At 73.0% G+C, this 115,343-nt stretch carries 76 protein-coding genes, 1 tRNA gene, 2 pseudogenes and 1 riboswitch (1 of these 80 running past the window's edge); of the genes and pseudogenes, 47 read left to right on the top strand and 32 right to left on the bottom strand.

Features of this window, described 5'->3' with window-relative positions; genetic code table 11:
* Positions 1–1,469, bottom strand: the 5' portion of a protein-coding gene (locus ACZ6S8_RS26185) for an ABC-F family ATP-binding cassette domain-containing protein (RefSeq protein ID WP_469459660.1). Its footprint begins 169 nt before the window's first position; the window shows 1,469 of its 1,638 coding nt (coding positions 1–1,469); its start codon is at positions 1,467–1,469; its stop codon lies beyond the left edge, outside the window.
* A 29-nt stretch (positions 1,470–1,498) separates the two neighbouring features.
* Entirely contained in the window at positions 1,499–2,737 is a 1,239-nt protein-coding gene (locus ACZ6S8_RS26180) for an SLC13 family permease (RefSeq protein WP_469459732.1), read from the bottom strand.
* Between the two features lie 245 nt (positions 2,738–2,982).
* Here ACZ6S8_RS26180 and ACZ6S8_RS26175 point away from each other — a divergent pair, with 245 nt between their 5' ends.
* On the top strand, positions 2,983–3,942 hold the full coding sequence (locus ACZ6S8_RS26175) for a GlxA family transcriptional regulator (RefSeq protein WP_469459658.1): 960 nt from the start codon (positions 2,983–2,985) through the stop codon (positions 3,940–3,942).
* A 134-nt stretch (positions 3,943–4,076) separates the two neighbouring features.
* The gene (locus ACZ6S8_RS26170; protein WP_469459656.1) at positions 4,077–4,703 is read left to right on the top strand and encodes a DJ-1/PfpI family protein; all 627 of its coding nucleotides are present in this window, start codon (positions 4,077–4,079) and stop codon (positions 4,701–4,703) included.
* Here ACZ6S8_RS26170 and ACZ6S8_RS26165 read toward each other — a convergent pair.
* Positions 4,690–5,487, bottom strand: coding sequence for an enoyl-CoA hydratase/isomerase family protein (locus ACZ6S8_RS26165; protein ID WP_469459654.1), 798 nt, complete (start codon positions 5,485–5,487; stop codon positions 4,690–4,692). The genes ACZ6S8_RS26170 and ACZ6S8_RS26165 overlap by 14 nt on opposite strands.
* A gap of 79 nt (positions 5,488–5,566) precedes the next feature.
* Between ACZ6S8_RS26165 and ACZ6S8_RS26160 the strand changes: the two genes are divergently transcribed.
* Complete coding sequence (locus ACZ6S8_RS26160) at positions 5,567–6,244, top strand: HdeD family acid-resistance protein (RefSeq protein WP_469459652.1); 678 nt, start codon at positions 5,567–5,569, stop codon at positions 6,242–6,244.
* A 94-nt stretch (positions 6,245–6,338) separates the two neighbouring features.
* The gene (locus tag ACZ6S8_RS26155; RefSeq protein WP_469459650.1) at positions 6,339–6,869 is read left to right on the top strand and encodes an ATP-binding protein; all 531 of its coding nucleotides are present in this window, start codon (positions 6,339–6,341) and stop codon (positions 6,867–6,869) included.
* Positions 6,870–6,925: 56 nt separating this feature from the next.
* Here the strand turns inward: ACZ6S8_RS26155 and idi are convergent, their stop codons facing one another.
* Both idi and ACZ6S8_RS26145 read right to left on the bottom strand, forming a co-directional pair.
* Complete coding sequence (gene idi / locus ACZ6S8_RS26150; protein WP_469459648.1) at positions 6,926–7,525, bottom strand: isopentenyl-diphosphate Delta-isomerase; 600 nt, start codon at positions 7,523–7,525, stop codon at positions 6,926–6,928.
* Between the two features lie 134 nt (positions 7,526–7,659).
* Positions 7,660–8,892: a GNAT family N-acetyltransferase gene (locus ACZ6S8_RS26145; protein ID WP_469459730.1), complete on the bottom strand. Its 1,233-nt coding sequence runs from the start codon at positions 8,890–8,892 to the stop codon at positions 7,660–7,662.
* Positions 8,893–9,437: 545 nt separating this feature from the next.
* Between ACZ6S8_RS26145 and ACZ6S8_RS26140 the strand changes: the two genes are divergently transcribed.
* From ACZ6S8_RS26140 to ACZ6S8_RS26070, 15 genes are all read left to right on the top strand, one after another.
* Positions 9,438–11,267, top strand: a complete 1,830-nt coding sequence (locus tag ACZ6S8_RS26140) for a DUF5941 domain-containing protein (RefSeq protein ID WP_469459728.1) — start codon at positions 9,438–9,440, stop codon at positions 11,265–11,267.
* Complete coding sequence (locus tag ACZ6S8_RS26135) at positions 11,264–12,016, top strand: phosphocholine cytidylyltransferase family protein (RefSeq protein ID WP_469459647.1); 753 nt, start codon at positions 11,264–11,266, stop codon at positions 12,014–12,016. The genes ACZ6S8_RS26140 and ACZ6S8_RS26135 overlap by 4 nt, the downstream gene beginning before the upstream one ends.
* Positions 12,004–13,065 carry an iron-containing alcohol dehydrogenase family protein gene (locus ACZ6S8_RS26130; protein ID WP_469459645.1) on the top strand — a complete coding sequence of 354 codons (1,062 nt, stop codon included), beginning with the start codon at positions 12,004–12,006 and terminating at the stop codon, positions 13,063–13,065. The genes ACZ6S8_RS26135 and ACZ6S8_RS26130 overlap by 13 nt, the downstream gene beginning before the upstream one ends.
* Complete coding sequence (locus ACZ6S8_RS26125; protein ID WP_469459643.1) at positions 13,043–13,822, top strand: CDP-alcohol phosphatidyltransferase family protein; 780 nt, start codon at positions 13,043–13,045, stop codon at positions 13,820–13,822. Before ACZ6S8_RS26130 ends, ACZ6S8_RS26125 begins: the two co-directional genes overlap by 23 nt.
* A gap of 8 nt (positions 13,823–13,830) precedes the next feature.
* Positions 13,831–14,703: a glycosyltransferase family 2 protein gene (locus tag ACZ6S8_RS26120; protein WP_469459726.1), complete on the top strand. Its 873-nt coding sequence runs from the start codon at positions 13,831–13,833 to the stop codon at positions 14,701–14,703.
* Between the two features lie 99 nt (positions 14,704–14,802).
* Entirely contained in the window at positions 14,803–15,732 is a 930-nt protein-coding gene (locus tag ACZ6S8_RS26115) for an ABC transporter permease (RefSeq protein ID WP_469459641.1), read from the top strand.
* Positions 15,725–16,507: an ABC transporter ATP-binding protein gene (locus ACZ6S8_RS26110; RefSeq protein ID WP_469459639.1), complete on the top strand. Its 783-nt coding sequence runs from the start codon at positions 15,725–15,727 to the stop codon at positions 16,505–16,507. Before ACZ6S8_RS26115 ends, ACZ6S8_RS26110 begins: the two co-directional genes overlap by 8 nt.
* A 411-nt stretch (positions 16,508–16,918) precedes the next feature.
* Positions 16,919–17,848, top strand: coding sequence for a squalene synthase HpnC (gene hpnC / locus ACZ6S8_RS26105; protein ID WP_469459637.1), 930 nt, complete (start codon positions 16,919–16,921; stop codon positions 17,846–17,848).
* Positions 17,845–18,825 (top strand): presqualene diphosphate synthase HpnD, encoded by a 981-nt coding sequence (gene hpnD / locus ACZ6S8_RS26100; RefSeq protein ID WP_469459635.1) that lies wholly within the window; start codon positions 17,845–17,847, stop codon positions 18,823–18,825. The genes hpnC and hpnD overlap by 4 nt, the downstream gene beginning before the upstream one ends.
* A gap of 238 nt (positions 18,826–19,063) precedes the next feature.
* Positions 19,064–20,443, top strand: coding sequence for a hydroxysqualene dehydroxylase HpnE (gene hpnE, locus ACZ6S8_RS26095; RefSeq protein WP_469459633.1), 1,380 nt, complete (start codon positions 19,064–19,066; stop codon positions 20,441–20,443).
* A 53-nt stretch (positions 20,444–20,496) separates the two neighbouring features.
* Positions 20,497–21,591 carry a polyprenyl synthetase family protein gene (locus ACZ6S8_RS26090; RefSeq protein WP_469459631.1) on the top strand — a complete coding sequence of 365 codons (1,095 nt, stop codon included), beginning with the start codon at positions 20,497–20,499 and terminating at the stop codon, positions 21,589–21,591.
* 116 nt (positions 21,592–21,707) lie between these two features.
* Entirely contained in the window at positions 21,708–23,756 is a 2,049-nt protein-coding gene (shc, locus tag ACZ6S8_RS26085) for a squalene--hopene cyclase (RefSeq protein WP_469459629.1), read from the top strand.
* On the top strand, positions 23,756–24,421 hold the full coding sequence (locus ACZ6S8_RS26080; RefSeq protein WP_469459627.1) for a phosphorylase family protein: 666 nt from the start codon (positions 23,756–23,758) through the stop codon (positions 24,419–24,421). The genes shc and ACZ6S8_RS26080 overlap by 1 nt, the downstream gene beginning before the upstream one ends.
* 5 nt (positions 24,422–24,426) lie before the next feature.
* Positions 24,427–25,458 carry an adenosyl-hopene transferase HpnH gene (hpnH, locus tag ACZ6S8_RS26075; RefSeq protein WP_469459625.1) on the top strand — a complete coding sequence of 344 codons (1,032 nt, stop codon included), beginning with the start codon at positions 24,427–24,429 and terminating at the stop codon, positions 25,456–25,458.
* Complete coding sequence (locus ACZ6S8_RS26070) at positions 25,455–26,870, top strand: aspartate aminotransferase family protein (RefSeq protein WP_469459623.1); 1,416 nt, start codon at positions 25,455–25,457, stop codon at positions 26,868–26,870. The genes hpnH and ACZ6S8_RS26070 overlap by 4 nt, the downstream gene beginning before the upstream one ends.
* 24 nt (positions 26,871–26,894) lie before the next feature.
* On the opposite strand, the gene ACZ6S8_RS26065 is transcribed toward ACZ6S8_RS26070, so the two are convergent.
* Positions 26,895–27,713: a tyrosine-protein phosphatase gene (locus ACZ6S8_RS26065; RefSeq protein WP_469459621.1), complete on the bottom strand. Its 819-nt coding sequence runs from the start codon at positions 27,711–27,713 to the stop codon at positions 26,895–26,897.
* Positions 27,714–28,025: 312 nt separating this feature from the next.
* Positions 28,026–28,201, top strand: a riboswitch (cyclic di-AMP (ydaO/yuaA leader).
* 2 nt (positions 28,202–28,203) lie between these two features.
* On the opposite strand from ACZ6S8_RS26065, the gene ACZ6S8_RS26060 reads away from it, so the two are divergent.
* From ACZ6S8_RS26060 to ACZ6S8_RS26020, 9 genes are all read left to right on the top strand, one after another.
* Positions 28,204–29,211: a peptidoglycan DD-metalloendopeptidase family protein gene (locus tag ACZ6S8_RS26060; RefSeq protein ID WP_469459619.1), complete on the top strand. Its 1,008-nt coding sequence runs from the start codon at positions 28,204–28,206 to the stop codon at positions 29,209–29,211.
* A gap of 176 nt (positions 29,212–29,387) precedes the next feature.
* The gene (locus ACZ6S8_RS26055) at positions 29,388–30,173 is read left to right on the top strand and encodes an SGNH/GDSL hydrolase family protein (protein ID WP_469459617.1); all 786 of its coding nucleotides are present in this window, start codon (positions 29,388–29,390) and stop codon (positions 30,171–30,173) included.
* A 190-nt stretch (positions 30,174–30,363) separates the two neighbouring features.
* A complete protein-coding gene (locus tag ACZ6S8_RS26050) occupies positions 30,364–31,605 on the top strand; it encodes an MBL fold metallo-hydrolase (RefSeq protein WP_469459615.1) in 1,242 nt (413 codons plus the stop codon).
* Between the two features lie 304 nt (positions 31,606–31,909).
* Positions 31,910–33,919 (top strand): sensor histidine kinase, encoded by a 2,010-nt coding sequence (locus ACZ6S8_RS26045; protein WP_469459613.1) that lies wholly within the window; start codon positions 31,910–31,912, stop codon positions 33,917–33,919.
* A 35-nt stretch (positions 33,920–33,954) separates the two neighbouring features.
* Positions 33,955–34,389, top strand: a complete 435-nt coding sequence (locus ACZ6S8_RS26040) for a roadblock/LC7 domain-containing protein (protein WP_469459611.1) — start codon at positions 33,955–33,957, stop codon at positions 34,387–34,389.
* Between the two features lie 170 nt (positions 34,390–34,559).
* Entirely contained in the window at positions 34,560–34,901 is a 342-nt protein-coding gene (locus ACZ6S8_RS26035; RefSeq protein ID WP_469459724.1) for a DUF742 domain-containing protein, read from the top strand.
* Positions 34,879–35,499, top strand: a complete 621-nt coding sequence (locus ACZ6S8_RS26030) for a GTP-binding protein (RefSeq protein WP_469459609.1) — start codon at positions 34,879–34,881, stop codon at positions 35,497–35,499. Before ACZ6S8_RS26035 ends, ACZ6S8_RS26030 begins: the two co-directional genes overlap by 23 nt.
* On the top strand, positions 35,496–36,041 hold the full coding sequence (locus tag ACZ6S8_RS26025; RefSeq protein ID WP_469459607.1) for a GAF domain-containing protein: 546 nt from the start codon (positions 35,496–35,498) through the stop codon (positions 36,039–36,041). Before ACZ6S8_RS26030 ends, ACZ6S8_RS26025 begins: the two co-directional genes overlap by 4 nt.
* A gap of 207 nt (positions 36,042–36,248) precedes the next feature.
* Complete coding sequence (locus ACZ6S8_RS26020; protein WP_469459605.1) at positions 36,249–36,611, top strand: MmcQ/YjbR family DNA-binding protein; 363 nt, start codon at positions 36,249–36,251, stop codon at positions 36,609–36,611.
* A gap of 22 nt (positions 36,612–36,633) precedes the next feature.
* Here ACZ6S8_RS26020 and ACZ6S8_RS26015 read toward each other — a convergent pair whose 3' ends face one another.
* Positions 36,634–37,548 (bottom strand): transketolase family protein, encoded by a 915-nt coding sequence (locus tag ACZ6S8_RS26015; protein WP_469459603.1) that lies wholly within the window; start codon positions 37,546–37,548, stop codon positions 36,634–36,636.
* Positions 37,549–37,597: 49 nt separating this feature from the next.
* Positions 37,598–38,299 carry a transketolase gene (locus tag ACZ6S8_RS26010; protein WP_469459601.1) on the bottom strand — a complete coding sequence of 234 codons (702 nt, stop codon included), beginning with the start codon at positions 38,297–38,299 and terminating at the stop codon, positions 37,598–37,600.
* A 149-nt stretch (positions 38,300–38,448) separates the two neighbouring features.
* On the opposite strand from ACZ6S8_RS26010, the gene ACZ6S8_RS26005 reads away from it, so the two are divergent.
* Positions 38,449–38,522, top strand: a tRNA-Pro gene (locus tag ACZ6S8_RS26005).
* Between the two features lie 98 nt (positions 38,523–38,620).
* Here ACZ6S8_RS26005 and ACZ6S8_RS26000 read toward each other — a convergent pair.
* Positions 38,621–39,514, bottom strand: a complete 894-nt coding sequence (locus tag ACZ6S8_RS26000; RefSeq protein WP_469459599.1) for a tyrosine-type recombinase/integrase — start codon at positions 39,512–39,514, stop codon at positions 38,621–38,623.
* Positions 39,515–39,837: 323 nt separating this feature from the next.
* Positions 39,838–40,014: pseudogene (locus tag ACZ6S8_RS25995) on the bottom strand (helix-turn-helix transcriptional regulator); the annotation flags it as partial.
* Positions 40,015–40,536: 522 nt separating this feature from the next.
* Between ACZ6S8_RS25995 and ACZ6S8_RS25990 the strand changes: the two are divergent.
* Positions 40,537–40,719: pseudogene (locus tag ACZ6S8_RS25990) on the top strand (hypothetical protein); the annotation flags it as partial.
* Positions 40,720–41,118: 399 nt separating this feature from the next.
* Positions 41,119–44,118, top strand: coding sequence for an AfsR/SARP family transcriptional regulator (locus ACZ6S8_RS25985; protein WP_469459597.1), 3,000 nt, complete (start codon positions 41,119–41,121; stop codon positions 44,116–44,118).
* A gap of 45 nt (positions 44,119–44,163) precedes the next feature.
* On the opposite strand, the gene ACZ6S8_RS25980 is transcribed toward ACZ6S8_RS25985, so the two are convergent.
* Together ACZ6S8_RS25980 and ACZ6S8_RS25975 are read right to left on the bottom strand one after the other, a co-directional pair.
* The gene (locus tag ACZ6S8_RS25980) at positions 44,164–44,316 is read right to left on the bottom strand and encodes a hypothetical protein (protein ID WP_469459595.1); all 153 of its coding nucleotides are present in this window, start codon (positions 44,314–44,316) and stop codon (positions 44,164–44,166) included.
* A 104-nt stretch (positions 44,317–44,420) separates the two neighbouring features.
* Positions 44,421–44,795 carry a hypothetical protein gene (locus ACZ6S8_RS25975; protein ID WP_469459593.1) on the bottom strand — a complete coding sequence of 125 codons (375 nt, stop codon included), beginning with the start codon at positions 44,793–44,795 and terminating at the stop codon, positions 44,421–44,423.
* A gap of 214 nt (positions 44,796–45,009) precedes the next feature.
* Between ACZ6S8_RS25975 and ACZ6S8_RS25970 the strand changes: the two genes are divergently transcribed.
* Both ACZ6S8_RS25970 and ACZ6S8_RS25965 read left to right on the top strand, forming a co-directional pair.
* The gene (locus ACZ6S8_RS25970; RefSeq protein ID WP_376396312.1) at positions 45,010–45,798 is read left to right on the top strand and encodes a thioesterase II family protein; all 789 of its coding nucleotides are present in this window, start codon (positions 45,010–45,012) and stop codon (positions 45,796–45,798) included.
* 222 nt (positions 45,799–46,020) lie between these two features.
* Positions 46,021–47,307, top strand: a complete 1,287-nt coding sequence (locus tag ACZ6S8_RS25965; RefSeq protein ID WP_469459591.1) for a helix-turn-helix domain-containing protein — start codon at positions 46,021–46,023, stop codon at positions 47,305–47,307.
* Between the two features lie 174 nt (positions 47,308–47,481).
* Here the strand turns inward: ACZ6S8_RS25965 and ACZ6S8_RS25960 are convergent, their stop codons facing one another.
* Positions 47,482–48,813, bottom strand: a complete 1,332-nt coding sequence (locus ACZ6S8_RS25960; RefSeq protein WP_469459589.1) for an MFS transporter — start codon at positions 48,811–48,813, stop codon at positions 47,482–47,484.
* Positions 48,814–49,054: 241 nt separating this feature from the next.
* Between ACZ6S8_RS25960 and ACZ6S8_RS25955 the strand changes: the two genes are divergently transcribed.
* The 10 genes from ACZ6S8_RS25955 (at position 49,055) to ACZ6S8_RS25910 (ending at position 74,816) form a co-directional block, all read left to right on the top strand.
* Complete coding sequence (locus ACZ6S8_RS25955; RefSeq protein WP_469459586.1) at positions 49,055–50,362, top strand: cytochrome P450; 1,308 nt, start codon at positions 49,055–49,057, stop codon at positions 50,360–50,362.
* The gene (locus ACZ6S8_RS25950; protein WP_469459584.1) at positions 50,349–53,579 is read left to right on the top strand and encodes a non-ribosomal peptide synthetase; all 3,231 of its coding nucleotides are present in this window, start codon (positions 50,349–50,351) and stop codon (positions 53,577–53,579) included. The genes ACZ6S8_RS25955 and ACZ6S8_RS25950 overlap by 14 nt, the downstream gene beginning before the upstream one ends.
* 14 nt (positions 53,580–53,593) lie before the next feature.
* Positions 53,594–53,863 (top strand): phosphopantetheine-binding protein, encoded by a 270-nt coding sequence (locus ACZ6S8_RS25945; RefSeq protein ID WP_365781143.1) that lies wholly within the window; start codon positions 53,594–53,596, stop codon positions 53,861–53,863.
* Between the two features lie 6 nt (positions 53,864–53,869).
* The gene (locus tag ACZ6S8_RS25940) at positions 53,870–55,039 is read left to right on the top strand and encodes a 50S ribosomal protein L11 methyltransferase (protein WP_469459582.1); all 1,170 of its coding nucleotides are present in this window, start codon (positions 53,870–53,872) and stop codon (positions 55,037–55,039) included.
* A complete protein-coding gene (locus ACZ6S8_RS25935) occupies positions 55,036–55,794 on the top strand; it encodes a thioesterase II family protein (protein ID WP_376396293.1) in 759 nt (252 codons plus the stop codon). The genes ACZ6S8_RS25940 and ACZ6S8_RS25935 overlap by 4 nt, the downstream gene beginning before the upstream one ends.
* A 225-nt stretch (positions 55,795–56,019) precedes the next feature.
* Positions 56,020–62,385, top strand: a complete 6,366-nt coding sequence (locus ACZ6S8_RS25930) for an amino acid adenylation domain-containing protein (RefSeq protein ID WP_469459580.1) — start codon at positions 56,020–56,022, stop codon at positions 62,383–62,385.
* A gap of 85 nt (positions 62,386–62,470) precedes the next feature.
* Positions 62,471–63,247: an SDR family NAD(P)-dependent oxidoreductase gene (locus ACZ6S8_RS25925; protein ID WP_376396287.1), complete on the top strand. Its 777-nt coding sequence runs from the start codon at positions 62,471–62,473 to the stop codon at positions 63,245–63,247.
* A 74-nt stretch (positions 63,248–63,321) separates the two neighbouring features.
* A complete protein-coding gene (locus ACZ6S8_RS25920; protein ID WP_469459722.1) occupies positions 63,322–64,275 on the top strand; it encodes a TauD/TfdA family dioxygenase in 954 nt (317 codons plus the stop codon).
* Between the two features lie 133 nt (positions 64,276–64,408).
* Positions 64,409–74,509: an amino acid adenylation domain-containing protein gene (locus ACZ6S8_RS25915; protein ID WP_469459577.1), complete on the top strand. Its 10,101-nt coding sequence runs from the start codon at positions 64,409–64,411 to the stop codon at positions 74,507–74,509.
* 88 nt (positions 74,510–74,597) lie between these two features.
* Positions 74,598–74,816 (top strand): MbtH family protein, encoded by a 219-nt coding sequence (locus ACZ6S8_RS25910; protein WP_365781151.1) that lies wholly within the window; start codon positions 74,598–74,600, stop codon positions 74,814–74,816.
* 196 nt (positions 74,817–75,012) lie between these two features.
* Here the strand turns inward: ACZ6S8_RS25910 and ACZ6S8_RS25905 are convergent, their stop codons facing one another.
* The 14 genes from ACZ6S8_RS25905 to ACZ6S8_RS25840 form a co-directional block, all read right to left on the bottom strand.
* Positions 75,013–75,345 (bottom strand): hypothetical protein, encoded by a 333-nt coding sequence (locus ACZ6S8_RS25905; protein ID WP_469459575.1) that lies wholly within the window; start codon positions 75,343–75,345, stop codon positions 75,013–75,015.
* A 309-nt stretch (positions 75,346–75,654) separates the two neighbouring features.
* Positions 75,655–76,431: a hypothetical protein gene (locus tag ACZ6S8_RS25900; protein WP_469459573.1), complete on the bottom strand. Its 777-nt coding sequence runs from the start codon at positions 76,429–76,431 to the stop codon at positions 75,655–75,657.
* Between the two features lie 456 nt (positions 76,432–76,887).
* Positions 76,888–77,424, bottom strand: a complete 537-nt coding sequence (locus ACZ6S8_RS25895) for a flavin reductase family protein (protein WP_469459571.1) — start codon at positions 77,422–77,424, stop codon at positions 76,888–76,890.
* 71 nt (positions 77,425–77,495) lie between these two features.
* Entirely contained in the window at positions 77,496–78,335 is an 840-nt protein-coding gene (locus tag ACZ6S8_RS25890; RefSeq protein ID WP_469459569.1) for an alpha/beta hydrolase, read from the bottom strand.
* Position 78,336: 1 nt separating this feature from the next.
* On the bottom strand, positions 78,337–79,377 hold the full coding sequence (locus tag ACZ6S8_RS25885) for an LLM class flavin-dependent oxidoreductase (protein WP_469459567.1): 1,041 nt from the start codon (positions 79,375–79,377) through the stop codon (positions 78,337–78,339).
* Positions 79,374–81,221, bottom strand: a complete 1,848-nt coding sequence (locus tag ACZ6S8_RS25880; RefSeq protein WP_469459564.1) for an FAD-dependent oxidoreductase — start codon at positions 81,219–81,221, stop codon at positions 79,374–79,376. Before ACZ6S8_RS25880 ends, ACZ6S8_RS25885 begins: the two co-directional genes overlap by 4 nt.
* A gap of 9 nt (positions 81,222–81,230) precedes the next feature.
* Positions 81,231–82,571 (bottom strand): NtaA/DmoA family FMN-dependent monooxygenase, encoded by a 1,341-nt coding sequence (locus ACZ6S8_RS25875; RefSeq protein ID WP_469459562.1) that lies wholly within the window; start codon positions 82,569–82,571, stop codon positions 81,231–81,233.
* A 24-nt stretch (positions 82,572–82,595) separates the two neighbouring features.
* On the bottom strand, positions 82,596–83,465 hold the full coding sequence (locus tag ACZ6S8_RS25870) for an ABC transporter ATP-binding protein (RefSeq protein WP_469459560.1): 870 nt from the start codon (positions 83,463–83,465) through the stop codon (positions 82,596–82,598).
* Positions 83,462–84,361 (bottom strand): ABC transporter ATP-binding protein, encoded by a 900-nt coding sequence (locus tag ACZ6S8_RS25865; RefSeq protein WP_469459558.1) that lies wholly within the window; start codon positions 84,359–84,361, stop codon positions 83,462–83,464. The genes ACZ6S8_RS25870 and ACZ6S8_RS25865 overlap by 4 nt, the downstream gene beginning before the upstream one ends.
* Positions 84,358–85,254: an ABC transporter permease gene (locus ACZ6S8_RS25860; protein ID WP_469459556.1), complete on the bottom strand. Its 897-nt coding sequence runs from the start codon at positions 85,252–85,254 to the stop codon at positions 84,358–84,360. The genes ACZ6S8_RS25865 and ACZ6S8_RS25860 overlap by 4 nt, the downstream gene beginning before the upstream one ends.
* 2 nt (positions 85,255–85,256) lie before the next feature.
* Positions 85,257–86,285: an ABC transporter permease gene (locus ACZ6S8_RS25855; protein WP_469459554.1), complete on the bottom strand. Its 1,029-nt coding sequence runs from the start codon at positions 86,283–86,285 to the stop codon at positions 85,257–85,259.
* A gap of 36 nt (positions 86,286–86,321) precedes the next feature.
* On the bottom strand, positions 86,322–87,905 hold the full coding sequence (locus ACZ6S8_RS25850) for an ABC transporter substrate-binding protein (RefSeq protein WP_469459552.1): 1,584 nt from the start codon (positions 87,903–87,905) through the stop codon (positions 86,322–86,324).
* A 514-nt stretch (positions 87,906–88,419) separates the two neighbouring features.
* Entirely contained in the window at positions 88,420–89,298 is an 879-nt protein-coding gene (locus ACZ6S8_RS25845; RefSeq protein WP_469459720.1) for a DsbA family oxidoreductase, read from the bottom strand.
* Positions 89,299–89,399: 101 nt separating this feature from the next.
* Positions 89,400–89,834, bottom strand: a complete 435-nt coding sequence (locus tag ACZ6S8_RS25840) for an RrF2 family transcriptional regulator (RefSeq protein ID WP_469459550.1) — start codon at positions 89,832–89,834, stop codon at positions 89,400–89,402.
* Between the two features lie 138 nt (positions 89,835–89,972).
* Between ACZ6S8_RS25840 and ACZ6S8_RS25835 the strand changes: the two genes are divergently transcribed.
* A complete protein-coding gene (locus ACZ6S8_RS25835; protein WP_469459548.1) occupies positions 89,973–90,479 on the top strand; it encodes a cupin domain-containing protein in 507 nt (168 codons plus the stop codon).
* 7 nt (positions 90,480–90,486) lie between these two features.
* Here ACZ6S8_RS25835 and ACZ6S8_RS25830 read toward each other — a convergent pair whose 3' ends face one another.
* Positions 90,487–91,737, bottom strand: a complete 1,251-nt coding sequence (locus ACZ6S8_RS25830; RefSeq protein ID WP_469459547.1) for a serine hydrolase domain-containing protein — start codon at positions 91,735–91,737, stop codon at positions 90,487–90,489.
* A gap of 214 nt (positions 91,738–91,951) precedes the next feature.
* On the opposite strand from ACZ6S8_RS25830, the gene ACZ6S8_RS25825 reads away from it, so the two are divergent.
* Positions 91,952–92,719 carry a TioE family transcriptional regulator gene (locus ACZ6S8_RS25825; RefSeq protein ID WP_469459545.1) on the top strand — a complete coding sequence of 256 codons (768 nt, stop codon included), beginning with the start codon at positions 91,952–91,954 and terminating at the stop codon, positions 92,717–92,719.
* A gap of 85 nt (positions 92,720–92,804) precedes the next feature.
* Positions 92,805–93,998, top strand: a complete 1,194-nt coding sequence (locus tag ACZ6S8_RS25820; RefSeq protein ID WP_469459543.1) for an erythromycin esterase family protein — start codon at positions 92,805–92,807, stop codon at positions 93,996–93,998.
* Between the two features lie 225 nt (positions 93,999–94,223).
* Here the strand turns inward: ACZ6S8_RS25820 and ACZ6S8_RS25815 are convergent, their stop codons facing one another.
* From ACZ6S8_RS25815 to ACZ6S8_RS25800, 4 genes are all read right to left on the bottom strand, one after another.
* Complete coding sequence (locus tag ACZ6S8_RS25815; protein WP_469459718.1) at positions 94,224–94,703, bottom strand: winged helix-turn-helix domain-containing protein; 480 nt, start codon at positions 94,701–94,703, stop codon at positions 94,224–94,226.
* A gap of 210 nt (positions 94,704–94,913) precedes the next feature.
* On the bottom strand, positions 94,914–95,126 hold the full coding sequence (locus ACZ6S8_RS25810; RefSeq protein ID WP_469459541.1) for an MbtH family protein: 213 nt from the start codon (positions 95,124–95,126) through the stop codon (positions 94,914–94,916).
* Between the two features lie 97 nt (positions 95,127–95,223).
* Positions 95,224–104,739, bottom strand: a complete 9,516-nt coding sequence (locus tag ACZ6S8_RS25805; protein WP_469459539.1) for an amino acid adenylation domain-containing protein — start codon at positions 104,737–104,739, stop codon at positions 95,224–95,226.
* A 7-nt stretch (positions 104,740–104,746) separates the two neighbouring features.
* Complete coding sequence (locus ACZ6S8_RS25800; RefSeq protein WP_469459537.1) at positions 104,747–112,588, bottom strand: amino acid adenylation domain-containing protein; 7,842 nt, start codon at positions 112,586–112,588, stop codon at positions 104,747–104,749.
* A gap of 233 nt (positions 112,589–112,821) precedes the next feature.
* Between ACZ6S8_RS25800 and ACZ6S8_RS25795 the strand changes: the two genes are divergently transcribed.
* Positions 112,822–115,200, top strand: coding sequence for an ATP-binding cassette domain-containing protein (locus ACZ6S8_RS25795; protein WP_469459535.1), 2,379 nt, complete (start codon positions 112,822–112,824; stop codon positions 115,198–115,200).
* Positions 115,201–115,343: the final 143 nt, after the last annotated feature.

The following is a 115,343-nucleotide window of genomic DNA, read 5'->3' as shown; positions in this document are numbered from 1 at the left end:
AGGACCAGCAGGTTGACCCCGCGGCCCTGGAGCAGTGCCAGCGCCGCACGGGTGCGCTCGCCCGGCGAGAGGGTGGCCGCCGGCCGCAGCACGTGGGCCGCCTTCAGCCCGAACTTGGCCAGCAGCGTGCGGACTTCGGCGGGCTCGGTGTCCGGGACCGCCGCGCAGAACGCCTCCAGCAGCGGTTCGCCGCCGAGGAACAGCCCGCGCGCCTGGTCGACCTCGCCGACCAGGACGCCGGAGCCGAGCGTCGCCGCACCCGAGTCCGGCGCGAGCCGGCCCAGCAGGACGGCGAGGAGCGTGGACTTGCCCGCGCCGTTGGCCCCGGTGATCGCCACCCGGTCCGCCCAGTCGATCTGCAGGCTGGCCGGTCCGAAGGCGAAGTCCCCGCGGGTGACGGCCGCCTCGCGCAGGGTGGCCACCACCGCGCCGGAGCGCGGGGCCGTCGCGATCTCCATGCGCAGCTCCCACTCCTTGCGCGGCTCCTCGACGACGTCGAGGCGCTCGATCGCGCGCTGCGTCTGGCGGGCCTTCGCGGCCTGCTTCTCGCTGGACTCGCCGCGCAGGTTCTTGCCGATCTTGTCGTTGTCGCTCGACTTGCGGCGGGCGTTGCGCACGCCCTTGTCCATCCAGTTGCGCTGCATCTGGGCCCGGCCCTCCAGGGCCGACTTCTTGCCCGCGTACTCCTCGAACTCCTCGCGGGCGTGGCCGCGGGCCCGCTCGCGCTCCTCCAGGTAAGAGTCGTAGCCGCCGCCGTAGAGGTTGATCTCCTGCTGGGCCAGGTCGAGTTCGAGGACCTTGGTGACCGTCCGGGTCAGGAACTCGCGGTCGTGGCTGATGACGACCGTGCCGGCGCGCAGCCCCTTCACGAACTGCTCCAGCCGCTCCAGGCCGTCCAGGTCCAGGTCGTTGGTCGGCTCGTCCAGCAGGAACACGTCGTACCGGGACAGCAGCAGCGAGGCGAGGCCGGCCCGGGCCGCCTGCCCGCCGGAGAGCGCCGTCATCGGCAGGTCCAGGCCGACCGCCAGCCCGAGGTCGTCCGCGACCTCCTGGGCGCGCTCGTCGAGGTCGGCGCCGCCGAGGTTCAGCCACTGGTCCAGTGCCGTCGCGTAGGCGTCGTCCGCGCCCGGGGTGCCGTCCACCAGGCCCTGCGTCGCCTCGTCCAGCTCCGCCTGCGCCGCCGCCACGCCCGTGCGCCGGGCCAGGAACTCCCGTACGGACTCCCCGGGCCGGCGGTCCGGCTCCTGCGGGAGGTGGCCCACGGCGGCGCTCGGCGGGGAGAGGCGCAGCTCACCGGTCTCGGGAGCGTCCAGCCCGGCGAGCATCCGCAGCAGGGTGGACTTCCCGGCGCCGTTGACGCCGACGAGACCGATGACGTCACCGGGCGCGACGACGAGGTCGAGATCGGCGAAGAGGGTGCGCTCGCCGTGCGCGGCGGTGAGCTTCTTGGCGACGAGGGTTGCAGTCATGATCTGCCGATCCTATCCGGGCCCGGCCCTCACACCCCGACCAGCCGCAGGCCCGCCCACAGGGCGGCCACGGCGACGACGAGGGCGGCCGGTGTGGTGACCAGACCGAGTCGGGTGAACTCCCCGAGGGAGACCCGGTCGTCGTGCGCGTGCAGGATCCGCCGCCACAGCAGGGTGGCCAGCGAACCGGCGTAGGTCAGGTTCGGGCCGATGTTCACGCCGATCAGCACGGCCAGCACCGGCCCGGGCCCGGCGGGGGCGGCCAGCGGGAGCAGCGCCAGCACCGCGGGCAGGTTGTTGATCAGGTTGGCCAGTACGGCGGCCACCCCCGCGATCGCCAGCAGCGCGGCGAGGGACTCCCCGGACGGCAGGATCCGGGCCAGGGCATCGCCCAGCCCGTGGTCCACCACGGCCCGCACCACCACGCCCAGGGCCAGCACGAACAGGCAGAAGGCGGGTGCGGCGGAGCTCCCGATCCGGCGCAGGGTCGTCTCCCGGCGCCGCAGCGCCCGTACGGAGAGCACCACCGCGCCCGCGAGGGCCGCCCAGGCCGGGCTCGCCCCCGCGAAGGAGGCCACGGCGAACCCCGCCAGGGACAGCCCGAGCACCCAGAGCGCGAAGCGCGGCACCGGAACCGGCTCGGCGGCCTCGGGGACGTGCTCCGGCGGCGCCGCCAGATCGGCCCGGAACCAGCGGCGGAACACCGCGTACTCCACCCCGATCGCCGCGAGCCACGGCAGGGTCATCAGGGCCGCGAACCGGGTGAAGGACAGCCCGCTCGCGGCGAAGGCCAGCAGGTTGGTGAGGTTGGACACCGGCAGGAGCAGGGAGGCCGAGTTCGCGAGGTGCGCGGTGGCCAGGACGTGCGGCCGGGACCGGGCGCCCAGCCGCGCGGCGGTCGCCAGCACCACCGGGGTCAGCAGCACCACGGTCGCGTCCAGGCTGAGCGAGGCCGTCACCACGGAGGCCACCGCGAACACCCCGCCGAGCAGCGCGACCGGCCCGCGGCCCGCCGCACGCCGGGCCACGGCGTCCCCGGCGGCGCGGAACAGCCCCTCGTCGGCGCACAGCTGCGCCAGGGCCAGGATCACGGCGAGGAAGCCGACCACCGGCAGCAGTTCCCGCACCTGCTGCCACGCGTCGTCGGGGGACACCACGCCGAGCGCGACGAGCAGCCCGGCCGCGGGGACGGCGGCCGCGGCCTCGGGAAGGCCGCGCGGGCGCAGCACGGCGAAGGCGAGCACTCCGAGGAGGAGGACGGCCGACAGGAACTCGGCGGCGATGGTGTTCAGGGGGTACTCCGGATCCTCGGGCGGTCCGACCAGGATGGCACTGCCGCGGACGTCCCCGGCGCGCGGGGGCGGGGGCGTCCGCGGCGACGGCGGCTGCGCGGGTCCGCGCGGCGGCCGCGCGCACGACCGTCTCCCTGGCGGCCGAGGCGCGGCCGCCCCGTGGCAGCAAAGGTGGGACACCCGTCATTGCGGCCACCGGCCCCGCGTCACACCATGGGTGCATGCCGTCGCGAAACGTGCTCGCCGTCCTGTACGACGGGGTGCAGAGCCTGGACGTCACCGGACCGGTCGAGGTGTTCGACGCCGTGTCCCGCTTCCCCGGCCTGACCGGTTACACGATCCGCACGGTGTCCCCGGGCGGCGCCCCGGTCCGCACGGGCAGCGGCCTGACCCTGGTGCCCGACGGGGACCTGGAGAGCGCCCGGCCGGGGCCCGGCACCACGCTGCTGGTCCCCGGCGGCCGGTACACGGCCGACTTCGAACCGAGGCTGACCGACTGGCTCCGCGCCCGGGCCGGCGCCGCGGAGCGGCTGGTGTCGGTGTGCACGGGCGGGCTGCTGCTGGCCGAGGCCGGGCTGCTCGACGGGCGCCGGGCCACCACCCACTGGAACGCGTGCGAGCAGATGGCGCGCGACTACCCGGCCGTCACCGTCGAGCCCGACCCCATCTACGTGCGGGACGGGCCGGTGGCCACCTCGGCCGGGGTCACGGCCGGGATCGACCTGGCCCTGGCGCTCGTCGAGGAGGACCACGGGCGGGACGTGGCGCTCACGATCGCCCGCCACCTGGTGGTGTTCCTGCGCAGACCGGGCAGTCAGGCCCAGTTCAGCGCGCAGCTGGCGGCCCAGACGGCACGGCGCGAGCCGCTGCGCGACGTACAGCACTGGATCACCGAGCACCCCGGCGGCGACCTGAGCGTCGAGGCCCTGGCCCTGCGGGCCCGCCTCTCGCCGCGCCACTTCGCCCGGGCCTTCCGGGCGGAGACGGGGGTGACGCCGGGACGGTACGTGGAACGGGTGCGCGTGGAGCACGCGCGCAGGCTCCTGGAGGAGGGCGGCGAGGGCATCGCGCAGATCTCCCGGGCCTGCGGGTACGGGACGCCGGAGGCGCTGCGGCGGGCCTTCGTGAAGACCCTGGGCCAGCCCCCGGCCGAGTACCGCCGCCGCTTCGGCACCCCGTGAGGGGGTGCTCCGCCCCTGTCCGAGCCCGACGCCCCGACGCCCCGACGCCCCGACGATGCGACCACCCGATCACCCGACGATGCGACCACCCGCCCACCCCACCCGCCCGACCACCCCACCGCTCCGGAGGAGCCATGCAGATCGCCGTACTGCTCTACGACCGCTTCACCGCCCTCGACGCCATCGGCCCCTTCGACACCCTCGGCCGGCTTCCCGGCGCCGAGACCGTGTTCGTCGCCGAGCGCCCCGGTCCGGTGCGCACCGACAGCGGGGCGCTCGCGCTCGTCGCGGACAAGGCGCTCGGCGAGGTGACGCGGCCCGACATCGTGATCGTGCCCGGCGGGCCGCACCCGGAGGTGGAGATGGAGAACCCCGTCGTCCTCGACTGGCTGCGGGCCGTGGACGCGACCACCACCTGGACCACGTCCGTCTGCACCGGCTCGCTGCTGCTCGCCGCGGCCGGCCTGCTCGACGGGCGCCGGTCGGCCGGGCACTGGCTCTACCTGGACCGGCTGCCGCGCTTCGGGGCCGAACCCACGGGGGAGCGGGTGGTCTTCGACGGGAAGTACGTCACCGCCGCCGGGGTGTCCTCCGGGATCGACATGGGGCTGACCCTGCTCGGCAGGATCGCCGGTGACGAGGTCGCGCAGACCGTCCAGCTGATGACCGAGTACGACCCCCAGCCGCCCTACGACGCGGGTTCGCCGGACAAGGCCCCGGCCGAGCTCGTCGCACGCCTGCGGGGGCTCAGCCCGCAGTAGCGCCCGGGTCCGGCGTCCACGTGAAGACGGGCGGGCGGCGGGAGAGGAACGCGGCGACGCCTTCCGCGGTGTCGTCGCTCCCGGCCGCCTGGCCCGCCCAGTACGCGTCCCGGTCGGTGCGTCCGTCCGCGAACTCCTTGGCCGCCGCCTGCGTCAGCTGCGAGCGCGAGACCAGGATCCGGGTGAACTCCGCGATCCGCTTGTCCAGCTGCCCGGCCGGCAGCAGCTCGTTGAGGAATCCGGCGCGCAGCGCCGTCTCCGCGTCGACCAGCTCCGCCGAGAAGAGCAGGTACTTGGCCCACGCCGGGCCCACCACCGACGCGAGGCGCCGGGTGGAAGAGGCCGGGTAGACGATGCCGAGCTTCGCCGGGGTCACCCCGAACGACGCACCCTCCTCCGCGAACCGCAGGTCGCAGGCGGCGGCGAGCTGGCCGCCCCCGCCGACGCAGAACCCGCGGACCGCCGCGAGCGTCGGCTTCGGGAAGGCGGCCAGGGCCTCCTCGGCCAGCACGGCCAGGGCCTGGGGGTCGTCGTCCCCGGTCAGGGAGGAGATGTCCGCCCCCGCGCAGAAGGTCGGGCCGTCGCCGGTCAGGACGAGCGCCCGTACGGCGGGATCGGCCGCGAAACCGTCCAGCAGCCGGGGGAGCGCCCGCCACATGGCGGCCGTCATCGCATTGCGCTTGGCGGGGTGCGAGATGACGACGGTGGCGACTCCGCCGGCGACCGTGTGCCGGAGGGCCGCACCGGGCACCGCGTCCGAGGCTGCGTCCAGGGCTGCGTCCATGCGCCGGATGCTATCCCGGGCGCCCGCTCCTATGATCAAGGGAGTCCGTCCCCGGGGGGTGCGAGGAGGTGGCACGCTCATGGGCGCAGACCGTACCGAGGCGAAGGGCCGGGAGCCCCAGCAGGAGAAGAAGAAGCTGGGCCGCAGCTTCGGACTGCTGACCGCGCTCGGGGTGATCCTCGTCCTGGCGGGTCTGGTCGGCCTCGTCTACACCAGCGTGGCCACGCTGACCTCGATGTTCCTCTTCGGGTGGCTGCTGCTCATCGGCGGCGTGGTGGGGCTGCTGCAGGCCGTGCAGTCGCGCAAGAGCAACTACTTCTGGCTGGCCGTCATCGTCGCCGCGGTCAACATCGCGGCCGGCTTCGTGATCCTGCGCCGCCCGGAGGCGAGCGCCGAGGCGCTCACCATGTTCGCCGCGCTGCTCTTCCTCACCGGCGGACTGTTCCGTCTGGTCGGTTCGCTCGTGGTGCGCGGCAGCAACTTCGGGCTCGCGCTCGTCCAGGGCGCCTTCGGGGTCCTGCTGGGCGTCCTGATCCTGTCCAACTGGCCCGGCAACAGCCTGTACGTGATCGGAACCTTCTTCTCCCTCGCCCTGCTGTTCGATGGCCTGAGCCTGGTGGCGCTGGGCATGGGGGCCCGGCGCATCCTGGGGTTGGTCAGGGAGGACGAGGTGTCGGCCGAGGCGGGCGCGGTGGGCGGGACTCGGGGGACGGCCGAGAAGCGACCGGCAGAAGATCAGGAACAGTCGAACAACTGACTCCGTCATGCGCCGACGGTCAGAAAGCGTCCGAATGACGCTGACTTATGGTCAGCGGTCCGGTCCGGACCAGGCTGGTCCCCACTCTTGACGCGTGGAGACGATCGAGCGTGAAGACGGGGGACGGAAGATGGACGACAGCGGGAGCGTCCCGCCGACCGGGGAGGGGGAGCCGGAGGGTGCGGCCGACCCCCTCGCCTACGAGGGAGTGTGGCGATTCACCGCTCCCGCAGTAGAAGAATCCGTTCCGCAGGCGCGCCGCGCGGTCCGCGAGCTCCTCGGCCGGCAAGGGGTGCCGGTCCAGCAGGACCTGGTGTACTCCCTGCTGCTGATCGTCTCCGAGCTGGTGACGAACTCGGTCCGGCACGCCGCCCTGCTCTCGCCGGAGGTCGCGGTCGAGGTGGCGATCGGCCGGGAATGGGTACGGGTCGCCGTCGAGGACGACCACCCGTACCGCCCCAAGGCCCTGGAAGCCGATTTCGGCCAGACCGGCGGGCGGGGCCTGCTCCTGGTGCGGGAGATCACGCTGGAGGCCGGCGGGGTCTGCGACGTCGAGCACACCTCGACCGGCGGCAAGGTCATCTGGGCGGCCCTGCCCCTGGCCGCCCGGGCCCCGGCGGGCTGACCCGCCGGGGCCCGGGCCGAGGTCGGAACTGCGGCCGGGGCCTGCAGGCCCGCGGCCTACCAGCCGGCGGCGTCCCCGGTCAGCTCGCGGATCGCCGGCCGCGCCGCGTCGAGCACGGTCATGAACCAGGCGGAGAACGGAGCGTCGGCGTGGCGCTTCACCAGCTCGGCGGCGGTGACGAACACGGTGTCGCCGACCTCCTCCGGATCGGGCCGCGGCGCCGACTGCGCCAGTCCCACGAACAGGTGGTTGAACTCCTGCTCCACCAGGCCCGACGCGGGGTCCGGGTGGTTGTAGCGGACCGTGCCCGCCTCCGCGAGCAGCGACGGGGACAGCCCCAGCTCCTCGTGGGTCCGCCGGGCGGCCGCCGCGAACGGCGACTCCCCGGGGTAGGGGTGGCCGCAGCAGGTGTTCGACCAGACGCCGGGCGAGTGGTACTTGCCGAGCGCCCGCTGCTGGAGCAACAGGCGGCCCTGCTCGTCGAAGAGGAACACCGAGAACGCACGGTGCAGCAGGCCGGGAGCCTGATGGGCGGACAGCTTCTCCGCCGTGCCGATGGTGTTGCCGGCCTCGTCGACCAGTTCGAGCATGATCGGTTCTTGAGTACCGGTGCCGTTGGACGCGCTGTTCGCGGCGGTGGCTGGTGTGGTCGGCATACCCATCCTTCGCTTCGGACTCCGGCCTTCAGTCTGCCGTACAAAAGCGGCTTGTCCCCACTTCGGAGATCCACGCACGTCCGCCCCTCCCCGCGTGGTACGAAGGGGAGGGGCGGACGTGCGCGCCCGGTACGTCAGACCCCGAACGGGGCCGGATAGGCGATCGTTCCCGCCGGAACCGGTACGGAATCGTCCAGCACCAGGGCCATCAGCGCCTCGTCGGGCACCTCGAACGGCGCCCGGATCCCGAAGCGCGACGCCGGCATGAAACCGAAGCGCGGGTAGTACTCCGGGTGTCCCAGGACGAGGACCAGTGACTCCCCGCGCTCCCTGGCCGCCGCGAGCAGGGCCCGTACGACCGAGCTGCCCGCGCCCGACCGCTGGAGCGCCGGATCGGCCGCCACCGGCGCGAGCGCCAGCGCCCGCGCGCCGTCGACCTCGCACGCGGTGAGCAGGGCGTGCGCCGCCACCGTCCCGTCGGGGCCCTCGGCCACGTACGACAGCCCGGGGATCCAGGAGTCGTCCGCGCGCAGCGCGTCCACGAGGTCGGCTTCGAGCGGGGTGTCGAACGCCGCCAGGTTGACCGCCCGCACGGCGGCCGCGTCGGCCGCGGTCTCCGGCCGGGCGGGCCAGGCGGGTCCGTCCCCGGCGGTCACCGGGCGCAGGACGTACCCGGTGTAGCCGTACTCGTGCCCGTGCCGGGCCCGGGCGTCGAGTTCGGCGCGCGTGGCGGCCAGCGCGGCCTCCCCGGCGGGGGAGCCCCCGCCGGGCCGGGTGCGGATCCGCTCCGCGAGCGGCCCGTAGTACTCGTCCCAGTCGGAGTCGGGCAGCCGGTGCACGCCCAGTACCCGGTACCCGGCGGCCTGGGCGGCCGCGAGGTCGCGCGCGGTGGTGCGCAGCGCGCACTGGGGGGCCCAGAAGGCGCGCGCACCGGCGGACGGCTCCGCGACGGTCCACTCGCATTCGGTCAGCACGAGCGTGCCGCCGGGGGCGAGCAGCCGCTTCCACCGCGCGAGCGCGGCGTCGAAGCCGATGACGTAGGCGGAGCCCTCCGCCCAGACGAGGTCGAAGGAGCCGTCCTCGAAGGGGAGCGCGCCGATGTCCGCCCGGACGGTGCGGACGCGGTCGGCGAGCCCGCGGGCCGCGGCGGCCGTACGGAGCTCGTCGAGGAACCCCTCGTGCAGGTCGACGGCGGTCACCTCGGCGCCGTGCCCGCCCGCCTCGGCGGCGAGCAGCAGGGCGCTGCGGCCCGGCCCGCAGCCCAGGTCGAGGGCGCGCGGCCGCTCGGGCAGCGGTCCGCACAGGGACAGCAGGTGCCGGGTGGACGCGTCGGAACCGGGGGCCTGCCGGGGCAGGCCGCCGTGCAGGGTGAGGAACGCCTCGAAGAAGGCGGCCTCGGAGACGGCCGCCTCGGAGAGGGAGGAGCCGGACCCGCGCGGGCCGGAGCCCGGGGAGGCGTCGGAAGAGCCGGTGGAGCGGGTGTTGTCGGTGTCGGTCAACGTGAACCCTTGAACGGGGGCTCCGGCCGACGGGGCCGATCGGTCAGTACGTGATCAGGCCCGGCCGGATGCCCGGAAGGAAGTGGGGGTGTGCCGGAGTTCGCTGCGCATGGCCGCGACCTTCACGACGGTCATCAACCCCACCTCTTTCCCGCTCGGTCACCGTGTGGTGATTTGGCACGCATGGACGAAGCTCGTACGCGCCGTCGTCCACCGTAACACCGGGGCGGTTTGTGATCCCCCGTGATGATCGTCAATGATGATCCCGCCCGGGCCCGGGGCCCGGGAATATTCGGCTTATCGGGGCGTAAACGGGTGATGAACCCTTGCTTCCATTCATCCGATAGCCTCTGCCGACGTGTCGCCGCCCACGCGGCGCGCGCTTCGGATTTCGTTACAAGGAGTGAGTTCGCCTGCCGACCGTCATCCTTACCGGCCTGCCGGTGCCCGGATCACCCCTCGCGGACGAGCTGCGCTCCCTCGGCTTCGACGTCCGCCCCGCCACCGGCCCCGAGGACGCGGCCGCCGCACTGGCCCGCGTACCGGCCGACCAGCGGGTCGCCCTCGTCGACAGCGAGTTCGTCGGGCACGTCCACGCGCTGCGCCTCGCGCTGACCGACCCCCGCTTCGACGCCTGCGCCGTCACGGGGGCCTTCGCCGTCCAGCCCGCCGCCCGTCCCGCCCTGGACCGCGCGGCCGCCGCGGGTGCGCTCGCGGGCGGCGCCCCCGGTGCCCCCCCCGGTGCCCCCGCCGGCGCCGGCCCGGCCCTGCGCGTCCCGTACGCGGACCGCCTCGCCGAAGCCGTCGAGGCCGCCGGCACCGCCGTCCAGCGCCCCGAGCTCGGCACGCTCGTCGCCACCGTCCCCGCGACCCCCGCGGAGCGGGCCGAGGCCGTCGCCGCCGTCGCCTCCGTCGACGACGAGGCCGTACGCCTGCGGACCGCCGTGAAGTCCCGCGACGGCTTCTTCACCACCTTCTTCATCAGCCCGTACTCGCGCTACATCGCCCGCTGGTGCGCGCGCCGCGGCCTGACCCCGAACCAGGTCACCACCGCCTCGCTGATCACCGCCCTGATCGCGGCCGGCTGCGCCGCGACCGGGGACCGCTGGGGCTACGTCGCCGCCGGCGTGCTGCTCCTCGTCTCGTTCGTCCTGGACTGCACCGACGGGCAGCTCGCCCGCTACTCGCTCCAGTACTCGACGATGGGCGCATGGCTCGACGCCACCTTCGACCGCGCTAAGGAGTACTCCTTCTACGCGGGCCTCGCCCTGGGCGCCGCCCGCAACGGGGACGACGTCTGGGCCCTCGCCCTCGGCTCCATGATCCTCATGACCTGCCGGCACGTCGTCGACTTCGCCTTCAACGAGGCCAACCACGACGCCACGGCGAACACGAGCCCCACGGCCGCGCTCTCCGACAAGCTCGACAGCGTCGGCTGGACCGTCTGGCTCCGCCGGATGATCATCCTTCCGATCGGCGAGCGCTGGGCGATGATCGCGGTGCTGACCGCGCTCACCACCCCCCGGATCGTCTTCTACGCGCTGCTCGTCGGCTGCGCCTTCGGCGCCCTCTACACCACCGCCGGCCGCGTCCTGCGCTCCCTGACCCGCAGGGCCGAGCGCACGCCCCGGGCCGCCCGGGCGCTGGCCGACCTCGCCGACTCGGGCCCGCTGGCCGAGCTCGCGGCGCGGCTCGTCGGCCGGATGGCGCCCGGCGCCGGGATCGCCGCCGCCGTCATCGGCTCCGCGGCCCTGCTCTGGACCGCCTGGGCCTACGACTTCGGCAGCCGCCAGGTGATCATCGCCGCCGTGTTCTACGCGCTGCTCGCGGGAGCCGCCGTCGCGCGCCCGCTGACCGGGGCCCTCGACTGGCTCGTCCCGCCCGTGTTCCGGGCGGCCGAGTACACCACCGTGCTGATCCTCGCCGCGAAGGCGGACGTCCCCGGAGCGCTTCCGGCGGCATTCGGCCTGATCGCGGCGGTCGCCTACCATCACTACGACACGGTGTACCGGATTCGCGGTGGCACCGGCGCGCCCCCGCACTGGCTGGTGCGGTCGATCGGCGGTCACGAGGGCCGGGTCCTGCTGACCGTGGTCCTGGCCGCCGTCCTCGCTCGCGACGCGTTCCCCGTCGCGCTCACGGCCACCGCCGTGTTCGTGGCACTCGTGGTGCTCGTGGAGAGCATCCGCTTCTGGGTCTCCTCCGGAGCACCCGCCGTACACGACGAAGGAGAACCCGCATGATCGGCCTTGTACTCGCTGCCGGTGCCGGACGCCGTCTGCGTCCCTACACCGACACCCTGCCCAAGGCCCTCGTGCCCGTCGGCCCCGAAGGCGACGAGGAGAGCATCACGGTCCTCGACCTGACCCTCGGCAACTTCGCCGAGGTCGGCCTCACCGAGGTCGCCGTCGTCGTCGGCTACCGCAAGGAAGCGGTCTACGCGCGCCGCGAGGCCCTGGAGGCCAAGTACGGCGTCAAGATCACGCTGATCGACAACGACAAGGCCGAGGAGTGGAACAACGCCTACTCCCTGTGGTGCGCGCGTGACGTCCTCAAGCAGGGCGTGATCCTCGCCAACGGCGACACCGTCCACCCGGTCTCCGTGGAGCGGACCCTGCTCGCCGCCCGCGGCGACGGCAAGAAGATCATCCTCGCCCTCGACACGGTCAAGAGCCTGGCCGACGAGGAGATGAAGGTCGTCACCGCCGAAGGCCGGGGCGTGCGGAAGATCACCAAGCTGATGGAGCCGTCCGACGCGACGGGCGAGTACATCGGCGTCACCCTCATCGAGCCCGAGGCCGCCGAAGAGCTGGCCGAAGCGCTGAAGACCACCTTCGAGCGCGACCCCGACCTCTACTACGAGGACGGCTACCAGCAGCTCGTCAACGACGGCTTCACGATCGACGTGGCCCCCATCGGCGACGTCAAGTGGGTCGAGATCGACAACCACGACGACCTCGCCAAGGGCCGGACGATCGCATGCCAGTACTGACCCGGCTGATCCCCTCGCCGGTCGTCGTCGACATCAGCCGCGGCGCCATGGACGACCTGGCCGGCCTCCTGGCCGACCAGCGGATCTCGGCGTCCGGCAAGCTGGCGATCGCGATCAGCGGCGGATCCGGCGTGGCGCTGCGCGCCAAGCTGGAGCCCGTGCTGCCGCACGCCGACTGGTACCCGGTCGTCGACGGCACCATCGACTCCGCCGTGAAGCTGGCCGACGACATAAAGGGCAGCCGCTACGACGCCGTCGTGGGCCTGGGCGGCGGCAAGATCATCGACGTGGCGAAGTACGCCGCCGCGCGGGTCGGCCTGCCCATGGTGGCCGTCGCCACCAACCTCTCGCACGACGGCATCTGCTCGCCCGTGTCCATCCTGGACAACGACAACGGCCGCGGCTCCTACGGCGTGCCGACGCCGATCGCCATGGTGATCGACCTCGACGTGATCAAGGACGCCCCGGTGCGGTTCATCCGCGCGGGCATCGGCGACGTCATCTCCAACATCTCGGCGATCGCCGACTGGGAGCTCTCGCACCGGCTCAACGACGAGCCCGTCGACGGCCTCGCCGCCGCGATGGCCCGCACCGCCGGCGAGTCCGTGCTGCGCCACCCCGGCGGCTGCGGCGACGACGAGTTCCTCACCGTTCTCTCCGAGGGCCTGGTCCTCTCGGGCATCGCCATGTCGATCAGCGGCGACACCCGCCCGTCGTCCGGCGCCTGCCACGAGATCAGCCACGCCTTCGACCTGTTGTACCCGGGCCGCTCGGCGCTCCACGGCGAGCAGGTCGGCCTCGGAGCCGCCTTCGCCATGCACCTGCGCGGCGCCGAGCAGCAGTCGGGCCTCTTCGTGGAGGTGCTGCGCCGGCACGGCCTGCCGGTGTCGCCCGAGGAGATCGGCTTCAGCGTCGACGAGTTCGTCGCCGCCGTCGAGTACGCCCCCCAGACCCGCCCGGGACGCTTCACGATCCTGGAGCACCTCAACCTGTCCGCCGCCGAGATCAGGGACGCTTACGCCGACTATGCCAAGACCATCCGTAGCTGAACTCCGGCCCGTCGTTCACCCGGCGGGCGTCAAGGACCGGGTCAGCGGCGAGCACTGGGGCGGGCGCCTCTACATGCGCGAGATCTCCCTGCGCATCACCCGCCTCCTGGTCACCACCCGGGTCACGCCGAACCAGCTGACCTACGTGATGACCCTCGCCGGCGTGCTCGCCCTCCCGGCCCTGCTCATCCCCGGCATCTGGGGCGCGGTCCTCGGCGTGGTCGCGGTGCAGATGTACCTGCTGCTCGACTGCGTCGACGGCGAGGTCGCCCGCTGGAAGAAGCAGTACTCGCTCTCCGGGGTCTACCTCGACCGGGTCGGCGCCTACCTGTGTGACGCCGCCGTCCTCGTCGGCTTCGGCCTGCGCGCCTCCGACCTGTGGGGCAGCGGGCGGATCGACTGGCTGTGGGCCTTCCTGGGCACCCTGGCGGCCCTCGGCGCGATCCTGATCAAGGCCGAGACCGACCTGGTCGGCGTCGCCCGCCACCAGGCCGGAAAGCCCGTGGTCCAGGACGCGGCGGCCGAGCCGCGCTCCTCCGGCATGGCGCTCGCCCGCCGGGCCGCGGCCGCCCTCAAGTTCCACCGCCTCGTCCTCGGCATCGAGGCGTCCCTGCTCATCCTGGTGCTGGCCGTCCTGGACCAGATGCGCGGCGACCTGTACTTCTCCCGCCTGGGCGTCGCCGTACTGGCCGGCATCGCGGTGCTGCAGACCGTGCTGCACCTCGTGTCCGTCCTGGCCTCCAGCAGGCTCAAGTGAGCGCCCCGATGCGGCTGGGCGCCGTGATCATCACCATGGGCAACCGGCCCGACGACCTCAAGGCGCTCATCGACTCGGTGGCCCGCCAGGACGGCGCCCCCGTCGAGGTCGTCGTGGTGGGCCAGGGCGTGGAGGTCACCGGGATGCCCGAGGGCGTCCGTACGGTGGCCCTGCCCGAGAACCTGGGCATCCCGGGCGGCCGCAACGTCGGCATCGAGGCCTTCGGCCCCGGCGGCCGCGACGTGGACGCCCTGCTGTTCCTCGACGACGACGGGCTGCTGGAGCGGACCGACACCGCCGAGCTGTGCCGCCAGGCGTTCGCGGAGGACCCGGAGCTCGGGATCGTCAGCTTCCGGATCGCCGACCCCGAGACCGGCGTCACCCAGCGCCGGCACGTGCCGCGGCTGCGCGCCTCGGACCCGATGCGCTCCTCGCGCGTGACCACCTTCCTCGGCGGCGCCAACGCGGTCCGCACCTCGGTGTTCGAGCAGGTCGGACCGCTTCCGGGGGAGTTCTTCTACGCGCACGAGGAGACGGACCTGGCCTGGCGGGCGCTCGACGCAGGGTGGCTGATCGACTACCGGGCGGACATGGTGCTGCTGCACCCCACCACGTCCCCCTCCCGGCACGCGGTCTACCACCGTATGGTTGCCCGTAACCGGGTGTGGCTCGCCCGCCGCAACCTGCCCGCCCCGCTGGTCCCCGTCTACCTGGGGGTCTGGCTCCTGCTGACCCTGGTCCGCAGGCCGTCGGCGCCCGCGCTGAAGGCCTGGTTCGGCGGATTCCGCGAGGGGTGGACCACTCCCTGCGGCCCCCGCCGGCCCATGCGGTGGCGGACGGTCTGGCGGTTGACCCGGTTGGGCCGACCACCTGTCATCTGACCCGATCGCGTCTGGGACCATGGCGCGATCACGGGCCTCGTGCCACCAGCCTGATGCCCATCCTTCCTGCCGCATCTTGAAGACGGAAAGTTTCAACTTGTGAGTGACACAACCCACGACGGCGCCCTCGCCACGAGCAAGCCGCCGTCCGAAGACGCGGGGCTGAGCCCCGCGGAGCTCGCCAGGAAGTACGGCCTGTCCGTGAGCGGCGCCCGCCCCGGCCTGGGCGAGTACATTCGCCAGCTCTGGGGCCGGCGCCACTTCGTCCTTGCCTTCTCCCGGGCCAAGCTGGTCGCGCAGTACAGCCAGGCGAAGCTCGGCCAGGTCTGGCAGGTGGCGACCCCCCTGCTGAACGCGGCCGTCTACTGGCTGATCTTCGGCCTGATCCTCGGAGCGGGCAAGGAGATGCCCAAGGGCGTCTACGTCCCGTTCCTGATGATGGGCATCTTCGTCTTCACCTTCACCCAGAGCTCGGTGATGGCGGGCGTCCGGGCGATCTCCGGGAACCTCGGACTGGTGCGGGCGCTGCACTTCCCGCGCGCCGCGCTCCCGGTGTCCTTCTCGCTCCAGCAGCTCCAGCAGCTGATGTACTCGATGATCGTCGTCTTCATCATCGCCATCAGCTTCGGCAACTACCCGCGGCTGTCCTGGCTGCTGGTGATCCCGACGCTGGCGCTCCAGTTCGTCTTCAACACCGGTCTCGCCATGATCTTCGCGCGCATGGGATCCAAGACCCCCGACCTGGCGCAGCTGATGCCGTTCGTGATGCGCACCTGGATGTACGCCTCCGGCGTCATGTTCCCGATCGGCATCTACCTCGCGAAGCAGCCGCAGTGGATCAGCGACGTGCTGCTGTGGAACCCGGTGGCGATCTACATGGACCTGATCCGGTTCGCGCTGATCGACGACTACGGCGCGAGCAACCTGCCGCCGCACGTCTGGGCCTTCGCGGTGGGCTGGGCCGTGGTGATCGGCCTCGGGGGCTTCGTGTACTTCTGGAAGGCTGAGGAGCGTTACGGCCGTGGCTGAGCAAACCGAGGGGCGCATCCCCACCGTGATCGCGGACGGCGTGCACATCGTCTACCGCGTCAACACCGGCGGAGCCGGCAAGGGCGCGGCCACCGCCGCGCTCAGCAAGATAGTCCGCCGGGGCAAGGGCGAGGAGCGCGGCGTCCGCCGGGTCCACGCCGTACGAGGGGTCACCTTCACCTCCTACCGCGGCGAGGCCATCGGCCTCATCGGCTCCAACGGCTCCGGCAAGTCGACGCTGCTGCGCGCCATCGCGGGCCTGCTGCCCTGCGAGGAGGGCCGGGTCTACACCGACGGCCAGCCGTCGCTGCTGGGCGTCAACGCGGCGCTGATGAACGACCTGACCGGCGAGCGCAACATCGTCCTCGGCGGTCTCGCCATGGGCATGACCCGCGAGCAGATCAGGGAGCGCTACCAGGGCATCGTCGACTTCTCGGGCATCAACGAGAAGGGCGACTTCATCTCCCTGCCGATGCGCACCTACTCCTCCGGAATGGCGGCGCGCCTGCGCTTCTCCATCGCGGCGGCCAAGGACCACGACGTCCTGATGATCGACGAGGCCCTCGCCACCGGTGACCGCAGCTTCCAGGTGCGCTCCGAGAACCGCATCCGCGAACTGCGGGAGAAGGCGGGCACCGTCTTCCTGGTGAGCCACAACAACAAGTCGATCCGCGACACATGCGACCGCGTGCTGTGGCTGGAGAAGGGCGAGCTCCTCATGGACGGGCCCACGGAGGAAGTCGTCTCGGCCTACGAGAAGGCGACCAACGGCTGACGCCCGCCCCCGTGCGCAACCACGAGGCCCCCGCCGCTCAGCGCGGCGGGGGCCTCGTGGTGTCCGGGCCCGGCAGCGGGCGGTATCCGGTGGATTTCCACGCCATTCGACGCTGTTCGACGGCATTCGGCGACATTCGGCGGCGGACGCCGCGACATTCGGTGCCGGAGCGAATACCCCAGCGGCTTCCGCGGCGTTGTACAGCGTAAGCTGAAGCGGTCCTGAATCGCGGCAAGAGGGGACGATTCACCGCAGGTGAACGGCCTTGAGGTACCCCGGGGAATCCCCGGCGGCGTGTCCGAAATAGGATGCATTGGGTCGGCAGTGTAGAACGGGAGATGTGACGGCAATGGCTACGGGAATTCTCCGGCCCCCAGGCACGACGGCCGTCCCCGCCCCGGGCGGCGGGCGGTGACCCCGGGGCACGACGACCGACCCGGGTCCGACACGGCCCACTCGCGCGCCACCCTCGGCAAGGCCCGGACGGAGAACTTCCCCGTCGCACCCGTCTTCCTGCCGCGCGCCTGGCGCGAGGGCCTGACGGCGGTCTACGGGTACGCCCGCCTCGTCGACGACATCGGCGACGGGGACCTCGCCCCCGGAGGCCGCGACGCGGTGCTCCTCGGCCTCGACCCGGCCGCCGCCGACGACCGGTCGGCGATGCTCGACGCCTTCGAGACCGACCTGCACCGGGTGTTCGGCGCCGCCGACGGTCTGCCGCGCCACCCGCTGCTCACGGCCCTGCGGCCCGTCGTGCGCGCGCACGGCCTGACCCCCGAGCCGTTCCTCGCGCTCATCGAGGCCAACCGGCAGGACCAGCGGGTCTCCCGCTACGCGACGTACGCCGAGCTCCTCGCCTACTGCGAGCTCTCCGCGAACCCGGTCGGCCGCCTCGTGCTCTCCCTCACCGCAACCGCCACCCCCGAGCGGATCCGCCGCTCCGACGCCGTCTGCACCGCCCTGCAGATCGCCGAACACCTCCAGGACGTCGCCGAGGACCTCGGCCGGGACCGGGTCTACCTGCCCGGCGAGGACATGCGGCGCTTCCACGTCACGGAGGCCGACCTGAAGGCCCCGAGCGCCGGAGCGTCCGTACGCTCCCTGATCGCGTTCGAGAGCGAACGCGCCGCCGCGCTGCTGGACGAGGGCACCCCGCTCGTGGGCAGCGTGCACGGCAGGCTCCGGCTGCTGCTCGCGGGCTTCGTGGGAGGGGGCCGCGCGGCCCTGAGGGCCGTCACCGACGCCGGCTTCGACGTACTTCCCGGCCCGCCCAAGCCCACCAAGCGCGGCCTGCTCCGCGAGGTGGCCGCCGTCCTGCGCACAGCGCCGAGAAAGAGGTGAGCCCGAACGTGGAGGGCCCCACACACGCGTCGTCACCGGTTGCGCCGTCCGCACCGGTCCTGGCGGCCTACAGCTACTGCGAGGCCGTCACCGGCTCACAGGCGCGCAACTTCGCGTACGGCATCCGGCTGCTGCCCACCGACAAGCGGCAGGCGATGTCCGCGCTGTACGCCTTCTCCCGCCGCGTCGACGACATCGGCGACGGCATCCTCGCGCCCGCCGCGAAGCTGTCCCGGCTGGAGGAGACCCGCGCCCTGCTCGGCCGGATCCGCGCCGAGGAGATCGACGAGGACGACACCGACCCGGTCGCCGTCGCCCTCGCGCACGCCGCGCGCCGGTTCCCCATCCCGCTCGGCGGACTCGACGAGCTCATCGACGGCGTCCTCATGGACGTCCGCGGGGAGACCTACGAAACCTGGGACGACCTCAGGGAGTACTGCCGGTGCGTCGCCGGCGCCATCGGACGGCTCTCGCTCGGCGTGTTCGGCACCGTGGGCACCGGCGGACTCGCAGCGGCCGACGCGGCGCGCGCCGGGGAGTACGCCGACACCCTCGGCCTCGCCCTGCAACTCACCAACATCCTCCGGGACGTTCGCGAGGACGCGGCCAACGGCCGCACCTACCTCCCCGCCGAGGACCTCGCCAAGTTCGGCTGCTCGGACGGGTTCCGCAGCGAGCGGATGCCCGCCGGGTCGGACTTCGCGGGCCTGGTCCACCACGAAGTCCGGCGCGCCCGCGCCCTGTTCGTAGAGGGCTACCGGCTGCTGCCCCTGCTCGACCGGCGCAGCGGGGCCTGCGTGGCCGCCATGGCCGGGATCTACCGTCGCCTCCTCGACCGCATCGAGCGGGAGCCGGAGGCCGTGCTCCGCGGCCGCGTCTCGCTGCCGACGCACGAGAAGGCGTACGTCGCCGTCCGCGGCCTCTCCGGCCTCGACGCGCGCACCATCTCCCGCCAGAGCACCCGGAGGCGGGTCTGATGAACCCGACCCGCTCCGCGCGGCCCGCGCACCCGGGCCGCGCATCCACCCGTCCGGCGGTCCGCCGGCCCGCACCCCGGCCCGCCCCCGCCGGTCCGGGCAGGACCGCGGCTCAGGCAACCGGGACCCGGCCGGCCGCGTCTCTCCGTGCGGGCCGCGCGCTGCCGGCCGCGGCGCGGGCCGCGCGGGCCCGGCGGGCGACCGCCGCGGAGGACGACCGCAGCACCCGGGAGGGCGTATGAGCGACAGCGACCGGCACGCCGTCGTCATCGGCGGCGGACTCGCCGGGGTCACCGCCGCGCTCGAACTGGCCGACGCCGGACTCCGGGTCACGCTCCTGGAAGGCCGCCCGCGGCTCGGCGGGCTGGCCTTCTCGTTCAAGCGCGGCGACCTCACCGTCGACAACGGCCAGCACGTGTACCTGCGGTGCTGCACCGCCTACCGGTGGTTCCTGGAGCGGGTGGACGGCGCCGCCCTCGCCCCCGTCCAGGACCGGCTCGACGTCCCCGTCCTCGACGTCGGCGGCCCCGGCCGCCCGCGACTGGGCCGGCTGCGCCGCAGCCGCCTGCCCGTCCCCCTGCACCTCGCCGGCTCCCTGGCCCGCTACCCGCACCTCTCCCTCGCCGAACGGGCGTCCGTCGGCCGCGCCGCCCTCGCGCTGCGCCGGCTCGACCCCGCCGACCCGGCGCTGGACGGCCTGGACTTCGCGACCTGGCTCGGCCGCCACGGCCAGTCCGCCCGTACCATCGAGGCCCTGTGGGACCTCGTCGGCATCGCCACCCTCAACGCCACCGCCGAACAGTCCTCGCTGGGCCTGGCCGCCATGGTCTTCAAGACCGGCCTGCTCTCGGAGAACGGCGCCGCCGACATCGGCTGGGCCCGCGTACCGCTCGGCGACCTGCACGACACCCTCGCCCGCAAGGCGCTCGACGCGGCCGGCGTACGGACCGAGCTGCGCACCCGGGTGACCGCCGTCTCCCGCACGCCCGAGGGGCATTGGCAGGTCGACACCGAGGGCGAGTCCCTCGCCGCCGGCACCGTCGTCCTCGCCGTCCCGCAGCGCGAGGCGCACGGCCTGCTCCCGGCGGGCGCGCTCGCCGACCCGGACCGGCTCCTGGACATCGGCACCGCGCCGATCCTCAACGTCCACGTCGTCTACGACCGCAAGGTGCTCCGGCAGCCCTTCTTCGCCGCGCTCGGCTCCCCGGTCCAGTGGGTCTTCGACCGCACGGAGGCCTCCGGGCTCCCCGACGGCGGCCAGTACCTGGCACTGTCCCAGTCCGTCGCGCAGGACGACATCGAGGAGCCCGTCTCGCTCCTGCGGGACAAGTACCTGCCCGAGCTGGAAAGGCTGCTGCCGGCCGCGCGCGGCGCCAAGGTGCGGGACTTCTTCGTCACCCGGGAGCGGACGGCCACCTTCGCCCCCACCCCCGGCGTCGGCCGGCTGCGCCCCGGCGCGCGGACCGACACGCCGGGGCTCTACCTGGCCGGTGCATGGACTGCCACCGGCTGGCCCGCGACCATGGAGAGCGCCGTACGGAGCGGCATGGGCGCGGCGCACGCCGCGCTCGCCGCACTCGGCCGCCACCGCGAACACCCTCTGCAGGAGGCGGCATGACGACGACCACCAGCACGACCGGAACCGCACGTACAGGAACCAGAGGAGAACCAGTGAACCCGGGGAATCCGGCCGTCGAGAACACGGATGCCGGTGTGGGCACCGCCGGCGGGGAGAAGGCGGACACGCTCGCCCTCCTGGAGCGCGGCCGCACGCTGTCCACGCCCGTGCTCCGCGCCGCCGTCGACCGGCTCGCGTCGCCCATGAACACCGTCGCCGCCTACCACTTCGGCTGGATCGACGCCCAGGGCAACCCCGCGGACGGCGACGGCGGCAAGGCCGTGCGCCCCGCCCTCGCGCTGCTCTCCGCCGAGGCCGCGGGCGCGGCGGCCGAGGTCGGCGTCCCGGGCGCCGTCGCGGTCGAACTCGTCCACAACTTCTCGCTGCTGCACGACGACCTGATGGACGGCGACGAGCAGCGCCGCCACCGCGACACGGTGTGGAAGGTGCACGGACCGGCGCTGGCCATCCTGGTCGGCGACGCGCTGTTCGCCCTCGCCAACGAAGTGCTGCTGGAACTCGGCACCGTCGAGGCGGGCCGCGCGGCCCGCCGCCTGACGACCGCCAGCCGCAAGCTCATCGACGGCCAGGCCCAGGACATCTCCTACGAGCACCGCGAGCGCGTCAGCGTCGAGGAGTGCCTGGAGATGGAGGGCAACAAGACGGGCGCCCTCCTGGCCTGCGCGGTCTCCATCGGCGCGGTCCTCGGCGGCGCGGACGACCGCACTGCCGACAAGCTGGAGGAGTACGGCTACCACCTGGGCCTCGCCTTCCAGGCCGTCGACGACCTCCTGGGCATTTGGGGCGACCCGGAGGCCACCGGCAAGCAGACCTGGAGCGACCTGCGCCAGCGCAAGAAGTCGCTGCCCGTCGTCGCGGCCCTCGCCGCGGGCGGGCCGGCCTGCGAGGAGCTCGCCGAGCTGCTCGCGGCCGACGCCAAGAGCAACGACTTCGAGAACTTCTCGGAGGAGGAGTTCGCCGCCCGGGCGGCGCTGATCGAGGCGGCCGGCGGACGCCAGTGGACCGCCGACGAGGCACGCCGCCAGCACGCCGTCGCGATCCGCGCCCTGGACGACGTGGACATGCCGCAGACGGTGCGCGAGCAGCTCGTGGCCCTCGCCGACTTCGTCGTCGTGCGCAAGAGGTGATCGCCGCCCGCAAGCTGATATGACGCTACGGTCGCCGGCCGGCGCCGCCCCCACCGGGGCGAGCCGGCCGACGGCAGACCCCAGCACAGCACAGGACACTGTTCTAAGGGGAAGCCATGACAGCGACGACCGACGGCGGCGCGGAAAGCGCCGGCGCTGGCAGCGGAATTGAAGCCGGCCCCCGGCCGGGACCGGACCCGGCCGTGCCGACGGTGGGTCAGGCCCGGCCTGAGCCGGCCGTAGCGGATCCGCCCGAACCGGCCGGACCGGAGCCGAGGACGCCACGGGAGGCCGCGGCGCGCGCGACCCGGCACCTCCTGGACCACCAGGACCCCGAGGGGTGGTGGAAGGGCGACCTGGAGACCAACGTCACCATGGACGCCGAGGACCTGCTGCTGCGGCAGTTCCTCGGCATCCGGGACGAGGCCGTCACCACGGCCACCGCCCTCTTCATCCGGGGCGAGCAGCGCAGCGACGGCACCTGGGCCACCTTCCACGGCGGCCCGCCCGACCTCTCCGCCACCGTCGAGGCCTACGTGGCCCTTCGGCTCGCCGGAGACGCCCCGGACTCCCCGCACATGGCCCGTGCCTCGGCCTGGATCCGGGCCCACGGGGGGATCGCCGCCGCCCGCGTCTTCACCCGGATCTGGCTCGCGCTGTTCGGCTGGTGGAACTGGGACCACCTGCCCGAACTCCCGCCCGAGCTGGTGTTCCTGCCGACCTGGGCGCCCCTGAACATCTACGACTTCGGCTGCTGGGCCCGCCAGACCATCGTCCCGCTCACCGTGGTCTCCGCGCTGCGCCCCGTCCGCCCGGGCCCGTTCGCCCTGGACGAGCTGCACGCCGACGCCCGCGTACCGAACCCGCTCAAGCGGCTCGCTCCGCTGACCAGTTGGGACGGCGTCTTCCAGCGGATGGACAAGGCGCTGCACGTCTACCGGCGCTACGCCCCGCGCCGGCTGCGCAAGGCCGCGATGGACACCGCCGGCCGCTGGATCGTCGAACGCCAGGAGAACGACGGCTGCTGGGGCGGGATCCAGCCGCCCGCCGTGTACTCCGTCATCGCCCTGCACCTGCTCGGCTACGACCTGAAGCACCCGGTCATGCGCGCCGGGCTGGAATCCCTGGACCGGTTCGCGGTGTGGCGCGAAGACGGCGCCCGGATGATCGAAGCCTGCCAGTCACCGGTCTGGGACACCTGCCTGGCCGCGATCGCGCTGGCCGACGCGGGCCTGCCGGCCGACCACCCGGCCCTCGTCAAGGCCGCCGACTGGATGCTGGGCGAGGAGATCGTGCGCAGCGGGGACTGGGCGGTGCGGCGGCCCGGGCTCGCCCCCGGCGGATGGGCGTTCGAGTTCCACAACGACACCTACCCCGACATCGACGACACCGCCGAGGTCGTCCTCGCCCTGCGCCGCGTCCGACACCCCGACCCCTCCCGGGTCGAGGGGGCCATCGGCCGCGGGGTGTCCTGGACCCTCGGCATGCAGTCGAAGAACGGGGCCTGGGGCGCCTTCGACGCCGACAACACCAGCCCCTTGCCGAACAAGCTGCCCTTCTGCGACTTCGGCGAGGTCATCGACCCGCCCTCGGCCGACGTCACCGCCCACGTGGTGGAGATGCTCGCCTTCGAGGGCCGGGCCGCCGACCCCCGGGCCCGGCGCGGCATCGCATGGCTCCTCGCCGAACAGGAGCCGGAGGGAGGCTGGTTCGGCCGCTGGGGCACCAACTACATCTACGGCACCGGGTCGGTGGTGCCCGCCCTGACCGCCGCCGGCCTCGCCCCGGCGCACCCCGCGATCCGGCGTGCGGTGCGCTGGCTGGAGTCCGTACAGAACGAGGACGGCGGGTGGGGCGAGGACCAGCGCTCCTACAAGGACCCCTCGTGGGCCGGGAAGGGCGCCTCCACCGCCTCGCAGACGGCGTGGGCGCTGATGGCCCTGCTGTCGGCCGGCGAGCGCGACGGCGGGGCCGTCGAGCGCGGCATCGCCTACCTCGTGCGCACGCAGGAGGAGGACGGCTCCTGGGACGAGCCGTACTTCACGGGCACCGGCTTCCCCTGGGACTTCTCCATCAACTACCACCTGTACCGGCAGGTGTTCCCGCTCACCGCACTCGGCCGCTACCTGCACGGAGAGCCGTCCGTCCGCGCCGGGGAAGCGTGATGGCCGCCCGGCCGGAGCGCCCCGGCGGCGACGCTTCGCCGCTGCTCGTCGCCTGCGCGCTGCGCATCGAGCGGGCGGCGCTGCGCGGCACGGGCCGGGGCGCCCCCGAGCAGTACGCCGTACTGCGCACCGGCATGGGTCCGCGCGCGGCCGAGCGGGCCGTCGCCGGGGCCCTGCAACGGCCGGGCATGGACCGGGCCGCCGTCCTCGCCACCGGGTTCTGCGCCGGACTCGTCCCCGGGATGCACCCCGGGGACCTGGTGGTGGCCGAGGAGACCCGGGACCCGCACGGCTCCGTCGCCTGCACCGGCACCGCCCTGCTCGCCGAGGCACTGGCCCGGGCCGCGCCCGGCCGTACCGTGCACCTCGGCGCACTGACCGGATCCGACCACGTCGTCCGCGGCCAGGAGCGCGCGCGGCTGCGCGCCACCGGCGCCGTCGCGGTCGACATGGAGTCCGCGGCCACGCTGTGGACCGCAACCCGGGGAGGCGGGGCGGCCACAGGACGCCCCGTTGCCGCCGTCCGGGTGATCGTGGACGCTCCGGAGCACGAGCTCGTCCGCATCAGCACCGTACGCGGTGGAATATCGGCCTTCCGTGTATTGCGTGCCGTACTGCCCGCTTTTTATGAATGGCACCGTTCTTCGCTGCTCCCCAGGAGGTGAGCCAGATGGCCATGCCGCTGCGCCAGTCCATCAGGGTCGGGACCTATCTTCTCGAACAGAAGATCCGCAAGCGGGAGAAGTTCCCGCTGATCGTCGAGCTCGAACCGCTCTACGCCTGCAACCTGGCCTGTGAGGGATGCGGGAAGATCCAGCACCCGGCGGGGGTGCTCAAGCAGCGCATGCCGGTCGCCCAGGCGGTCGGCGCCGTGCTGGAGTCGGGCGCGCCCATGGTGTCCATCGCGGGCGGCGAGCCCCTGATGCACCCGCAGATCCACGAGATCGTCCGGCAGCTGGTGGCGAAGCGGAAGTACGTCTTCCTCTGCACCAACGCGCTGCTGCTGCGCAAGAAGATCGAGAAGTTCACGCCGTCCCCCTACTTCGCCTTCGCCGTGCACATCGACGGGCTGCGCGAGCGCCACGACGAGTCGGTGGCCAAGGAGGGCGTCTTCGACGAGGCGGTCGCGGCCATCAAGGAGGCCAAGCGGCGCGGCTTCCGGGTCACCACGAACTCGACCTTCTTCAACACCGACACCCCGCAGACGATCATCGAGGTGCTGAACTACCTCAATGACGACCTCCAGGTGGACGAGATGATGATCTCGCCCGCCTACGCCTACGAGAAGGCCCCCGACCAGGAGCACTTCCTGGGCGTCGAGCAGACCCGGGAACTCTTCAGGAAGGCCTTCTCCGGAGGCAACCGGCGCCGCTGGCGCCTCAACCACTCGCCGCTCTTCCTGGATTTCCTGGAAGGAAAGGCGGACTTCCCCTGCACCGCCTGGGCCATTCCGAACTATTCGCTCTTCGGCTGGCAGCGCCCCTGCTACCTGATGAGCGACGGCTACGTGCCCACGTACCGCGAGCTCATCAACGACACCGACTGGAGCAAGTACGGCCGCGGGAAGGACCCCCGCTGCGCGAACTGCATGGCGCACTGCGGCTACGAGCCCACGGCCGTCCTCGCCACCATGGGTTCCCTCAAGGAGTCCCTGAGGGCGGCCCGGGAGACGATCGGCGGGAACCGGGGCACGTCGGCATGAGCGCCGGTCCGCGGGAGGAGGGCGGCCGGGGCGGGGGCTTCGACCTCGGCGCCCTGCTGGCCGAGCGCGGCGCGGAGCGGTACGAGCTGCACGCCCGGTACCTGAACCACCAGCTGCCCCGGATGCTGCACACCATCGGCTTCGACAAGGTCTACGAGCGGGCCGAGGGCGCCCACTTCTGGGACGCCGAGGGCAACGACTACCTGGACATGCTGGCGGGCTTCGGGGTGATGGGCCTGGGGCGCCACCACCCCGTGGTCCGCCGGGCGCTGCACGACGTGCTGGACGCCCGGCTCGCCGACCTGACCCGCTTCGACTGCCAGCCGCTGCCCGGGCTGCTGGCCGAGAAGCTCCTCTCGTACAGCCCCCACCTGGACCGGGTCTTCTTCGGCAACAGCGGCACCGAGGCCGTGGAGACCGCCCTGAAGTTCGCCCGGTACGCCACCGGGCGTCCCAGGGTCCTCTACTGCGACCACGCCTTCCACGGGCTGACCACGGGCGCGCTCTCGGTCAACGGGGAGGCCGGCTTCCGGGACGGGTTCGCGCCGCTGCTGCCCGACACGAAGATCGCGCTCGGCGACCTGGCGGCCCTGGAACGGGAGCTGCGGCGCGGGGACGTGGCGGCCCTCGTGGTGGAGCCGATCCAGGGCAAGGGGGTCCTCGCGGCCCCGCCCGGATTCCTGCTCGCCGCGCAGGAGCTGCTGCACCGGCACAAGGCGCTGCTGATCGCCGACGAGGTGCAGACGGGCCTGGGACGGACCGGTGACTTCTACGCGTACCAGCACGAGCCGGGCGTGGAACCGGACCTCGTGTGCGTCGCCAAGGCGCTCTCGGGCGGCTACGTGCCGGTCGGTGCGACCCTGGGCAAGGACTGGATCTTCAAAAAGGTCTACTCGTCCATGGACCGGGTCCTCGTCCACTCGGCGAGCTTCGGTTCCAACGCGCAGGCGATGGCGGCCGGACTGGCGGTGCTCTCCGTCATGGAGGACGAGGAGGTCGTCGCGAACGCGCGGGCCATGGGCGACCTGCTCCGCGGGCGGCTCGCGGCCCTCGTGGACGAGTACGAGCTGCTGCACGAGGTGCGGGGGCGCGGGCTGATGATCGGCATCGAGTTCGGCCGGCCGTCCTCGCTGGGGCTGCGCAGCCGGTGGACGATGCTCCAGGCGGCCCGCAAGGGGCTCTTCGCGCAGATGGTCGTGGTGCCGCTGCTCCAGAAGCACCGCATCCTCACCCAGGTGTCCGGCGACCACCTGGAAGTGATCAAGCTCATCCCGCCGCTCGTCGTGGACGAGGCGGACGTCGACCGGTTCGTCGGTGCCTTCCGCGAGGTGATGGACGAGGCGCACGGCGGGTCCGGGCTGATGTGGGAATTCGGCCGGACGCTGGTGAAGCAGGCCGTCGGCAACCGCTGACCGCCGACGGCCCGCCGCGGCGGGTCAGTCCAGCAGTCCGGCCCGGAGCCGGGCGAGGGTCTCGGGCGCCAGCCCGAGGCCCTCTGCCAGGTAGGGCTCCACCCCGCCCCAGGTCTCGTCGATGGTGTCGAAGGCCGCCGTCAGGTACGCGGCGCGGGCGTCGAACAGCGGGGACAGCAGCTCCATCACCTCGGGGGAGCGGGCATCGGGGGAGTCGCTGCCGCGGCGCACCCGGTAGCGCCGGTGCGGGGCGTTGGACTCCAGGTAGTCCGCCACGATCGCCTCGCGCTCGACGCCCAGGGCGAGCAGGGTGACGGCGACGGACAGACCGGCACGGTCCTTGCCGGCCGCACAGTGCATGAGCGCGGGGACGCTGTCCCCGGCGAGCGCGTGCAGGACCAGACTGTGCTCGGCGGTGCGGTTCGCGATGATCGAGCGGTACGAGTTCGCCATCCGTGCCGCGCCCCTCCCGTCGCCCAGGAGTCCGCGGAGCTGTTCCAGATCGCCGTCGCGCACCATCTTCCAGAACTCCCGGCCGTCGGCCGGATCCGAGAGCGGGATGTTGACGTTCCGCACGCCGGGGAGCTCCACGTCCGGCCCCTCCAGCGCGTGGTCGGCGTCGTTGCGGAAGTCGAAGACGGTGTGGAGCCCGAGCGAGTTGAGGAACTCTGTATCGGTTTCAGTGGCATGTGCGAGATGTCCGCTTCGGAAGAGTCGTCCCGGCCTGACCCTCCGTCCGTCCGTCGTCGGCAGGCCGCCCACGTCGCGGAAGTTCCGTACTCCGGTCAGGTCCGGTTCCGGCTGTGACCACCCGGGCGGGGTCGGGGGTATCTGCTGGGTCACGTGAACTCCTCCGCGTCGTCGTCGGGTGTCCGAATTACACTACTTGGCAACAACTTGCCATATCCGGAGGCGAGATCGGGTGCCCGCCCGTGAGCCAGATCATACGGTGACCGTGAGTGCCTGATCGCGAAAGTCGAATGGCCCAGCCAGACCGGATGTTGGCGGTCCGGAATGGACACAGGGTGACGGGAATTCCGCCGATCTCTCACCTCTGGGATTCCGTCAGGTAATTCGCGGCTTGTTCCTCGTGGCCGGACTCGATTACCTTCGCGATCGATCCGGGCGGACCGCCGAATCCTGCCGCCACCCGGAAAACCGCACCCGACTATTCACGCGCGGCAGGAGCGGGGGAACCAGGTAAGCCGCCGTCCCGAGTGTTCATATCGGGACGGCTTGGGGTGAAGCCGTACATGTGCCCATACGTGTGCGGCCGGACATCTCCAGTCCGAACCCGACAGCTCACCTCGCAGGCGACGGAGAGGAAACCGCCATGCCCGCAAAGGGTAAGCACCGCCGTCCCAAGTCCCTTTCGATCTCCCGCGGTTTCGCCGTCGCCGGCACCGGTGGCGCGGCCCTCGCGCTGCCGCTGATGGGCGCCGCGAGCGCCCAGGCGGCCGGAGCCCCGGCCGCCGCGCCGGCCACCGTGCCCGCCGTGGCCCCGCAGCTGCCGGTCGCGCTGGCCGCGCCGGTCGCCGCCCCCGCGGCGGCCCCGGCCGCCGCGCCGACCGTGTACACGGTCGTGTCCGGCGACTACCTCTCCAAGATCGCCGCGGAGCGCGACCTGTCCGGCGGCTGGGAGCAGTTGTACGCCGACAACCGCGAGGCCGTCGGCACCGACCCCTCGCTGATCCACCCGGGTCTGAAGCTGACGCTGGGCGCGAAGGGCGCCTCCGCGCCCACCGCCGCAGCGCCGGCGCCGGCCCCGGCTCCGGCCGAGAAGCCGGTCCAGAAGAAGCAGAAGCCTGCCGAGGCCCCGGTCTCCGGCAAGGCGGCCTCGGGGAAGCAGGACGCCCCCGTCCGCAAGCAGCAGCCCAAGGTCCAGCAGAAGACGCAGGGCGCCGGGACCTCCACCGGCGCGGCGGCCCCCACGGGCGCCGGCTTCGTGGCCCCCGTCGGCGGCGGGGTCTCCACCCAGTACCGGGCGAGCGGCGCCATGTGGTCCTCGGGTTACCACACCGGAGTCGACTTCATCGCGAGCTCCGGCACCACGGTCAAGGCCGTCGGCGCGGGCACCGTCGTCTCCGCGGGCTGGGGCGGCTCGTACGGCAACGAGGTCGTCATCCGGCACGCGGACGGCAAGTACTCCCAGTACGGCCACCTCTCCTCGCTGTCCGTCTCGGCCGGCCAGAGCGTGAGCGCCGGACAGCGCATCGGCCTCTCCGGCTCCACCGGCAACTCCTCCGGCCCGCACCTGCACTTCGAGATCCGCACGGGCCCGTCCTACGGCTCCGACATCAACCCGCTGGCCTACCTCCGCTCGAAGGGCGCCACCGTCTGACGGTGAGGCGCCCGACGGCATCCGCCGCGGCGAGGGACACGCGTCAGGCCGGGACCCGAGGGGGGTCCCGGCCTGACGCGTACTTATTCCTTATCCCGCGCGTGGTATAGATCACGGTCCGTTAACCCCTGCTTACGTTGGCGTAGGTTGCCCGCCGGGGTGAAGGATGGTGCTTCGTGGCAGCGACGACGACGACACTCAAGACCATCGGCTCGTACGCGGCGATCGGGGACAGCTTCACCGAGGGTGTGGGGGACCCGGGACCGGGGGGAACGTTTCTCGGCTGGGCGGACCGGCTCGCCGTGCTCCTGGCCGATCGACGCGACGAGCACGACTTCCGATACGCGAACCTGGCCGTGCGCGGCAGGCTCCTCGACCAGATCGTGGCCGAGCAGGTGCCGCGGGCCAAGGCGCTCGCCCCGGACCTCGTGACCTTCTGCGCGGGCGGCAACGACATCATCCGGCCTGGCAGCGACCCCGACGACGTGGCGGAGCGCTTCGAGGCCGCCGTGGCCGACCTCGCCGCATCCGTCGGCCAGGTCATGATCACCACCGGCTTCGACACCCGCGGCGTGCCGGTCCTGCGGCACCTGCGCGGCAAGGTGGCGACGTACAGCGCCCACGTGCGCTCCATCGCCGACCGGTACGACTGCCCGGTGCTCGACCTCTGGTCCCTCAGATCCGTACAGGACCGGCGGGCCTGGGACGGCGACCGGCTGCACCTTTCGCCCGAGGGCCACACCCGGGTGGCCCTGCGCGCCGCGCAGGTGCTCGGCATCCAGGTGCCGACCGACCCCGACCAGCCCTGGCCGCCGCAGCGGCCGCGCGGCTCGGTGGACACCACCCGGGACAACATCCAGTGGGCCCGCGAGCACCTCGCCCCCTGGATCGGACGCCGGCTGCGCGGCGAGTCCTCCGGGGACCACGTCGCGGCGAAGCGGCCGGACCTGCTGCCGCTGTAGGCGGCCGGCCACCGACGGTACGGGCGGGGGCCGCGCGGGGCCGCAGGGGTACGGGGGAGAGGGGCGGTGCGGCCGGGGCGCGTGCGACACGGGGGCCACCCGGCCGCAAGCGGAATCCTTCGGGGCCCGTGTGCGTTGGGATGGGGGTAGACGTCCACGAACCGCGTGACCCATCGTCCCAGGAGGCGCTTTGACCGGCTCCCGTCCCCTGCGTCCACGGCTGCGCGCCCTGCGGCCCGAAGCCTTCGGCGCGGACCCGTCCGGCGCGCGGCTGGAGCGCATCCGCCGCTCGCCGCACTTCGCCGACGGCGTGTTCCAGAACCCGGTCGGCGCCCGGACCAGGCCGTCCGGCTCGATGCGGGAGTTCGCCAAGATCTACTTCCACAAGGAGCAGCGGCTGCGCCGCAACCCCGGCGCGCCGATCCCCGTGTACCCGACCACCCTCGCGGAGCTGGCCAAGCCGCCCGCGAGCGGCCTGCGCGTGACCTGGATGGGCCATTCGAGCGTGCTCGCCGAGATCGACGGGCGCCGCGTGCTGTTCGACCCCGTCTGGGGCGACCGGTGCTCCCCCTTCCCCTTCGCCGGGCCCAAGCGGCTGCACCCGGTGCCGGTGCCGCTGGCCACGCTGGGCGACGTCGACGTGGTGGTGATCTCGCACGACCACTACGACCACCTCGACCTCCCGACGATCAAGAGCCTGGCCGGTACGGACACGGTCTTCGCGGTCCCGCTGGGCGTCGGCGCGCACCTGGAGCGCTGGGGCGTCCCGGCCGACCGGCTGCGCGAACTCGACTGGAACGAGAGCACCAAGGTCGCCGGGCTCACGCTCACGGCGACCCCGGCCCGGCACTTCTGCGGGCGCGGCCTGCGCAACCAGCAGCACACCCTGTGGGCCTCCTGGGTGGTCGCGGGCGACGAGCACCGGATCTACCACAGCGGAGACACCGGGTACTTCCCCGGATTCCGGGAGATCGGCGCCACGCACGGGCCCTTCGACGCCACGATGATCCAGATCGGGGCCTACTCGGAGTACTGGCCGGACATCCACATGACGCCCGAGGAGGGCATGCAGGCCCACCTCGACCTCCAGGGCGGCATCCCGCACGGCACGATGCTGCCGATCCACTGGGGCACCTTCAACCTGGCCCCGCACCCGTGGGACGAGCCGGGCGAGGGCACCGTCGCCGCGGCGGCCAGGGCGGGAGCCGCCATCGCGCTCCCCATCCCGGGCCAGCCCTTCGAGCCCGGCGCGGCCGACGCCCCCTCCGCACCCTGGTGGAGGCCGTTCGTCGCCCAGGGCCCGACGGCGGATCCCGCCGGGGGCCCGGCCTCCGTGCCTGCGTCGGAGGCGGGAGGCGCGGCCGGGGCGCCGGCGCGGGTGGGGTCCGCGGCCGCGGGCGGGCAGGAGGAGCAGGAGCCGGTGGGGACGTAGGCGACCGGCGTCGGTGCGGGCCCGGCCGCCGCGGCCGCGCCCGGCTGCCGTGGCGCCTCGCTGCCGTGGCGCACCCCGCCCCGGCCCGGCGCATCCGGGGCGGGGCGGGGTGCGCCACGGCCGTGGGGGCGGGCCGGTGGAATCGGGCGGGTGTACGAGCGCTCCACCGGGAGCGGGAAGCACCCTGGCCAAGTTCCCCAACTCGCCGTCCGGGGTGTGACGGTGCGGTCTAGCGTGGGTAACCGGTGATCAACACCGGGCCCCGGGAACGCTGGGGGCCGGGCCCCACGTACCGAGGACCCAGATGTCCGGACTCCGCGCCGCCCGTCACTCCCCGTCGAGACACGCCGTCACCGGTCCGGCCCGGCAGATAAGGCCCCAGCTGGTCCGCGCCGCCGTCCTGCCCGCGCTCGCCGCCGGGCTCAGCGGCGCCGCCGCCGTGATCTTCACCCTCCAGCTCGGCGGAGGAGCGGGCGAGCGGGACGCGCGGCTGTGGCCCGTACTGACCGGGTGCGCGCTGCTCGTAGTCGGCGCCCTGGCCGCGGCCCTGCTCGGCGCCCAGCGCTCGGCCAGGGCGGTCCGGGACCGGTGCGAGGCGCTGCGCCGCTCCAGCGTGCGCGGCCGCCAGGAACTGCGCGCCGTCGCCGACCGGTTGGAGCGCGGCGAAGCTCCTGCGCGCCCGGTGCGCGGCGGCCCCACCGGACCACCGTCCGGCGCGGATCCGGCGGGCGTGGACGAGTTCTGGCTGCTCTCGCAGGAGCTGCGCGGCGCCCGGGAGCAGGCGCACGGCACCCTCGTACGGCTGGCCGGGCCGGTCGCCCCGTCCGACAGCGAGCGGAAGGTGGAGGTCTTCGTCAACCTGGCCCGCCGGCTGCAGTCCCTCGTCCACCGGGAGATCTCGCTGCTGGACGACCTGGAGGACACGGTCGAGGACCCGGACCTGCTCAAGGAGCTCTTCCACGTCGACCACCTCGCCACCCGCATCCGCCGCCACGCCGAGAACCTGGCCGTCCTCGGCGGCGCCGCCTCGCGCCGCCAGTGGACCCGGCCCATCGACCTGAGCGAGGTCCTCCGCTCCTCCGTGGCCGAGGTCGAGCAGTACACCCGGGTGAAGGTGGTGCCGCCCGCGGGCGGCAGCGTACGGGGCCACGCCGTCGCCGACGTGGTCCACCTGCTGGCCGAACTGGTCGAGAACGCCACCGTGTTCTCCGCCCCCGACACCGACGTGGTGCTGCGGGCCGAGCGGGTCACCGCCGGGATCGCGGTCGAGGTGGAGGACCGGGGCCTCGGCATGCCGGCCGCGGAACAGCACCGCATGAACGCCCTGCTCGGCGACCCCGACCAGATCAGCGTCCGGAACCTGCTCGCCGACGGCCGGATCGGCCTGTTCGTCGTCGCGGCCCTGGCCCGGCGGCACGGCATCGCCGTCGAGCTCAAGTCCAACATCTACGGCGGCGTGCTCGCCGTCCTCGTGCTGCCGCAGGAGCTGCTGGGCGCGGAGGCGCCGAGCGCCGCCGACGCGATGGGCGGCTCCCGCCCCACCTCTTGGGGGACCGGCGAGGGTACGGGGATGCCGCCCCTGGAGCCCGTACGGGTGGGGCCGCCGCGCCGGGAGTCCCCGGACGCGGTGCGGGCGCAGCCGCCGCGGGAGGCCGAGCCGCCCGGTACGGCCGAGCCCGAGCGGTGGGCCGCGGCCGGGCCGGAGCCGTGGGAGGCGGACCGGGCGGGGGCGCGGGGCGCGGCCGAACCGGGCCGGTGGGAAGCGGAGCAGCCGGCGCAGGCGGCGCCGTGGGGCGCGGCCGAACCCGCGCCGTGGGAGCCGGACCCCGCACGATGGGAGCCAGAACCCGCGCCGTGGGAGCCCGGCCCCGCGGCGGCGGATCCGCCGGGGTCGCGCCCGCCGGGCGGGCCCCTCGCCGGGGTCGCGGCCCAAGCGCCGTACGGGCGGGCCGAGGAGGCGGGAGCGTACGCACCCGTACCGCTCCCCGAGCCGCCGTACGGGCCCGCCGCGCCGCCGGAGGAGACCGGCGGACCGGGCGTACGGTCCGTGCCGGGGGAGCAAGGCGGGCCGGGCGTACGGTCCGTGCCGGGTGAGCAGGGCGTGGCCGCGGCGCAGGGCGTGCCCGCGGCGCGTGACGGCGGCGACCGGCCGTCGCTGCCCCGGCGCCGCGCCCAGCAGCACCTCGTCCCCCAGTTGCGCGAGGCCCCGGCCGCGCGCCGGGACGACACCGGCGAGCAGCCCCTGCACGACCCCGGCCTGATGGCCGCCTTCCAACGGGGCTTCGGCCAGGCCCAGTCGGACAACCAGGCATGATCCCGACCCCTCACCCCAGCAAGGAGCGCACCCCCATGGGAGGCGAAGTGGCGACGCAGACCGGCGGCCGGCTCTCGGACCTGGACTGGCTGCTCAGCGGCCTGGTGCAGCGCGTGCCCTACACGCGCAGCGCCGTGCTGCTCACCGCCGACGGTCTCGTGAGCTGCGTCCACGGCCTCGACCCCGACAGCGCCGACCACATGGCCGCGCTCGCGTCCGGGCTGTACTCGCTGGGCCGCAGCGCCGGTTCCCGCTTCGGGGACGGCGCGGAGGTCCGGCAGGTGGTGGTCGAGCTCGACACCGCGCTCGTCTTCGTGTCGGCGGCCGGCGCGGGCACCTGCCTGGCGGTCCTCGCCGACCGCGAGGCCGACGCGGGGGTGCTCGGCTACGAGATGGCGATGCTGGTCAAGAGCGTACGACCGTACCTGGGGGTCGCGCCCCGACGGCCGGCCGCCGACCCGGGGCGATGAGGACCGGGGCGATGAGGGCCGGCGCGGCGGGGGCGTGCGCGCCGGAGCGCCCGTACGGCAGCGGCGCCGGGCGCGACGCACCCGGGCGCGACGCACCCGGGCGCGACGCACCCGGGCGCGACGCACCCGGGCGCGACGCACCCTGGCTCGACGACTCGGCGGGCCGGGTGATGCGCCCGTACACCGCCAGCGGCGGGCGGACCAGGCCCGGTACCGCCCTCGACCTGCTCTCGCTGGTCACCGCGACCGGCGTGCGCCCGCGCGTCCCGCTCGGGCCCGAGCACGCCCTCGCGCTGCGGCTGTGCGCGGGCGCCGCCGCCGTCACGGTCGCCGAGGTGGCGGGTCAGCTGCGGCTGCCGGCGGTGGTCGTGAAGGTGCTGCTGTCCGACCTGATGCACCACGGCGCACTCGTGGCCCGGGCGCCCCGGTTCCCGGGCCGCGACGGCCCGCTCGCCACCGACGACCAGTCCCTCCTGCGAGCGGTGCTCGATGGCCTGCGCACGCGTCTGTGACACCGCGCCTCCCGCCCCCGCCCCCGCGACCCTGAAGATCCTGGTCGCGGGGGGCTTCGGGGCGGGCAAGACCACCTTCGTGGGCGCGGTGAGCGAGATCGAGCCGCTGAGCACGGAGGAACTGCTCAGCGACCACGGCGAGTCCGCCGACCCGCTGGACGGGGTCGAGGCGAAGACGGCGACGACCGTCGCGCTGGACTTCGGCCGGATCACCCTCGACGGGGGCAACGTCCTCTACCTCTTCGGCACCCCCGGGCAGCAGCGCTTCTGGTTCCTGTGGGAGGAACTGTGCGCGGGCGCCCTCGGGGCGGTGGTGCTCGCCGACACCCGCCGCCTCGCCGACTGCTTCCCGGCCGTGGACTTCTTCGAGCGGCGGGGGATCGGCTTCGTCGTCGCCGTCAACGAGTTCGACGGCGGGCACCGCTACGCGCCGCACGAGGTGCGCGACGCCGTGGGGCTCGGGCCCGAGGTGCCCGTCGTGCGCTGCGACGCCCGGCTGACGAGCTCCGGGACGGGGACGCTGGCCGCCCTCGTCCGCCACCTCCTGTGCACGTCCACGGCCAGATCATCGTCTTCGGAGTCGGGGGAACCGCCATGACGTACTACGAATCGACCGGACACCTGCTGCTCACGCCCGTGGACCGGGAGGCGCCCGCGCGCGCCGTCCGGCTGCGCGAACTGGGGCTGGGGGAGCGGACGGACGCCGAACTGGACTCCTTCGCCCGGCGCGTCGCCGACGACCTGGAGGTGCCGTTCGCGGGGGTCAACTTCGTCGGTGAGGAACGGCAGTTCTTCGCCGGACTGCACCACGCGCCCGACGCCCCGCAGAGCGGGTACCCCGCGCGCGTCCTCGCCCGCGACCAGGGCTACTGCCCGCACGTGGTGGTGCGCCGCCGGGCCCTGGTACTGGAGGACGTACGGGACTTCGCGCGCTTCGCGGGCAACGCGGTCGTCGACGAGAGCGGGGTGCGCACCTACCTGGGCGCGCCGCTGACCGACCGGCGAGGGATCGTGCTCGGCACGGTCTGCGCGGTGGATGTGGTGCCGCGAAGGTGGGGGACCGAGGGGCTCGCCGCGGTCAAGGAGCTGGCGGCCGAGCTGGTGGCGCTGGTGCACGAGAGGGAGGACCGGCGGGCCTGAGGCGCGCGGTGCGGGCGCTGGAGGCGATGCGGGCGGTAGAGGCGGTGCGGGCGGTGGCGCGCGGCGCGGGCGGTTGTCAGTGCCGGGGTCTACGGTCGGTGGACCGGGTTCCACCCGATGCCGGCCTGCCGGCGTCCCCCGCCTGGAAACCGGCACGGAGCGCCCCGCCCGGGTGCCCGGAACCGGACCTGGAGAGGAGCCGCGGGGATGGCCACGACCGCCGAGCACGTCCGTACGATCGCACTGTCGCTCCCGGACAGCAGCGAGAAGCTCGCCTGGGGGATGCCCACCTTCCGGGTGGGCGGCAAGGTCTTCGCCGCCCTGGCCGACGACGACACCTCGATCGGGATCAAGTGCCCCAAGGAGGACCGGGCCGAGCTGATCGCGGCGGAGCCGGAGAAGTTCTTCCTGCGCGAGGGCCACGACGACAACTACGCGTGGCTCCGGGTGCGCCTCGCGGCCGTGGGCGACGAGGCCGAACTGCGCACGATCCTCACGGACTCGTGGCTCCAGGCGGCTCCGAAGCGGCTGGCCGCGGCCCATCCGGAGCTGCGCGGGCCCGAGGACTGAGGGCCCGGGTGCCGGACCGCCCTCAGCGCAGCGCCGCGGCCGGCGTCAGGAACGCGCTGATCCGCTCGCGCAGTGCGTACGGGTCCAGCCCGTGGGCGGCGGTGTGCTCCTCCATCGTGCCGTAGCGCCGCAGCTCCGCCCGGCCCACGCCCAGCCCCAGCACCCGGTGCGGCACGTCGGCCAGGGCGCCGCCCGCGGCGGCCGCCGAGGTGCCGGCGAGGTAGGGCTCGACGAGGACCACGGCGGGCGCGGCCCGCCCGACGGCCGCGCGCAGCGCCGCGTCGTCGAAGGGGCGGACCGTGGCCGCGTACAGCACGGTCAGGTCGAGCCCCTCGGTGGCGGCCAGCACGTTGTCGAGCAGCGGCCCCACGGCGACCACCACGCCCGCGCGGCCCTCCCGTACGGTCCGCAGGCCCAGGCCGTCCACCGGTCGGGCCGCGGCGTTCGACTGCTGCGAGAGGCGTACGTACACCTTGTCGTCCCCGGCGGCGTAGGCGTGCCGCAGCAGCGCCTCGGCCTCGTCGGGGTGGCCCGGGACGTGGACCGTCCAGCCGTCCAGGGTGTCGAGCAGCGCCACGTCGCCCGGCGCCATGTGCGTGAACCCGCCGGCGGGCCAGTCGTAGCTGGCGCTGGCGCTGACCAGGACGCCGCAGGTGCCCTGGTGCCCGAAGTCCAGCTTGACCTGCTCGAACGGCCGCTCCACGAGGAAACTGGCGAACGTGTGCAGGACGGGCCGCAGCCCCGTCAGGGCCAGCCCGCCGCCGACGCCGACCAGGAGCTGTTCCCTGATGCCGACGTTGATCACCCGGTCCGGGTGGCGGCGCTGGGCGGGCCGGAACCCGTCCATGGTGATCTCGGCCAGCACGACGGCCAGCCGGGGGTCCTCGTCGAGCAGGCGCGACGTGACCGAGATGAAGCGTTCCCGCATGGTGTCCATGGTTGTCCTACCCCTTTTGTTCCTGCTACTGCTACTGCTACTGCTACTGCTACTGCTTCTTCTCGACGCGGGCGACCACGACGTGCGGCCGCCCGGGGTGCGGCGCGGTGAAGGCCGCCAGCAGGGCCGCGTGGTCCCGCCCGTCCACGGTCGCCGCCGACCAGCCGGCCGCCTCGAAGCGGGCGGCGATGCCGCCGGGCCAGCCGTGGGTGGCGGAGTCGTTGTCGACCACCACGGTGTGCAGCCGCTCCAGACCGGCCGAGCCGGCGTACGCGAGCGCCTCGTGGTTGCTGCCCTCGTCCAGCTCCGCGTCGCCGATCAGCACCCACACCGCCGGTTCGTCGAGCCCCTGCGCGCGCAGCCCGAGCGCGCTGCCCACGGCGAGGGGCAGGCCGTGCCCGAGCGAGCCGCTGCCGATCTCCACGCCGGGGATCAGGGTGCGGTCCGGGTGGTGGCCGAGGGGGGAGTCGTACGAGCCGAAGCCGTCGAGCCAGCCGACGGGGAAGAACCCCTTGGCGGCGAGCACGGCGTAGTACGCCATGGGCCCGTGCCCCTTGGACAGCAGGAACCGGTCCCGCCCCGCGTCCTCGGCGGTGCCGGGCGTGACCCGCAGCACGCGGTCGTAGAGCACCCACAGCACGTCGAGCGTGGAGGTGGCGGCGGGCCCGTGCTTTTCGGCCCCGGTCATGAGGCCGATCAGCCGGCCCAGGTCCTCGTGGCGGAACTCCGTGTCCGCGGTCGCCTGTGTCATGCACCGATCGTGCAACCTCAACCGGACTCGAGGTCAAGCCCTCCCCTCCGGGGCGACGGGAAGGGCAAAGGTGCGCGCGACCACCCCGGGAAGTGCGGTATTGTTCTCCTGCACGTTCAACCAGGGGAAAACCCCAGGTCAACGGGCATCGGGACGTGGCGCAGCTTGGTAGCGCACTTGACTGGGGGTCAAGGGGTCGCAGGTTCAAATCCTGTCGTCCCGACTCGAAAGAGTCGCAGGTCAGGGGCCGTTTCAGAGCATTCTGAAACGGCCCCTTGATCATTTCTGGGGACCAGTGGGGGACCAGCGCGCTTGACCGCGTCAGTTGGCGACGACGAGCGGTACGGGCAGCGACCGCGGGGCCCGAAGCGCGCTCAGGTGGGCGGAGAGAGCAGCGCCGGCCGCGGTGATCTTGTGCACGTCGGGGTGTAGGTAGCGCTGCGTGGTCGTGAGGGAACCGTGCCCGGCGAACTTGCGCAGGACGTGCACCTGGACCCCGGCGTCGGCGAACCATGTCAGACCCGTGTGCCGGAGGTCGTGGCGCCGCAGGTGCTCGTACCCGAGCTTGGTGACCACCTCGTCCCAGTGGGTCGCGTCGCGTAGGACCGCCGTGGTGATGCGGCCCCCGCGGGGGCCGGTGAACATGCGGGCGTCGGGGGCGGGGCCGGCGGCGAGTACACGCTGGGCGACAAGAGGCCGGATCTCCTCGATGATGGGGACTTGACGGGCGCGTCTGCCCTTGGTGCCCTTGTCGACCAAGCCGCCTGGGGCGGGCGTCGTCTGACGCCGTACCGTCCAGATCCAGTTGGTGGTGTCGATGTCCCCTCCCCGGCAGCCGGACACCTCGCCGATGCGGGCCGCGGTGCTCGCGGCGAAGAGGACCACGTCACCCCAGCCCTGGTAGTTGTCGTACGAGGCGGCAACCAGGGCTTCGGCCAGCTCTACCAGGGTCTCCCAATCGGGCAGAGCCAGCGCGCGCGGGTCGAGGAGTTCATCCTCGGCCTGCTTGTACAGCTTCTGCCAGCCGGTGACGCGGGCCGGGTTGACCTTGATGATCCCGTCGCGGACCGCCTGCTCCATGACGCGGACCAGGACGGCGATGGTGTTCTTGACGGTCGAGCGGCCGAGCTCGTCGGTGATCCAGTTCTGGACGGTGCGGTCGACAGCTCCGTTCGTGATCATCCGCACGGGCAGGTGCCCGAGCGTGGGAGTCACGCGCAGCCGCCATCCGGACAGATAGGGGTCCCGGGTTTTCAATTCCGGCCCACGTAGGGCCAGTTCCATGTTGGCATCGCCGTGCTCAGCGAGCTTCATGGTGGCGAGCGATGGACTGAGGCCGGCCTGCGCCGCCTCGATGATGGTCTGAATCCATGCCTGCGCCTCTTCTTCGCTGTCCTTTCCCTCGGAAAGGGACTGCCGGCGCTTGGTGGTCGGATCGAACCAGCGGACACGGGCTCGGTACGGGTTCGCTCGATCGGGGCGATATTCGACGTCGGTGGACAGCCGTACACCAATGGGAACGGATTCTATGTGTGCCATCAAGCCGCCAGCTGCGGGTCGATGCGCCGACTTCGCAGCCACTCCTCGACGTCAAGCGCGCTGTACATGATGACGCGATCGGAGACCTGCACGAAGGGAGGGCCCTGTGGTGGCCGGGCGGTGCGCCACCTGCGGAGAGTGGAGGCGTCGACCCGGAGCTGCTGCGCGAGGTCCTTGGCCGAGTACCAAGCACTACTGACGAGCTACATCTGCGGGGTTTCCTGAGTCTGGGACAGGGGGTGCGCGGCGGTCTCCTTGGATGAGGGGCGGACGGATGCGGGTTCGTGCTGCACGGTTGGGCGATCTCCGGGACACGGAACACCAGACGCAATCGCGGAATGGTCCAGGCTCTGTTCGCCGAGTTCTCAGTCGGAGAACGTATTGAGCTCGCGATGGGCTGAGCAGGGGCCGTTCCGGGCGGTGATGCGAGGTTGTCTTGATTCCATCGAGCGGGGCAGGACGAATCCAATGCTCCGGAGAATCCCCGGGTTGGCCAACCGGGGATCGTCGGATATGGATTGCGCGATGACCTGGACGCGTACGGCCACGCCGTGTCTGTCGGATCCCGTCGTCTCGACCGCACGCTCCCGAAAGCCGTGACGGCCTATCAGTAATAGTGCGGCGACTCGGGGGCGTCCACGCCAGGACGGCTGCAGAGGGAGGCAGGACCGCCAACCTGCCCCGTGTGCGGTAGCAGCGGAGGCTCGTCAGAACCGAGGCCGCAAAGGGATGAACTCATGGATAAGCACCCGCGCCGCAATCCGACCCCGCAAGTGGTGAGGAACGCCCTTGAGTTCCTGGTGTCCAAGGGCCGCATCCAGCGCCACAAGCAGAGGCGGTCGGTGATGTACACCCTGGTGACGCCGACTGACGCCGACTGAGTTTCCCCTGCGAACTCCTTGGGGCGCGACACATCGAGCCTCGCTTGCAGGTGAGGACGGGGGGAGCGGGACTCAGGGGCCCACGCGATGAGGTCGCATGCGCCGGCCCCCCCGGGGCAGCCGGACAGCTCCCCGCCAGACCCCTCGCAAGGCCGCGGCCCCGGTGCGTACAGAGGCATCAAACAGCGGTCTGTCAGCGCCTTTGGAGCCGGTGACATCTCCTCCGGGCCGTGCACTCGACGAGGGGAGGCAGTCCTGCCAGAGGCCTGCGCGACTCCGATCTCACGTTGCGTATCCAAGCGTGATCGCGGCGTCTATCATCCAGCTAACCAGGGGGTACGCGGGGGGCTACGGATGACGGAATCGGAATCCACAGGGACCGAACCGGACGAGAGAAAGTTGCGCTTCAACATCTGCGGGCCGTTGGAGGTGTGGACGGACGGGAACCGGCTGCGGCTCGGCGGAGCGATTCAGGAGCGCGTGCTCGTCATGCTGCTCCTGGAGCACGGCAAAGTACTGCCCGTCCCCCGTCTGGTGGCCGGTGTCTGGGACGAGGAGCCTCCGGCGACCGCCGCGCATCAGGTGCGCAAGGCCGTCGCCGACCTGCGCCGGCGGATTCCTCAAGGCAGCAGTGTGCTGGTCACCGACGGGCCGGGCTACCGCGCCGTGGTGTCGGTGCCCCAACTGGACCTGTGCGAGTTCGAGGCGCGGGTCCACGACGCCAGGCTGGCGTCGGCGGCGGGAGCGCCCGCCGACGCGGTCGAGGCACTGAACGCGGCCCTCGCGCTGTGGAGGGGCCCGGTGCTCTCCGGACAGGGCGGCCCTGTTGTCGACGCCTCGGCGGTAGCACTCGAAGAGGGGCGGCTGGCCGCGGCGGAGAGGTACTTCGATCTCCGGCTGCGCCTGGGCGAGGCATCGATGCTGGTGGTCGAACTGCGGGAGCTGGTCACCAGCCATCCGCTGCGGGAAGCCTTCCGGGGACAGCTCATGCTCGCGCTGTACCGGTCGGGCAGGCAGGCCGAGGCGCTGGGGGAGTACGGCGCCGTCCGCGAGTTACTGGCCGAGGAGCTCGGCATCGACCCCGGACCGGAGCTGACCCGGCTCCATGAGGGCATCCTCCGGGAGAGCCCGGAACTTGCCGCTCCCGTCTCCCCTCCGGCAGTGACTCCGGCCGTCACCCCTCCCACCGCGCACCGGGTGCCCTGCGACCTGCCGTACGACCTGGCGGACTTCACCGGGCGCGAGCGGGAGCTGAGAGAACTGCTGGCGTGCGCGCACGAGGCGGACGACCGCAGCCGGATCGTGGCGATCGACGGCATGGGCGGCAGCGGCAAGACCTCCTTGGCCGTACGAGCCGCCTACCGGCTCGCAGCCGCCCACCCGGACGGACAGCTGCACATCGACCTGCGCGGCCACACCCCCGGAGAGCAGCCCGTCACCGTGGGCACCGCACTCGACATCCTGCTGCGGTCACTGGATGTGCCGGGAGGGAGCATCCCGGAGGACGTGCCGGGCCGCACAGCGCTGTGGCGGTCCACTCTTGCGGGAAAGCGGGTGCTGCTCCTGCTCGACAACGCACCGGACGCCGCCGGCGTCGTCCCCCTGCTGCCCACGTCGCCCGGCTGCCTGGCCATCGTGACCAGCCGTGCGCGGCTGGTCGACCTGGACGGAGCGAAGTGGATATCCGTCGACGTGCTGGCCCCGGACGAGAGCGCCGCCCTGGTCGCCGAGACGGTGGGCGCACACCGGGTCGCCGCGGAACCCGAGGCCGCCAGGGAACTCGCCCAGCTCTGCGGGCACCTGCCGCTGGCCCTGCGCATCGCGGCCGCCCGGCTGCACAACCGGCCCCGTTGGACCGTGCAGTACCTGACCGACCGGCTTCGTGACGAGACCCGCAGGCTGGACGAGCTGAGTCTCGGCGAGCGCAGCGTCGCCGCCACCCTGCGACTCTCCTACCAGGCGCTGAACGAGGAGTGCCGTACCGCCTTCCGGGTCCTCGCGCTGCACCCGGGGGGCGACATCGACCTCTGCTCGGCAGCGGCGCTGCTGGGTCTGGCCACCCGGGAGGCCGAGGACGTCCTGGAGTTCCTGTTGGACGTCCACCTTCTGCAGCAACCGGAGATGGGCCTCTACAGCCTGCACGATCTGGTGCGCGCCTTCGCCCGGGGCCTGCTCTGCGGGACGACCGAGGAGGAGGACGCCACATCGGTCGGGCGGCTCCTCGACTACTACCTCGCGGCGACCGAGGTGTCGTGCGAGTTCCTCTTCCCCGGCCGGCGGCGGCGGCCCACCGGGGTGTCCGAGGCTCCCACCGAACTGCCCGACATCCACAGTGCCGCCCAGGCCGGGGCGTGGTTCGTGCGGGAGCACACCACTTTGCTCGCCACCGTCGACCTGGCCGAGGCACGCGGGTACGACCGGCATGCGGCCTGCCTGGCACGCAATCTGTCGTTCCAGCTCAACGCAAGTGGCTATCTTGAGGAGTTCGCGGATCTGAGCCGGACCGCGGTCGCCGCGGCCCGTCGCCTCAACGACCTGGCTCTCTTGGGTGTGGCCCTGTCCAACCTGGGCGTCGCCTGCTGGAAGCTCGGCCGCTTCGTGGAGGGCATCGAGGTGGCCGAGGAGGGGCGCAAGGTGGCCCAGCTTCTCGGAGACCGGCACACGGAAGCCCACTGCGGAAGCACGCTGGGTCTGTACAAGAGTCTCCTCGGACGCTTCCCCGAGGCGCTCGCCGACCTCCAGGAGGCGATCGCGACGGAAAGGGAGCTGGGCTCCGTCCGGGCCGAGGCCGAGAGCCTCACCATTCTGAGCGCGTTGTACGAGCAGTGGGGCCGTTACCGCGAGGCCGTCGAAGCGGCCCTGCGGGCCGTCGAACTCACGGGGCGGCTGGAGCAGCACGAGAACGAACTGGTGGCGCTCACCGATCTGGCCTTCGCCCACTTCGGCCTCGAAGAGTACGCCGAGGCCGAGGTACGGCTGGCGCGTGCGCGGGAGCTGTGCGACGGCACGCGGGAGCCGGGGCAGGTGGCCCTGGTCCTGGCCCTGTCGGCCGAGAGTGCCCACCGGCTCGGCCGCTCCCGGCAGGAGTCCGAGTTCACGGAGCAGGCCCGGGCCCTTGTCCGGCAGAGCCTTTCCCCGCTCCGCAGGGCCAAGGTGGAGAACCTGGTCGCGCGCCTGCTCCGCAGGAACCACCAGTACGACGAGGCGCTGACCGTGCACCGCCGCGCGTACGAACTCGCCTCCTCGGTCGGCTACCGGGCCGAGGAGGCGTACGCGCTGGCGGGCATGGCCGAGGCGGCCGGGGCACTGGGCGACGGACGCTCCGCCGACGAACATCGCGGGTCCGCCGAGGAGTTGTTCGCGGAACTGGGGATTCCCGGGTCCTGCCGCAGGAGCTGACCGCACCGGAGCAGGGTGCGGCGGAGTGCGGACCTCGGGCGGAGTTCACACCCTGACAGCGGTGGGTCCCTTGTCCTCGGCGATGACGTGGTATCCCTTCCCCGGTCCGTCCGACGCACCGGACTCCACCGCGGCCGCCGTGCCGAGAACCAGTACCGTCATGGCCACCGCGATGAGTCCCGCCAGATTGCGTCCCATGATTCCGCTTCCCCCCGCTTGGTGTCCTGCTGACGAGACAGACATTCGCCGAAGGGCTTCCCGAACGGTTCCTGTGCGGTTCCCGCCCCCGTTCCCCCGGAGATTCAGGGGGTCTTGTGACCGCCTTCGAGGAAGCACGCCGCGATGCGGGGGCCGTGCGCCGACAGGGTCACCTCGGTCCGTGCCGCTCCTTCCTGATGGTCGGTGAGATCGAGCAGAGCCGTGACCGTGGACCGCAGCACGGCCCGGTCCTCCCCGGTCACAGGCACACAGTCCTCGGACCGGAGTGCGACAACGCGGTGCATGCCGTCCGTGGTCATGGTCTCGATGGTGAATCTCCTTCCGGGCTCGGCGCCTTCGGCCCTACGAAAGGCCGCGGAGCTCCGGGAACATCGCTCCGTCGCCGCGAATTCCCTTAGGACGTCGCTCAGTTCGATCTCCACCAGGCCGTCATCGCGAGGGGGCGTGGGATGTGTCATGTGGTACTCCTCCGTGATCGTTCTTCCGGGTGGAAGGATCTCCGCACGCCATACCGTTCCTCTCCCGCGGCGTTACCTCGCCGACAACAGCCGCCATTTGCCGATGAGTTGCCCCTCTCTGTCCTGGCGGCCCGCCGTCCCGCACTGGGAGGCTCCTGTCCCGGACCGACGGTGCGGTCGTCCCGAGCAGGAGAAGGAACAGGGAGCCGAAAGCATGAGACCTGAGCCCCAGAGTCGCTGGATCACCGGCAGGTGCCGCGCCGGAACGCCGCGGGTACGGCTGATCTGCATACCGCAGTCCGGTGGTGGAGCCGGTGCGTTCTCCAGCTGGCGCGCGCACCTCCCGGACGGTGTCGAACTGGCTCCGGTCGAACTCCCGGAGCGGGGCACCCGGGCCCGCGAACGGATGCCGGTGGGCATGGGCGCCCTGGCCGACGCGCTCTACGAGGGGCTGCGCCCCGAACTCGACATGCCGTACCTGCTGTTCGGGCACAGCTTCGGCGGAATGCTCGCCTACGAGGTTGCCGTACGGGCCGAACGGGACCACGTGCGCGCCCCACTGGCCGCCCTGATCTCCGGCACCCGGGCTCCCCAGGTGCCGCCGCGTCGCAGGCTCGCCCACAGCGACGAACGGACCCTGCTCACCTGGCTGTCCGACAACGGAGGGCTGCCCGCCGAGTTGCTGGACTACCCTGCGTTCCTGACGGAGGTCACCCGGGCCGTACGGATGGACCTCGGCTACGCGGAGTCCTACCTCGTGCCGCAACCGACGCGGATCGACACTCCGCTGTACGCCTTCGGCGGGGCCGACGACCTGGTCACGCCGCCCGATGCCCTGCCGCACTGGGAGCGTTGCGCCGCCGGGGAGTTCACCGTCACGACGCTTCCGGGCGACCACGGATATCCGTACGCCGATCCCGGGGCGATGATGGCCGCGATCGGCCGACTGCTTCCCACCGGCCCGGCGGCAGTCCGGCCCGGGAGGGAGCCCGCACACAGCTGAGCACACAGCTGAAGCGGCCGGACGAAGCAGTCGCACGCCGCGTCGCAGGGTGTTCCCCGCGGCGCGGCGAGGGGCCATTCCCCGAATGGCCCCTTCCGGTATCCCCGCGGGAGGCGAACGGGAACGGTCGGACGGACACTCCCCTTGCCGACGCACCCGCTGGTGCGTCCCGCTGCCGGAAGCCTGCGGCAACGCCGCACGAAGGGAACTGGGGGAACTGGCATGTCCAACAACGCACTGGTCCGTTTGCGTCTGATGCGCGGATACACGCAGGAGGAACTCTCCGAGCTGTCGGGAATCAGTGTCCGGACCATCAGGAATCTGGAACGCGGGCAGATCGTCAAGCCGCGCCGCAGCTCCGTCGACATGCTCCTCGCCGTTCTCGACCCCGGCCTGCGCCAGGAATTGCATGCGTTGCCCGCCGACGGCGCGGACTCGTCCTCCTCCGCCGTCGCCGAATGGATGCACATGGTCAGCCCCGGCAAGGACGTCTGGCGAGGGCCGAAACCGCCGCGCACACCGATGATCGGGCGGGAGAGCGAAGTGCGGCAGATAGCGGAACTGGTGACTGGAAATCAGGTGACCGTGCTGACCGGACCCGGCGGAGTCGGCAAGTCGCGGGTGGCCCAGGCGGTCGCCGAAAAGGTCTGCCGCCTGTTCGCCGACGGCGTGGCCGTCGCCGAGATGGGCCGAATCCCCTCGGAACAGGACCTGGACCTCGACTCGGTCATGGAGCTGGCGTGGGGAGCCGTCGAGGGGCTGCTCGACGACGGGACGCCGGACACCGGACGGCGCCTGCTGCTGGTACTCGACAACACCGAGCACCTGCCGAGAACCACGGACCGGCTGGTGGACCGGTTGATCGCCGGCCATCCACAGCTGCGCATACTCATCACCTCCCGCCGCCCTCCGCGGTGGAGCGGGGTCACCCTCTGGGAGATCCCGTCGCTGACGGTGGAGGCGGCGGTGGAACTGCTGCTGGAAAGACTGAAGAGGGTCTGCCCGACGCTGGACCTGTCCGGTGAACGCGCACAGCTCGGCGAGCTGTGCCAGGACCTGGATCTGCTGCCCCGGCTGGTCGAGTTCGCGGCCCAGCGGCTGCGGATGGTGTCGCTGCCCACGCTGCGCTCCGACAGCCGTGCGCGGAGGCTGCTCGGCTCGGCGGACCACTCGATGCTGCCCCACCAGCAGTCGGTCGAGGCCAGCGTCCGCTGGAGCCTGAACCTGCTGGACGAACGTCAGCGGGACTTCCTGGCCGGTCTGGCCCGGCTCCCCGCGGCCCAGGTCCTCGCCGCGGACGGCCGGGGGGCCGCAGGCAAGGAGGCCTGGGACACGGCAGCGATCGACATGCTCTCCGAGCTGGTCGACTCCTCCCTCCTTCAGGTGGACCGGGGGAGCCGGTACGAGTACCGCATGCTGCGGCACGTCCACGCCTTCCTGGCGGCAGCGCCGGCCGCGGAGCCCCTCAGATCCGTCGCGGAGGAACAGGCCCTGGCGCTGAGCGGGTGAGCTCCCGCAGCACCATGGCCCCGTGGGGGGGGGGCCCCCCCCGGGGGCCCCCCCCCCCCCGCGGGGGGGGCGCCCCCCCCCCCCCCCCCCCCCCCCCCCCCCCCCACGGGGCTGTTCGCGCCCGCCCCGAGGCTCCTGCCCCGACCGGGCCACCGGGTGGTACGAGCCACGCGGTCAGGCCGCGGGCTGGAGGGACGGCCGCTCTGCGGTCGCCTCGTTCACCTCGTTGACCGGGGTGGCGAGGATGTCGAGCGACCGGGAAGCCGTGACCATGACACCGAGCGGAACCAGCAGGACGAGAAGCGCCAGGACGCCTCCCGCCACTCCGAACACGAAGACCAGACCGCCGGCCAGCATCGGGCCGGCCCACTCCAGCGAGTACGCCCCGAACCGGTTCACCGCCGCCACCCGGCCCAGCAGTTCGTCGGGGACGAGCTGCATGACGTACGTCTGCAGGATGACGTTGACGGGGACCGCGGTCAGCCCCGCCAGGCAGACGACCACGCCGATCTGCCACACCTCGGGCACCACTGCCGTGAGCGCGAAGGAACCCGTCAGCAGCCAGACCGACACGCACAGCAGAGGGCGTGCGGACACCCGCTTCATGACCGAGGAGGCGAACACCGCGCCGACCAGCGCCCCGGCCACCGCGGCACCGCTGACCAGGCCGATCTCGGTCGGGCCGCCGCCTCGGTGCGCGACCACGGCGATGAGCAGCAGAAGGAACGCCTGGTCGATCATGTTGAGCAGGGACGCCATGACCACGACGAACCGCAGGAAAGGATGCCGCCGGACGAACCCGATCCCCTGGCCGACGTCCTGGAGCATCGTGGTGCGCGGCCCGTCCGGCGCCCGGTCGGGCCCGAGCGGACGCCGGATGTTGAGCGCCCCCAGCGCGGCGAAGACGAAGGAGAGCGCGTCGGCGAAGAAGGGGATGCTGCGGCCGAGCCCGAACAGGACACCGCCCAGGGGCGGTCCCACCAGCTGCGCGGCCATGTCGCGGCTCATCGCCTGCCCGTTGGCGGTGGCCAACTGCTCCTTGGAAACGATCCGCCGGAGCGACGGCGTACTGGCACCGAGGATGACCCCTGAGCACAGTCCGCTCACCAGCGCGGTGACGGCCAGCAGCGGGATGCTGATGCGACCGTTGTGCACGGACAGGCCGACCGCGGTCAGGACCGCCGCCTGTACGAGCGGCACGGCCACCAGGATGGCGCGGCGCGACACCCGGTCCGCCAGCGCGCCGCCCCACAGCGTGGTGACGAGCACCCCGATGAGATTCGCCGAACCGATGAACCCGGCTTTCGTCACCGACCCGGTGAGGGACAGGGCCAGCAGCGGATAGGCGATGGACGAGACGCTCGTCCCCACCGCGGAGAGCGTATTGCCCGTCCACCATCCGAGGTAGTCCGTGTTCCGCCACAGCGAAACGACGGGGGCCTTGCCGTCGGCTCCTCTGCCATCGACTTCTTTGTCATCGGGCGCTCTGTCATCGGGCCGGTCCATCGAGGGGTCTCCTTCTGCTGACGATGCTCCGCCAGGAGCCTTGTGCAGTGCACCGGTTCACGGCCAGGCACGGCGCGGGCAAGGCCGTGGGCAATTCACCGGCCGCGAATCTGCCGGTCCGCTGCCTGGCGGCGGTGGCAGGCCCTGGACTCCAATCGACGCATCCCTTTCGAGCCACCGGAATTCCGGCGGCGATTCCCTTCCGCATGCGCCCTGCATGCCACGCACCGGAGGTCGCTTCGTGCATGCCGAGGCTTCTGGAACCACCTGGCCCGACGAGTTCCTCGACGCCGTCGACCTGACGGACCCCGAGACGTTCGCGGGAACCGATCTGAGCGGCTACTGGAGAACGCTGCGCCGGGAGCGCCCCGTCCACCGGCACCCCGGGGCCGAGGGCCGCCCGGGCTTCTGGGTCGTCAGCCGGTACCAGGACGTGATGACGGTGTACCGCGACACCCGGAACTACACGTCGGAGAAGGGCAACGTACTCGTCACGCTGCTGGCCGGAGGCGATTCGGCGGCAGGCCGCATGTGCGCGGTCACCGACGGCGCCCGGCACCGCCAGATGCGCAACGCGCTGCTCAAGGCGTTCTCGCCACGGGCCATGGAAGGCGTGACCCGCCGCGTGCGGGCCAACACCCGGCGGCTGGTCGCCGACGCGGTACGCCGGGGCGAGTGCGACTTCGCCACCGAGATCTCGGAGAACATCCCGATCTCCACCATCTCCGACCTGCTCGGAGTCCCGCACAGCGACAGGGAGTTCCTGCTGTCGCGGACCCGGGCCGCCCTCAGCTCCGACACGGCCGGCCAGTCCGTACCGGAGGCATGGGCCGCACGCAGCGACATCCTGCTGTACTTCGCCGACCTCATGGAACAGCGGAGGGGCCACGCGACCGACGACGTGATCACCGTCCTCACCAACAGCCTCGTGGACGGCAAGCCGCTGACCCGGGACGAGGTGGTGCTCAACTGCTACAGCCTGATCCTCGGCGGCGAGGAGACCAGCCGGCTCACCATGAACGACGTGGTCCACATGCTGGCCGGTGACGCCGGGCAGTGGCGGCGCCTGCGGGAGGGCAGTGTCACCCTCGACTCGGCCGCCGAAGAGGCCCTGCGCTGGGCCTCACCCACCATGCACTTCGGCCGGACCGCACTGAACCGCGTCGTGCTGGCAGGCCAGGAGATCCAGGCAGGCGACATCGTCACCGTGTGGCACTCCTCGGCCAACCGCGACGAGAGCGTCTTCGCCGCCCCCGACACCTTCGACCTGGGGCGTACCCCGAACAAGCACCTCACCTTCGGTTACGGACCCCACTTCTGCCTCGGCGCCCATCTGGCGCGGGTGGAGGTGACCGCGTTGCTCGACGCGCTGCGGACCTGTGTCGCGGAGATCGAGGTCACCGGAGAGGTCCAGCACTTCCACTCGAACTTCCTGACCGGGCTCAGTTCCCTGCCCGTCCACTTCACGCCGGACGAGAGGGGACTCGACACCCTGTCCGTTCCGTCGGCCCACGAGAGAGTTGAGGCCAGCCACCGTGCTTCCCGATGAGTCACACGACGTACACACCAGGGCGACCCGTGTGCAGGAGGGAATGCTCTCCGTCGAGGGCACCCTGACCGGCAGACCCTCCCCCTTCCACGTGCTCACCAGCGCCGAGATCACCGGTCCGCTCGACACCGGACGGCTCACCGTCGCGCTGGCCCGGGTCGTGCGGCGCAACTCCGCGCTGCGCACCGTCTTCACACGCGACGCCGACACGGGCATGGTCGGCCGCCGGGTGGCCCGCTCCCGGGGCCCGAAGGTCATCGAGCAGGAACTGCCGCCGCAGCCGCCGGGCACGGACGTGGTCGGCCTGGCCGAAAGGCTGATCTCCCCGCTGGCGCCGCAGCTGCTGCGACCGTACGCCGAGCCGCCCCTGGTCTTCGTACTCACCGCCGCCGGACCGGAGCGCACGGTGCTGTCCGTCCTCGCCCACCACGTGCTGCTGGACGGCTGGAGCTACGGCCTGCTGTGGGAGCAGATCGCCGAGGGCTACGCCGACGGGGACCCCGCAGACGCCGAGGCGCCGGGCATGGAGGTGTTCGTCGCGGCGGAGCGGACCGGGGTTGCTCCCGAAGCCGTCGCCGCCCGCGCGGCCCTGCTCGAAGGCTGGCCGACCGTCGTCGAACTGCCGGGTGATCTGGAGCGTCCGCAGACCCGTGCCTTCACGGGGGCCAGGGTTCCCTTCCTGCTCACCGAGGCGGCCCGGACGGGATGCGTCGAGCTGGCGAGCACCCTGAAGGTGAGCCGCAATGTCGTCCTCCTGGCGGCCTGGGCCCTGACGGTCGCCCGCCGCGCCGGACAGAACCGGCTGGTGGTCGGCGTGCCGACGAACGGCCGGACTTCCCGCACCACCATGCAGGTCATCGGCGGTGCCACCGGTCTCACCCCGATCGCCTGCGAGACACCGGCGGAGGCGAGCGTCGCGGACTACGTACGGCTGACGGCCCGGGCGCTGCGGGACACCTTCCGGCACGGTGACGTCCCCTTCGAGGACATCGCCACGGCACTCTCGACGGGCGCGGACCCGGCCCGCAACCCCCTGGCGCAGATCGTCTTCGCCGCGCAGAACGACGTACTGCCCGCGACGCTGACCGCGGGCGACGTGCGCTTCAGCATCCGCATCGGCCACACCGGCGGCACGATGTACGACGCGATGCTGCACGTGATGTCCTGGGATCCGGTTGCCGCGCTCGAACTCGAATACGCGACCACCGTACTGACGCCGGGCGAGGCCACCTCGCTGGCCGGCGGCTTCGACCGCGCGCTCGTCGACATGGCCGCCGACCCGGAAGGCCCGCTGGCCGCGATCACCACCGTGACCGGCGCCCAGCGCCGACTGCTGGACCAGTGGGAGCAGGGCACAGGTACCGAGCCCACCGAGGGACTGTGGCAGCTGATCGAGGCAGCGGCGGAGCGCCGTCCGGACACCGTCGCCGTCCGGGACGGCGACCCGGACCGCAGGGTGACCTACCGTCGGCTGATGGCCGCCGTCACCGCCCAGTCGGCCCTGCTGAGCGAGGCGGGCGTCCGTGAGGGCGACCGGGTGGCCCTCGTCGCCCCCCGTTCCATCGAGGAGATCATCGCCGTCCTGGCGATTCTCCGGACGGGTGCGGCCTATGTCGGCATCGACTCCGGCAGCCCCGCCAGGACGACCTCGTCGATCCTGGAACGGGCCGGGGTACGGGTGATCCTCGGCACAGCCGACGGGCTCGCGGCGCTGGGTCCGGCCACGGAAGGCCGTATCGCGATGGCGGTCGTCGATCCCGCGGACCCGCCGCGGACGGGACTGGCGCCCGCCGCCGCACCGGCGGACCCCGAACGCGCCGCGTACGTGGCCTTCACCTCCGGTACGACCGGGGTCCCGAAGGGCGCGATGGTTCCCTGCCGCGGCGTCGTCAGACTCGCCCTGGACACGGAGCTGTTCCCTGCGAGGGCGTACGAACGCTACGTCCGCCTGGCCCCGTTGGCGTTCGACGCCTCCACCATCGAGATCTTCTACCCGCTGCTGGCGGGCGGAACGATCGAGGTCCACCCCGACGCCCATGTGACCCCCAACGCACTGGCGACCTTCCTGGAGCGGCGCGAGGTCACCGGGATGTTCCTCACGTCCGGTCTCTTCCGGCTGGTGGCGGACTTCCGTCCGGACGCCTTCCGCGGTCTCGTCCAGCTGATGACCGGCGGCGACGTCATCTCTCCTCCGCACGTGGCGGCCATCGTGCGCGCCTGTCCGGGAATCCGGGTGACGAACGGCTACGGGCCCACCGAGAACACCACCATCACCGCCGCCCACCACATCGACGACCTCACCGGCGTCACCGGCGGCGCCCTGCCGATCGGGCGGCCGATCCTGGGTACCGGCATCAAGATCCTCGACGGTACGGGGCGCCCCGTGCCACCGGGCGGAATCGGCGAACTGGTCGCGTTCGGCGAAGGAGTGGCCCTCGGGTACGTGGGCATGCCGGACGAGACCGCTCGCGCGTTCGGCACCGACGACGACGGACGTCTCTTCTACCGCACCGGCGACCTCGCGCGCTGGGACGCCGACGGTAACCTGCGCTTCCACGGACGCCGCGACAGCCAGGTGAAGGTCCGCGGCTTCCGGATCGAACCCGACAGTGTGGCCCGGCTCCTGCGTCAACACCCGGAGGTGCACGACGCCACCGTCGCCGTGGTCTCCGTGGGGAACGGCGACAAGCAGATCCTCGCCGCCGTGACCCCGCAGGGCGTGACCCCGCAGGCCGCCGCGCTGAGGGCCTTCGTCTCCCGCACGCTACCCACCTATTCGGTCCCGCATCTGTGGACGGTGGTCGACGAGCTCCCCATGACGAAGAACGGCAAGATCGACATCGCCGCGCTGACGGCGGGAGCCGCCCCCGTCGGCACCGCCGCCACCCCGCCGGAACAGGCGGCGCACCCCGGCCGCGTACTGGAAGAGAAGGACCAGCAGCAGGCGCAGGCGCAGGAGCTGCCCTGCACGGGTGTCGCCTCGATGGAGGACATCATCGCCCAGGCCTGGCACGAGGTGCTCGGGCACCGGGACTTCGGACCCGACGACTGGTTCCTCGACGTGGGCGGCGATTCGCTCAGCCTGGTGCGCGTGCACACGATCCTCGACAACGCGCTGCCGGACCGGCGCCTCACGGTCGCCGATCTCTACGCCTTCTCCACCATCAGCGAACTGGCCGCGCTGCTCCGCGCCGACGACCACGCCCTTTCGACCTGAGAAGAGACCGGAACATGGATACACGTGACACGCACACCGCCGATGACATCGAACGATGGGTCGTCGCCACCTGCCGCGGCCTGGGCCTGCGGGTGGACGACGCGGACGTCGACTTCTTCTCGTGCGGCGGCACCTCGCTGGCGGCCATGCGGCTGATCGCCTCGGTCGAGGACGCCTTCGGCGAAGGAGTCCTGCCCCTGGACGCCTTCTACGACCACCCCGTGCTGCGGGAGATCGCCGGGCTCATCGCCGAGAACCGGCTCGCGACCCCGCAGGCGGGGTGATCGCCGATGACCGCTGCGACGAGCCTCGCCGACGGCCCGGTGTTCACCTCGCGGGAGGCGGGGGAAGCCCTGCGCTCGGTCGCCGCCCTCCTCCGGGAGGCGGAGTACGGCGAAGAACGGGCAGCCGGGCTGCTCCGGGCGCCAAGCTCCGGGCATCTGCTGAGCAATCCCGCCCGGTACGCCTTCTTCAGTGACCACACGCGCCCCGCCCCGGCGGACGCGCCGCCGAGCGTCCTGACGTCCCTGTTCCTCCTCAACCGCGCGGTGCCCGACCTGTGGGTGCACGCCGCGCTCAAGCCCGAACTGACCGACCTGCTCCAGGAACTCGCCCTCCTTACCAGGTCCGGCGACCACTACCTGGGCACCGCCTCCCTGACCCCCTACCGCTCCCGGTTCTTCCTGTCCGACCGGCTCTTCGACAACCCGGCTCCGCAGCAGGTGGTGACGAGGGACGCGGCCGAACTCGCCATGCCGCCGCACGCGTCCAGCCTGCTGGCACTCGACGCGGTCGACCGGATCGACGGGTCGTTCCTCGATGTGGGGTGCGGCAGCGGATTCCTGGCGCTGAACGCCGGCCCGGGATGCGGCCGGGTCGCGGGATTCGACCTCAACCCGCGCAGCGTCCGCTTCTCCAGGGCCAACGCCCTCCTCAACGGACGCGACGTCCGCTTCACGGTCGCGGACTTCACCGACCCGACCGCGCTCGGCCGCGCAGAGCTGGGCGACACCGGCAGGTTCGGCAGCCTCGTCTTCAACAGTCCGACCATGCCGCGGATCGAGGGCGATGCCGGCGAGTTCGGCCAGAGCACGGCACGGCAGGTGCTCCGGCGGACCGCGGCCGTCGCCCCGTACGTCCTGCGCCCCGGCGGCACCGCGCACGTACTGACCGTCGTCGAGGTGCCCCGGTCGGCCGGGTCGGCCCGCGAGGTCGTCGAGGGCTGGCTGACCGGCACCCACGCCGCCGATGTGACGGTCCAAGAGGTCGACTCCCCGTACCTCCGGGTCACCGAACGCCAGCTCCAGGACCGACGGCTGGACAGGCAGAGCCTGCTCTCGTCCGGAACCGCCCACGCACAGCAACTGCTGTCCGCCCTGGCCGCACGAGGCACCGGATCCGTCGTGCCGGTGCTCGTCGCGCTGCGGACCTCCTCCACAGAAGGGTCCAGATTCCCATGACCAAGGCACCGGACTGGATATTCCCCCTGCGCAAACCGACCGGGAGCCCCACCTCGCGGCTGGTCGTCTTCCCCTACGGGGCCTCGGGCCCGACGTCCCTGCGCCCCCTGCTCAACCGGCTGCCCGAGACGGTGGAGGTGCTGGGCGCCGCCCTGCCGGGGCGCGAGCGCCGCTTCGGGGAACCACCGGCCACCACGGTCGCCGAGATCGTGAGCGGCGTCGCCGAAGGACTGGCGGCACGGGAGGAACTGCCCACGTATCTCTTCGGCCACAGCATGGGTGCCGGACTGGCCGTGGCCTTCGCCCTGGCACATCCCGGATCCTGCGAGGGGCTGGTCCTCAGCGGGCGTCCGCCGCGCTCCGCCGGGCGCTCCGCCCTGCAGGGGTTCAGCGACGAGGAGATCGTCTCCTTCCTCGCCAGGGTCGGCAACACCCGTCCCGAGCTGGTCCGCGACGCGTTCTGGCGCGATCGGCTGCTCCAGCTGTTCCGGAGCGACGCCGCACTCGACCTGCGGACCGCGGAGGTCATCGCCGGAGGCGTCCTGCGGGAGCGGCTCCTGGTCCTGGGCGGCAGCGAGGACCCGGACATCGACGTGAGCGAACTGGGCGAGTGGGCGGAGCTGACCACCGGCGGATGCACGGTCGAGGTCTTCCCCGGCGGGCACTTCTTCCTCCTCGACACCGACACCAGCCAGGCGGTGCTCGACGCGATTGCCGGTCTCGTCCACGCCGTGTCCGAACCGCTGCCGGTCTGAGACCACGCGCGGCCCCCAGGTGGTGGAGGGCTTCCACGGAACGCACCAGGCATCCGTGGGGACCCTTCACCGCTTCCGCGTGCGCGCACCGGCAAGCAGGCAGACAACCGGCAGGGGCGGGCCGCCGCGCTTCACCGCTCAACTGCTCGTCCGCTGCCTGGAGTCGGCGGGCGGCCGGTCGGCAAGATCCGGGGGTAAGCCCGTGAGCCGGACGAAGGAGCCGCGATGCCCACCAGCACAAGGACGCAGGAGAGCCCGCCTCCCGCGCGGTCGTCCCTGGAGGCGGCACTGCCGCTGACTCCGCTCCAGGAGGGAATGCTCTTCCACGCGCTGTACGACGACGAGGCGATCGACGTCTACGCGATCCAGGTCGCGCTCGCGCTGGACGGGCCGCTGTCGGCGGACGCGCTGCGGGCGGCCGCGGACGAGGTGCTCGGCAGGCACGCGGCACTGCGCGCCGGCTTCCAGCTCCGCAAGTCCGGCCTGCCGGTCCAGCTCGTCCGCCGCGACGTCCGCGTCCCATGGTCCGAGCTGGACCTCCGCGGCCTGCTGCCGGAGGAGCAGCAACGGCGGCTGAACCGCTACCGGGCCGCGGACCGGGCCGAGGGCTTCGACATGGCACGTCCGCCACTGATCCGGCTGACACTGGTGCGCCTGGCCGACCGGCGTCACGTCCTGGTGATGACGTACCACCACATCCTCCTCGACGCATGGTCCTTCCAGATCGTGCTGGACGACCTGTTCACGCTGTACGCCCAGGACGCCGACCCGGCCGGTCTCGTCCGCGTCGTGCCCTTCGAGGGGTACCTGGCCTGGCTGGCCGCCCAGGACCGGCAGGCCGCGCAGGACGCCTGGGCTGCCGCCCTGGACGGGCTGGAGGAAGGGACCCTCATCGCCGCCGGCCGCCCCGCACGGGGACCGGCGACGCTGCCGAGGCTGGCCTCCACCGAGCTCTCCCCGGAGCTGACCGCCGACCTGACGGAAGCCGTACGCGCCGCAGGGCTGACCCTCAACACCGTGCTCCAGGGCATCTGGGCGCTGACGCTCAGCGGTCTGACGGGACGCCAGGACGTGGTGTTCGGCCAGACGGTGTCGGGACGGCCCGCCGAGCTGGACGGCGTCGAGGGCATGGTCGGCCTGTTCATCAATGCCGCTCCCGTACGGGTAAGGCTCGACCCGGCCGAGCCGCTGGCGGCGCTCCTCGCCCGCGTACAGCGCGAGCAGGCCGATCTGGAGCCGTTCCACCACCTGGGTCTGGCCGAGATACAGCGCGGCGCCGGTCTGGGCGACCTGTACGACACCGCCGTCGCGTTCGCCAGCGCACCGCTGGACTGGGATGCCGTACCGACCTACCGCGACCTGCGGGTCACTCTTGCGGAGGACGCGGCCCAGGAGCAGCCCGAGGGCTGGACCCACTACCCGCTCAACCTGTCCGCCCAGCCGGGCCGGACCCTGCGACTGGCACTCAGCTACGACGGCGACCTCTTCGAAGGACCTGCCGCCGACCGGCTCATGACCCGGCTGCGCATGCTGCTCAGCACGTATCTGGATGCCCCCCGCACCTTGGTCGGCCGCATCGAGCTGTTCACGCAGGAGGAGCGGGCGCGGGCCGTGCACCAGGGGAACGACACCCGGCAACCGTTGCCGGACACGACTCTGCCCGCCCTGTTCGCGGCACAGACCGCCCGCACGCCCGAGGCCACGGCCCTGGTGTTCGAGGACCGCTCGCTGTCCTACGGGGCCTTCGCCCGCCGGGTGGCGGAGCTCGCGGATGTGCTGCGGGCGCGCGGAGTGGGCGGCGGGGACTTCGTGGCGGTGGCGGTGCCCCGCTCGGTGGAACTGGTGGTGGCGCTGCACGCGGTACTGGCCGCCGGGGCCGCCTACGTCCCTGTGGACCCCGACTACCCGGCGCAGCGGATCGGCTGGATCCTTGAGGACTCGGCCCCCCGGCTGCTGCTGACCACCGCCGCGGTCGCGGCGCTCCTGCCGCCGTGCCCGGTGCCCCGGCTCCTCCTCGACCAGCCGCTGCCGTCGGCCGCCCCGGCCGCCCCGGCCCGGCGGCCGGTCGGCGCCGACCCGGCCTACGTGATCTTCACCTCCGGCTCCACGGGGCGCCCCAAGGGCGTCGTGGTGCCGCACTCCGCGATCGTCAACCGGCTTCTGTGGATGCAGGACCGCTACCCGCTGGAGCCGGGCGACCGGGTACTGCAGAAGACCCCGTCGGGGTTCGACGTATCGGTGTGGGAGTTCTTCTGGCCGCTGCAGACCGGTGCGGCGCTGGTGGTCGCCGCACCGGGCGGACACAAGGACGCCGCCTATCTGGCCGCCCTGATCCGGCGCGAGTCGGTGACCGTCGCCCACTTCGTCCCTTCGATGCTCCAGGTCTTCCTCCAGGAGCCGACCGCCGACGGCTGCACCAGCCTGCGGCAGGTCTTCTCCAGCGGGGAGGCGCTGTCCTCGGAAACCCAGAACCGCTTCTTCGAGCGCCTCGGCGCGAGCCTGCACAACCTCTACGGACCCACGGAGGCGGCCGTCGACGTCACTCACTGGGACTGCCGCCCCGACGAGGAGCACACGGCCAGTACGTCCGTCCCGATCGGCAGGCCGGTGTGGAACACCCAGGTGTACGTGCTGGATCCGGCCCTGCGTCCGGTCGCCCCGGGCGTACCCGGCGAGCTGTACCTGGCAGGGCGGCAGCTCGCCTCGGGATACGTGGACCGGCCGGGGCTGACAGCCGAACGGTTCGTCGCCAACCCGTTCGCCCCCGAGGGAAAGCGGATGTACCGCACGGGGGACGTGGTGCGCCGCACCCCCGACGGTGACCTCGAATACCTCGGGCGGTCGGACGACCAGGTGAAGATCCGCGGCCTGCGCGTGGAGCTCGGCGAGATCGAGGCGGTACTGGCCCGGCACGAAGCCGTCGCCCAGGTCGCGGTCGTGGTGCGGGAGGACCAGCCGGGCGTGCAGCGCCTGGTCGCCTACACCGTGCCGGCCGGACCTGCGGCTGACCCGCAGGAGCTGCTGGACCTGGCGGCGGCCGCGCTGCCCGACTACATGGTGCCCGCGGCGCTCGTACAGGTGGCCGAGCTGCCCCTGACGCCCAACGGCAAGCTCGACCGCAAGGCGCTGCCGGCTCCCGCGCTCGTTCGCGCCGTCGGCGGCAGAGCGGCGCACGGCGCCGTCGAGAAGCAGCTCGCGGAGCTGTTCGCGGCGGTGCTCGCCGTGCCGGAGGTGGGAGCGGAGGACAGCTTCTTCGACCTGGGCGGCGACTCGATCGTCTCGATCCAGCTCGTCGCGCGGGCCCGCCGGGCCGGACTGGCGCTCACCCCCAAGGACGTGTTCACCCACCGCACCGTCGCCGCGCTCGCCCTGGTGGCGCGCCCGGCGCGGGACGCCGTGCAGGAGGCGCCCGGGGCCGGCGTCGGAGAGATGCCCGCGACCCCGATCACGCAGTGGCTGAGCGAGCGCAAGGGGCCGAGCGACGGCTTCCACCAGGCGACCCTGCTCCAGGTGCCCCCGCTCGCCCGCACGGACCTGCTCACCGCCTCCGTACAGGCGGTGCTGGACAGACACGACGCCCTGCGGATGCGGCGCACGGCGCGGGACGCGGGCCCCACGTGGGAGCTGGACATCGCACCGGCCGCGGCCGTACGGGCCGAGGACTGCGTGCGCCGCGTCGGAGTCGAGGGGCTGGACGCCGCCGCTCTGCGGGCCCGTATCACCACGGAGTCGGCCCGCGCGGTCGCCGAACTCGCCCCCGACGAGCGGCGGATGGTGCGCTTCGTCTGGTTCGACGCCGGTCCCCGGGACGCGGGACGGCTGCTCGTGGTGGCCCACCACCTCGTCGTGGACGGCGTTTCCTGGCGGATCCTGCTGCCTGATCTGCGGGTGGCGTGGGAGGCGGTCGAGGGCGGCGGAACACCCGACCTCGCCCCCGTCCCGACCTCGCTGCGCACCTGGGCGCACCGGCTGTCCGAAGCGGCCGCCGATCCGGCCAGGACCGCCGAAATCCCGCTGTGGGAGGGCATGTTGCGTGCCGGAGACGATCCCGCGCTGGCGGCGAGCCCGTTGGACCACACACGTGACGTGCACGGCACCGCCCGGTCGCTGACCCTGCGACTGACCGCCGAACACACCGAGCCCCTGCTCACCACGGTGCCTGCCGCCTACCGCGCGGGAATCGACGACGTCCTGCTGACGGCGCTCGCACTGGCGGTCGCATCGTGGCGGCGGGAGCGCGGCCTGGGCGAGGGCACCGGGGTGCTGGTGAACCTGGAGGGGCACGGCCGCGAGGAGATCGCGGCGGAGCTCGACCTGTCGCGCACCGTGGGCTGGTTCACCAGTCTCCATCCCGTACGCCTCGATCCCGGCGTGCGGGACTGGGAGGAGGCGGACGGGGTAGGACCCCTGCTGGGCACGGCCCTCAAGCGGGTCAAGGAGCAGCTGCGCGCGATTCCCGACCACGGCATCGGCTACGGAATGCTGCGCCACCTCAATCCGCAGACGGCCGCCGTGCTCGGCGCGCTGCCCGTCCCGCAGCTGGGCTTCAACTACCTGGGCCGTTTCGCGGGTTCCGACGGCGGACACTGGCAGCCCGCGGCCGAGTCGGACGCCACGGGTCCGGCGGCGGACGCCGGGCTGTCCCTGCCGCACGTGCTCGACATCAACGCGGTGACCGAGGACCTGCCGACCGGCCCGCAGCTGGTCGCCTCGTTCACCTGGCCCGGCGCGCTGCTGGCCGAGGACGATGTGCGACGGCTGGGGGAGGCCTGGCTGGCCGCGCTCCGTGCGCTGGTCGCGCACACCTCCCGGCAGGGTTCCGGCGGGCTCACCCCCACGGACGTGCTGCCGGCCGTGGTGGGACAGCGGGAGCTGGAACTTCTGGAGTCGGCGTGGGCGGACCGCGGACTTCAGGACGTCCTGCCGCTGACCCCCGTACAGGAGGGGCTGCTCTTTCACGCCTGCTACGACAGGCAGGCACCGGACGTGTACCACGTACAGCTGGTCGTCGAGCTGGAGGGCGCACTCGACGCGGAGGGACTGCGTGCCGCGTGCCAGGCCTTGACCGACCGGCACCCCGCGCTGCGCGCGGCCTTCACCCAGACGGCTTCCGGCACCCCGGTGCAGCTGATCCCCGGCAGCGTGCCGGTGCCGTGGCACGAGGACGACCTGCGGGGCGACGGACGGACGGGCAACGGACCGGCGGACGACGGACGGAGGGGCGACGGACCGCAGGGCGACGGGCCGACCGAGGACGGCCGTGCACGAGAACGGCTGGACGCGTTCCTCACCGAGGACCGGATCCGCAGGTTCGACCCGTCCCGTGCCCCGTTGCTTCGCTTCACCCTGCTGCGGCTGGGCGCGGAGCGCCACGCGCTGGTCTTCACCAGCCACCACCTGCTCGCCGACGGCTGGTCGGTCTCCCTGATGCTGCGGGACCTCTTCGCGCTCTGGTCGCCGGACGCCCAGGACGTCGGCCGGACACCCCCGGTTCCGGTACGCCGCTACTACGAGTGGCTGGTCGCACAGGACACGGTCGCCGCGGAGTGCGCCTGGCGGGCGGCGCTGGACGGCCTGAGTGGCCCCACCCTGCTCGCGGTGGCCGCGGACACCGGTTCCCTGCCGTCGCTGCCGCTGAGCTCCGGCGTCGAACTCCCCGAGGACCTCACGGCCGAAGTGGCCGCCCGGGCACGCTCCTGCGGGCTGACGCTCAACACCGTGGTGCAGGGGGCGTGGGCGCTGGTGCTCCACCACCTCACCGGCCAACGGGACGTGGTGTACGGGGCGACGGTGTCGGTGCGCCCGCCGGAGCTGCCCGGCGTCGAGGAAATGGTCGGGCTGCTGATCAGCACGGTGCCCGTACGGGTCCGGCTGGACCCCGCCGAGACACTGGCGGCTCTCCTCGACCGGGTGCAGACGGAGCAGGTCGCGCTGGCCCCGCACGCGCACCTGGGCCCGGCGGCGGTACAACGCGTGGCCGGGCTGGGGCCGCTGTACGACACCTCCATGGTGTTCGAGAACTTCCCGCGTACCGCCGATCATCCCGAGCTGCCGGGTACGGGCCTGCGGATCGCCGGATTCTCGGGCCGCGACGCGTACCACTACCCGCTCAAGCTCATGGCCGTTCCCGGTGACCGGCTGTACCTGGAGGTCAGCCACCGTCCCGAACTCGTCACCGCCGCACAGGCCGAGGAGGCCCTCGGGCGCCTGCGGACGCTGCTGACGGAATTCGCCGCCGACCCGTCCGTGCGGGTCGACGGCCTGCTGCGGCCCGCGTCTGAGCCCGTCGCTCCCGTGACCACGGGCCCCGCCGCGCCCGCCCCCGTCACGCGGGGGGCACCCCGCGCGGTGGCGGAACTGTGCGCCCTGGCCGGGGCGGTACTGGGCAGGCAGGAGCTCTCCGCGGACGCCGACTTCTTTGCGCTCGGCGGCGATTCCTTGCGGGCATTGCGACTGGCCGGACGTATGCGCGAGGTGTTCGGCGCTCCTGTCGATGTCTCTGTCGTATTCCGCGGCCGCACACCTGCCGGAATGGCGGCAGTACTGGCACGGCAGGGAACCGGTATTTCCGGAGTGCGCCACACCTCATGAGAATTGCCGGGCCGCTGCCTGTTCCGGGAATCCGCACTTTGCCACCATAAAAAAGCAACGAACCTCAGCAGCAAGGAGCTCGGCCGTGCGGATCATCGCGATAACCGGTGCCTCAAGTGGAATAGGGCTTGCGACGGCGGCACGTTTCGCCGAGGGCGGCGACCGGGTCTACAACCTGGACACGCAGCGGCCCCTGGCCCGGCACGAGGGCGTGACGTGGTGCGAGACGGACGTCGCCGGCTGGGACGCCGTCGACAGCACGCTCGGCCGCATTCACGACGAGCACGGCCGCCTCGACGTGGTGATCGCGAACGCGGGCATCAGCATCCGGCACGGCGTACTGGACATCACCGAGGAGCAGGCACGCCGGGTCGTCGACGTCAACCTGCTCGGCGTGCTGGGCACCTGGCGGGCGGCAGCGCGCCGGATGGTGGCCAGGGGCGAGGGAATCCTGCTGGCCACCGCCTCGGTGAACGGCCATAGAGGGTTCCCCCACTACGCGGACTACAACGCCACCAAAGCCGGTGTGGCGGCACTGTGCAGGACCTTCGCGATGGAGCTGAGCCCCGTGGTCCGGGTGGCCTGCGTCTCGCCCGGTGCGGTGCTGACGCCCATGCAGCTGGCGGAGTACACACCGCGGATGCTGGCGGAGGTGAACGCCCGGATTCCCGCGGGCCGGCACGCAGATCCTGCGGAGATCGCGGCGGCCTTCCACTACCTCGCTTCGCCCGAGGCCGGCTTCATGACCGGCCAGGAACTCGTCATCGACGGCGGGGAGATCACCGGTTCCACGACTTCCGACTTCGGTACGGCGCATTGCGCGACGGCCGAGACGGACCGAATCGAAATCCGTTCCCGGTAACGCACCATCCGAGGGGAGACGTCATGAGAAATTCAATTGACTACACACTGAGCGGCGACGAGGTCGATGGCCTCATGAAATCCGTGAGCGAATTGAGAGAAGGCGGCCTCTCGCCGGTCGAACCGGAGTTCTACGACAAGTACCGGGACTTTCAGGAAATCCTTCCGGTCGGCCTGCGGAGATTCCTGGAGAAATTCCGTGACGACCCGGCATCGGCCGTCTGCCAGGTTCACGGATTCCCCGTCGACGACGCCGCCGCGGGGCCGACCCCGGAACACTGGGAGCGGCCCGAGGGGTACGGGTCCACCGTCGAGTCGGACATCTACCTGGCCATGTGCGGCTCGGCGCTGGGCGACCCGTTCGCCTGGGCGACGCTCCAGTACGGACGCATGGTGCAGGACGTCTTCCCGATCAGGGGCGACGAGCGGCGCGAGAGCGGGCACGGCAGCGACGCGTATCTGAACTTCCACACCGACGACGCGTTCCGCCCCGACTCCTGCGACTACCTGCTGCTCTTCGGCGTGCGCAACCCCGACGTCGTCCCGACGTACGTGGCGGCCGTGCAGGACGTCGTCCTCCGTGACGAGGACCGTGCCCTGCTGTCCGAGAAGCGCTTCCACATCCTTCCCGACGACGAGCACATACGGCAGCTGGCGCTGAGGGCGCCCGGCGATCCCGCGCTCCGGCGTGCCGTCGAGATGCGCGACCGCCCGGAGCCGGTCTCCGTTCTCTTCGACGATCCGCGCAACCCCCACGTCCGGCTGGACGTGCCGTTCATGCGCTGCGTCGATGACGACCCGGCGGCCGAACGGGCGCTGCGCGCCCTGCTCGACGAGCTGGAACGGGTGCGACGGCCACTGGTCGCGGCCCGCGGAACGCTCCTGATCCTCGACAACCGCAGTGTCGTGCACGCCCGCGAGTCCTTCCGGGCGCGCTACGACGGCACCGACCGCTGGCTCCGCAAGATCGTCGTCAGCCGCGACCTGTCCACCGACGGCGTCCGGCCCCTGAGCCGGGTCCTGCTGTAGCCCCCGTAGCCCCTGTAGCCCTCCCGGACGCACGCCACACCGGCGTTCGCCCGCCACACCGGCACACGCCACCCCACCACACCGGCACACGCCGCCCCGCGCATTCGCCGATCAGCAAAGGGAAAGAAGAGACATGAACCAGCCCGCCGTGCAGACCGCGCAGGCGCCGGAGGCCATCAGCACGGCGGACTCCCGCACGCCGCGAACACACCGAACGCACCGCCAGGATCTGCTGAGCACCCTGTTCGAAGAGATCCTCGGGGCGACGGACGTCGGCATCGACGACAGCTTCTTCGAACTGGGCGGCGACTCCATCGCCTCGATCGAACTGGTCACCCGGGCCCGCGCGGCGGGCCTCGCCCTGGAGTACCGCGACATCTTCGAGGGCGAGACGGTCGCGGCGCTGGCCGAGGCCGCCACGGAGGTCGTGGCGGGGTCGGACTTCGTACCTGCCCAGGGGCCGCTGGTGCCGCTCGACGCCGACGAGCAGGCGGACGTGGAGGCCGCGTTCGCCTCGTCGGGCCCGGTGCAGGAGGTGTGGCCGCTCACCCCGCTCCAGGAGGGCCTGCTCTTCCACGCCCTGTACGACCAGGACAAGGCCGACCCCTATCTGGTCCAGGCACCGCTGGTGCTGTCGGGAGAGGTGGACACCGGGCGGCTTCGGGCGGCGTTCGCGGAGTTGCTGGACCGGCATGCGAGCCTGCGCGCGGGCTTCCTGGTACGTCGTACCGGTACGCCGGTGCAGGTGGTGCCGGCCGGGGTCGAGCTCCCGTGGTGCGAGGTCGACCTCAGCGGCGTCGACGAAGCGGAGCACCCGGCACGGCTCGGCCGACTGCTGGCACAGGACCGGCTGGACAGGTTCGACCCGGTGGCACCGCCGTTGATGCGCGCGAAGCTGGTCCGCCTGTCGGCGGAGCGGCACGTCCTGGTACTGACGAGCCATCACATCCTGTGGGACGGCTGGTCGATGTCGCGGGCGCTGGGCGAGGTATTCGGCCGCGGGCTGGGGGAGGGGAGCGCCGGACTTCCGGAGGTCGTGCCGTTCCGCGACTACCTGGCCTGGCTGTCGGTCCAGGACCAGGACGAGGCGCTCACCGCGTGGGCCGCGGCCCTGGAGGGACTCGAAGAGCCCACCCTGGTCGCCCCCGGCGTCGACGGTTCGCTGCCCTCGCTGCCCGCCAGGACCGTCGGCCGCCTGGACGAGGCAGCCTTCGCCCGGCTGGAATCGGTCGCACGGACCCGCGGGCTGACCATGAACACGGTGGTGCAGGGCGCCTGGGCGCTCCTGCTGTCCGGTCTGACCGGACAGCAGGACGTGGTCTTCGGTTCCACCGTCTCGGGCCGCCCGCCGCAGGTACCTGGCGTCGAGGGGATCGTGGGCCTGCTCATCAACACCGTCCCCGTCCGGGTCCGTCTGGAACCGCAGGAGCCGGTGGACGCGCTGCTGGCCCGCATCCAGGAGCAGCAGTCGGCGCTCACGGCGTACCACTACCTCGGCCTCCAGAGCATCCAGCGCCACCAGGGAATCGGCGAACTCTTCGACACCTCCACCGCGTTCGAGAACTTCTCCAGGGAAACGGCCCACGACGACTCCTGGGACGCCGGATTCCTCCGCGGCCAGGACATGGACCTGCTGTCGTCCGAGGAGAGCCACTCGCCGGGATTCGCCCACTACCCGCTGAGCCTCGCGGTGTTCCCGGGCAAGGGCCTGAACTTCGAGGTCAGTTACCGCGGCGACCTGTTCGACACCGCGTTCGCCGAAGCCCTGGTGGAGCGGCTGTGCAGGCTGCTCACCCTCCTCGCCGCCGACCCCGGCCTCCCCGTCGGCCGGATCGACCTGCTCTCCGGACAGGAGCGGTCGCTGGTACTGAAGGAGTGGAGCGGCGCCGGAGCCGTGCGCGAGGGCGCCACCTCGACGATCGTCGCCGCGTTCGAGGCACAGGTCGCCCGCGACCCCGACACGATCGCCCTGGCCCACGGTGACGACCAGTGGTCCTACCGGCAGCTGAACGACCGGGCGAACCGGCTGGCCCGCGAACTCATCGCCGCGGGCATGGGCCCCGAAGCGCGCGTCGCCGTGGCGGTGCCCCGCGGCATGGACTGGATGACCGCCGTGCTGGCGGTGCTCAAGGCGGGCGGCTCGTTCGTACCGGTGGGCCCCGCCTCCCCGAACGAGCGGTCCCGGGCCGTCCTCACGGACGCCGCCCCCGCACTGCTGGTCACCTCGGGTGACTCCCCGTGGTCCCGGGAGCCCTTCGCGGGAACCCACGTGCTCCTCGACGCGGAGGCGACCAGGACCGCCGTCGCCGGCCGCTCCCCGGCCGACCTCACCGAGGCGGAGCGCGCGGGCGGACTGTTCCCCAGCAGTGCCGCGTACGTGATGTTCACCTCGGGGTCGACCGGTGTGCCCAAGGGCGTCGAGGCGACCCATGCCGACGTGGTGGCGCTGGCACGGGACAGCCGGTTCTCCGAGGGGCACGAGGTCGTACTGGCCCACTCGGCACTCACCTTCGACGGCTCCACCTACGAGCTGTGGGTGCCCCTGCTCTCCGGCGGCCGGGTCGTGCTCGCGCCCGCCGAACCCCTGACCGCCCTGCTCGTACGGGAACTGACCGAGCGGCACCGCGTCACCGGGATGTTCCTGACGACGGCGCTGTTCCACTCGTTCGCCCAGGACGACCCCGGCTGCCTGGCCGGACTGCGCGAACTGTGGACCGGCGGCGAGGCCGTGCGCGCTGAAGCGGTGCGACGGGTGCGCGAGGCCTGCCCCGGCCTCGTGGTCGTGGACGTGTACGGGCCGACGGAGACGACCGCCTTCGCCACCGCCTTCGCCCTGGCCCCCTCGGACGGCCTGCCCGCGTCGATGCCCATCGGGCGCCCGCTGGACGGAATGCGGACCTACGTCCTCGACCCCGCCCTGCGGCCGGTGGCCCCGGGCGTCTCGGGCGAGCTGTACATCGCAGGTGCGGGGCTGGCCAGGGGCTATCTGAACCGTCCGGACCTGACCGCGGAACGCTTCGTGGCCTGCCCGTTCGGCGAGAGCGGCACCCGGATGTACCGCACCGGGGACGTGGTCCGCTGGACGGCGGACGGCCAGCTGGAGTTCGTCGGACGCACAGACCACCAGGTCAAGATCCGCGGCTTCCGCATCGAACCGGGTGAGGTCGAGGCCGTGCTCAGCACCGTGCCCGAGGTCGGGCAGGTGGTGGTGATGGCCCGTGAGGACGAACGGGGCACCAAGCGTCTGGTCGCCTACGTGGTACCCGCGACCGGCACTCCCGCCGCACTGGACACCGACGCCCTCCGCGAGGCGGTCGCCGCGCGCCTCCCCGACTACATGGTTCCCGCGGTCTTCGTCGTGCTGGAGAGCTTCCCGGTCGCCGCGACGGGCAAGCTGGACCGCCGGGCCCTGCCGGAACCCGAGTTCACCGCAGCCGCCGACAGCCGCACCCCGCGCACCCCGCGCGAGGTGCTGCTGTGCGAGCTGTTCTGCGAGGTCCTCGGCGTGGCGACGGTCGGCATCGACGACAGCTTCTTCGAGCTGGGCGGTGACTCCATCACCTCCATCCAGCTCGCCGCCCGCGCCCACAGCGCCGGACTGAACCTCACACCACGCGACGTCTTCGCCCGCCTGACCGTGGCCGCGCTCGCCGAGACCGCTGCCGCCCTCACGACGCACGCCCCCGCCTTCGTACCGGTCCAGGGCCCCCTGGTGGCCCTGGAGGACGAGGAGCGCACCGAGATCGAGGCCGCGTTCGCGGCGGCGGGCCCGGTCCAGGACATCTGGCCGCTCACCCCCCTCCAGGAAGGCCTTCTCTTCCACGCCCTGTACGACGGGCAGGGCGCAGGACACGGCGTCGGGACGGACCGGGATTCCGCCGGGCCGCCGGACGCCTACCTCACCCAGATGCCGTTGGTCCTGTCGGGAAGGGTGAACCCGAGTGCGCTGCGCGGTGCGCTCCAGGGGCTGGTGGAGCGCCACGCGAATCTGCGTGCCGGTTTCCTGGTGCGCCGGGCCGGCCGGCCCGTGCAGGTGATCCCCGCGGGGGCGACGATCCCCTGGCGGGAGATCGACCTGACCGTCGTCCCGGAACCGGAGCGCGAGGCACGCCTGCGCGACCTCCTCCGGAAGGACCGCCACGTCCGGTTCGACCTGACCGCCCCGCCGTTGCTGCGCGCCCTGCTCGTCCGGCTCGCACCCGAGCGCCACGTCCTCGTACTGACGGGGCATCACATCCTCTGGGACGGCTGGTCGATGTCGCGTGCGATGGGTGACGTCTTCGGCCTGTACGAGGCCCAGGACGGGTGCGCGGAGCTGCCCGACGTGGTGCCGTTCCGGGACTACCTGGCCTGGCTGTCGGTCCAGGACCAGGACGAAGCACTCACCGCGTGGGCCTCGGCCCTGGAGGGCCTGGCGGAACCCACCCTGGCCGCCCCCGGTGCCGACAGCACCGCGGCGGCCCTGCCCACCCGTTGCCTCGGTCACCTCGACGAGGAGACCACCCGGCGGCTGACCGCCGTCGCCCGCAGTCGCGGACTGACGATGAACACGGTCGTGCAGGGCGTCTGGGCGCTCCTGCTGGCGGGGCTCACCGGTCAGCAGGACGTGGTCTTCGGCTCGACCGTCTCCGGCCGCCCGCCCGAGATCCCCGGCATGGACGACATCGTCGGCCTGCTCATCAACACGGTCCCCGTTCGCGTCCGCATCGATCCCGCCCAGCCCCTGGAAGGGCTCCTGTCCGGGATCCAGCGGCAGCAGGCCGACCTCACCCCGTACCACCACCTCGGACTGACCGACATCCAGCGCCACCTGGGACTCGGCGAACTCTTCGACACCTCGACCGTGTTCCAGAACATCCCGTGGGACGACGACGTGCTGTGCACCGCGGGCCTGGAGGTCAGCCCGTTCGACGACGAGACCCAGGGGTTCACGCACTTCCCGCTCAGCATCGACGTCTTCCCCGGGAACGAGCTGCGCATCGAAGTCAGCTACCGGCCCGACGTGTTCACCGCCCCGGAGGCCGAGCGGGTCGCGGAGCGGGTCGAGGGACTCCTCACCGTCTTCGCGAACGACCCCGCACGCCTCGTCGGAAGGGTCGACACCCTCACCCCGCAGGAGCGCCTCCCGCTGCTCGACGCGGGCAGCGGTACGCAGGTTCCCGTGCCGGAACTGACCGTGCCGGAGCTGTTCGAGGCCCAGGCCGCCGCGACCCCCGACGACGTCGCCGTGGTGTTCGGCGACGAGCAGGTGACGTACCGCGAACTCAACCGTCGTGCCAACCGACTCGCCCACCGGCTGATCGCCCTGGCCGCAGGACCGGACGAGCCGGTGGCGGTCATGGTGCCCCGCTCCGTCGACGCGGTCGTCGCGGTGCTGGGAACGATGAAGGCCGGCTGCGTCCACCTGCCGGTCGAGCTGTCCTGGCCGGCCGATCGCATCGCCTCGCTCCTCGCCGAGGTGCGCCCGGCCGCGGTGCTGACCACGACCGACGCCGCCCACAGGGTTCCCGCGGACAACGGCTCACCGTTCCTGCTCGTCGACACACCGGGCACCGGCTCCCCGTCCCACGACCCGCGGGACACGGAACGCGTCCGGCCGCTGCTGCCCTCGCACCTCGCCTACGTGATCCACACCTCGGGGTCGACGGGCCGCCCCAAGGGGGTCGCCATCACCCACCGCAACCTCGTCAACCTGCACCACGCCCAGATCAGCGCCTCCCTGCCCGCCGAAGCCGGCACCGGGTCCCGCAGGCTCAAGGTCGCGCTGGTGGCCGCCCTGGGCTTCGACGCGGCATGGGCCGACCTGCTGCGGATGGTCTCGGGCCACGAACTGCACCTGATCGGGGACGAACTGCGCCGGGACGCGCAGGGCCTGGTCGACTACTGCGCACGGCACGGGGTGGACTCGCTCAACCTCACTCCGCTGCATGCCAGGCAACTGCTGTCCGCCGGCCTGCTGCGCACCCCCGGATACCGGCCGCGGCTGATCTCGCTCGGCGGCGAGGCGGTCGACGAGTCGCTGTGGAGCGAGCTCGGCGCGAGCGGCGTGGCCACCTACAACCTCTACGGACCGAGCGAATGCGCCGTGGACTCGACGTACGGCCGCGTGATCGGCGGTACCCGGGCCCGCATCGGCCGCCCCCTGGAGAACACCCGGGTGTACGTCCTCGACGCGGCGCTGCGCCTGGTGCCGCCGGGGGTCCCGGGCGAGCTGTACATCGCCGGCGCGGGACTGGCCCGTGGCTACTTCGGCAGAGCGGGCCTGACGGCGGAACGGTTCGTGGCCTGCCCGTTCGGTGAGAGCGGCACCCGGATGTACCGCACCGGGGACGTGGTGCGCTGGACGGCGGACGGTGAGCTGGAGTTCGTCGGACGCACCGACCACCAGGTCAAGATCCGCGGCTTCCGCATCGAACTCGGGGAGATCGAAGCGGTGCTGGGAGCCCAGGCACCGGTGGGCCAGGTGGTGGTGCTCGCACGTGAGGGCCAGCCAGGGGTGAAGCGTCTGGTCGCCTACGTGGTGCCCGCGACCGGCACTCCCGAGGGCCTCGACACCGACGCACTGCGCGAGGCGGTCGCCGCGCGCCTTCCCGACTACATGGTGCCCGCCGCGGTGATGGCCCTGGACGCGCTGCCGCTGACGCCCATCGGCAAGCTGGACCGCCGGGCCCTGCCCGAGCCGGAGTTCACCGGAGCAGCCGACAGCCGCGCCCCGCGCACCCCGCGCGAAGCGATCCTGTGCGAGCTGTTCGCCGAAATCCTCGGCGTGAGCGGCGTCGGCATCGACGACAGCTTCTTCGAACTCGGCGGCGACTCCATCGCCTCCATCCAGTTCGCCGCCCGCGCCCGCAACACCGGACTCCACCTCACCCCTCGCGACCTGTTCACCGCGAGGACCGTCGCAGCCCTGGCGGAGATCTCCGACGAGGCGGCGCCCACCACCGGATTCGCCCCCGTGGACGGGCCGCTGGTGACGCTGAGCACCGACGAACGCGCCGAGATCGAGACAGCGTTCGCGCCCTCGGGTCCGCTCCACGACATCTGGCCGCTCACCCCCCTCCAGGAAGGCCTCCTCTTCCACGCCCACTACGACGACCAGAAGGCCGACCCCTATGTGATGCAGGCGCCGATGGTCCTGACCGGTGCACTGGACGTCACCGCGCTCCGGGCGGCCTTCCAGGGACTGGTACGACGCCACGCGAGCCTGCGCGCCGGTTTCCTGGTGCGCCGCTCCGGTGACGCCGTCCAGGTCGTACCGGAAGCACTGACGGTGCCCTGGCGGGAACTCGACCTCAGCGACCTGCCGGAGGCCGAGCAGCGGACGCATATCGAGCAACTGCTGCGCGAGGACCGGCTCGACCGGTTCGACCCGGCCGTACCGCCATTGCTGCGGGTCCTGCTCGTCCGTCTCGGCGCCGAGCGGCACGCGCTGGTCCTCACCAGCCACCACCTCATCTGGGACGGCTGGTCGATGACCCGGGCGCTGGCCGACGTCTTCGACCTCTACGAGACCCGGGGCGACGACGCCGCACTGCCCGCGGCGGTCTCCTTCCGGGACTACCTGGCCTGGCTCTCGGCCCAGGACGGTGAGAAGGCCCGCGGCGCGTGGAGCCAGGCCCTCGACGGGCTGGAGGAACCCACGCTCGTCGCCCCCGGGGCCGAGACGTCGCTGACCGTGCTCCCCGTGCGTACCCTCGACCACCTCGACGAGGAGACCACCCGGCGGCTGACCGCCGTCGCCCGTAGCCGCGGACTGACCATGAACACGGTCGTGCAGGGCGTCTGGGCGCTCCTGCTGGCGGGCCTCACCGGTCAGCAGGACGTGGTCTTCGGCGCCACCGTCTCCGGCCGCCCGCCCGAGATCCCCGGCATGGACGACATCGTCGGCCTGCTCATCAACACCGTCCCGGTGCGCGTCCGCATCGACCCCGCCCAGCCCCTGGAAGGGCTCCTGTCCGAGATCCAGCGGCAGCAGGCCGACCTCACCCCGTACCACCACCTCGGACTGACCGACATCCAGCGCCACCTGGGACTCGGCGAACTCTTCGACACCTCCACGGCGTTCCAGAACGTCCCGTGGGACGCCGACACCCTGCGCGCCCCTGGCCTGGAGGTCGGCCCCCTCACCGAGGAGGACACCCCGGTCATCCACTACCCGTTGAGCCTGACGGTCTACCCGGGCGCGCGGCTCCGGCTGGAGGTGAACTACCGGCCCGACCTCTACGCCGCGGCGCAGGGGCGGCAGCTGCTGGAGCGGCTGAAGAGCTTCCTCGTGACGGCGGCGAAGGACCCCGGGCGGCTCGTCGGACGGCTGGACGCGCTGTCCGAGCGGGAACGGTCGCTGGTGGTGAAGGAGTGGAACGACACCCACAGCCCGGTCGAGGCCGCGACGATGGCGGAACTGTTCGAGGGGCACGTGGCACGCGACGGTGGCGCGGTGGCCGTGGTGTGCGAGGGCACCCGGTGGTCGTACGCCGAGCTCGACGGCCGCGCCAACCAGTGGGCCCGCGAGCTGCTCGCCGCCGGGGTCGGCCCCGAGACCCGGGTGGTCGTCGCCCTGCCCCGCGGCCTGGACTGGGTGACCGCGGTACTGGCGGTGCTCAAGGCCGGCGGTGTGTTCGCGCCGGTGGACCTGGCGTACCCGCCGGAGCGGGTACGCCACGTCCTGGCCGACGCCGCACCGTTCTGCCTGATCACCTCGGCAGGGTCGGTCTGGGCCGGGGAACCCTTCGCCGGACACCGGATCCTCGCCGACGACGCGGCCTTCCGCGACTCCGTGGCCAGGCGGTCGGCCGCCGGACTCGGCCCGGCCGAACGACCGGCCGCCGCCCGTCCGCAGAACGCGGCGTACGTGATCTACACCTCCGGCTCGACCGGCGTGCCGAAGGGCGTCGAGGTCACCCATCAGGGCATCGCGAGCCTGGTACGGGCCCAGGTGGCCGCCACCGGGCTGACCCCCCGGAGCGTGGTGCTCCAGTTCTCCTCGCCCGGCTTCGACGCCATCGTGTTCGAGCTGTGCATGTCGCTCCTCACAGGGGCCCGGCTGGTGCTCGCCCCCGGCGAGTCACGTCTGCCAGGCGACCAGCTGGTCGACCTGATCGCCGCCCAGGGCGTCACGCACGCCGTCGTCGTCCCCTCGGTGCTGGCGGCGATCGACGCGGAGTCCGTACCGTCGATCTCCTCCCTGGTCGTCGCCGGTGAGGCACTGCCGCAGGAAATGGTGGACCGATGGGCCCCGGGACGGCAGATGCACAACGCCTACGGTCCGACCGAGTCGACCATCTGCGCGACGATCTCCCGGCCGCTGCTCGCGGAAAAGACGCCGCCGATCGGCCGCCCGCTCGTCAACACCGAGGTGTACGTCCTCGACGCGATGCTGCGGCCGGTTGCTCCCGGCACCGCGGGTGAGCTGTACGTGGCGGGCGCCGGACTGGCCCGGGGGTACGTCGGCCGATCCGCTCTGACCGGCGAGCGGTTCGTGGCCTGCCCGTTCGGCGCACCGGGTGCCCGGATGTACCGCACGGGTGACGTCGTGCGCTGGACGGCGGACGGTGAACTGGAGTTCGTCGGACGCGCCGACGACCAGGTCAAGATCCGCGGCTTCCGGATCGAGCTCGGCGAGGTCGAGTCGGCCCTGCGGTCCCACCTCGAGGTCGCAGGGGCGGCAGTGGTCGCCCGCGAGGACCAGCCCGGTACCAAGCGCCTGATCGCGTACGTGGTCCCGGCGGCGGGCCCGGCGGACCGGCTGGACCTCGACGCACTGCGCCGACGGGTCGAGTCGAGCCTGCCCGCCTACATGGTGCCGTCCGCCTTCGTCGCCCTGGACACGCTGCCGGTGACCGTGACCGGAAAGCTCGACCACCGGGCCCTGCCGGAGCCGGAGTTCGCCGGTGCACCGGACAGCAGGGCGCCCCGCACCCCGCACGAGGAACTGCTGTGCGACCTGTTCGCCGACGTGCTCGGCATCGCGAGGGCCGGCATCGACGACGACTTCTTCACGTTGGGCGGGGACTCCATCGCTTCGATCCAACTGGTGGCACGGGCACGCAAGGTCGGCCTCGGGCTGGCCCCGCGCGACGTCTTCGAAGCGAAGACGGTGGCCGGCATCGCCCGCATCGCCACCGTGATCGAGATTCCGGCGGCGGGAACGCCGACGCCGGTACCGGCAACCGCTCCGCTGATCTCACTCAGCGCCGAGGAGCTGGAGGAGTTCGAGGCGACCTGGGACGAGTGAGACGCCCGCTCCGCCACCCAAGAGCCGAACCCCACCCCACACTCCACACCCCCACCCCACTCCACACACCAAAGGAATTGAGGGCGTCATGACGAACCCGTTCGAGAACGAGAACTACTCCTACCTGGCACTGGTCAACGACGAAGGCCAGTTCTCCCTGTGGCCCGCATTCGCCGAGGTGCCCGCAGGCTGGACAGTCGTCCGCGGCCCTGCGGACAGGGACGTCTGCCTCGGCCACATCAACGAGCACTGGACGGACATGCGCCCCAAGAGCCTCGTCGCAGCGATGAGCGCCACAGCGGTCTGAGCAGAAAACCAGTAGGAGGCCCGGCCGCCCGGCGGCCGGGCCTCCTACCGTCCACCCGTCCACGCACGGGTCCGCCTGCTCGAACGCCTGCCGGGCACCCCTGACGTCTCGATGACGTGGCGCTGCTTCGCGGGTGTTCCCGGCGCCGAGCGCCGTGCTGCTCGCCGCGGCCCTCCCGGGCCGGGCCCGGACGAGGTCACAGCCGCTTGAGTCCGACGTACTGGAGGGCGGCGAAGCCACCGACCACCAGGCTCTGCAGCACGGTCCAGACCGCGCCGAGGCCGGTCGGGGACAGCAGGCCGGAGCCCACCGCCACCAGGCTGAGCACGACCCACAACAGGTTCGCCACGATGACCGCCGTCAGTCCCGTGCGGTTGATCTCCTTCCGCGTCCCGAGGGCCAGCACTCCCAGCGAGTAGAGGAGCAGGAACACCCCGACCGGGTATTGGACCGCCGTCGGGACGCCGAAGAAGGATTCGAGGACCGTGGCGAGCGCCAGGTGGGCGATGCCGTTGAGACCGGTGACCACGGCGTCCAGCCTGAGCGCCAGCCTCGCGAAACCGTCGGATCCTGTCGCCCTTGCGGATGAGGCAACCCGGTCGTACTGCGTCGAAGTCACTAGGACACGGTCTAAGAGCCGCATTCTCGCATTCAGGCAGGGCAGGCGGGGTGCGATCTCCAGCACGCCGGCGGATGTCGACTCCACGGGCCTGGACGGCAATTCCGCGCCGCAACGCCTGGTGTCCGGTTCGTGCAGCGAGGTGGCAGCGTATGGCGCGTGGGCTTCGGAGGACACCTTGGTGGTGAAGCCGAAACCGACGCGGTACCCCGGCACCCGTCAGTCGGTCAGCCGGCACACCCGGTCGTCGTCCGTCACCTCGTAGACGTCGATGTGCAGGAGTTGTCGGGTGTGGGCCGGCACGCGTGCGGCGGCCTTGAGGGAGGAGGACGGCACGACGAGGGCGTAGCGCGTGTGCGGGTCCTGGCTCGTCATGCGGCGCAGCAGTTGGCCATAGGCGATGTCGGCGTCGATGCCTTTCTCACTGGTGCGGCCCTTGGCCTCGCAGATCAGCCGTTCCCGGCCGCGTACGGCTTCCAGGGCGGTCCACCGGTCCGTGGGATCGATGGGTGTCCAGCCTTTGGCCAGCAGCCAGGTGCGGAAGGTGTCGGTGACCCGGTCCTCGTCACTGGCACGGGCCAGGATCTTCTTCAGTGCCGCCAGGTCGGCCGCTTCGTTGCGGCGCAGTCGTCCGCGGCCGTCCGCATCCAGGTCGGCGGGGCGGATGAGGACCAGGCGCAGCCCGTGCGCGGGGATCTGCTCATCGCGCCGGGCGTCGTACAGGGCGCGCTGCTCGCCGCGGTGGACACCGCTGACGGTGAGGCGGTTCGGCTTGTCAAAGTGAGGCATCGGCTGGTCGTGCTGCAGTTCGCGGTACTCGACCACCAGCTGATGGCCCGGCCAGAAGGCGTCGACCGGCAGTTGGACGCGACGGCCGCCTGATCCCGGATCTCCGAGCAGCCACTCGAACCTGTGCTGCGTCAGGGCGTTCTCCCCGAGGATCCGCTCGCACAACCCAACGACGTACGCCTCATCGCTGCCATCTCTCGTTGCCATGACCGGGCATCCTGCCACCCCCCATGGACCAGCAGCACCGGGCTGGCGAACCCAGAGCCTCGCCGCGCAGAAGACCGGCAACGACAAAGAGGCCGACTTGGCGGTCAACGCCCTGGCCCAGTCCGGTTCCCGAGCGAACGGCCGGGTCGGCGGAGGGCACTCCCGTCAGTCGAGGCGGAGGGCCTGGCGACCACAGAGCGCCTGGGGCGACTCCTGGCGTTGGCGTGAGATCGACAGCGACCTGCGGCGTCGAGCCGAACGGAAGCGGGCCCGAGGGCCAGGTGGCGTCCCTTGGGGACCAGTTGGGGACCAGCGCCCACGTCGGTGGGCGCACAGCATGTACGTATGCGCACGCTGTGCGCCCTGAGATTGTGCTGTATGTCCGGATTTTTCCTTCGGCCGTTTCAGAGCAATCTGAAACGGCCCCTCGATCGTTTCCGGGGGCCGCGCGGGCGGTCAGGCCGGGAGGTGGTGGGCTGCGGCGAAGGCGCCGTTGTGGTGGACCAGGGCGGTGGTGTCCTCGTGGACCGTGCCCGACTCCACCTCGCCGACGACCAGGAGGTGGTCGCCGATGTGCTGGCGCAGGGTGACGCGGGCCGTGAGCCAGGCCGGGACGCCCTCCAGCAGGGGGAGCCCGTCGGTGTCGGGCGTCCAGTCGATCCCCTCGAAGCGGTCGATGCCGCTGCGCGCGAACTGCCGGGCCAGGACGGTGTTGTGGGTGCCGAGCAGGTGCACGGCGAAGCGGTCCGCGCGGTGGACGGCGCCGGCGGTGGACGCGCCGAGGTCCAGGTAGAACGCCACCAGGGGCGGCCTGAGCGACACGGACGTGAACGAGGTGGCGGTGAACCCCGCCGGCCCGGGGACGGTGATCACCGTGACGCCCGCCGCGTGCCGTCGCAGTGTGTGGCGGAGCGTCTCTGCGGCCGAGGAGGCGGCGGGAGCCGCGGGGGCCGCGGGGGGCTGGTGGGTCACGGGGTGCGTGGAGATGGTCATGCCGGTTCCCTTCGGCTGGCGGGGCGGGGCGGGGGCGACGGCGGGCGGGTGCGGCGCCGTGGAGGGGGTGGTCACCACGCGCTCGACTCGACCACGACCAGCGGGACCAGTGCGTTGCGCAGGGTCTCCAGGAACGTGACGACCTCCGCGGCCACCGAGCGGTGCTGCACGTCGTTGAGGACGTCGTGGTGGGCGCCGCGGACCACCGACAACCGGGCGCGGGGCAGTGACGTGGCGACCCGGGCGAGGCCCTCCCGGTCCGCCAGTGGGTCGGCGTCCCCGACGAGCAGCAGCGCCGGGGCGGCGAGGACGGCTTCGTACGCGGCGTCGAGCAGGGAGTCCGCCACCGGTTCGTTGAGGGAACCCCGGCGCACGCCGGTGTCGGCGGTCAGTACGCCCCGGTGGGCGGGGCAGGAGGTGCGTACGTCGAGTTCCGCGTCCCAGGTGTCGGTGGAGCCGGTGGCGGACCCCGGCAGCCCCGCGAGCACGACACCGTCCGGACGCAGCGGCTCCTGCCGGGTGAGGAGCGCCGCCACGGCGGCGGCGCCGGAGTCGGCCCCCACCAGCACCAGCGGGCGCACCACGCCGGCGGCGGCCGCGGTGCCCTCGACGGCCTCCGCGAGCCGGGCGCCGAACGCGTCGAGCGAGCCGTCCGGGGCCCCGGCGTCGGTCCGCGGCGGGTCGACCACCCGTACGCGATAGGCGTCGGCGGCGAGCCGCTGGCCCAACCGGGCGTAGGTCGCCGGGGTTTCCCCGCGCCCGGGCACGACGATGACCGTGCCGCGGATGAGGAGGCCGTCGGGGCCGTAGTGGTCCGCGTGGTCCCTGGGGTCCCTGGGGTCCCCGTGGTCCGCGGGGTTCGGGTGATCAGCGTGCGGGGTACGGGGGGTGTCCTTCGCGGGGCGGGTCATCTCAGGCTCCTGTGGTCGCGGTCGCGGTCGCGGTGTCGGTCGAGGGCTTCCAGCCCAGGGCGGGTGCCACCTGCGTCGCGATGAGTTCGAGCGCACGGAGTGCGGCGTCGTGGTCCGGAACGGCGGGGTTGAACTGGGCGATCAGGTCGGTCGCCACGGGCAGCACCTTCTCCTGCCGCAGAGCAGCGACGATCTCGTCGGGGTGGCCGTGGAACGAGTGGAAGCGGCGCAGCGCCTCGTCGGCGTCCAGGCCCTCCGGGAAGGCGCCCGTCCCGGCCATGCGCAGGGCGGCCCGGTGCACGTCGTCGCCGATCTGGCGCAGCGCGGTCCGTCGGTCCCTGGCCGGGAACAGGAACCGGGACAGGCCGATCCGAGGCCGGCGCGGCCGGTCCCAGGCGTCGAGGTAGGTGTCCGCCCAGGGGCGTTGCACCTCGTCCGTGGGGGCGTCGTAGCCGTACGCCGCCCGGTTGAGCAGCAGGTTGGAGCCGGCGGCGGCGGCGTGCCGGGCGCCCTCGGCGCCGAAGACGCCCTGCCAGATCCGGTCGCCGAAGTCGCCCGCGGCCGGCTGGATGCGGAAGCCGGGCGTACGCACTTCCCCGTTCGCCAGGGCGCTGCGCAGCACCCGGAGGTTCTCGCTCGTCAGCTCCCGCTTGCGGGCGGCGTCCTTGCCGAAGGCGGCGTACTCCGCCCCGGCCGAGCCGCTGCCGACGCCGACCTCGACCCGGCCGCCGCTCAGCGCGTCGACGGTGGAGACGTCCTCGGCGAGCCGGACCGGGTCCTCCAGGGGGAGGACCGTGACGGCGGTGCCGAGCCGGATCCGGCGGGTCTTCGCGGCGGCGTGGGCGAGGAAGGTCCAGGGCGAGGACAGGCCGCCGCCGCCCGCGGAGACGTGGTGCTGGGCGACCCAGCCCACGTCGAAGCCGAGCTCGTCGGCGGCGACGAAGAGCTCCTGGGCGTCGCGGTACGTCCGGCCGGGGTCGTCGCCGCGGCCCTGGACGTGGGTGAGGAAGCCGAGTCGGAAGCGCGGCGTCTCGGTGGTCACGGGTGGCTGCCTTTCGGGGTGCGGGCCCCGCCCGCGACGACGAGGCCGGGCGCCGGGGCCGCGAGGGCGGGTTGGCGGGAGGCGGGGCCGGTCACCGGGGCCGCAGGGGTCCCGCCGCCCAGTACGCGGTCCAGCACCGCGGCGGCGCCGCCGGCCGGGAGCGTCGTTCCGCGCCAGGCGACGTGCTGGTCGGGGCGGACGAGGACGTGGCCGGAGCCGTACACGGCGAGGGCCCCGGGATCGGTCAGGTGGATCACCGTGAACGGCAGCCCCCGGTCCGCGGCCGCCGCGGCGAAGGAGCGCTCCACGGAACGGTCGCCGTCGAGGACGAGCAGGGCGAAGGAGCGGCCGACGCGGTCGTGGAGCGTGCCGCCGTACGGGTCGACCCGGCCGTCGGGCGCGCGGTGACCCGGCCGGGGGTCGTCCTCGTAGAGGTCCGCGCGCCAGGGCGGTTCGGTGGCGAGCTGGTCCGGTTCGTACCAGATCACGGACGAGGCGTCGTACCGCTCGTCGAAGGTGACGCCCACCGCCTCGACGTGCTCCCGGCGCAGCCGCTCACCGATCTCGCCGCGGCGCCGGGCGGCCTCGGGTCCGTGGTCCGCGTCGTCGGGGATCCCGCCTCCGCGGATCTCGGCGAGGGTCGCCTGCGCGCGTCGCGAGCGATCCAGGGCGTGGTCGCCGACGCGCCGGTTGTGCGGGCGCCGCTCCTCGTCGTAGGAGTCGAGGAGGGTGTCCGGGGCGTGGCCCGCGAGCACCGCGGCCAGCTTCCAGCCGAGGTTGACGACGTCCCCGAAGCCCTCGCCGAGGTTGCCGCCCGGAGTGCGGACGTGCGCGGCGTCACCGGCGAGCAGGATCCGGCCGCGGCGGAACGTTTCGGCGATCCGGGTGGCGTGGTGGAAGGTCGTGGCCGAGACGAGCTCCAGGTCCGGGTCGAACCCGAAGGCGGCCCGGGCCACGTCCAGCAGCTCCTCCTCGGCGGGCTCGTACGCGAGCGGATACGGCCCCGCGTACACCCGCCACTCGCGGGTGCTGACGGCGGCCAGGAAGCCGGAAGCCCCCTGGTTGACCACGATGTTGGTGCCGCTGGGCGCGGGCCCCACCCGGTCGGAGAGGTCGCCGGTGCGGACGATCAGGCGCAGCCGCTTCTCGTCGGCGCGCTCCCCGTCGCGGCCGATGCCGGCCAGCCGGCGGGTCGTGCTGGGACCGCCGTCGGCGCCCAGCACGTACGCCGCGCGGACCGCGCGGGAGCCGCCGGGGCCGCCGGGGCCGCCGGAGCCGAGGGAGTCCTCCGAGCCGCCCGAGCCGACGTCGGCGAGGTGCGCGAGGACCCCGTCGGCGTCCTCGTCCAGCGCGCGCAGCTCCCAGCCGCCGGCCACGCTCACGCCCTGTTCCCCGAGGCGGTCGAGGAACACCTGCTGGAGGGCCGTCTGGGGCCGCCGGAGCGCCTCCTGCGACCCGTACCGGGCGCCGTCGGCGACAGAGGTGAACAACGGGCCCGGCAGGGGCAGGAGTTCGTGGCCCGCGAGCGAGGTGACCAGGCGCGTGCCCCGGTTCCACTCCGGGGGGTAGGTCCAGGCGTCACGGATGCGCTGGAGCAGCCCCCAGCGGCGGAAGTGCTCCACCACGCGCGGGGTGTGGCCCATGGCGCCCGCCCGGACCAGGGTCGCGGTGCGGGCGCGGTCGACGACGGCGACCCGGACGCCCCGCGCGGTGAGTTCGACGGCCGCGGAGAGGCCGACGGGGCCCGCGCCGACGACCAGTACGTCGACCTCCGCGGGCGGGGTCGCGATCGGGAACCGGACGGTGTGGACGTCGCGCCCACCCGTCACCGGAAGTTCGGTCACGTCCCGGCCTCAGCCGTTCAGGAGCTGCGGCGTGCGGACGTGGCGGTTGCCCGGGACCGGCAGGCCGAGGTTGCCGCGCAGGGTGTCGGCCTGGTATTCGGTGCGGAACAGCCCGCGCTTCTGCAGCAGCGGGACGACGCCGTCCACGAAGAGCTCCAGGTCGTCGCCGGTGCGGAAGGCGAGGTTGATGCCGTCGAAGGTGCCGGCCCGGAACCAGGTCTCGATGGTGTCGGCGACGGTGTCCGGGGCGCCGACGAAGGGCGAGCGGTGGAACTCGTTGACCAGCGCGCCGACCTGGCGCAGCGTCAGGTTCTCGCGCCGCGCCCGCTCGATGAGCCGCGCCGCGCCCGTGCGGCCGCCCTTCTCGGCGAGGTGCGCGACGTCGGGGAACGGTGCGTCCAGGTCGTGCACGCTGAAGTCGTACGCCCCGAAGGCCCGCCCGAGCAGGGCCAGGTTGCGGCCGAAGTCGTCGTCCTCCTCGAAGATCTCCCGCTCGCGGCGCCGGGCCGCCTCGTCGGTGGCGGCGACGACCGGTCCGCCGTGGATGAAGATCTTGATGTGCTCGGGGTCGCGGCCGTACGCAGCGGTGCGCGTCTTGATGTCGGTGTAGTACGCCTGCGCCTGCTCCAGGGAGCCCCCCGGCGCGTAGATGCCCTCGGCCACCTGCGCGGCGAGGTCGCGACCCTCCTCCGACACCCCGGCCTGGAAGATCACCGGCTGGCCCTGCGGGGAACGGGAGAGGTTGAGGGGACCCGCGACGTCGAAGTGCTCGCCGCGGTGCTCCAGCGCGTGCAGCTTGGCGGGGTCGAGGAAGACGCCCCGCTCCACGTCGGCCGGGAACGCGTCGTCCTCGTAGGAGTCCCAGAGGCCGCGGGCGACCCGGACGAACTCCAGGGCGCGGCCGTAGCGGGTGGTGTAGTCGAGGTGTTCGTCGAGTCCGAAGTTCTTCGAGGTGCCGGTGTCGAAGCTGGTCACGACGTTCCAGCCGGCGCGGCCGCCGCTGATGTGGTCGAGCGAGGCGAACCGGCGGGCGAGGTTGAACGGCGAGTTGTAGGTGGAACTCGCCGTGCCGACCAGGCCGATGTGCCGGGTGTGGGTGGCGACGGCCGACAGCAGGGTCAGCGGTTCCAGGCGGTTGAGGTAGTGCGCCGGGTAGGTGGCGTTGATGAACTGGCTGTCGACGATGAACAGGGCGTCGAACAGCGCGTGTTCGGCGGCCTTCGCCTGATCGATGTAGTAGTTGATGTCGATGCTGGAGTTCTTCGCGACGCGCGGGTCCTTCCACAGGCCGTGCTGGCCGGGGCCTCCGACGCCGTAGGGGTGCAGTGCGAGGTGGAGCGTGCGGGACATCGTGGTTCCTGTCTGTCGTGGACGTCAGGTGTGCAGGAGGGCGCGCAGGGCGTCGCGTTCGGCCCGATCCGCCGGAGCGGTGCGCAGGGTGGGCGCGGAGCCGAGGAGCAGGCGCGTGTAGGGGTGCCGGGGGGCCTCGACGACCTCGCGGGTGGTGCCGGTCTCGACGAGCTCGCCCCGGTAGAGCACCGCGATGCGGTCGGCGGTCCCGGCGACGGAGCCGAGGTCGTGGGAGATGAAGACGAGCGCCACGCCGGAGTCGCGGAGTTCGCCGAGGATCTCCAGGACCTGGACCCGGTTGGCGGAGTCGAGGGCGCTGACCGGCTCGTCGAGGATGACCAGGCGCGGGTCGGTGACCAGGGCGCGGGCCACCGCCACGCGCTGGCGCTGGCCGCCGGACAGCTCGCCGGGCAGCCGGCCGAGCAGTTCGTCGGAGAGGTGGACGCGGGCGAGGAACGTGCGGACCCGCTCGGCGGCCTCCCCGGGCGGGGTGCCGCGGACGAGCAGCGGCTCGGCCAGGGACTCCGCCACGGTCAGGTCCGGGTCGAGGCTGCGCAGCGGGTCCTGGAAGACGTACTGGACGATGCCGCGGCGGCGCAGCGCGCGCCACTGGCGCTGGTCGTGGCCGGTCACCTCCTCGCCGCCGACGCGGATCGAGCCCGCCGAGGCGGGGACCAGGCCCAGGACGGCGCGGGCCAGCGTGGACTTGCCCGAGCCGGTCTCGCCGATGATGCCGAGGGTCTCGCCGGGGGCGACGCTCAGCGACACCCCGTGCAGGGCGCGCCGGCGCCGGCGGCGCGGACCGTAGTGCACGTCGAGGCCGGTGACGTCGAGGACGGGCTCGGCCGGCTTCGCCCCGGCGCCGGATTCCGCCGGGGCGGGGACGCCGCTCACGACGCCTCCAGGGGCGCGAGGAAGCGGTCGAGGCCGTACTGCTCGTGCTCGGCGATCAGCAGCCGGGTGTACTCGTGCTGCGGGTGGTGCAGCACCGTCCGCGTCGGTCCCTGCTCCACCACGTGGCCCTGCCGCATCACCAGCACCTCGTCGCACAGCTGGGCGACGACGGCGAGGTCGTGGGAGACGACCACGAGGGCCAGCCCGGCGCTCTCGCGCAGGTCGGCGAGCAGGTCGAGGATCTCGGCCTGGACGGTGACGTCGAGGGCGGTCGTGGCCTCGTCGGCGATGAGGATCCGGGGCCGTGCGCAGATCGCCGCCGCGATCAGGACCCGCTGGAGCATGCCGCCGGACAGTTCGTACGTGTACTGGCCGTAGACCAGTTCCGGATCGCGCAGGTGTACGGCCCGGAGCAGGTCGACGGCCCGGTGGCGGGCCTCCCGGCGCCCCAGGCCCCGCTTGACGCGGAGCACTTCGGCGATCTGGGGTCCCACGCGGATCGAGGGGTTCAGGTAGGAGGCGGGGTCCTGGAAGACCGCGCTGATCGTGGAGCCGCGCAGGGCGGTCCACTGCCGCGGGGTCAGACCGGAGATGTCGGTGCCGGCGATCTCGACGGACCCGGCGGTGACCTCGAAGTGCGGGGGCAGGATGCCGAGCGCGGCCCGGCAGGTGAGGGTCTTGCCGCTGCCGGACTCGCCGACGATGCCGACCGTCCTGCCGGGGACGAGGTCGAAGCTCACGCCGTGGACGATCTCGCGCCCGGTGACGTGGTCGGTGATGTGGACGTCGCGGACGGACAGGACCGGTGGGGCCGCGGGATCGGCCGGGGCTGCCGGCTCTCCGCGGGGGCTGCTGCGGAGCGGGCCGGGGACGGTTTCGTGGGACAGCGTCGTCATCGCGTGCCTCCGGTGGGGACGGGGTCGGGGTCGGACGTCCGGAGCCGGTTGGCGCGGGCCCTGCGGCTGTTGACCAGGGCGTGGCCCGCCTCGCCGGAGACGTCGCGGATCGTGTCGGCGAGGAGGTTGGCGGCCCAGACGGTGACCATGATCAGCAGCGCGGGCGCGAGGGGGGCCCACGGCCGGTGGCTGAGGTAGCCCAGGTCCGAGGCGAGCAGGCCGCCCCAGGTGGGTTCCGGGGGCTGGATGCCGATGCCGAGGAAGGTGAGGCTGGAGACGATGATGAAACCGACACCGATCGTCTGGGCGAGGGCGACCGCGATCGGGGGGAGCACCTTGGCCCATACGTGCCGGCGCACGATCCAGCCGATCGAGGCACCCGCGATGAGCGAGGCCTCCACGTACTGCGAGCGGGCCACGGCCAGGGTGGCGGCCCGGGCCACCCGGTAGAAGAGGGGCGATACCAGGGTGCCCGTGACGAGCATGGCCTGGGTGAGGCCGTTGCCGAGGAGGGCGATCACGGCGACGGCGAAGAGCAGGAACGGCAGCGCGACGAGCGTGTCGGCCAGCCGGAGGGTGAACCACTCGAAGGCCCGGCCGAGGTGGACGGACAGGATGCCGGGGACCGCGCCGACGGCCAGCGCCGTCAGGGCGACTTCGAGGGAACCGAGCACGCTGACGCGGGAGCCGTCCAGGAGGCGGCTGAGCACGTCCCTGCCGAGGTAGTCCGTACCCAGCCAGTGGGCGCCCGAGGCGGCCGCGAGCGTGTGGTCGCCGGTGGCCAGCGGGTCCTGCGGGGCGAGCACCGGACCGAGGAGCGCGAGCAGGACGATCAGGGCGAGGACGGCGACGGCGGTCCGTCCGGACGTGAGCGCGAGAACGCGGCGCACCATGGTCACACCCCCCGTTGGGCGGCAGGCGTCACGCGTGCCAGCACCAGGTTGACGATCAGGTTGAAGGTGACGACCAGGACGATCGACACCACGAGGACGCCTTGGACGGCCGGTACGTCACCGGCCTGGGCGGCGTCGTTGGCGAACCGGCCGAACCCCTGCAGGCCGAAGATCCACTCCGTCACGACGGACGCGCCGACCAGGGCGGGGAACTTCAGGCCCAGCGTGGCCAGGACCGGCCCGAGCCCGTTGCGCAGTACGTGCCCGAAGAAGATCCGGCGCGGGCCGAGACCCCGCACCAGCGCGCCCGTCACGTAGTTCTCGCGGTAGGCGGCGACGAGGCTGCCGCGCAGCTGCCGGGCGACGTCGGCCACGACGTCGAAGCTCAGCGCGACGGCAGGCAGGGTGATGTGCGCGAGCCACGGGCCGATGCCCTGCTCCGCGGGCACGTACCCGGCGGAGGGGAAGAGCCCGAGGCCGACCGCGAGGACGGCCACCAGCACGATGCCGACGACGAACGCCGGCATCACCGAGATCAGGGTGACGAAGCCGGTGATCGCGCGGTCGATCCACGTGGTGCGGCGCAGCGCGGCCACGGTGCCGAGGAGGAAGCCGGTCACGACGCCGATGACGAGGGCGAACGTCGCGATGGAAAGGCTCACCCCCAGGCCGAGCCCGATGAGCGTGGAGACGTCGGCGCCGTTGGCCCAGCTGGTGCCGAGCTGGCCCTGCAGGACGCCGCTGAACCAGTCCCAGTACTGGACCAGGAACGGCCGGTCCAGCCCCCACTGGGCCTCCACCCGGTGGATGGCCTCCGGGGTCGCGTCCTCGCCGAGCTGGATGCGGGCCGGGCTGAGGCCGCTCATCGAGCGCAGCGAGAACGTCACGAACGTCGCGACCAGGAAGACGGGTACGAAGATCGCGACCGATCGGGCGACGGTGGCCAGGACGCGGCCCGCCGCGTGCCGCACCCGGGTCGCGGCGACCCCGCGACGGCGGGCGGCCGCGGCGGGGAGCGCAGTCGTCGTCACGGGGTTGCCTCCTCTCTGTTCGGTGGTGAAGGGGTGTCAGCGGCCGGAGATGGTGACGCCGGTCCAGTCGATGTGGGCCGGGTTCTTGGGCAGGCCGGAGATCGACTTGCTCTTGGCGATGAGGTTCGGCGAGGAGTACGTGAAGACCAGCGCCTTGCTCTCGAGGCCGGCCCGGGTCGCCGCCTGCAGCACCTTCGGGTAGTCGGGAGCGTCCAGCGGGGTCTGACGGACCTTCGCGACGGCCGCCTCGAAGGCCGCCGGCTGGTAGGGCGAGCTGAGGTTGAGCGGGCCGTTGGGGCCGAAGTGCGCGGTGAGGGTCTGCGCGGCGGAGTCGCGGCCGGTGGTGCCGTACAGCGAGAACGTCAGGTCCTTGGCGAAGAACGGGGTGGACCAGTTCTTGTCGATCTTGATGGTGACGGTGATGCCGACCTTGGCCAGCTGCGACTGGACGATCTCCGCCTGCGGGTCCTCGGCGGGGATGACCAGGTTGAGCTTGATGTCACCGGCCTTGTAGCCCGCCTCGGCGAGGAGCGCCTGCGCCTTCGCCGGGTCGTGGGGGTAGGCGCCCTCGGACTCCGGGTCGTAGGCGACGTATCCCTTGGGGAAGGGCTGGTTGGTCACCGAGCCGTAGCCGAAGGTGAGCTTGTCGACGAACTCCTGGCGGTTGACCGCGTGCCGCACCGCGTCGACGACCTTCGCGTTGTCGAACGGCGCCTTGTTGACGTTGAGGCTGATGTTGGAGGCGTTGAAGCCCGGCTGGACGAAGACGTCCAGGCCGGCCTTCTTGGCCGCGTCCGCCTGGCTGGGCTTGATGTCGGCGAAGTTGTACACGCCGGTCTGCAGGCCGTTGACGACGGTGGAGGCGTCGGGGGCCGCGGTGAGCTCGACGTTGTCGATGTGGATGTTCTTCGCGTCCCAGTACGCGGGATTCTTCTTCAGGACCGCCTTGGTGCCCGGTACCAGCTGGGTGATGGTGAACGGCCCCGCGCCGACCGGGTTCTGGTCCAGCTTCTCGGGGGAGGCCGCCGCCTTCGGGCTGGCGATCTGCAGGACCCGCTGACCGAGCAGCTGGGGGATCTGGTAGTCGACCTGGGTGAGGTGGAGCACGGCGTCCAGACCGTTGGCGTCCACCGACCGGATCGAGGTCAGGTCCCCGAAGAGCGCCGAGTTCTTCTGCTTCTGCGCCCGCTCCACGGCGACCTTGACGGCGGCGGCGTCCAGCGGCTCGCCGTCGCTGAACTTCAGCCCGGGCCGCAGGTGGAAGGTGACCTGGTCGCCCTTGTCGTTGTACTCCCAGCTCTCGGCGAGGTCCGGGACGGCCTTGCCGCTCTCGTCGGTACGGGTCAACGAGGCGTACACCAGGGCCAGTTCCCGGAACTGGGCACCGCTGCCGGAGACGACCGGGTCCCAGTGGGCGGGGAAGTACGAGGAGGTCCACTTCAGGGTGCCGCCCCCTCCCGCGCCGCCGTTCGCGGCGGCGGTGCCTCCGGCGCAGGCGCCGAGGGCGGGGGTGAGCACGGCGACGAGGGCGGTGGCGAGGACGGCGAGGCGCGGCCGGGTGAGGCGGCGCTGCGGCGGGACGTCCGGTCCGGGACTGAGGGGCGTGAGGCGTGCGGACATGTCTGGTTTTCCTTGGACTTGGTCCCGGCCCGGGCAGGGGAGGGGAAGGGGAGGAGGCGCGACCGGGTGACCGCGCACGGCCGTTCGGCGCGGGGCCGGCGGTCGGGCGGCTACGGCTTCGGGGCGTGCGCGGGTGGTCCCGCGGCGCCGGCGTACGGCGCCGGCGGGCCGCGGAAGCGGACCGGTTCGGGCCGGGAAGGGGGAAGCGGGGGAGGGGGTGCGCAGGAGCGCGGAGCGGAGGGCTCGGGCGGGACGGACGCGGCTCGGCGGACGGGCGGGCTACCGGGAACGCCGGGGGCGGTCAGGTGCCGGTCAGGTGCCGGTGGGCCGGGAGCGGCGGTGGGTCAGCGACAGAGGGCGCTGGACGTGCGCCGCAGGTCCACGTAGCGGCACACCACACCGGGGTGCGTCGTAAGCATGGGGCACATCCTGGGGGCACCCGTCGGCGGCTGTCAATGGACACCAATTGGTGTCTCATTGGACGGGACGGCTCCCGCCGCTGGTCAGGGGCCTTTCAAGGGGCCGGAGAACTGCCGTTCCGGGTGGCCGGGTGCACCGCGGCCTCGTCGGGGTGCAGCCACAGCGGCCCGTTGCCGGTGTCCACCCGGACGGCCCGCGCCGGCGGCCACGGACCCTGCGCCAGTGTCCGCCGCTCGGGCTCGCTCAGACTGCGGTACTGCTCCAACGCCCTTTCAGTGCGCGGGAGTTCAGTGTCCGGGAGGAGGTCCGGAGCCAGCTCGGCCAGGGCGGCGGCGTACTCCTCGAAGGGGCGCCAGCCGGGCACCGCACGGTGCTGCGAGGGGGTGCGGACCAGCAGCGTCGGCAGGGCGTACCGGTGCCCGCCGCCGGTCTCCTTCGCCGTGCCGGGGTGCGGCGAAGTGCCCCGTACGGACAGCACGTCGGGAACCGGGCGGCGCGCCTCGGCGCGGTCCGCGCGCACCCGCCCGAGCGCCTCGGCGCCGGCGGCGTCCACCGCCAGCCGTGCCGCGTCCAGGCCCGGCACCCCGGCCGCCGCGGCCAGCGCCAGCTCGACGGTGTCCGCCGGCTCCCCGACCACGAAGACGCTCTCCCGCAGCCGCCGCAGCACCCGCTCGGCCACGTCGGATCCCTGCTGTTCCGCGGCCTTGGCCACCAGCGAGGCGGGCCACGAACTGGCGGCCACCCGGCTGAGGCGTACGGCGCGGGGCGCCCCCGTGTGGACGGTGATGTCCTCGACGTAGCGCGCGTACCAGGCGGTCTCCGCCGCCGGGTCGGGAGCCGGGTCGTCGTCCTCGTCGAAGAGGATGCAGAACACCCGGCGCCAGCGGACCCGGCCGTCCAGCGCCGCCCGCAGGCGGCGGAAGACCGGCTCCGATCCCCACGCCCAGGGGCACAACGGATCGGTGTACTCCACGACTTCGAGCGCCGCGGGCGCGGAGTCCGGCGTACGGGGCGCACCCGTCGGGCCCGGCCCGGGCCGGGCCGCCGGTGGGCCCGGCGCCCCCGGCGCGGCCGTCACGCGACGCCCTCGCGGGGCAGCCGTCCGGCCGCCGCCGACGGCACCAGCGAGGCCAGCGTCGCCCTGCCCAGCACGGCGGCGGCGTCCGCCTCGACCCGCCGCCACACCTCGGGCAGCCCCGCGGCGGGACCGGGGTAGTCGAGTCCGGCCAGCGGCTCGCCGCGCAGCGAGATCAACTCGCCGTCCACCGCGCGCGCCACGTCCAGCAGGGTGATCTCGCCGGCGGGCCTGCCGAGCCAGTACCCCCCCTCGCAGCCGCGCTGGCTGCGCACCAGGCCGGCCTTCCGCAGCTCGCCCACCACGGACTTCAGGAACCGGAACGGGATCTGCTGCGAGGAGGCGATGGCCTCGCAGGTCAGCGGGCGGGAAGGCTCACAGGCGAGCTCCAGGAGAGCCCGCGTGGCGTAGTCCGCCTTCGCGGAGATATGCATGCGCCCATCATGCCCGACACCTCGCGCCGCCGAGGGGGTCCGGGCGCTCCCCGCCGCTCATTGCGGGAACGTTGCCGCAGGTGAACGCTAAAGGACACCTCTTGACATCTTTTCCGGTGCCCCCCTAGCGTCCCGGCCATGAGCGAGCCGCTGACAGTTCCCGGTGAGGGCTTCCACCCGCACCTCCCCGACGCCCCGGACCGCCCGACGGCTCCGCTGCGCACCCGCCTGCACCACGTGCGCGCCGACGCCCTGGACGGCGGAACCGCCCAGAGCGGGGGGATGCGGCGGTTCGCGGCCGTCAGCGGGAACACCGTCGGTTCCGAGAAGCTCTGGATGGGCCAGACCCACGTCGCTCCCGCGACCGCCTCCTCCGACCACCACCACGGCGAGTCCGAGACGGCCATCTACGTGGTCAGCGGACACCCCGAGTTCGTCTTTCTGGACGACACGGGCGAACCCGCCGAGGAGGTGCGGCTGCGCACCTCCCCCGGCGACTACGTCTTCGTCCCGCCCTTCGTGCCCCACCGGGAGGAGAACCCGGATCCCGCCGAGGAGGCCGTGGTCGTCATCGCCCGCAGCACCCAGGAGGCGATCGTCGTCAACCTCGCCCGGCTGTACGCCCTCCCGGCGGACGGGGCCTGAACGGCCGCTACTTCGCGGGCGCCAGGGGCTTGTGGCCGGGGTAGACGTGGTCGGGGGACACGATGCCGGTGACCGCCTCGCCGAAGAGGGTGCTGGGTTCCTGGCCCTCGTACGGGGAGTCGGTGTTCAGGAGGATGACCATCGTCGCCTGCGCCTGCGGCAGGTAGACGGGCAGGACCTCGTAGCCGGGGATCGAGCCGTTGTGGCCGATCCAGCCCTGCACGTCGAAGATGCCCAGGCCGTAGCCCGTCCCCGGGATGTCCATCGGCTGGGTCTTCAGGCGTTCGGCCTGCGTCGCGGGCGTCAGCAGCGTGCCGGTGGCCACGGTGCGGGCCCAGCTGCGCAGGTCCTGGAGGTCGGAGATCATCTCTCCGGCGGCCCAGGCCCACGAGGGGTTCCAGTGGGTCGAGTCCTCGGTCTTGCCGGAGGCCGTCTGGTCCGTGTAGCCGTGGGCGTACGGGGCGGGCAGTGCCGGGCTCGTGGGGAAGACCGTGTTGCGCAGCCCGGCCGGCTCCACGACGTCCCGCGCGATGACCTCGTGGAGCGGCCGGCCGGTGACCTTCTCGACCACCAGGCCGAGCAGGATCAGATTGGTGTTGGAGTAGTCGAATTCCGCGCCCGGCTGGAACTGCACGGGGTGCTTGAAGGAGTAGTCGAGCAACTGCCGCGGCACGAAGCCCTGGTGCGGATCGGCCTCCAGCGTCTTGATGAACCCGTCGTCCATGCTGTAGTTGAAGAGGCCGCTGCGCATGCCGGCCAGCTGCCGCAGGGTGATGCGGTCGCCGTTCGGAACTCCCGTGACGTACCGGCCGATCGGGTCGTCCAGGCCGACCTTCCCCTGGTCCACGAGCTGGAGCAGGGCGGTGACGGTGAACGTCTTCGTCTCGCTGCCGATGCGCACGTGCAGCGGGGTCGTCATCGGTGCGCCGGTCGCCTTGTCCGCCACGCCGAAGCTCTTCACGTAGCTGCCCTTGCCGGGGGCCCACAGCCCCACGGTCACCCCCGGCACCCGGGCCTCGCGCATGACGCGGAGCACGGCCGCGTCCAGCTGCGCCGCGACGGCCGGCGTCAGCTGCACGAAGGCGGTGCCGTCCGCCGGGGAGGGGGTGGCGGACGGGGAGGGCGTGGCTGCCGCGGGAGCGGACCGCGCCGGGGGAGACGCCCCGTATGCGGAACCCGCGATCGCCGGGGCGAGGAGTACGCCTGCTGCGGCGGCGGACGCACAGGCCCGGCGCAGTCGGAGGGGGGCTGGCTTCACGGCATGGCCTCCTGTGGTCCGTGGACCCGGGCAACGGGAACCAGCGTAGGCCCGTGCCACGCCGGTCGCGAGGCGGGCCGTCCGGTTGCGGGGACGGGCTCCGTGCGCCATGGAAGGACCGTGCACCCCCTTTCAGCACCTCCACCAGACAGAGACAATACGTTGAGGGTTCTGCGGGGCGGTGCTCTGAGGAAGTCCTCTAAAGTCTCAAACCATGGATCATCTTCGCCCCGTGGACCTCGCCCGGGAGCACGGCATCTCGACCCAGGCCGTCCGCAACTACGAGCAGGCCGGGTGCATCCCGCCCGCGGAGCGCACGCCTTCCGGATACCGCACCTACACGGCCGCGCACGCGGCCGCCCTGCGCGCCTACCTGGCGCTCATCCCCGCGCACGGCCACGCGCTGAGCGGGCAGATCATGACGGCGCTCCACGCGGGCGAGACCGACGCCGCGCTGACGGCCGTCGACCGCAGCCACGCCCAGCTCCTGCGCGACCGGGAGACGCTGGACGTGGTGGGGCGGGCCCTGGAGAACCTGGCGGCCGGCCCGGCCGCCACCGCGGCCGCTCCGGCCGGGGCCAGGGCGCTGAGCATCGGAGAACTCGCCCGGCGCCTGCGCGTGACCCCGGCGACCCTGCGCAACTGGGAGGAGGCGGGCATCCTCGTTCCCGCGCGGACGCCGGTCACCGCGCACCGTACGTTCGGCGCGGAGGACGTGCGCGACGCCGAGCTCGCCCACCTCCTGCGGCGCGGCGGCTACCCGCTGTCCCACATCGCCACCGTCGTCCAGCAGATCCGTACCGCCGGCGGGACGCAGGCGCTGTCCGCGGCCCTGGACGACTGGCGGCACCGGCTCACCGCGCGGGGGCTCGCGATGCTGCACGCGGCCGGACTCTGCGCCCGGTACATGGCCCTGCTCGACCCCGGCACCGCACCGCCGGGCCGGCGGGTCCGCGCACCGGGCCGGACCGCGGCTCGTTGATCGACGGTTTGAGACTTTCAGGCATCCTGGACCGCCACAGCGGCCCTAAGTCTCAACTGTTCTCTCAATGGTTCAATTGAGACACATGAGACAGGACATTCACGGCCTCGCCACGGCCTCATGCGGCGTACTGGCCTTCGGCGAGCCGACGCACCAGGAACCCGCCTTCGGATGGGTCCGCAACGAGCTGCTCGTCCAACTGGCCGCCCGCGGCTTCCGGTCGGTCGCCCTGGAAACCGACCGCGTGGCCGCGCTCGGCGTGAACGAGTTCGTGCAGGGCGCGGCCGGCAGCCTCGACGAGGTGATGAGCGAGGGCTTCTCCCACGACTTCGGCGGCCTGGAGCACAACCGGCGGCTGATCACCTGGATGCGCGACCACAACCAGGACCGGCCGCCGGCGGAGCGGCTGGCCTTCCACGGCTTCGACACCCCGACCGAGAGCGTCAGCGCACCCAGCCCGCGGCGCTATCTCGAACACGCCCGCGACTACCTGCGGCTCGACCTCGACCTCCGGCACCTCCTCGGCGACGACGAGCGCTGGAGCCGGCCGGAGGCGGTGATGGACCCGGAGGCGTCGATCGGGGCCACGGCCGAGGCCGACAAACTGCGGAAGATCGCCGACGACATGGTGACCCTGCTCCACGCGCGCGCACCGGAGCCCGCCCCGGCCGCCCCGCCCGCGGAGTGGCTGCGGGCCAAGACGCACCTGTACGCCGGCCTCGGCCTGCTGCGCTACCACCGGCAGTCGGCGGAACGCCTCGACCCCAGCGCGCGGCTCTCCCGCCTGCTCGGCGTGCGCGACGCCCTGATGGCGGAGAACCTCCTCGACATCCGCAGCACCGAGGGGCGGCGGGGCGGGACCCTGGTCTTCGCCCACAACCTCCACCTCCAGCACAACCGGAGCTCCTGGAGCCAGGGAGACATGGACGTCAACTGGTCGGGTGCGGGCACCATCGTGGGGTCCCTCCTCGGCGACCAGTACACGTTCGTCGCCGGCAGCCTCGGCCGCAGCGGGGCCCTCGGGCTCGGGACCCCCGCGCCGGACACGTACGAGGGCTCGCTCCAGAGCCGTACCGACACCTGGGGACTGACCACGGACGTCGCGTCCGCCGCCCCCGCCCGTACGCGGACCGACACCGATCCGCGGCAGGGCTACTTCCCGCTCGACCGCTCGACGCTCGACACCGCCGACGCTGTCCTGCACGTCAGCGACGGCACGGCCGTCGCCGCGCAGGTGCGGGACGGGTTCCGCGAGCCCGTGCTCGAAGGCGTCGGGTGAACGGCGGGAACGGTCGACGGCGCGCGCCGGGCGGCCGACGCCCGGTGGGGTGACGGGCCGTCAACCATGAGGCACATGAGCGCTCTGTCGATATTTTTTCACTACTACACACCAGTCTTCCGATTTGTGGCCGAAACAGATCGGGACGGAGGGAGGCGGGGTAGCCGGATGCCGACGGCCGTGCTGCGGCGGCCGGGAACGGCGCACACCGTGGCCGGGCTCCGGCTAGACGACCGCGTTCTCCAGCACGTAGCCCCGGCCCCACGCCGTACGGACGACCAGGTCGACGGGGGACAGGCGGCGCCGGAGCCGCATGATGTGGAGGTCGAGCGAGTTCCTGGTCGGTCTCGGAACACGCTCCGCGAGGCGCTGCGTGAGTTCGTTCCGGTAGACCACCTCGCCGAAGTGCTCGATGAACAGTTCCATCAATTCGGTCTGGACATTCGAGATGGTGATGGAATGCGGGCCGAAACACAGTGTGCCGGCCGAATCGAGGGTCGGAACCTGGTGGCTGTCGAGCCGGTTCTGTAACGCTCGGACGCGCGCGTCCAAATCATCGCGGGATATGGGTGCGCGAACCCAGTCCTCGAATGGATCGTTGCAGACCGGAGGTCGTGCACCTCCTTCCACGACCAGGAGACGGGGCACCCCGTCTCTCCTACATCGATTCCGAAGGTCCGTCTGCGCCGGCCATCGGACGAACATGACATCGCTGTTTGCGTCTCCCACAGCACAAGCCTCCCCCGTTTGGCATTCATGGATGGTTGCCCATGTGTCGCTGAATTGCGCCGCTCCTCAACCGTCTGTGCATGCGCGAACAGTCCCCGACGATGGTAGGACGATCGGGCTGCGGCCAGGCGTCAGGACCGACGGGTTCCGGACGCCTGGCACCGCGCTGCCGCGCCTGGGCCGTGCCTAACCGTTCATCGCCTCCCGGAGGCTGCGGGGCCGCATGTCGACCCAGTGCTCCTCCACGTAGGCGAGGCTCTGCGCCCGACCGGCCGGGCCGAAGGCGCTCCTCCAGCCGACCGGCACCTCGCAGAACGCGGGCCAGAGCGAGTGCTGGCCCTCGTCGTTGACCAGCACGTGGAACGTGCCGTTCTCGTCGTCGAACGGGTTGATGCTCACCGGGATCCTCCAGATCTCGTGCCACCGGTCGGGGTGGGGGCCGGGCTCGGAGCCGGGCCCCGGCGGGGAAGGGGGGCGGAGGCCCGGCGGGCGGGGCTCACTGCGCCGCCCGCAGGATCCGGTTCAGGACCCGGCTGATCTCCGCCGCGTTCCGCGGCCAGTACATCTCGTTGTGGGCGCAGGCGATGTCGGTGCGCAGCAGCCGCCCGTCGATGTGGTCCTGCCAGAGCACGTCGAGTTCCACCTCCAGCTGCCGCTTGTCGTGGGTCTCCGGGTCCAGGAGCGCGTTGAAGAAGACGACGTCGCCCCGGTACCTCGGCGAGGTGAACCGCCGCATCTGCTCCATCTGCTGGACGAAGATCGACGATGCGGTGCCCACCAGGGCCGGGTACTCCTCCATGCCGGCCAGGTGCCCCATGTAGTTGCCGAGGAACGTGCGCACCATGGCCTCGTCGACCGGCTCCAGTTCCGCGAAGTGTCCGGCGGGCGCGGCGTCCAGCAGCGCCAGCAGCGCCACCTCGTGCCCGCGCGCCTGCAGTTCCGCCGCCATGGCGTGGGCCAGCGTGCCGCCGAACGACCAGCCCAGCAGCCGGTACGGGCCGCTCGGCTGGACCTCCAGCACCTGCCGCAGGTAGTCGTCGACCATCTCGTCGATGGAGGCGGCCGAGGGCGTGGCGCCGTCGAAGCCGCGCGCCTGGATGCCGTACATCGGCCAGGACGCGTCCAGGTGCCGCGCGAAGCCCATGTAGGGCCAGCTCAGCCCGCCGCCCGGGTGCAGCCACCACAGCGGCGGACGGTCACCCTCGGTGCGGATCGGCAGCAGCCCGGCGAACGGGTCCTCGAAGCCCACCTGGGTGTCCGCGGACAGCTGGTTCGCCAGCTCGGCCACCGTGGGGTACTGGAACACGGTCCGGATCGGCACGTCCAGGCCGAGCTTCTCGTGGATCCGCCAGACGAGGCGGGTCAGCCGCAGCGAGTGCCCGCCGGAGGCGAAGAAGTCGTCGTCGATGCCGACCCGGTCCACGCCCAGCACCTCGGCGAACAGCGCGACGAGGTCCTCCTCGCGCGGCGTGCGCGGCGCGCGGTACTCGCCGCCCGTCGGGTCGGGCTCGGGCAGCGCGGCGCGGTCGACCTTCCCGTTCTCGGTCAGCGGCAGCCGGTCGAGGACCATGATCTCGGCGGGCATCATGAACTCCGGCAGCAGCGAACCGAGTTCCTCCCGCAGCCGCGACGGCAGCCGCGACACCCGCCGCGACACCGCGGGGACGTTCACCAGCCGCGCCGGAGCCGTGCCCGCCGGCCGGTACACCCCGTCGAGACGGGCCGCGTCGACGTCGGGCACCACGGCCGCCTCGAAGCAGTCGGCCGCCTCCGCCGACCAGGTGCAGTACACCGCGAGCCCCCGCGCGGTTCCCCACGCCTCCAGCACGGCGGGATCGACCGCCCCCCGGGTCCCGGCGGGAGCACCCCGCTCGCCGCCCTCCCCGGCCAGCCGGGCGTTGGGGATCCGGGTCAGGCGGAGGTGGCCGCCGTGCCGGGCCAGCGCCGCTTCCACGTCCGCGGGCTCCCGTACGTCCGTACCCCACACCACCACCGGCAGGTCCGCCAGCCGCAGCGCCCGGCCGGGCCCCTTGTGCAGCACCACCTCGTAGCGGTGGCGGGTGAGTTCGTTGTGGTCCGCGCCCCCCTTGAGCCGGATGTCGGCGGCGACCGCGCCGGGCCGCTCCTCGGCCCACCGCGTGAAGTAGCCGGGATCGACGAGGAGTTCCTTCTCGCCCAGGACCGCACGTTCGACCGCCGCCCGTACGGCGGCCGGGCCGTCGTCGGGCTGCCGCGCGCGGTGGACCGCCGCACTGAACGGGCGCAGGGTCCGGTAGTTGCGGACGTCGCCGATCACGATGCGGCCGCCGGGCGCCAGCCGGTCCATCGCGAGGTCGAGCACCCGCGTGAGGTAGCCGGCGTCCGGGAAGTACTGCACGACCGAGTTGAGGATCACCGTGTCGAAGAACCCCGTCGGCAGTCCGTCCTGGTCGTCGGCGGGCCGGCAGTGCAGGAACACCCGGTCCGACAGGCGCGGGTCGGATGCGACCTGGGCGCGCAGCCGCTCGATGACGGGCGCCGAGAAGTCGGTGCCCCAGTACTCCCCGACCTCGGAGGCCAGCGGTCCGAGCAGCAGGCCGGAGCCGACCCCGATCTCCAGCACCCGCTCCGGGCGCAGCGCGCGCACCCGTCCCAGCACGGCCTCGCGCCACGCCCGCATCTCGGTCAGCGGGATGGGCGCGCCGGTGTAGGAGCTGTTCCACCCGGTGAAGTCCTCGCCGACCCCGCTCCGGTCGACCGCCGTCCCGCCGTACATGTCGTCGTAGATCCCGCGCCACTCCCCGACGTGGTCGACCGCGTCGCCCTCGTCGGGCGCCGACGCGTCCGGCACCACGTACGCGACCAGGCTGCGTTCGCCGAGCCGGTCCCGGCGCGGGACCACGACGGCGTGCGCCACGCCGTCCCGCTCGCGCAGCACCGCCTCGATCTCGCCCGGCTCCACGCGGAAGCCGCGGAGCTTGACCTGGTCGTCGGCCCGGCTCACGTAGTGCAGGCGCCCGGTCGCGTCCCAGCGCACCAGGTCGCCCGTACGGTACGTCCGCGCCCCCGGCCGCCCCGACGGGTCGGCGACGAACCGCTCGGCGGTCAGCCCGGGACGTCCCGCGTACCCGCGGGCCACGCCGTCGCCCCCGACGTACAGCTCGCCCACCACACCGGGCGGCACGGGCCGCAGCCGCTCGTCCAGGACCAGCAGCCGGGTGCCGTCCATGGGCCCGCCGATCGGCAGCGGGTCGGCGCACAGGTCCGCCGAGGGCATCCGGTACCGGGCGGCGAACGTGGTCGTCTCCGTCGGACCGTAGCCGTTCACCACGGTGAGGCCCGGGCAGGCGTCCAGGACCCGGCGGACGGCGACCGGGGAGAGCACGTCGCCGCCCGCCCACACCTCGGCCACGCCGCCGAAGCACTCCGCGTGCTGCTCGGCCATCACCGCGAAGAGCCCGGCGGTCAGCCACAGCCCGGTCACCCCGCGCTCGGCGACGACCTTGGCCAGATCCGCCGTGTCGAGCCGGCCGGAACGCGCCAGCACCGCCGTGCCGCCACCGAGCAGCGGCGCCCACAGCTCGTACGTCGACGCGTCGAACGTGTGCGGCGAGTGGACCAGGACGCGCCGGTGGGCGCCACCGGCCCAGCAGCCGTCGCACGCGAGGTCGACCACGTTGCGGTGGGTCACCTCGACCCCCTTGGGGCGGCCCGTGGAGCCCGACGTGTACATCACGTACGCGACTGCCTCCTCCCCGACGCCGCCGTCCCCGGGCGGCGTGTCCGGGCAGTCCGCGAGGTCCTCCCCGGCGAAGGCGGCGTCCACGACGACGGCGGGATCCAGGTCCGCGAGGACGAAGTCGAGCCGCTCGCGCGGGTGTCCGGGGTCGACCGGCACGTAGGCGGCCCCCGTCTTCAGTACGCCGAGGATCGCCGCGACCAGCAGCGGCGAACGCTCCAGCACGAGCGCCACCCGGCTGCCCGGGACCGCGCCGCGGTCCCGCAGGCGGTGGGCGACGCGGTTGGCCCAGCGGCCCAGTTCGGCGTAGGACCAGCTCAGCTCGCCGTCCGCGGAGATCAGCGCGGTCGCCTCCGGACGCGCGGCGGCCGTCTCGGCGAACCGCCCGTGGACCGTTCCGGCCGCGAAGCCGGCGGCGCGGCCCCCGCCGCCCCATCCGGCCAGCGCCGCGCGCTGGTCGCCGGAGAGGATGTCGACCGCCCCGATCGGCGTGTCCGGTGCGGCGACGACCCGGCGCAGGAAGTGCAGCCAGCGCTCCATCAGCGTGCCGATCGTGGCGGCGTCGAACAGCTCGGTCGCGTACTCCGCGGACCCGGTGATCCGCGCCGCCCCGCCCTCGTCCTCGACCTCGCGGAGGCTGACGAACAGGTCGAACCGCGAGGCGCCCATGGCGAACGGCTCCTCCGTCACCTCCAGACCCGGCAGGGCGAACTCGGGCCGCGCGTTGTTCTGCAGCGCCAGGCACACCTGGAACAGCGGGTGGTGCGCGGAGGACCGCACCGGGTTCAGCACCTCCACCAGGTGCTCGAACGGGATGTCCTGGTGGTCGTACGCGGCGAGGCTCGACTCCTTCACCCGGCCGACGAGTTCGGTGAAGCCGGGGTCCCCGGAGGTGTCCGCCCGCAGCACCCACGTGTTGACGAAGAACCCGACCAGGCGGTTCAGCGCCTCGTCGGTGCGCCCCGCGATGGGCGAGCCGATCGGCACGTCCGTACCCGCGCCCAGCCGGGTGAGCATGGCGGCCATGCCCGCCTGGAGCACCATCGCCACCGTGGCGCCGGTGTCCCGGGCCACCCGCCGGACGCCCTCGGTGAGCCGCTCGTCGAGGTCGAGCGGCAGCTGGGCGCCGGCGTACGAGGCCACCGCGGGCCGCGGCCGGTCCGCGGGCGGGCCGACGGTCTCCGGCAGCCCGGCCAGGCGGGTCGTCCAGTAGTCCAGCTGGCGCCGGTACAGGCTGCCCGGGTCTGCGCCGTCCCCCAGCAGCCGCCGCTGCCACAGGGTGTAGTCCGCGTACTGGACCGGCAGCGGCTCCCACTGCGGCGCGCGGCCGGCGCGGCGCGCCTCGTACGCCGCGGTCAGGTCCTCCGCGAGGGGGAGCAGCGACCAGCCGTCCGAGACGATGTGGTGCGCGCCGATCATGAAGACCGACTCCTGCTCGCCGGTCCGGAACAGCCAGGCGCGCAGCGGTATCTCGTCGGCCAGGTCGTACGGACGGCGCGCCGCCTCGTGCAGGACGCCGTGCAGCGCGTCCTGCGTGACCGTGCTCTCCTGCCAGGGCACCCGCACCACGGCCGGGGAGAGGACCTGCTGGTACGGCTGTCCGTCCGCCTCGCCGAACACGGTCCGCAGCGACTCGTGGCGCTCCACGACGTCGTGCACGGCGCGGCGCAGCGCCGCCGCGTCCAGCTCACCGCGCATCCGCAGGGCCAGTGCGATGTTGTAGGTCGCCGACGGGCCCTCGAACCGGTGGATGAACCAGAGCCGTTGCTGCGCGAAGGACAGCGGCAGCCGTTCGGGACGGTCCTGGGGCCGCAGCGCCGGGCGTACGTCGCTGCCGGCCGTCAGGTGCGCGGCCAGGGCGGCGGGGGTGGGCTCCTGGAAGACGACCCGGATCGGGATCTCCACGCCGTGGACGGCGCGGATGCGGCTGACCAGCCTGGTGGCCAGCAGCGAATGCCCGCCGACGGAGAAGAAGTTGTCGTCCACGCCGACCCGGTCGAGCCCGAGCACCGCCGCGAACAGCGCGCACAGCGACTCCTCCTCGGGCGTGGACGGGGCCCGGCCGGCGCCGGCGGCCGCGTAGTCCGGGACGGGCAGCGCGCGCCGGTCCGGCTTGCCGTTGTCCGTCAGCGGCACGCCGGCGATCGGCACGATCGCGGCGGGGACCATGTACTCCGGCAGCGCGTCCCGCAGGTACGCGCGCAGGGCGGGCAGCAGCGCCGTGACGGCGGCGCCCGCCGCGGGGTCGTTGACCGGCGGGCGCTGCTCCCCGGGCGCCGGACGGTAGGTGCCGGTGGTGATCAGGCCGGCCTCCGGGGCGGCCCGGTGGACGACCACCTCGAACCGGTCGACGGCCCGTGCCGACCAGGTCGCCACGGCGTCCCAGCCGTGCCCCGCGGCCCACGCCCGGAGCGCGCCCGGGTCGAGCGGCGCCGCCTCGGACGCCTCCGTCGCGGGCGCGGCGGCCTCCTCGCCGTCCGCCTCGCGCACCGCCGCCGCCTCCGCGGTCAGGCGGGCGTTCGGCACGCCGACGACGCGCACCACGGGCTCCGCGTGCGCGCGCACCCGGTCGGCGAGGGCGTCGAGGTCCCCGTCCCACGGCAGGCACGGCACCGCGTCCAGCCGCAGCACCGCTCCGGGCGGCCCGGCGGCCGGCTTGTGCAGCACGACCTCGTACCGGTGGCACGTGAGCTCGTTGCGGGCCGTGCCGTCCTTGAGCCGTACGTCGACACCGGCACGGGCGCCCGCACGGGCGCCCGCACCGGCGCCGCCGCCGGTCCGCTCCGCCCAGTTCAGGAACCACTCGGGGTCGACGACGAGCTCCTGCTCCAGCAGGACGGCCTGGTCGACCGCGCTGCGCAGCACGGCCTCGGCCGCGCCGGGGTGCTTCGCCCGCTGGACGGACGTCTGCAGCAGGCGCAGCGAGGCCGCCCGGCGGACGTCGCCGACCACGATCCTGCCGCCCGGCGCGAGCAGGTCCCAGGCGCCGTCCAGGACCCGCCGCAGGTAGTGCTCGTCGGGGAAGTACTGCACGACCGAGTTGAGCACCACCGTGTCGAACGTGCCGGCCGGCAGGCCGGACAGGTCGTCGGCGGCCCGGCACCGCAGCTCGACGCGGTCGCCGAGGCCGGCCTCCGCGACCTGCCGTCGCAGGCGCTCGATCACCGAGGGCGAGAAGTCGGTGCCCCAGTACGACTCGACCCGGCCCGCGATGCGGGCCAGCAACAGGCCCGAGCCGACGCCCAGTTCGAGGACACGGCCCGGAGACCAGCACAGGACGCGCTCCACCGCCGCGTCCCGCCAGGCCCGCATCTCGTCCAGCGGGATCGGCTCGCCGGTGGCGGAGCCGGTCCAGCCGGTGAAGTCCTCGCCGAGCTCCGCGCCGGCCGCGTCCAGGTAGGCCTGGTCGTAGACCTCCTGCCACGCGCCGACCTGGTCCCCGGCCCCGCGCAGCCCGTCCGCGGACCCGGGGTCCGCGACGACGTACGCGACGAGGCGCTGGTCGCCGGGCCGGTCCTCGCGGGCGGTGACGATGGCCTGGCGGACGGCCGGGTGGCGGGCCAGGGTGTGCTCGATCTCGCCGAGCTCGATGCGGAACCCGCGCAGCTTCACCTGGTTGTCCGCGCGGCCGAGAAAGCAGATGTTCCCGTCGGGGAAGAAGCAGGCGCGGTCGCCCGTACGGTAGAGCCGGTCGCCCTCCCGGTCGCCGAACGGATCGCGGACGAACCGCTCGGCGGTCAGCTCGGGCCGGTTGACGTAGCCGGTGCACAGGCAGTCCCCGCCGATGTAGAGGTCGCCCTCGACCCCGACCGGGACCGGCTCCATGGCGTCGTCGAGCACGTAGTAGCGGGCGTTGTCGATCGGCCGGCCGTACGGGATGCTGCGCCACGACGGGTCGATGTCGCGGATGCGGAAGTAGTTGGACCACACCGTGGCCTCGGTCGCTCCGCCGAGACTGATCATTTCGAGGTTGCGGAACACCCTGCGGATCTCGTCCGGCAGGGACAGCGGGGTGAAGTCGCCGGAGAGGAAGGCCAGACGGAGGCAGCCCGTCCCCCGGCTCCCCGGCTCGACGGGCCGTGCGGAGAGCACGGGGGGCAGCTGGTTGAGGGTGGTCGGGACCGAGTTCCAGAAGGTGATCGGCTCCGTGAGCAGCAGGTCGAGCAGCACCTCCGGGTCGCGCTGCTGGGCCGCGTCCGCGACGTACAGGCCGCCGCCGCAGCCGAGCAGCCCGAAGATGTCGAAGGTGGAGAGGTCGAACCCCAGCGAGGTGACGCACAGACCGACGTCCTTCGGGCCGAACCCGAAGGTGCGGTAGGCCCAGTTGAGCAGGTTGTGCACCGGACGGTGGGTGACCGAGACGCCCTTCGGCTTCCCGGTGCTGCCCGAGGTGAAGATGATGTACGCGGTGCTGTCCACCCCTGCGACCGGCTCCGGGTTGCGGGCGGAGCCGGGGGAGTGGGCGGCCGACGACGCCTCCAACCGGTCCACCTCGACGAGCCCGACGCCGTCCGGGACCTCCCAGTGCTCGGTGTCCGACGTGGACAGCACCAGCTCCGCGCCGGCGTCGGCCAGCATGCCGGCGACGCGGTCGGCGGGCAGCGACGGCTCCAGGGGCAGGAAGGCCCCGCCGGCCTTGAGCACGCCGAATGCGGCGGCGATCATGACCGGGCCGCGGCGGACGCCGATCCCGACGACGGTCTCCGGTCCGACGCCCCGCTCCTTGAGGTCCCAGGCGATCCGGTTGGCCCGCTCGTTCAGCTCGCCGTACGTCATGGTGCCCCCGGCCCAGCGCAGGGCGATCGCCTCGGGGCGGCACCCGGCCTGCTCCTCGAAGAGGAGGTGCACGGGACCCGGACAGGGGAAGTCGCGGGCCGTGTCGTTCCACTCGACGAGGATCTTCCGGCGCTCGGCGGCGTCGAGCACCGCGCCGGCGGACCGCTCCGCGGGCGCGGCCGTCTCCGCGGCCCCGGCCGCCTCCGCGTCCTCGCCGACCGTGGTCTCCGGGTCGGCCACCACCTGCTCCACCAGGCGGACGAACCGCGCCGCCATCCCCTCCACCGTCCCGGGGTCGAAGAGGTCGGCGGCGTACTCGATCTGCCCCGCGGCGGAGCCGTCCGACTCGTCCGGCGCCAGGTTGAAGAAGAGGTCGAACTTGGCCGTGCCCGTCGGGATGGGCTCCATCGACACCGTCAGGCCGGGCAGGTCAAGGACCGGTGCCACGTTGTTCTGCCACGCGAACACGACCTGGAACAGCGGATGGTGGGCGGTCGACCGTTCGGGCCGCAGCAGCTCCACCAGCCGCTCGAACGGCACGTCCTGGTTGTCGTACGCGGCGAGGGCCTTCTGCCGCACCTGGCCCAGCACCCAGTCGAACGTCCGCTCCGGCGTCAACGGCACGCGCAGCACCCAGGAGTTGACGAAGAACCCCACCAGGTCGTTCAGCGCCTCGTCGGTGCGGCCCGCGATCGGCGACCCGACCGTCACGTCCTCGCCGCCGCCCAGCCGGTGCATCAGGACGGCGACGGCCGCCTGGAGCACCATCGACACCGTCACCCCCCGGGCCCGCGCCAGCTCCTCCACCCGGGCCAGCAGCTCGCTCGACAGGCCGAGGTCCACCGAACCGCCGCGGTAGCTCGCCACCGCGGCACGGGGCCGGTCCAGGGGCAGCGGCAGCGGCTTCGAGATCCCCGCCAGCTCCCGGCGCCAGTACGCCGTCTGCACCGACAGGACGCTCTCCGGGTCGGACTCGTCACCGAGCAGCTCCTGCTGCCACAGCGCGTAGTCCGAGTACTGCACGGGCAGTTCCGCCCAGTCCGGCGCCCGGCCGGCCACCCGGGCCCGGTAGGCCTGCGACACGTCCCGCGCCAGCGGCGCGAGCGATCCGCCGTCCCCGGCGATGTGGTGGATCACCAGGACGAGCAGGTGCTCGTCCTCGCCGCTCTGGACGACGCAGCCCCGCAGCGGCACGTCGGCCGACAGGTCGAACCAGCTGCCGGTCACCGACGCCACCACCCCCGGCACCCGGTCGGGGGCGACCCTGCCCCAGTCCTTCCACGGCAGCTCGAACGCGCCGGGGGCGAGGATCCGCTGGAACGGCCGCCCGTCCTCCTCCCCGAACACGGTCCGCAGGACCTCGTGGCGCGTCATCACGTCGAGGAACGCCGCGCGCAGGGCGCCGGTGTCCAGGGGGCCGGTGAACCGCAGGAGCAGCGGGATGTTGTAGGTCGAGGACGTGCCCTCGAAGCGGTTGATGAACCACATCCGCCGCTGGGCGTAGGAGAGGGGGATCATGGTGTTTCTACCTTTCGCTCATCCTGCGCAGCGGCTTTCGGGAAGAGGCCGACATGTCGGTCCAGCGCTCGGTCAGTTCGGCGACGGTGGGGGCGGTGAACAGGGTCCCGATGGGGACCTCCACGCCCAGTTCCGCGCGCACCCGCGCCACCAGCCGGGTGGCGAGCAGCGAGTGCCCGCCCAGGACGAAGAAGTCGTCGTCGATGCCGACCCGCTCCACGCCGAGCACCTCGCCGAACAGGCGGCACAGGGCGGCCTCCCGCGGCGACCGCGGGGCCCGGTAGGCGTCCCCGTCGAACTCGGGCGCGGGCAGCGCCGACCGGTCCAGCTTGCCGTTCGGCGTCAGCGGCAGTTCGGCGAGCACCGTGAACGCGGCCGGGACCATGTACGCCGGCAGCCGCTCCCCGACGACCTCCCGCAACCGCTCCGCCGCAGGCACCTCGCCCCCCGCCTCCGGCACCAGGTACGCCACCAGCCGGCGCTCGCCCGGCCGGTCCTCGCGGGCGACGACGGTGGCGTGGCGGACGGCCGGGTGCCGGGTCAGGACGTGCTCGATCTCGGCGGGTTCGATGCGGAACCCCCGCAGCTTGATCTGGTGGTCGGAGCGGCCGAGGTACTCCACCTCGCCCGTGCGGGTCCAGCGGGCCAGGTCCCCGCTGCGGTACATGCGCGTGCCCGGCGGGCCGAACGGGTTCGCCACGAACCGCTCCGCCGTCAGGTCCGGCCGGCCGTGGTAGCCGCGGGCCAGGCCGTGCCCGGCGATCCACAGGTCGCCGGTCACCCCCGGCGGCACGGGACGCAGGGTGCGGTCGAGGACGAGGACCCGGCCGTTGGCGACGGGCCCGCCGATGGAGGGGGGCATGCCGGCGGTGCCCGGACCGAGCCGGGCCGCCGTGGAGTAGATCGTGGCCTCGGTGGGCCCGTAGAGGTTGGTGACCTCGGCGGCGCGCTCGCACAGGGCGGCCGCCAGCGACGGGGGCAGGGCCTCGCCGCTGGTGATCACGCGCAGGCCCGTCAGGCAGGCCGGGGCGTGGGCGACCAGCACCTGCCAGAGGGCCGGGGTGGCCTGCATGACGGTGATCCCGGCCCGGTCCACGAGGTCGTGCAGCGCCTCGGGCCGGGTGAGGAGGTCCTTGCCGGCCAGCACGGTCCGCCCCCCGGTCAGCAGGGGCAGGAACAGCTCCAGGGCCGCGATGTCGAACGCGACGGTGGCGACGGCCAGCATCCGGTCGTCCGGCGACAGCCGGAACCGTTCCTGCATGCCGGTCAGCAGGTTCGCCAGGGCACCGTGCTCGATGACCACGCCCTTGGGCTTCCCCGTGGAGCCGGAGGTGTAGATGGTGTACGCGGCGTGGTCCGGGCCGGCCGTGGTCCGCGGGGCGTGCCCGGGGAGGGCCGACAGGTCCGCGCCGGCCAGCCGCTCCGGGTCCAGCACCAGCACCGCCGCACTGTCCTCGACCACGGCCCGCACCCGGGCGGCCGGATACTCCGGGTCCACCGGCACGTACGAGCCGCCGGCCTTCCACACCGCCAGCAGCGCCACGACCAGGTCGGGCGAGCGGGGCAGCAGCACCACCACGCGCGATTCGGGCCCCACCCCCTGCCCGATCAGCCAGTGCGCCAGCCGGTTGGCCCGCCCGTCCAGCTCCCCGTACGTCAGCACCCGCCCGTCCGAGGCGACGGCGACCGCGTCCGGCGCCGCAGCCGCCCGTGCGGCGAACAGCTCCGGAACGGTCGCCGCGGGGAGCGGGGCCGCCGTGTCGTTCCAGCCGTGCAGGACCTGCTCCCGCTCCTCGTCGGTCAGTACGCCGATCTCCGCGACGACGGCCGCGGGAGCGGCGGCGAACTGCCGCAGCACCCGGGTCAGCCGGGCGGCGATCGCCTCCACCTCGGCGCGGCCGAAGACGCCGCGCCGGTACTGGAAGGAGATCCGCAGCAGCGGATCGGCCGCCGCGATGACGGTCAGCGGGTAGTGCGGCGGGGCGTACGGGCGGATGCCGGTCACCACCACGTCCGTCGGCGCGGCCGCCGCGGCAACGGTCCGGTCGACGGGGAACGACTCGAACACCACGAGGGTGTCGAACAGGGAACTCAGTCCGGTGGACCGCTGGATGTCGGCGAGCCCGAGGTGGTGGTGGTCCAGCAGCCCGGCCTGGGCGTCCTGGACCTGCCCGAGCAGCTCCGCGACGGTGTCCGTCGGCGTGCACCGCACCCGCACCGGCACCGTGTTGATGAACAGGCCGATCGTCGAGTCCACCCCCGGCAGCTCCGCCGACCGGCCGGAGACCGTCGTACCGAACAGCACGTCGTCGCCCCCGGTCAGCCCGGCCAGGACGAGGGCCCACGCGGCCTGCACCAGGGTGTTCGGGGTGACCCCCCACTCCGCGGCCCGGCGCGCCAGCCGGGCGGCGTCCTCGCGGGTCAGGGCCGCGTCGACCTGACCGTTGCCGTTGCTGTCGCTGCCGGTTCCGCCGTCGCCGCCGGTTCCGGTCGCGGGTACCGCGGGCGCCAGGACGGTCGGCCCGGCCACACCGGCCAGCTCCGCCGCCCACGCCCGGGCCGACCGCTCCCGGTCCTGCCCCGACAGCCACCCCAGGAAGTCCCGGTAGCCGTGCGGGCGCACCGGATCGGGGGCGCCGCCGCCCACCGCGTACAGGTGCATCAGCTCCCGCTCGATCAACGGGACCGACCAGCCGTCGAACAGCACGTGGTGGGCGGTGAGGGCGAGCTCGGCCCGGTCCGGCCCCAGCGTCACGAGGGTGAGCCGCAGCAGCGGCGGGCTGTCGGGGCGGAAGCGGGCGTCCCGCTCCTCGGCGAGGACGCGCTCCAGCCGCGCCGGCGCCGCGGGGTCCCCGGTGAGGTCCACGTGCCGCCAGGGCAGCCGGACGCCGTCCACCACGACCTGTACGGGATCGCCCGAGGCGCCGGGCAGGAACGCCGCCCGCAGGTTCGGATGGCGGTCCAGCAGCGCCTGGCCCGCGGCCCGCAGCCGGTCCGCGTCCACCGGACCGGCGAGCCGGAACACGAACTGCGTGCGGTAGCCCTCGGTGGTGTCCTCCAGCATCGTGTGGAACAGCAGCCCCGCCTGGAGCGGCGTGAGCGGCCACACGTCGGCCACCCGTCCGAAGCGCCCTCGCCAGGAGTCCAGTTCGGACTGCCCGACCTCCACCAGGGCGACGTCCGACGGCGTCATCCCGGTCCCGCCCGCCGCCACCAGGGCCCGCAGCCCCCGCAGGGCCGCGCACCAGGTGCCGGACAGCTCGCGGACCTCGTCGGCGCAGAGCACGCCGGTGGCGAAGGAGAACAGGGCCGTCAGCCGCGGTCCGTCACCGGTGTCGGTGACCAGCGCGTTCAGCTCCAGCGCGCTCGGCGCCGGCATGTCGGGACCCGGCGCCGCGACGAGTTCGGGGCACTCCGGGGCAGGCGTCCACCCGGCGCCGCGCCCGGCCCGCGGACCGTCGAAGGAGAAGCGGCCCAGGAAGTTGAAACCGATCTCGTCCGCCGGGTACGGGCGCAGCACCGGCGCCGTCCGGTCGTTGAGGTGGCGCAGCAGGGCGTAGCCGATGCCGTGGTCGGGGATCGCGCGCCGCTGCTCCTTCACGCGCCCCAGGGCCTCGCCCGCGGCCGCCCCGCCCGCGATCGCCTCGTCGACGTCGATCCCCGAGAGGTCGAAGCGGACGGGGTGCGCGGTGGTGAACCAGCCGACGGTACGGGACAGGTCCGCGCCCGGCAGCAGCTCGTCCTGCCGGCCGTGCCCCTCCAGCCGGACCACGGTCGCGCCGTCCGTCACGCCCCGCCGGTGCCGGGCCAGGGCCAGCACCAGGGCGGTGAGCAGGACGTCGTCCGCGCCGCCGCGGTAGGCGGCCGGCACCGACGCGAGCACGGCCTCGGTGAGATCGGCCGGGAGTTCCACCCGTACGGTCTCCACCGTCGAGGCGACGTCCACGGCCGGGTCGAGCGGCCGGGACCCGACCGGCGCGACGGGGGCGGCGAGCAGGTCGCGCCAGAGCCCGAGCTCCGCCTCCCGTGCGGGCCGCACCGCCTCCTCTGCCAGCGCGCCCAGCCACCGCCGCAGCGAGGTCCCCACCGCCGGCAGGACCGGGGCCGTACCGGTGCGGACCTGCCGCCAGGCCTCGGCGAGGTCGGGGAGCAGCACCCGCCACGACACCCCGTCGACGACCAGGTGGTGGGCTGCGACCAGCAGCCTTCCGGGGCCCGCGGTCTCCGGCTCGAACCACACCAGCCGCAGCATCCGGCCCTCCGAGGCCCGGATGTGGTCCACCGCCTCTGCGGCCTCGGCGCGCAGCAGCGTCTGCCACGCGGCGCCGTGCCAGTCGCCCGGACAGCGCACCCGCTTGACGAGGCCGGCGGCGTCGGGAGAGCCCGGCGGGTGCACCAGCAGCCCCTCGCCGGTCAGGCGCGAGCGCAGTGCGTCGTGCCGGTCCAGGACGGCGCGCACGGTCGCGGTGAGGCCGTCGGGGCCGATGCCGTCCGGCAGTTCCAGCACCAGCCACTGGGCGAGCCGGTCCAGCCCGGGGCCGTGCTCGGCGACGATCCGGGCCATCGGCGGCAGGGGCAGCAGACCGACGCCGCCGCCCTCGGGTTCGACGGGCGGCGGCGTGGTGTCGCGCGTGGCGGCCGCGGCCAGCGCGGCGACGGTACGACACTCGAACACGGTGCGCGGGCCGAACGCGAGGCCGGCCGCTCGGGCGCGGGCCACGACCTGGATGGCCCGGATGCTGTCGCCGCCGAGCGTGAAGAAGTCGTCGTCCACCCCGATCCGGTCCATTCCGAGCACCTCGGCGAACGCGGCCGCCAGGACGCGCTCCCCGGCGGTGCGCGGCGGCCGGTGGGCCCGGGTGGCGTACTGCGGCTCGGGCAGCGCCGCCCGGTCCAGCTTGCCGTTCGCGGTCAGGGGCAGCCGGTCCAGTACGACGAACGCGGCGGGCACCAGGTGCGCGGGCAGCCGGGCCGCGACGAAGCCCCGCAGTCCGGCGGCGTCCAGGCCGGCGTGCAGGTCCCAGTCCGCGCCGGCCCCGCCGGGCCCGGCGCCCGCGGTGGGCACGACGTACGCGAAGAGCTGGACGGCGCCGTCGGCGCCGCGGCTCGGCCGGGCCAGGACCGCCGCCCGGGACACCCCCGGGTGGGCGGCCAGCGCGGCCTCGATCTCTGCGGGCTCGACGCGGAACCCGCGCACCTTCACCTGCTGGTCGGCGCGGCCCGTGAACTCCAGCTCGCCGTCGGCGTTCCAGCGCGCCAGGTCGCCCGTACGGTACATGCGCCGGCCGGGCGGGCCGAACGGGCAGGCGACGAAACGCTCCGCGCTCAGGGCCGCGCGGCCGTGGTAGCCGCGGGCGAGCCCCTCGCCCGCGATGTACAGGTCGCCCGGAACCCCGGGCGGGACCAGCCGCAGCCGGCTGTCCAGGACGTACAGCGCGGTGTTGCGGATCGGCGTTCCGATCGGGACGGTCCGGGCGCCGGGCCGGTACCGCCAGGCGGTGACGTCGACCGCGGCTTCGGTGGGCCCGTACAGGTTGTGCAGGGGCGCCCCCACCACCCGGTGGAACGCCGCCGCGAGTTCGGCCGGCAGGGCTTCGCCGCTGCAGATGACGCGGCGCAGGCCGGTACAGGCGGCGGCGGTGGCCTCCGCGGTGAACTCGGCGAGCATCGAGGGGACGAAGTGCAGGGTGGTGACGCCGGCCCGCCGGACCAGCTCCGCGAGGTAGCCGGGATCGCGGTGCCCGTCCGGCCGCGCCACCACCAGGGTGGCGCCGGTGATCAGCGGCCAGAAGAACTCCCACACCGACACGTCGAAGGACGCCGAGGTCTTCTGGAGCACCCGGTCGGAGGCGTCCAGCCGGTAGTGGTCCTGCATCCAGAGCAGCCGGTTGACGATCGCGCCGTGCGTGACGACGACGCCCTTGGGCCGGCCGGTCGACCCCGAGGTGTAGATCATGTAGGCCGGATGCCCGACGGAGCGGGCCACGACCGGGGCGGGGCCGCCGGCGGGCGGCGTCTCGTCGACCGTGATCACGGGGATGCCGGTCCGGGGCAGCAGGTCCGCGGTGCCCTTGACGGTCAGCAGCATCGCCGGCGCCGCGTCGCGGAGCATGAACTCCACCCGCGCGGCCGGGTAGTCGGGGTCCACCGGGACGTACGCGGCCCCGGCCCTGAGCACGGCGACCAGGGCGATGACGAGTTCGGGCGAGCGGGGGACCGCGACCGCGACGAACCGTTCGGGCCCCGCGCCGCCCTCGGTCAGGACGCGGGCCAGGCGGCCGGACCGCTCGGCCAGTTCCCGGTACGTCAGGGAGGTGTCCTCGTACCTCACCGCGACCGCGTCGGGGGTGGCGACGGCCTGGCGCTCCAGCAGCTCCGCCAGGGTCGCGTCCGCCGGGTCGGCCTCGGGGCCCGCGCAGCCGGCGAGCAGCGCGCGGCGCTCCCCGGCGCCGAGCAGGTCCAACGCGGCGACCGGCGTGCCCGGTTCGGCCATGGCCGCGCGGACGAAGGCCGTGAACCTGGCCGCGAGGCCGGCGACGTCCCGGGCGTCGTACAGCGACCGGGGGGCGTCGAAGCGGACGAACAGGTCGCTGTCGGCCCGGCCGTCGGTGTACGCGCAGATCATGACCTCGTCGACCAGGCCGAACGTGCCGCCCGCGAAGCGCGCCGTGCTGCCCGCGAGGTCGAGCGTCCCGACGAACGGGATCACGTTGACGATGGCGCCGAACGGGCCGCGCGTCCCGCCCACGTGCCCGGCCGCCCGCTTGATCAGGGCGAGTTCGTGCCGGGCGTGCCGCAGCACCCGCCGCCGCTCCCGGCCGACCGCGTCGGCCAGCTCCGCCAGGTCCGCCGCGGGCGGCACCTCCACCTGGAGGGGCAGCCGGTTCGAGAGCATGCCGAGCGCGCGCCGGGTGGCGCCGGTGCGGTGGTTCACGGTGATCGTCAGCAGCGGCCTGGGCAGATCGCACACCCGGTGCAGGAACGCCGTGGCCGCCGCGGCGAGCAGGTCCGGGACGCTGGTGCCCAGCGACTCGGCGGCGCGCGCCCAGCCGACGTGCTCGGCGGCCGGCACGGTGGCGGTGAAGGTGGTCATGCCCAGCGGCTCGGTGAGCCCGTCCCAGTACCGGGCCGCGGCCTCCGGGCCACCGGCGGAGGCCGGGACGGCGGACGCGGGGGCGGGCGCGGGGGCGGGCGCATCCGAGGGGGCGGCGGGCCGGACCCCGGCCGGGAGCCGCGCCGGGGTCGGCTCGCCGGCCAGGTAGTCCCGCCAGAACCGTTCGGCGTCGGCGAACCGCCCGGACGCCCGGTACGCGGCGTCCTTGGCCACCGCGTCGGCGGGCGAGCTCGCGGGCGCCGGCGGTACGGAGGAACCCGCGTGCAGCGCCCGGTACACCTCGGCGATCCGCTGGGACAGCACGGTGAGGACGCCGAACGCGTCGGTGAGGATGTGGTGGAAGACGATCACCACGAGGTGGCGCGCCGGACCCAGCCGGATCGAGCCGAACCGGAACAGCGCGTCGTCGGCGAGGTCGAACGGACGCCGCACCGACTCGGTCACCAGGGCGCGGGCCGCGTCGTCGGGGTCCTCGGCGCCGCTCACGTCCAGGGCGAACGGCGCCCAGCCCCCGGGGTCCCGCGAGATCTGCCGCAGCGCGTCCCCGTCCCGGCGGAAGTTCACCGTCAGCGCCCCGGACTCGGCCACGGCGGCCCGCAGCGCCGCACCGAGGAGGGAGACGTCCAGGTCGCCGTCGACCTCCCACAGGGTCACCACGTTGTTCGGGACGTCAGGGGCGAGCTCCTGCGCGAGCCACATGGCCTCCTGCGCGGACGTAACGCCGGTGTGAGCCATTCCTGACTTCCCTCCCGCAACGTGGTTCCGGATCACGGCCACTCGTCGTGCCCGATCGTTGTCGCGGGTCAGGAGGCGATCAACCTGCGTGAAAGATGTCCGCCAGAGATGAAAGAGAATCGGCAAGATACCGAAAGAGATCCGGCCGTTCGGCTCACAACTGGTTAGATCGTTCGGGGCAACGCCGAGAGGCCGGATGAACAGGCGTGCCGTGTCGAAGAGATGGAGAGAACATGAGCATCGGGACGGGGACAGGCGAACAGCCGTCCGCGCTGCAACCAGCCGACAGCCACGGTCTGATCCGCGTGCACGGAGCGCGGGAGAACAATCTCAAGAATGTCAGCATCGAGATCCCGAAACGCCGGCTCACGGTGTTTACCGGTGTGTCCGGCTCGGGCAAGAGTTCGCTGGTGTTCAACACGATCGCAGCGGAGTCGCAGCGGTTGATCAACGAGACCTACAGCGCCTTCATCCAGGGATTCATGCCGACGCTGGCGCGACCGGAAGTGGACTTACTCGACGGTCTCACGACCGCGATCATCGTCGACCAGCAGCGGATGGGCGCGCACTCCCGCTCCACCGTCGGCACCGCCACCGACTCGGGCGCGCTGCTGCGCATCCTGTTCAGCCGGCTCGCCACGCCGCACATCGGCACGCAGAAGGCGTTCGCCTTCAACGTGGCCTCGGCCGACGCGTCGGGAACGCTGGTGGTCGGCGGCAAGAAGATCGAGAAGGGCTTCAGCGTCGTGGGCGGCATGTGCCTGCCCTGCGAGGGCATGGGCAGCGTCTCCGACGTCGACCCCGCCGAGCTCTACGACGACTCCAAGTCGCTCGCCGACGGTGCGATCACGATACCCGGCTGGAAGCCCGACGGCTGGGTGGTGCAGTCGTTCATCGAGTCCGGCTTCCTCGACCCCGCCAAGCCGATCCGCGACTACACCGCCGACGAGCTGCACGACTTCCTGCACCGCGACCCCGTCAAGGTGAAGGTCAAGGGGATCAACACCACTTACGAGGGCCTGATCGGGCGGGTGCACAAGTCCTTCCTGTCCAAGGACAAGGAGACGCTGCAACCGCACATCCGGGCCTTCGTGGACCGGGCGGTGACCTTCGCCGTCTGTCCCGCGTGTCACGGCACCCGCCTCAGCGACACCGCCCGCTCCGCGAAGATCAAGGGCATCAACATCGCCGACGCGTGCGCGATGCAGATCAGCGACCTCGCCGCCTGGGTCCACGCCCTCGACGAGCCGTCGGTCGGCACGCTGCTGACGGTGCTCGGCGAGAGCCTCGACTCGTTCGTGGAGATCGGCCTCGGCTACCTCTCCCTCGACCGGTCGTCCAGCACGCTCTCCGGCGGCGAGGCGCAGCGCACCAAGATGATCCGCCACCTCGGCTCCGCGCTCACCGACGTCACGTACGTCTTCGACGAGCCCACGGTCGGCCTGCACCCGCACGACATCCAGCGGATGAACGACCTGCTGCTCCAGCTGCGCGACAAGGGCAACACCGTCCTGGTCGTGGAGCACAAGCCCGAGACGATCGTGATCGCCGACCACGTCGTCGACATCGGTCCGCACGCCGGCACGGCCGGCGGCGAGGTCGTCTTCGAGGGCACGGTCGAGGCGCTGCGCGCCAGCGGCACGGTCACCGGACGGCACCTGGACGACCGCGCCGCGGTGAAGCCGTCGGTGCGCAAGCCCTCCGGCGTGCTGGAGGTGCGCGGCGCGACCGAGCACAACCTCCGCGACGTCGACGTCGACATCCCGCTGGGCGTGCTGACCGTGCTCACCGGGGTCGCCGGCTCCGGCAAGAGCTCGCTGATCCACGGTTCGGTGGCCGGCCGCGACGGCGTGGTCACGGTCGACCAGGGGGTCATCAAGGGCTCCCGGCGCAGCAACCCCGCGACGTACACCGGACTGCTGGAGCCGATCCGCAAGACGTTCGCCAAGGCCAACGGGGTGAAGCCGGCCCTGTTCAGCGCCAACTCCGAAGGGGCCTGCCCCGGTTGCAACGGCGCCGGCGTCATCTACACCGACCTGGCGATCATGGCCGGTGTCGCCACCACCTGCGAGGACTGCGAGGGCAGGCGGTTCCAGGCCTCGGTGCTGGAGTACCGGCTCGCCGGCCGCGACATCAGCGAGGTGTTCGCCATGTCCGTGACCGACGCCGTCGAGTTCTTCGCGTCCGGAGAGGCGCGCACCCCGGCCGCGCACACCATCCTGCGCCGGCTCGCCGACGTCGGGCTCGGCTACCTCAGCCTCGGCCAGCCGCTCACCACCCTGTCCGGCGGCGAGCGCCAGCGCCTCAAGCTGGCCACCAACATGGCCGGAACGGGGAGCATCTACATCCTCGACGAGCCGACCAGCGGCCTGCACCTCGCCGACGTCGAGCAGCTCCTCGGCCTGCTCGACCGGCTCGTCGACTCCGGGAAGTCGGTCATCGTCGTCGAGCACCACCAGGCCGTCATGGCCCACGCCGACTGGATCATCGACCTCGGCCCCGGGGCCGGCCACGACGGCGGACGGATCGTCTTCGAGGGCACCCCCGCCGACCTCGTCGCCGACCGCTCCACCCTCACCGGGCAGCACCTCGCCGCGTACGTCGGCGCCTGAGGAAGCGTCGGCGCCTGAGGAAGCGTCGGCGCCTGAGGAAGCGCGGACCGTACGCGGCGCGGGGCCCCCGGGCCCCCCCCCCCCCGGCCCCCCCCCCCCCCCGGCGGGGGCCCCCGGGGGGCGGGCCCCCCCCGCGCGGGCCG

This window comes from Streptomyces sp. NPDC048461, from assembly GCF_055587105.1.
This window is presented reverse-complemented; position numbering and strand designations above follow the sequence as displayed.

What these genes read in the sequence shown, in the direction of transcription:
- ACZ6S8_RS26175 (WP_469459658.1), top strand. Translation starts at nt 2,983, where the DNA reads ATGCCGTCGCGAAACGTGCTCGCCGTCCTGTACGACGGGGTGCAGAGC.
- ACZ6S8_RS26170 (WP_469459656.1), top strand. Translation starts at nt 4,077, where the DNA reads ATGCAGATCGCCGTACTGCTCTACGACCGCTTCACCGCCCTCGACGCC.
- ACZ6S8_RS26165 (WP_469459654.1), bottom strand. Translation starts at nt 5,487, where the DNA reads ATGGACGCAGCCCTGGACGCAGCCTCGGACGCGGTGCCCGGTGCGGCC.
- ACZ6S8_RS26160 (WP_469459652.1), top strand. Translation starts at nt 5,567, where the DNA reads ATGGGCGCAGACCGTACCGAGGCGAAGGGCCGGGAGCCCCAGCAGGAG.
- idi (WP_469459648.1), bottom strand. Translation starts at nt 7,525, where the DNA reads ATGCCGACCACACCAGCCACCGCCGCGAACAGCGCGTCCAACGGCACC.
- ACZ6S8_RS26135 (WP_469459647.1), top strand. Translation starts at nt 11,264, where the DNA reads ATGATCGGCCTTGTACTCGCTGCCGGTGCCGGACGCCGTCTGCGTCCC.
- ACZ6S8_RS26130 (WP_469459645.1), top strand. Translation starts at nt 12,004, where the DNA reads ATGCCAGTACTGACCCGGCTGATCCCCTCGCCGGTCGTCGTCGACATC.
- ACZ6S8_RS26125 (WP_469459643.1), top strand. Translation starts at nt 13,043, where the DNA reads ATGCCAAGACCATCCGTAGCTGAACTCCGGCCCGTCGTTCACCCGGCG.
- ACZ6S8_RS26120 (WP_469459726.1), top strand. Translation starts at nt 13,831, where the DNA reads ATGCGGCTGGGCGCCGTGATCATCACCATGGGCAACCGGCCCGACGAC.
- hpnE (WP_469459633.1), top strand. Translation starts at nt 19,064, where the DNA reads ATGAGCGACAGCGACCGGCACGCCGTCGTCATCGGCGGCGGACTCGCC.
- shc (WP_469459629.1), top strand. Translation starts at nt 21,708, where the DNA reads ATGACAGCGACGACCGACGGCGGCGCGGAAAGCGCCGGCGCTGGCAGC.
- ACZ6S8_RS26080 (WP_469459627.1), top strand. Translation starts at nt 23,756, where the DNA reads ATGGCCGCCCGGCCGGAGCGCCCCGGCGGCGACGCTTCGCCGCTGCTC.
- hpnH (WP_469459625.1), top strand. Translation starts at nt 24,427, where the DNA reads ATGGCCATGCCGCTGCGCCAGTCCATCAGGGTCGGGACCTATCTTCTC.
- ACZ6S8_RS26070 (WP_469459623.1), top strand. Translation starts at nt 25,455, where the DNA reads ATGAGCGCCGGTCCGCGGGAGGAGGGCGGCCGGGGCGGGGGCTTCGAC.
- ACZ6S8_RS26060 (WP_469459619.1), top strand. Translation starts at nt 28,204, where the DNA reads ATGCCCGCAAAGGGTAAGCACCGCCGTCCCAAGTCCCTTTCGATCTCC.
- ACZ6S8_RS26045 (WP_469459613.1), top strand. Translation starts at nt 31,910, where the DNA reads ATGTCCGGACTCCGCGCCGCCCGTCACTCCCCGTCGAGACACGCCGTC.
- ACZ6S8_RS26040 (WP_469459611.1), top strand. Translation starts at nt 33,955, where the DNA reads ATGGGAGGCGAAGTGGCGACGCAGACCGGCGGCCGGCTCTCGGACCTG.
- ACZ6S8_RS26035 (WP_469459724.1), top strand. Translation starts at nt 34,560, where the DNA reads ATGCGCCCGTACACCGCCAGCGGCGGGCGGACCAGGCCCGGTACCGCC.
- ACZ6S8_RS26030 (WP_469459609.1), top strand. Translation starts at nt 34,879, where the DNA reads ATGGCCTGCGCACGCGTCTGTGACACCGCGCCTCCCGCCCCCGCCCCC.
- ACZ6S8_RS26025 (WP_469459607.1), top strand. Translation starts at nt 35,496, where the DNA reads ATGACGTACTACGAATCGACCGGACACCTGCTGCTCACGCCCGTGGAC.
- ACZ6S8_RS26020 (WP_469459605.1), top strand. Translation starts at nt 36,249, where the DNA reads ATGGCCACGACCGCCGAGCACGTCCGTACGATCGCACTGTCGCTCCCG.
- ACZ6S8_RS26015 (WP_469459603.1), bottom strand. Translation starts at nt 37,548, where the DNA reads ATGGACACCATGCGGGAACGCTTCATCTCGGTCACGTCGCGCCTGCTC.
- ACZ6S8_RS26010 (WP_469459601.1), bottom strand. Translation starts at nt 38,299, where the DNA reads ATGACACAGGCGACCGCGGACACGGAGTTCCGCCACGAGGACCTGGGC.
- ACZ6S8_RS25980 (WP_469459595.1), bottom strand. Translation starts at nt 44,316, where the DNA reads ATGGGACGCAATCTGGCGGGACTCATCGCGGTGGCCATGACGGTACTG.
- ACZ6S8_RS25975 (WP_469459593.1), bottom strand. Translation starts at nt 44,795, where the DNA reads ATGACACATCCCACGCCCCCTCGCGATGACGGCCTGGTGGAGATCGAA.
- ACZ6S8_RS25970 (WP_376396312.1), top strand. Translation starts at nt 45,010, where the DNA reads ATGAGACCTGAGCCCCAGAGTCGCTGGATCACCGGCAGGTGCCGCGCC.
- ACZ6S8_RS25965 (WP_469459591.1), top strand. Translation starts at nt 46,021, where the DNA reads ATGTCCAACAACGCACTGGTCCGTTTGCGTCTGATGCGCGGATACACG.
- ACZ6S8_RS25960 (WP_469459589.1), bottom strand. Translation starts at nt 48,813, where the DNA reads ATGGACCGGCCCGATGACAGAGCGCCCGATGACAAAGAAGTCGATGGC.
- ACZ6S8_RS25945 (WP_365781143.1), top strand. Translation starts at nt 53,594, where the DNA reads ATGGATACACGTGACACGCACACCGCCGATGACATCGAACGATGGGTC.
- ACZ6S8_RS25940 (WP_469459582.1), top strand. Translation starts at nt 53,870, where the DNA reads ATGACCGCTGCGACGAGCCTCGCCGACGGCCCGGTGTTCACCTCGCGG.
- ACZ6S8_RS25935 (WP_376396293.1), top strand. Translation starts at nt 55,036, where the DNA reads ATGACCAAGGCACCGGACTGGATATTCCCCCTGCGCAAACCGACCGGG.
- ACZ6S8_RS25930 (WP_469459580.1), top strand. Translation starts at nt 56,020, where the DNA reads ATGCCCACCAGCACAAGGACGCAGGAGAGCCCGCCTCCCGCGCGGTCG.
- ACZ6S8_RS25920 (WP_469459722.1), top strand. Translation starts at nt 63,322, where the DNA reads ATGAAATCCGTGAGCGAATTGAGAGAAGGCGGCCTCTCGCCGGTCGAA.
- ACZ6S8_RS25915 (WP_469459577.1), top strand. Translation starts at nt 64,409, where the DNA reads ATGAACCAGCCCGCCGTGCAGACCGCGCAGGCGCCGGAGGCCATCAGC.
- ACZ6S8_RS25910 (WP_365781151.1), top strand. Translation starts at nt 74,598, where the DNA reads ATGACGAACCCGTTCGAGAACGAGAACTACTCCTACCTGGCACTGGTC.
- ACZ6S8_RS25900 (WP_469459573.1), bottom strand. Translation starts at nt 76,431, where the DNA reads ATGGCAACGAGAGATGGCAGCGATGAGGCGTACGTCGTTGGGTTGTGC.
- ACZ6S8_RS25895 (WP_469459571.1), bottom strand. Translation starts at nt 77,424, where the DNA reads ATGACCATCTCCACGCACCCCGTGACCCACCAGCCCCCCGCGGCCCCC.
- ACZ6S8_RS25890 (WP_469459569.1), bottom strand. Translation starts at nt 78,335, where the DNA reads ATGACCCGCCCCGCGAAGGACACCCCCCGTACCCCGCACGCTGATCAC.
- ACZ6S8_RS25875 (WP_469459562.1), bottom strand. Translation starts at nt 82,571, where the DNA reads ATGTCCCGCACGCTCCACCTCGCACTGCACCCCTACGGCGTCGGAGGC.
- ACZ6S8_RS25865 (WP_469459558.1), bottom strand. Translation starts at nt 84,361, where the DNA reads ATGACGACGCTGTCCCACGAAACCGTCCCCGGCCCGCTCCGCAGCAGC.
- ACZ6S8_RS25860 (WP_469459556.1), bottom strand. Translation starts at nt 85,254, where the DNA reads ATGGTGCGCCGCGTTCTCGCGCTCACGTCCGGACGGACCGCCGTCGCC.
- ACZ6S8_RS25850 (WP_469459552.1), bottom strand. Translation starts at nt 87,905, where the DNA reads ATGTCCGCACGCCTCACGCCCCTCAGTCCCGGACCGGACGTCCCGCCG.
- ACZ6S8_RS25840 (WP_469459550.1), bottom strand. Translation starts at nt 89,834, where the DNA reads ATGCATATCTCCGCGAAGGCGGACTACGCCACGCGGGCTCTCCTGGAG.
- ACZ6S8_RS25835 (WP_469459548.1), top strand. Translation starts at nt 89,973, where the DNA reads ATGAGCGAGCCGCTGACAGTTCCCGGTGAGGGCTTCCACCCGCACCTC.
- ACZ6S8_RS25825 (WP_469459545.1), top strand. Translation starts at nt 91,952, where the DNA reads ATGGATCATCTTCGCCCCGTGGACCTCGCCCGGGAGCACGGCATCTCG.
- ACZ6S8_RS25820 (WP_469459543.1), top strand. Translation starts at nt 92,805, where the DNA reads ATGAGACAGGACATTCACGGCCTCGCCACGGCCTCATGCGGCGTACTG.
- ACZ6S8_RS25815 (WP_469459718.1), bottom strand. Translation starts at nt 94,703, where the DNA reads ATGTTCGTCCGATGGCCGGCGCAGACGGACCTTCGGAATCGATGTAGG.
- ACZ6S8_RS25805 (WP_469459539.1), bottom strand. Translation starts at nt 104,739, where the DNA reads ATGATCCCCCTCTCCTACGCCCAGCGGCGGATGTGGTTCATCAACCGC.
- ACZ6S8_RS25800 (WP_469459537.1), bottom strand. Translation starts at nt 112,588, where the DNA reads ATGGCTCACACCGGCGTTACGTCCGCGCAGGAGGCCATGTGGCTCGCG.
- ACZ6S8_RS25795 (WP_469459535.1), top strand. Translation starts at nt 112,822, where the DNA reads ATGAGCATCGGGACGGGGACAGGCGAACAGCCGTCCGCGCTGCAACCA.